General features: G+C 59.3%; 98 protein-coding genes and 1 pseudogene. 45 read left to right on the top strand and 54 right to left on the bottom strand.

Annotation, left to right across the window (positions count from 1 at the left end):
- The first annotated feature begins 48 nt into the window (after positions 1 to 48).
- Complete coding sequence (locus J2X24_RS22795; RefSeq protein ID WP_209723554.1) at positions 49 to 459, top strand: acyl-CoA thioesterase; 411 nt, start codon at positions 49 to 51, stop codon at positions 457 to 459.
- 35 nt (positions 460 to 494) lie between these two features.
- Here the strand turns inward: J2X24_RS22795 and J2X24_RS15355 are convergent, their stop codons facing one another.
- From J2X24_RS15355 to J2X24_RS15345, 3 genes are all read right to left on the bottom strand, one after another.
- Positions 495 to 1979 carry a tryptophan halogenase family protein gene (locus tag J2X24_RS15355; RefSeq protein ID WP_209723551.1) on the bottom strand — a complete coding sequence of 495 codons (1485 nt, stop codon included), beginning with the start codon at positions 1977 to 1979 and terminating at the stop codon, positions 495 to 497.
- An 82-nt stretch (positions 1980 to 2061) separates the two neighbouring features.
- Positions 2062 to 3081, bottom strand: coding sequence for a cupin-like domain-containing protein (locus tag J2X24_RS15350; RefSeq protein WP_245344744.1), 1020 nt, complete (start codon positions 3079 to 3081; stop codon positions 2062 to 2064).
- A 169-nt stretch (positions 3082 to 3250) separates the two neighbouring features.
- Positions 3251 to 6238, bottom strand: a complete 2988-nt coding sequence (locus J2X24_RS15345; protein ID WP_209723546.1) for a TonB-dependent receptor — start codon at positions 6236 to 6238, stop codon at positions 3251 to 3253.
- A 419-nt stretch (positions 6239 to 6657) separates the two neighbouring features.
- Here J2X24_RS15345 and J2X24_RS15340 point away from each other — a divergent pair, with 419 nt between their 5' ends.
- Both J2X24_RS15340 and J2X24_RS15335 read left to right on the top strand, forming a co-directional pair.
- Positions 6658 to 7998, top strand: a complete 1341-nt coding sequence (locus J2X24_RS15340) for a glycoside hydrolase 5 family protein (protein ID WP_209723543.1) — start codon at positions 6658 to 6660, stop codon at positions 7996 to 7998.
- A complete protein-coding gene (locus J2X24_RS15335) occupies positions 7995 to 9038 on the top strand; it encodes a GDSL-type esterase/lipase family protein (protein ID WP_209723540.1) in 1044 nt (347 codons plus the stop codon). The genes J2X24_RS15340 and J2X24_RS15335 overlap by 4 nt, the downstream gene beginning before the upstream one ends.
- Positions 9039 to 9046: 8 nt before the next feature.
- Here J2X24_RS15335 and J2X24_RS15330 read toward each other — a convergent pair whose 3' ends face one another.
- Positions 9047 to 10273 carry an ROK family protein gene (locus tag J2X24_RS15330; protein ID WP_209723537.1) on the bottom strand — a complete coding sequence of 409 codons (1227 nt, stop codon included), beginning with the start codon at positions 10271 to 10273 and terminating at the stop codon, positions 9047 to 9049.
- Between the two features lie 56 nt (positions 10274 to 10329).
- Complete coding sequence (locus tag J2X24_RS15325; protein WP_209723535.1) at positions 10330 to 11292, bottom strand: ROK family protein; 963 nt, start codon at positions 11290 to 11292, stop codon at positions 10330 to 10332.
- A gap of 372 nt (positions 11293 to 11664) precedes the next feature.
- On the opposite strand from J2X24_RS15325, the gene J2X24_RS15320 reads away from it, so the two are divergent.
- From J2X24_RS15320 to J2X24_RS15300, 5 genes are all read left to right on the top strand, one after another.
- Entirely contained in the window at positions 11665 to 12855 is a 1191-nt protein-coding gene (locus J2X24_RS15320) for an ROK family transcriptional regulator (RefSeq protein WP_209723532.1), read from the top strand.
- Between the two features lie 201 nt (positions 12856 to 13056).
- A complete protein-coding gene (locus tag J2X24_RS15315; protein WP_310004100.1) occupies positions 13057 to 14100 on the top strand; it encodes a glycoside hydrolase family 130 protein in 1044 nt (347 codons plus the stop codon).
- The gene (locus tag J2X24_RS15310; protein ID WP_245344728.1) at positions 14100 to 15296 is read left to right on the top strand and encodes an AGE family epimerase/isomerase; all 1197 of its coding nucleotides are present in this window, start codon (positions 14100 to 14102) and stop codon (positions 15294 to 15296) included. Before J2X24_RS15315 ends, J2X24_RS15310 begins: the two co-directional genes overlap by 1 nt.
- Before the next feature lie 41 nt (positions 15297 to 15337).
- Positions 15338 to 17248 (top strand): sodium:solute symporter family protein, encoded by a 1911-nt coding sequence (locus J2X24_RS15305; RefSeq protein WP_209723526.1) that lies wholly within the window; start codon positions 15338 to 15340, stop codon positions 17246 to 17248.
- Between the two features lie 56 nt (positions 17249 to 17304).
- The gene (locus tag J2X24_RS15300; protein ID WP_245344727.1) at positions 17305 to 18321 is read left to right on the top strand and encodes a glycosyl hydrolase; all 1017 of its coding nucleotides are present in this window, start codon (positions 17305 to 17307) and stop codon (positions 18319 to 18321) included.
- Between the two features lie 416 nt (positions 18322 to 18737).
- On the opposite strand, the gene J2X24_RS15295 is transcribed toward J2X24_RS15300, so the two are convergent.
- On the bottom strand, positions 18738 to 19598 hold the full coding sequence (locus J2X24_RS15295) for an alpha/beta hydrolase (protein ID WP_209723523.1): 861 nt from the start codon (positions 19596 to 19598) through the stop codon (positions 18738 to 18740).
- A 238-nt stretch (positions 19599 to 19836) separates the two neighbouring features.
- Between J2X24_RS15295 and J2X24_RS15290 the strand changes: the two genes are divergently transcribed.
- From J2X24_RS15290 to J2X24_RS15280, 3 genes are all read left to right on the top strand, one after another.
- On the top strand, positions 19837 to 20208 hold the full coding sequence (locus tag J2X24_RS15290) for a hypothetical protein (RefSeq protein ID WP_209723520.1): 372 nt from the start codon (positions 19837 to 19839) through the stop codon (positions 20206 to 20208).
- A gap of 223 nt (positions 20209 to 20431) precedes the next feature.
- Positions 20432 to 21088 (top strand): hypothetical protein, encoded by a 657-nt coding sequence (locus J2X24_RS15285; protein ID WP_209723516.1) that lies wholly within the window; start codon positions 20432 to 20434, stop codon positions 21086 to 21088.
- Between the two features lie 146 nt (positions 21089 to 21234).
- Complete coding sequence (locus tag J2X24_RS15280) at positions 21235 to 21699, top strand: Ros/MucR family transcriptional regulator (protein WP_404977833.1); 465 nt, start codon at positions 21235 to 21237, stop codon at positions 21697 to 21699.
- 578 nt (positions 21700 to 22277) lie between these two features.
- Here J2X24_RS15280 and J2X24_RS22970 read toward each other — a convergent pair.
- The 11 genes from J2X24_RS22970 to J2X24_RS15230 all read right to left on the bottom strand — a co-directional run bounded on the left by J2X24_RS22970 (position 22278) and on the right by J2X24_RS15230 (position 32507).
- Positions 22278 to 22613: a four-helix bundle copper-binding protein gene (locus tag J2X24_RS22970; protein ID WP_483415020.1), complete on the bottom strand. Its 336-nt coding sequence runs from the start codon at positions 22611 to 22613 to the stop codon at positions 22278 to 22280.
- Between the two features lie 67 nt (positions 22614 to 22680).
- Entirely contained in the window at positions 22681 to 23241 is a 561-nt protein-coding gene (locus J2X24_RS15275) for a DUF305 domain-containing protein (protein WP_209723513.1), read from the bottom strand.
- A 203-nt stretch (positions 23242 to 23444) separates the two neighbouring features.
- A complete protein-coding gene (gene copD, locus J2X24_RS15270; RefSeq protein WP_209723509.1) occupies positions 23445 to 24368 on the bottom strand; it encodes a copper homeostasis membrane protein CopD in 924 nt (307 codons plus the stop codon).
- Between the two features lie 10 nt (positions 24369 to 24378).
- The gene (gene copC, locus J2X24_RS15265; RefSeq protein WP_209723506.1) at positions 24379 to 24741 is read right to left on the bottom strand and encodes a copper homeostasis periplasmic binding protein CopC; all 363 of its coding nucleotides are present in this window, start codon (positions 24739 to 24741) and stop codon (positions 24379 to 24381) included.
- An 18-nt stretch (positions 24742 to 24759) separates the two neighbouring features.
- Entirely contained in the window at positions 24760 to 25497 is a 738-nt protein-coding gene (locus tag J2X24_RS15260) for a copper resistance protein B (RefSeq protein WP_209723502.1), read from the bottom strand.
- Positions 25484 to 27511 carry a copper resistance system multicopper oxidase gene (locus tag J2X24_RS15255; RefSeq protein ID WP_209723500.1) on the bottom strand — a complete coding sequence of 676 codons (2028 nt, stop codon included), beginning with the start codon at positions 27509 to 27511 and terminating at the stop codon, positions 25484 to 25486. Before J2X24_RS15255 ends, J2X24_RS15260 begins: the two co-directional genes overlap by 14 nt.
- Before the next feature lie 73 nt (positions 27512 to 27584).
- A complete protein-coding gene (locus J2X24_RS15250; protein WP_209723498.1) occupies positions 27585 to 27980 on the bottom strand; it encodes a hypothetical protein in 396 nt (131 codons plus the stop codon).
- A gap of 70 nt (positions 27981 to 28050) precedes the next feature.
- Positions 28051 to 30426: a copper-transporting P-type ATPase gene (locus J2X24_RS15245; RefSeq protein ID WP_281064963.1), complete on the bottom strand. Its 2376-nt coding sequence runs from the start codon at positions 30424 to 30426 to the stop codon at positions 28051 to 28053.
- Positions 30427 to 30468: 42 nt separating this feature from the next.
- A complete protein-coding gene (locus tag J2X24_RS15240) occupies positions 30469 to 30696 on the bottom strand; it encodes a heavy-metal-associated domain-containing protein (RefSeq protein WP_209723495.1) in 228 nt (75 codons plus the stop codon).
- A gap of 162 nt (positions 30697 to 30858) precedes the next feature.
- Complete coding sequence (locus J2X24_RS15235) at positions 30859 to 32160, bottom strand: type II toxin-antitoxin system HipA family toxin (protein WP_209723492.1); 1302 nt, start codon at positions 32158 to 32160, stop codon at positions 30859 to 30861.
- Positions 32157 to 32507, bottom strand: a complete 351-nt coding sequence (locus J2X24_RS15230) for a helix-turn-helix domain-containing protein (protein ID WP_209723490.1) — start codon at positions 32505 to 32507, stop codon at positions 32157 to 32159. The genes J2X24_RS15235 and J2X24_RS15230 overlap by 4 nt, the downstream gene beginning before the upstream one ends.
- A 254-nt stretch (positions 32508 to 32761) precedes the next feature.
- Here J2X24_RS15230 and J2X24_RS15225 point away from each other — a divergent pair, with 254 nt between their 5' ends.
- Both J2X24_RS15225 and cueR read left to right on the top strand, forming a co-directional pair.
- Positions 32762 to 35272, top strand: coding sequence for a heavy metal translocating P-type ATPase (locus tag J2X24_RS15225; protein ID WP_209723488.1), 2511 nt, complete (start codon positions 32762 to 32764; stop codon positions 35270 to 35272).
- The gene (gene cueR / locus J2X24_RS15220; RefSeq protein ID WP_209723486.1) at positions 35269 to 35715 is read left to right on the top strand and encodes a Cu(I)-responsive transcriptional regulator; all 447 of its coding nucleotides are present in this window, start codon (positions 35269 to 35271) and stop codon (positions 35713 to 35715) included. Before J2X24_RS15225 ends, cueR begins: the two co-directional genes overlap by 4 nt.
- On the opposite strand, the gene J2X24_RS15215 is transcribed toward cueR, so the two are convergent.
- Positions 35712 to 36713 carry an FAD-dependent oxidoreductase gene (locus tag J2X24_RS15215; RefSeq protein ID WP_209723484.1) on the bottom strand — a complete coding sequence of 334 codons (1002 nt, stop codon included), beginning with the start codon at positions 36711 to 36713 and terminating at the stop codon, positions 35712 to 35714. The genes cueR and J2X24_RS15215 overlap by 4 nt on opposite strands.
- Positions 36714 to 36819: 106 nt before the next feature.
- Here J2X24_RS15215 and J2X24_RS15210 point away from each other — a divergent pair, with 106 nt between their 5' ends.
- Positions 36820 to 37428: a TetR/AcrR family transcriptional regulator gene (locus J2X24_RS15210; RefSeq protein WP_209723482.1), complete on the top strand. Its 609-nt coding sequence runs from the start codon at positions 36820 to 36822 to the stop codon at positions 37426 to 37428.
- Positions 37429 to 37806: 378 nt separating this feature from the next.
- Positions 37807 to 37995 (top strand): hypothetical protein, encoded by a 189-nt coding sequence (locus J2X24_RS15205; protein WP_209723480.1) that lies wholly within the window; start codon positions 37807 to 37809, stop codon positions 37993 to 37995.
- 83 nt (positions 37996 to 38078) lie between these two features.
- Here the strand turns inward: J2X24_RS15205 and J2X24_RS15200 are convergent, their stop codons facing one another.
- A complete protein-coding gene (locus J2X24_RS15200) occupies positions 38079 to 38720 on the bottom strand; it encodes a hypothetical protein (RefSeq protein ID WP_209723478.1) in 642 nt (213 codons plus the stop codon).
- A gap of 118 nt (positions 38721 to 38838) precedes the next feature.
- Between J2X24_RS15200 and J2X24_RS15195 the strand changes: the two genes are divergently transcribed.
- The gene (locus tag J2X24_RS15195; RefSeq protein ID WP_209723475.1) at positions 38839 to 39426 is read left to right on the top strand and encodes a TetR/AcrR family transcriptional regulator; all 588 of its coding nucleotides are present in this window, start codon (positions 38839 to 38841) and stop codon (positions 39424 to 39426) included.
- A 176-nt stretch (positions 39427 to 39602) separates the two neighbouring features.
- On the opposite strand, the gene J2X24_RS15190 is transcribed toward J2X24_RS15195, so the two are convergent.
- Positions 39603 to 39977, bottom strand: coding sequence for a winged helix-turn-helix transcriptional regulator (locus J2X24_RS15190; protein WP_281064962.1), 375 nt, complete (start codon positions 39975 to 39977; stop codon positions 39603 to 39605).
- 119 nt (positions 39978 to 40096) lie between these two features.
- Here J2X24_RS15190 and J2X24_RS15185 point away from each other — a divergent pair, with 119 nt between their 5' ends.
- The 3 genes from J2X24_RS15185 (at position 40097) to J2X24_RS15175 (ending at position 43978) form a co-directional block, all read left to right on the top strand.
- Positions 40097 to 41077, top strand: coding sequence for an NADPH:quinone reductase (locus J2X24_RS15185; RefSeq protein WP_209723472.1), 981 nt, complete (start codon positions 40097 to 40099; stop codon positions 41075 to 41077).
- 284 nt (positions 41078 to 41361) lie between these two features.
- A complete protein-coding gene (locus tag J2X24_RS15180) occupies positions 41362 to 43482 on the top strand; it encodes a heavy metal translocating P-type ATPase (RefSeq protein WP_245344726.1) in 2121 nt (706 codons plus the stop codon).
- An 88-nt stretch (positions 43483 to 43570) separates the two neighbouring features.
- Positions 43571 to 43978 carry a MerC domain-containing protein gene (locus J2X24_RS15175; protein WP_209723470.1) on the top strand — a complete coding sequence of 136 codons (408 nt, stop codon included), beginning with the start codon at positions 43571 to 43573 and terminating at the stop codon, positions 43976 to 43978.
- 84 nt (positions 43979 to 44062) lie between these two features.
- Here the strand turns inward: J2X24_RS15175 and J2X24_RS15170 are convergent, their stop codons facing one another.
- The 11 genes from J2X24_RS15170 to J2X24_RS15120 all read right to left on the bottom strand — a co-directional run bounded on the left by J2X24_RS15170 (position 44063) and on the right by J2X24_RS15120 (position 55892).
- The gene (locus tag J2X24_RS15170; protein ID WP_209723467.1) at positions 44063 to 44224 is read right to left on the bottom strand and encodes a hypothetical protein; all 162 of its coding nucleotides are present in this window, start codon (positions 44222 to 44224) and stop codon (positions 44063 to 44065) included.
- Between the two features lie 434 nt (positions 44225 to 44658).
- The gene (locus J2X24_RS15165) at positions 44659 to 45081 is read right to left on the bottom strand and encodes a helix-turn-helix domain-containing protein (protein WP_209723464.1); all 423 of its coding nucleotides are present in this window, start codon (positions 45079 to 45081) and stop codon (positions 44659 to 44661) included.
- Positions 45082 to 45214: 133 nt separating this feature from the next.
- On the bottom strand, positions 45215 to 46318 hold the full coding sequence (locus tag J2X24_RS15160) for a flavin-containing monooxygenase (RefSeq protein ID WP_209723462.1): 1104 nt from the start codon (positions 46316 to 46318) through the stop codon (positions 45215 to 45217).
- The gene (locus J2X24_RS15155) at positions 46311 to 48299 is read right to left on the bottom strand and encodes a heavy metal translocating P-type ATPase (RefSeq protein ID WP_209723457.1); all 1989 of its coding nucleotides are present in this window, start codon (positions 48297 to 48299) and stop codon (positions 46311 to 46313) included. Before J2X24_RS15155 ends, J2X24_RS15160 begins: the two co-directional genes overlap by 8 nt.
- A gap of 57 nt (positions 48300 to 48356) precedes the next feature.
- Positions 48357 to 48581, bottom strand: a complete 225-nt coding sequence (locus J2X24_RS15150; RefSeq protein WP_209723454.1) for a hypothetical protein — start codon at positions 48579 to 48581, stop codon at positions 48357 to 48359.
- 53 nt (positions 48582 to 48634) lie between these two features.
- A complete protein-coding gene (locus J2X24_RS15145; protein ID WP_209723451.1) occupies positions 48635 to 49570 on the bottom strand; it encodes a cation diffusion facilitator family transporter in 936 nt (311 codons plus the stop codon).
- Between the two features lie 58 nt (positions 49571 to 49628).
- Complete coding sequence (locus J2X24_RS15140) at positions 49629 to 52808, bottom strand: efflux RND transporter permease subunit (RefSeq protein ID WP_209723448.1); 3180 nt, start codon at positions 52806 to 52808, stop codon at positions 49629 to 49631.
- 7 nt (positions 52809 to 52815) lie between these two features.
- Complete coding sequence (locus tag J2X24_RS15135) at positions 52816 to 53808, bottom strand: efflux RND transporter periplasmic adaptor subunit (protein WP_209723445.1); 993 nt, start codon at positions 53806 to 53808, stop codon at positions 52816 to 52818.
- A complete protein-coding gene (locus tag J2X24_RS15130) occupies positions 53808 to 54050 on the bottom strand; it encodes a hypothetical protein (protein WP_209723442.1) in 243 nt (80 codons plus the stop codon). Before J2X24_RS15130 ends, J2X24_RS15135 begins: the two co-directional genes overlap by 1 nt.
- A 95-nt stretch (positions 54051 to 54145) precedes the next feature.
- Positions 54146 to 55423 (bottom strand): TolC family protein, encoded by a 1278-nt coding sequence (locus J2X24_RS15125; RefSeq protein WP_209723439.1) that lies wholly within the window; start codon positions 55421 to 55423, stop codon positions 54146 to 54148.
- A 61-nt stretch (positions 55424 to 55484) separates the two neighbouring features.
- Positions 55485 to 55892 carry a hypothetical protein gene (locus J2X24_RS15120; RefSeq protein WP_209723436.1) on the bottom strand — a complete coding sequence of 136 codons (408 nt, stop codon included), beginning with the start codon at positions 55890 to 55892 and terminating at the stop codon, positions 55485 to 55487.
- A gap of 658 nt (positions 55893 to 56550) precedes the next feature.
- Here J2X24_RS15120 and J2X24_RS15115 point away from each other — a divergent pair.
- From J2X24_RS15115 to J2X24_RS15070, 10 genes are all read left to right on the top strand, one after another.
- Complete coding sequence (locus tag J2X24_RS15115; RefSeq protein WP_209723433.1) at positions 56551 to 56892, top strand: response regulator; 342 nt, start codon at positions 56551 to 56553, stop codon at positions 56890 to 56892.
- A 69-nt stretch (positions 56893 to 56961) separates the two neighbouring features.
- On the top strand, positions 56962 to 57756 hold the full coding sequence (locus J2X24_RS15110) for an alpha/beta fold hydrolase (protein ID WP_209723431.1): 795 nt from the start codon (positions 56962 to 56964) through the stop codon (positions 57754 to 57756).
- The gene (locus J2X24_RS15105) at positions 57756 to 58886 is read left to right on the top strand and encodes a PAS domain-containing sensor histidine kinase (RefSeq protein WP_209723429.1); all 1131 of its coding nucleotides are present in this window, start codon (positions 57756 to 57758) and stop codon (positions 58884 to 58886) included. The genes J2X24_RS15110 and J2X24_RS15105 overlap by 1 nt, the downstream gene beginning before the upstream one ends.
- A 359-nt stretch (positions 58887 to 59245) precedes the next feature.
- The gene (locus J2X24_RS15100) at positions 59246 to 59539 is read left to right on the top strand and encodes a hypothetical protein (RefSeq protein WP_209723427.1); all 294 of its coding nucleotides are present in this window, start codon (positions 59246 to 59248) and stop codon (positions 59537 to 59539) included.
- 127 nt (positions 59540 to 59666) lie between these two features.
- The gene (locus tag J2X24_RS15095; RefSeq protein WP_209723425.1) at positions 59667 to 60140 is read left to right on the top strand and encodes an EF-hand domain-containing protein; all 474 of its coding nucleotides are present in this window, start codon (positions 59667 to 59669) and stop codon (positions 60138 to 60140) included.
- A 262-nt stretch (positions 60141 to 60402) separates the two neighbouring features.
- Positions 60403 to 61617, top strand: coding sequence for a Na+/H+ antiporter NhaA (gene nhaA, locus J2X24_RS15090; RefSeq protein WP_209723424.1), 1215 nt, complete (start codon positions 60403 to 60405; stop codon positions 61615 to 61617).
- Positions 61618 to 61628: 11 nt separating this feature from the next.
- Positions 61629 to 62588, top strand: a complete 960-nt coding sequence (locus J2X24_RS15085) for a calcium/sodium antiporter (protein ID WP_209723422.1) — start codon at positions 61629 to 61631, stop codon at positions 62586 to 62588.
- Between the two features lie 133 nt (positions 62589 to 62721).
- The gene (locus J2X24_RS15080) at positions 62722 to 63009 is read left to right on the top strand and encodes a hypothetical protein (protein ID WP_209723420.1); all 288 of its coding nucleotides are present in this window, start codon (positions 62722 to 62724) and stop codon (positions 63007 to 63009) included.
- A gap of 408 nt (positions 63010 to 63417) precedes the next feature.
- On the top strand, positions 63418 to 64176 hold the full coding sequence (locus J2X24_RS15075; protein WP_209723419.1) for an SDR family oxidoreductase: 759 nt from the start codon (positions 63418 to 63420) through the stop codon (positions 64174 to 64176).
- Entirely contained in the window at positions 64173 to 65018 is an 846-nt protein-coding gene (locus tag J2X24_RS15070; RefSeq protein WP_209723417.1) for an RNA polymerase sigma factor, read from the top strand. The genes J2X24_RS15075 and J2X24_RS15070 overlap by 4 nt, the downstream gene beginning before the upstream one ends.
- A 209-nt stretch (positions 65019 to 65227) precedes the next feature.
- On the opposite strand, the gene J2X24_RS15065 is transcribed toward J2X24_RS15070, so the two are convergent.
- The 3 genes from J2X24_RS15065 to J2X24_RS15055 all read right to left on the bottom strand — a co-directional run bounded on the left by J2X24_RS15065 (position 65228) and on the right by J2X24_RS15055 (position 67818).
- A complete protein-coding gene (locus tag J2X24_RS15065; RefSeq protein WP_209723415.1) occupies positions 65228 to 65938 on the bottom strand; it encodes a hemerythrin domain-containing protein in 711 nt (236 codons plus the stop codon).
- A gap of 105 nt (positions 65939 to 66043) precedes the next feature.
- The gene (locus tag J2X24_RS15060) at positions 66044 to 67366 is read right to left on the bottom strand and encodes a GAF domain-containing protein (RefSeq protein WP_209723412.1); all 1323 of its coding nucleotides are present in this window, start codon (positions 67364 to 67366) and stop codon (positions 66044 to 66046) included.
- Complete coding sequence (locus J2X24_RS15055; protein WP_209723410.1) at positions 67363 to 67818, bottom strand: pyridoxamine 5'-phosphate oxidase family protein; 456 nt, start codon at positions 67816 to 67818, stop codon at positions 67363 to 67365. Before J2X24_RS15055 ends, J2X24_RS15060 begins: the two co-directional genes overlap by 4 nt.
- Positions 67819 to 67949: 131 nt before the next feature.
- On the opposite strand from J2X24_RS15055, the gene J2X24_RS15050 reads away from it, so the two are divergent.
- From J2X24_RS15050 to J2X24_RS15035, 4 genes are all read left to right on the top strand, one after another.
- The gene (locus J2X24_RS15050; protein WP_209723407.1) at positions 67950 to 68483 is read left to right on the top strand and encodes a hypothetical protein; all 534 of its coding nucleotides are present in this window, start codon (positions 67950 to 67952) and stop codon (positions 68481 to 68483) included.
- Positions 68484 to 68509: 26 nt separating this feature from the next.
- Positions 68510 to 69034: a hypothetical protein gene (locus J2X24_RS15045; RefSeq protein WP_209723405.1), complete on the top strand. Its 525-nt coding sequence runs from the start codon at positions 68510 to 68512 to the stop codon at positions 69032 to 69034.
- An 8-nt stretch (positions 69035 to 69042) separates the two neighbouring features.
- Positions 69043 to 69573, top strand: coding sequence for a hypothetical protein (locus tag J2X24_RS15040; RefSeq protein WP_209723402.1), 531 nt, complete (start codon positions 69043 to 69045; stop codon positions 69571 to 69573).
- 83 nt (positions 69574 to 69656) lie between these two features.
- Positions 69657 to 73976 carry an Ig-like domain-containing protein gene (locus tag J2X24_RS15035; RefSeq protein ID WP_209723401.1) on the top strand — a complete coding sequence of 1440 codons (4320 nt, stop codon included), beginning with the start codon at positions 69657 to 69659 and terminating at the stop codon, positions 73974 to 73976.
- A 148-nt stretch (positions 73977 to 74124) separates the two neighbouring features.
- On the opposite strand, the gene J2X24_RS15030 is transcribed toward J2X24_RS15035, so the two are convergent.
- The 5 genes from J2X24_RS15030 to J2X24_RS15010 form a co-directional block, all read right to left on the bottom strand.
- The gene (locus tag J2X24_RS15030) at positions 74125 to 75519 is read right to left on the bottom strand and encodes an L-serine ammonia-lyase (RefSeq protein ID WP_209723398.1); all 1395 of its coding nucleotides are present in this window, start codon (positions 75517 to 75519) and stop codon (positions 74125 to 74127) included.
- A gap of 21 nt (positions 75520 to 75540) precedes the next feature.
- On the bottom strand, positions 75541 to 76629 hold the full coding sequence (gene tdh / locus J2X24_RS15025; RefSeq protein WP_245344725.1) for an L-threonine 3-dehydrogenase: 1089 nt from the start codon (positions 76627 to 76629) through the stop codon (positions 75541 to 75543).
- Positions 76629 to 77822 carry a glycine C-acetyltransferase gene (kbl, locus tag J2X24_RS15020; RefSeq protein WP_209723396.1) on the bottom strand — a complete coding sequence of 398 codons (1194 nt, stop codon included), beginning with the start codon at positions 77820 to 77822 and terminating at the stop codon, positions 76629 to 76631. Before kbl ends, tdh begins: the two co-directional genes overlap by 1 nt.
- A 63-nt stretch (positions 77823 to 77885) precedes the next feature.
- The gene (locus J2X24_RS15015) at positions 77886 to 78461 is read right to left on the bottom strand and encodes a helix-turn-helix domain-containing protein (protein ID WP_209723393.1); all 576 of its coding nucleotides are present in this window, start codon (positions 78459 to 78461) and stop codon (positions 77886 to 77888) included.
- A gap of 173 nt (positions 78462 to 78634) precedes the next feature.
- Positions 78635 to 80173 (bottom strand): IS3 family transposase, encoded by a 1539-nt coding sequence (locus tag J2X24_RS15010; protein ID WP_209723391.1) that lies wholly within the window; start codon positions 80171 to 80173, stop codon positions 78635 to 78637.
- Positions 80174 to 80323: 150 nt separating this feature from the next.
- On the opposite strand from J2X24_RS15010, the gene J2X24_RS15005 reads away from it, so the two are divergent.
- Positions 80324 to 81574 carry a tetratricopeptide repeat protein gene (locus J2X24_RS15005; RefSeq protein WP_209723390.1) on the top strand — a complete coding sequence of 417 codons (1251 nt, stop codon included), beginning with the start codon at positions 80324 to 80326 and terminating at the stop codon, positions 81572 to 81574.
- A 197-nt stretch (positions 81575 to 81771) separates the two neighbouring features.
- Here the strand turns inward: J2X24_RS15005 and J2X24_RS15000 are convergent, their stop codons facing one another.
- Together J2X24_RS15000 and J2X24_RS14995 are read right to left on the bottom strand one after the other, a co-directional pair.
- The gene (locus J2X24_RS15000) at positions 81772 to 82734 is read right to left on the bottom strand and encodes a hypothetical protein (protein WP_209723387.1); all 963 of its coding nucleotides are present in this window, start codon (positions 82732 to 82734) and stop codon (positions 81772 to 81774) included.
- 16 nt (positions 82735 to 82750) lie between these two features.
- Entirely contained in the window at positions 82751 to 85666 is a 2916-nt protein-coding gene (locus J2X24_RS14995) for a glycoside hydrolase family 31 protein (protein ID WP_209723384.1), read from the bottom strand.
- Between the two features lie 221 nt (positions 85667 to 85887).
- On the opposite strand from J2X24_RS14995, the gene J2X24_RS14990 reads away from it, so the two are divergent.
- Complete coding sequence (locus J2X24_RS14990) at positions 85888 to 86886, top strand: retropepsin-like aspartic protease (protein WP_209723381.1); 999 nt, start codon at positions 85888 to 85890, stop codon at positions 86884 to 86886.
- A 315-nt stretch (positions 86887 to 87201) separates the two neighbouring features.
- On the opposite strand, the pseudogene J2X24_RS14985 reads toward J2X24_RS14990, so the two are convergent.
- Positions 87202 to 87534: pseudogene (locus tag J2X24_RS14985) on the bottom strand (transposase); the annotation flags it as partial.
- On the opposite strand from J2X24_RS14985, the gene J2X24_RS22645 reads away from it, so the two are divergent.
- A complete protein-coding gene (locus J2X24_RS22645) occupies positions 87478 to 87678 on the top strand; it encodes an SMR family transporter (RefSeq protein ID WP_245344724.1) in 201 nt (66 codons plus the stop codon). The pseudogene J2X24_RS14985 and the gene J2X24_RS22645 overlap by 57 nt on opposite strands.
- 95 nt (positions 87679 to 87773) lie before the next feature.
- Here J2X24_RS22645 and J2X24_RS14980 read toward each other — a convergent pair whose 3' ends face one another.
- The 4 genes from J2X24_RS14980 to J2X24_RS14965 all read right to left on the bottom strand — a co-directional run bounded on the left by J2X24_RS14980 (position 87774) and on the right by J2X24_RS14965 (position 93977).
- A complete protein-coding gene (locus J2X24_RS14980; RefSeq protein ID WP_209723378.1) occupies positions 87774 to 90401 on the bottom strand; it encodes a TonB-dependent receptor in 2628 nt (875 codons plus the stop codon).
- Between the two features lie 101 nt (positions 90402 to 90502).
- Positions 90503 to 91792 (bottom strand): FG-GAP repeat domain-containing protein, encoded by a 1290-nt coding sequence (locus J2X24_RS14975; protein WP_209723376.1) that lies wholly within the window; start codon positions 91790 to 91792, stop codon positions 90503 to 90505.
- Between the two features lie 654 nt (positions 91793 to 92446).
- Complete coding sequence (locus J2X24_RS22955; protein ID WP_404977834.1) at positions 92447 to 92635, bottom strand: excalibur calcium-binding domain-containing protein; 189 nt, start codon at positions 92633 to 92635, stop codon at positions 92447 to 92449.
- 169 nt (positions 92636 to 92804) lie between these two features.
- The gene (locus tag J2X24_RS14965) at positions 92805 to 93977 is read right to left on the bottom strand and encodes a TadE/TadG family type IV pilus assembly protein (protein ID WP_209723370.1); all 1173 of its coding nucleotides are present in this window, start codon (positions 93975 to 93977) and stop codon (positions 92805 to 92807) included.
- 193 nt (positions 93978 to 94170) lie between these two features.
- Here J2X24_RS14965 and J2X24_RS14960 point away from each other — a divergent pair, with 193 nt between their 5' ends.
- Positions 94171 to 94752, top strand: a complete 582-nt coding sequence (locus tag J2X24_RS14960) for a response regulator (RefSeq protein WP_209723367.1) — start codon at positions 94171 to 94173, stop codon at positions 94750 to 94752.
- A 44-nt stretch (positions 94753 to 94796) separates the two neighbouring features.
- Here the strand turns inward: J2X24_RS14960 and J2X24_RS14955 are convergent, their stop codons facing one another.
- A complete protein-coding gene (locus J2X24_RS14955) occupies positions 94797 to 97625 on the bottom strand; it encodes a PAS domain S-box protein (RefSeq protein ID WP_209723363.1) in 2829 nt (942 codons plus the stop codon).
- A gap of 506 nt (positions 97626 to 98131) precedes the next feature.
- Between J2X24_RS14955 and J2X24_RS14950 the strand changes: the two genes are divergently transcribed.
- The 4 genes from J2X24_RS14950 to J2X24_RS14935 all read left to right on the top strand — a co-directional run bounded on the left by J2X24_RS14950 (position 98132) and on the right by J2X24_RS14935 (position 102998).
- The gene (locus J2X24_RS14950; RefSeq protein ID WP_209723360.1) at positions 98132 to 100303 is read left to right on the top strand and encodes a TonB-dependent receptor; all 2172 of its coding nucleotides are present in this window, start codon (positions 98132 to 98134) and stop codon (positions 100301 to 100303) included.
- Between the two features lie 212 nt (positions 100304 to 100515).
- Positions 100516 to 100884 carry a hypothetical protein gene (locus J2X24_RS14945; RefSeq protein ID WP_209723358.1) on the top strand — a complete coding sequence of 123 codons (369 nt, stop codon included), beginning with the start codon at positions 100516 to 100518 and terminating at the stop codon, positions 100882 to 100884.
- 76 nt (positions 100885 to 100960) lie between these two features.
- Complete coding sequence (locus J2X24_RS14940; protein ID WP_209723355.1) at positions 100961 to 101644, top strand: response regulator transcription factor; 684 nt, start codon at positions 100961 to 100963, stop codon at positions 101642 to 101644.
- Positions 101631 to 102998, top strand: a complete 1368-nt coding sequence (locus J2X24_RS14935; protein WP_209723352.1) for an ATP-binding protein — start codon at positions 101631 to 101633, stop codon at positions 102996 to 102998. Before J2X24_RS14940 ends, J2X24_RS14935 begins: the two co-directional genes overlap by 14 nt.
- A gap of 6 nt (positions 102999 to 103004) precedes the next feature.
- Here the strand turns inward: J2X24_RS14935 and J2X24_RS14930 are convergent, their stop codons facing one another.
- From J2X24_RS14930 to J2X24_RS14900, 7 genes are all read right to left on the bottom strand, one after another.
- Entirely contained in the window at positions 103005 to 103979 is a 975-nt protein-coding gene (locus tag J2X24_RS14930; RefSeq protein WP_245344723.1) for a phosphatase PAP2 family protein, read from the bottom strand.
- The gene (locus J2X24_RS14925) at positions 103976 to 105340 is read right to left on the bottom strand and encodes a sensor histidine kinase (protein ID WP_209723349.1); all 1365 of its coding nucleotides are present in this window, start codon (positions 105338 to 105340) and stop codon (positions 103976 to 103978) included. Before J2X24_RS14925 ends, J2X24_RS14930 begins: the two co-directional genes overlap by 4 nt.
- Complete coding sequence (locus J2X24_RS14920; RefSeq protein ID WP_209723347.1) at positions 105337 to 106011, bottom strand: response regulator transcription factor; 675 nt, start codon at positions 106009 to 106011, stop codon at positions 105337 to 105339. The genes J2X24_RS14925 and J2X24_RS14920 overlap by 4 nt, the downstream gene beginning before the upstream one ends.
- A 10-nt stretch (positions 106012 to 106021) precedes the next feature.
- The gene (locus J2X24_RS14915) at positions 106022 to 107413 is read right to left on the bottom strand and encodes an efflux transporter outer membrane subunit (protein ID WP_209723344.1); all 1392 of its coding nucleotides are present in this window, start codon (positions 107411 to 107413) and stop codon (positions 106022 to 106024) included.
- On the bottom strand, positions 107410 to 110502 hold the full coding sequence (locus tag J2X24_RS14910; RefSeq protein WP_209723342.1) for an efflux RND transporter permease subunit: 3093 nt from the start codon (positions 110500 to 110502) through the stop codon (positions 107410 to 107412). Before J2X24_RS14910 ends, J2X24_RS14915 begins: the two co-directional genes overlap by 4 nt.
- 9 nt (positions 110503 to 110511) lie before the next feature.
- On the bottom strand, positions 110512 to 111501 hold the full coding sequence (locus tag J2X24_RS14905) for an efflux RND transporter periplasmic adaptor subunit (protein ID WP_209723339.1): 990 nt from the start codon (positions 111499 to 111501) through the stop codon (positions 110512 to 110514).
- Between the two features lie 104 nt (positions 111502 to 111605).
- Positions 111606 to 112043 (bottom strand): EamA family transporter, encoded by a 438-nt coding sequence (locus tag J2X24_RS14900; RefSeq protein WP_209723336.1) that lies wholly within the window; start codon positions 112041 to 112043, stop codon positions 111606 to 111608.
- A gap of 321 nt (positions 112044 to 112364) precedes the next feature.
- Here J2X24_RS14900 and J2X24_RS14895 point away from each other — a divergent pair, with 321 nt between their 5' ends.
- The 4 genes from J2X24_RS14895 to J2X24_RS14880 all read left to right on the top strand — a co-directional run bounded on the left by J2X24_RS14895 (position 112365) and on the right by J2X24_RS14880 (position 115158).
- The gene (locus J2X24_RS14895; protein WP_209723333.1) at positions 112365 to 112937 is read left to right on the top strand and encodes a hypothetical protein; all 573 of its coding nucleotides are present in this window, start codon (positions 112365 to 112367) and stop codon (positions 112935 to 112937) included.
- A 301-nt stretch (positions 112938 to 113238) separates the two neighbouring features.
- Complete coding sequence (locus J2X24_RS14890) at positions 113239 to 113709, top strand: Hsp20 family protein (protein ID WP_209723330.1); 471 nt, start codon at positions 113239 to 113241, stop codon at positions 113707 to 113709.
- 46 nt (positions 113710 to 113755) lie between these two features.
- On the top strand, positions 113756 to 114313 hold the full coding sequence (locus J2X24_RS14885; protein WP_209723327.1) for an Hsp20/alpha crystallin family protein: 558 nt from the start codon (positions 113756 to 113758) through the stop codon (positions 114311 to 114313).
- 605 nt (positions 114314 to 114918) lie between these two features.
- Positions 114919 to 115158, top strand: a complete 240-nt coding sequence (locus tag J2X24_RS14880) for a YdeI/OmpD-associated family protein (protein ID WP_310004010.1) — start codon at positions 114919 to 114921, stop codon at positions 115156 to 115158.
- The last annotated feature ends 185 nt before the right edge of the window (positions 115159 to 115343 follow it).

Here is a 115343-nt window from a genome sequence, read left to right as displayed (position 1 = left end):
GGCATTGCGAACGCGGAAGGTAGGAGATACAGCCACGGAGTGAGCATAGTGGAGGCCGTGGTGTTTGAAGTCCGTTTCGATGTTCGGGAATATGAAATCGACAGCCAGGGCGTCGTCAACAATGCAGTCTACTTGAATTTCCTGGAGGAAAGCCGCAACCTGTTGCTAAAGGAGCACGGTTTCAGTTATTTCGCGCTGGTTCAACAAGGGGTGCACCTTATGGTGTCCGATGTCGAGTTGCGCTTCAAGGTGTCGTTGCGATCGGGCGATCAGGCTTTAATCCGCACGACTGGCAAAAGAGCAGGCGCAAAATACCTCTTCGAACAGCAGATTTATCGACGCGCCGACAACAAGCTGTGTGCCTCAGCTGTCACCTCCATCATTTGCGTCATCGACGGTAAGGTCACACGAGGCGCATTTTTCGACAAACTCGAGGCCGCTCTGGCGATGGAAAGCTAACCTTTCCGAGCTGGGCGCTGACCCAAGTTTATCGTCTAAAGCCGGTCTATGAAATCCTTGTGCTTCGGAGTGCGAAGTGCAAGGCGCATGACATCGTCACGCATACGACCGGCAATTATTACCAAGTCGTCGGCATTAAGGGTGTCAGCGGCTGCGTTTCTGTCTCTGGCCGTAACGCCCATGCCGCTAAAAAGGCTGAGCCAACTGGGATCTCGAAACGTGTCCCATTCGTGGCGAACGAGATAGCCTTTGGTTTCGAAGAGGGCAATGCGATGCCTTAACTCATCCGGAATTGCAACGTTGGAACAGTCTCTCCAGAAGGCAGTATCATCTCGGCGTGTGCGGCAATAGTGCAGGATAATGAAGTCCCGTATCCGCTCATATTCAAGTCTTGTTGTCCGATTAAACTCCTTGGTGGCGTCTTCGCAAAAGCTTTCGGTCGGAAAGAGCTTGAGGAGCTTTTCGATGGCCGTCTGGATCAGGACGATGCCGGTCGATTCCAGCGGTTCGAGGAAGCCGGCGGCAAGGCCCACGGCGACGCAATTCCCTTTCCATGTCTGCTGACGACGGCCGGGGGTGAAGCTCAGATGGTTTGCGTCTGCCAGCACCTCGCCTTCAAGCGACTCTCTAAGGCGGGCTTCCGCGTCTTCCGCGGAGATGTGTCGGCTCGAGTACACATACCCATTCCCCACCCGGTGCTGGAGCGGAATGCGCCACCGCCAGCCGCTGTCTTCGGCAACTGAACGTGTATAAGGCGCCCAGTCACCGCCATGCTCACAAGGCAGTGCAACGGCGCGATCACAGAACAGCCACTCGCTCCAGTCCTCGTAGCCGACGCCCAGTGTCTGTCCTAACAGCAAGCTGCGGAAACCCGAACAATCAATGAAGAGGTCCGCAGCCATAGTACGCCCATCGTCGAGCGTCACATTCGCGACCAGCTGTCCATCAGGCGACGCGGATGCAGTTGCTATTTTTGCATCGATATGCCGAACGCCCCGCGCTTGGGCATACTCTGAAAGCCACGCGGCGAACCGACTGGCGTCGAAATGCAGCGCCCAGTCAAATATCTCCAGGTCGTTTGACGGTGCCGTAGATGACGGCGCGAACCGGCCTTGCAGAGCCATCTGGGTACATAGGCTGTATGCGCTAAGTGGCGCGGTTTCGCCCAGACTGTTCAGCCGGTGCCAGATATGGTGGAACTCCAGATCGCGCGGACTGACACCGTAAAGGCCGAAGGGGTGGAAGAACGCCTCACCCTTTTTATGCCATCCTTCGAAAGCGATTCCGAGCTTCACGGTAGCCGATGTGGCCCGCATCACCTCTCTAATGTCGACCTGAAGAGATGCGATGTAGTCGCGAATAGCGGGTACGGTCGCTTCGCCTACACCTACTGTACCCACCTGCGAGGATTCAATAACGGTAATGCCCAAGCGTCCAGCAAAGTTCTTAGCCAGCGAGGCTGCGGTCATCCAGCCGGCAGTCCCCCCGCCCACAATCAATACAGTTTGAATGCCTTGCATATGTCTTCCCGGACTATAAGGTTTTTACATACTAGACTGGCTGCCTGTTCCACCAAAGCAAAGTCTCTTGGGAGACGCGTCGTCAGTTGAACGCATTGTCCCGTATCCATTTCCTGAGCTGGTTTGCCAACTCCGGCGTCATCTCTCCGAGCACGGAGCGCGCGTGTGGGGGCAAATGTGCGGCAGGATCCCCGTCTGCTTCGAAAATATAATGGTCTGCCATACTGCGCCATGCGGCGCGTTCAGCCTCTGGCAAATGGCGGATCGACAGGAGACCGTGTATCAACCAATGGAAGGGGGTACCGCACGCTTCCGGGTAGTCTCGCCACCAATAGTTCACCAACATGTTGAAACCGCTCAATGCCTCTACATGGTGCCACCATGGGCTCGGTATATAGATTGCGTCTCCTGGCTCAAGCTCGCAGACTATCGCCATTTTTGCAGCTTCTGAAAACTTCGGGAAGGTCAGAAGATCCGGATTTCTTGGGTCAACCAAGCTGACCGGCTGGCCAGCCAGTGTAAAGTCAAGCGGCCCAACATAAAGGCTGCCGACGGTCTCAGGGGGGAAAAGCAGGAAGCGGCGTTTACCAGCAACCACGACCGCCAAATTATCCGCGACGTCGAAATGTGTTGCTACCCGTGTCCGGTTACCAAGCCACATTCGCCCCCCTACCAGAGGCGTGTAAGGGTTTGGGTTCTCGTCAGAAAAGCGGCTCAATGTATCGTCGATGGGGGTCGACTGGATGAACAGGCCAGGTGGCTTTGGCGACGATCTCAGGTGAAGGAGGTGTTCAAGGAAAAGCGGCAGGGCGACTTGCTGCCGGTTGAAATTCAGCCCTCCCAGGTCCGATTTGTAGAAGAATAGGCCTTCCGCCTCGGCTGGGGCGACAATCACGGGCAACTCCCGTTTGACGGCCTGTCCAGCCAGGTAGCGCGCAAGCTCTTCGTCTGATTTGTTCGCGCGTTTGACCGCGGGCCATGTAGAAGCGAAATCCCTGATAGCAAACGGCGTGCGCGCGGCGGCGAGTCGCCGGAACTGTCCAGGATCTACCGCGTCATAGCTGGGTACTGAACTTGCGGTGTCAAAAACAGTGGTCATCATGGTCAACAAGAAAGAAAAGCCCTGGCGTCAAGCGCCAGGGCAAGGCTAGCTCTTTGGGAGGAAACGAAAAGAGCCAGTTCAGTGACAGGGAGATCTGTCCACCCTCCCAAACCACCCCTGCGTAATTGTTGGCGACGCAGGGGGGGGAAGGCGGTTACTGTTTGCCGGATCAGAACCGTGCACGCAGCCCGAAGGTGACGCGGCGTTCGTAGAGGTTCTGCGAGGACTGCTGGTTTTCCCACTGCATGTAGTAGGTTTCCTTTTCCTCAGTGAGGTTCGAACCCTGCAGGTAAGCGGTGAGCCCCGGCATGAATTCGTAGGACACCGACGCGTCGACGTAGCTCGTCGGCGCCTGCCAGAGGTTCAGGCCTGGCGTACCCCACAGAAGGTTCTCGGACACCAGACGGCGCGAGCGGTAGTTGTGGGCGACACGGGCCTGGAGCGGTCCGTCCTGGTACCACACTGCAACGTTGGTCTGATGCGTAGAATTGTCGGGGAAGGCGCGTTCGTCGCCGGACAAATCCTTGCCCGGCCGCGTTGACGGCGAGTAGGTATAGTTGGCGTCGACGCCGAAGTTCGACCAGAAGCCCGGCAGGTAGGTAAAGGCTTGCTTGGCGTTGAACTCGACGCCCTTCAGGATGCCGCCTTCGCCCTGGACAGGGGTGGACAGGGTGATCACGCGCGACCCGCCACCTGTCTGGTCGTTTTCGAGTGACTGGCGGCTACCGCTGGCGACGAAGCTTTCGACCTCGACGTAGAAGATGCCGACGCTGAACATCGAGCCCGGCGCGTTATACCACTCGAGCGAAACGTCATAGTTGGTCGCACGCCACGGATCGAGGTTCGGGTTGCCGTTTTCCGAACCGCTGATGACGATGAAGTTGCCAGCCGAGTCGAGCGCATAGTTTAGCGCCTTGGCGCCACCCCACTGTTCCAGGTCCAGCAGCGTCATGTTCTTCGCGTAGCCGAAGCGCAGCTTCAGGTCGTCGCGGATATCAAAGGCGAGGTTGGCCGAGGGCAGGACATCGGTGAACGACCGGTTGGTGATGACGTCGCCGCCATCGGCCGCAGCCGCGCCATACTGACCGCCAGCGCCAACGATGTTCTGTTGGATGGTCAGGTCGGTATTGACGATTTGAACGCCGAAGTTAGCCGTGAAAGGCCACATGGCTTCGCCTTTGATGTTGGCCTGGAGGTAGGTGGCTTCCTGCTTCACATCGACGCCATAGCTCTGACCCGGATTGGACCAGCGCACAGTCCCAGGAAACTTGCCGTTCACGAAGCCGTAAGGGTCCATCAGGGCTTCAGCCGAAACGCCCCAGCCGGTCGGGATGCCGCTTGCCCCGCCGAATGCGTTCACCTCCGTCACCGCATCGCCCAGAGAAGCTAGGGTAGTCGGTGCCAACGCGGTGTAGAAGTTGGTGCCGTCACCCGCGGTACAAGCGCCCGCCTGGTTCAGAACGACGTCCGAGGCCTTCCACTTTACCAGGCAGCCGTTTCCACCTGGATTTTGCGGCCCGCTTGTCGACTGTGCCTTGTAGAGTGGTGACAGATAGTCGTAGGCCAGATTGTCGACCGAACGCTCGGAACGGCGATAGCCGAAATCGAGGCTGACATTCTCAGCGACATCGTAGCTCGCGTCAAAACGCAGCACGTTCATGTCCGCCGTACGGTCGAAGTTGTTTTCGGACGAGATGCCGTCGATTGCATAGTTGTTCACATTAGCAAACCGGGCACTGTCGAAGCCGGAGAAGGAGATTGCGGCGCCATTGCCGGGGTTATCAACCGTGATTGGAACCAGGTTGGAGTAACCATTCGGAGCCGTGGCGACCGGCGTCGTGCTGCCGGGATAGTAGCCGGACCCCGCACCCCATTGACGTTGGTCCGCCAGGGTAGCGTTGATCCAGGCATTGGTGCGAGCCTGGCTGGCGTCGGCAGTGAGTGCGCGCAGTTTGTAGCGGAACTTGCCGCCGCGATCATAGGTGAGAGCGATGCTGAAATTATCCGCGTCCGACTCGATCCGGCCGACTTCGGTGAAGTTGGCGATGCGCTGGACATTGTAGAGTGCCGACTGGACCGTAAACAGATCCTGATAGCCGACGTCGGTCGTCTTCAGCGGCTTGAACCAGCCCCAGGAAGACCACTTGCTTTCAGCGACCAAACCCACTTCCGAGTTCCATTGGGTCTGCTCAGTGTGGAAGTATTCGGCATTGAGCTTGACGCCGTCGGCAATGCGCCACTCAGCCGCCAGGTTGATACCGGTACGATCACGACGGGTCTTCTTGTCCATCGCGCGCCAGCCTTGATAGGCAACAAAGCTGTCGTTCGTATCACCATCACCGTTTTGATCGCCGCTCGAGAAGGCGAGGCCGTCATTGACGCGACCTGTAACCGGATCATAGTTGGCCTTCACAAAAGCCCAGCTTTCGCCGGCCTTGCCCGCCCAACCAAAGTCACCATTGAGGCCGTTGTAACCATTGGCAGCGGTGATGTCAGACTTGGCGACCGACAGCAAGACGCCAAAGCGGTCATTGCGCCAGCTGACCAGACCGTTGATGGACGGCTCCCATTCCTTCGTTTGGTCTCCGTAGGTGCCTTCGACCGCGCCGGCGAGGGTCAGACCACGCTTCAGGTCGAACGGACGCCAGGTCTTCAAGTTCACCGTGCCGGTGATGCCGGCACCCAGTTGGTTGGCAGTTGCCGACTTGTAGACTTCGGCGCCCATCATCAGCTGTGAGGGGATATCGCCGAAGTTCGGCTGAACGTTGGTTATCGAGTTCGCGCCCAGGAAGGCTTCACCGTTCAGGAAGGTCGAAACCTGCGGAAGGCCACGGATGTTGACCGCGCCGGCTTCACCAGCTTCACGGCGGACCTGGACACCAGGGATGCGTTGCAGCGCGTCGGAAATCGTGGCGTCGGGGAACTTGCCGATGTCTTCCGATGAAATGGCATCGACGACCTGAACGGCGTCGCGTTTGATCGAGACGGCGCGCTTTTGAGAGTTGCGGATACCGGTGACAACGACGACTTCAGCATCTTGCGCGGCTTCAGGCGCTTCGGGTGTTGCTGCGGTATCCTGTGCATGGGCGGTCACTGCGAAAGCAAGTGCCAGCACCGACGACGCGGACATGGCCCACGCCTTTTTGGAAACAATCATAATTCCTCCTCGTCAGCTCGTTCACGGCTGTGAAACGCAACTTGAGGCAAAACGGTCGAACACGCAACTTAAATAATTCAATTTGATTTAAAGGTATGGCACCGCTAACAAGTTAATAAAATCAATGGTATAGAGGTGCATCGTGCGGCGTGGCAAAATTACCACAATTATATGTAAATAATAAGGCCCAGACCGGCAATCTCGGTCGCATTGTATCCGGCTACCTTCCCACGACGCCGGAGCGGGCGAGAAAGCCTCAGAGAATGCGAGGCAACTAGTGACGAACAGCCGGGGCAAATGGGTGGGAATTGCCATCTTTCCCTGTAGACACTCACCGCAGGAGGAAATCGCTTGATCAATTAAATCAAATTTATTTAATATATGTAGCACGGGAAGAATCGCAGCTGCGAAGGAAAAACATGAAAAAGCTAACAAGGCGGGAAGCGCTAATAGGTATTGCTGGATTAGCAGCAGCAACATCGGCGTGTGCCACGATACCGGAGGCGCCGGTTGGTGAGTTCGTCACGGTCGAAGGCATGCATTTCAAGCTGCGTGGGAAAACCTACCGGTTCGTCGGCGCAAATATATGGTACGGCGCCTATCTGGGCGCGCCGGCGGCTTTCGGCGATCGGGCGCGGTTGGCGAAGGAATTGGACGACATGAAAGCGCTGGGAATTACTAACCTGCGCGTCCTTGCCTCGTCTGAGCTGTCGCCGTTGAACAATTCGCTCGATCCTGCTTTCAGTTCGAAGACCCCGGGCCAATACAATCAGGATCTCCTGATCGGTCTTGACTACCTCCTCGCTGAGATGAGCAAGCGCGACATGAAGGCGGTTCTCTATCTCACCAACTTCTGGGAGTGGTCGGGCGGCATGATGGCCTATCTCGATTACACGACGGGGGCCTTCATCAACAACGGTGATCCGGCTCATCCCTGGCCGGCCTATGCCGACTATTCTTCGCGCTTCTACGCCAACGAGAAGGCCGTAGCGCTCTATCACGACTACACCCGCATGCTTCTGTCGCGTACCAACAGCGTGACGGGCAAAGCGTATGTCGAGGATCCCACTATCATGGCGTGGCAGTTGTCAAACGAGCCACGGTCGGGGGGTGGACCGGAAATCTCCGCTCAAAATATGCCTGTTTATCTGAAGTGGATTTCAGACACGGCTTCACTGATACGGTCGCTCGACAAGAACCACTTGGTTTCGCTTGGTCACGAGGGTTTGCAGGGGGCGGTGGGCAACGAGCAGTTTGTCATCGATGCGCACAAGGACATCGACTATCTGACAGCGCATATTTGGCCCCAGAACTGGAGTTGGGTGGACGGCAAAAACCTTGCCGGGACCTTTGATGCCGGTGCCGCAAAGGTCCGGAAGTATATCGACGACCACATTCGAATTGCGGAAAAAATCAAGAAGCCTCTGGTGTTCGAAGAGTTCGGTTTCCCCCGCGACGACACGGCTTATGAGCCGGGCACGCCGACCCTTTGGAAGGACAAGTTCTACTCCATGATCTATGGGGCCGTGGAAGACGCCCTTAAGACGGGTGGACCGGTCATGGGATCGAATTTTTGGGCGTGGGGCGGCGCTGGTCGCGCCCTGCACAAAGACTACCACATGCTCCGCGGCGAAACCGCTTACGTCGGCGATCCACCACACGAGCCTCAGGGGTGGTACAGTGTCTTCAACACGGACACGTCGACCCAAGCGCTGATCCGAAATCACGCAGCCGTTGTGAACGGACTGAACGTGCAATGATGGCGACGCGGCGCGACTTTGGTGGCCTGCTGATGGCCGGTGTCACCACGGCTGCGCTGCCCGCGGCACGCGACCGACCGTTCATCCTTGAGGGGCGCCTCGCCGAACTGAAGGATCGGTTGCGTGCAGGTTTTCCGGGCGTGACTTTGCATGCAAAGTGGCAGGGGCCCCGGTTGCTACTTCACACCGCAGGTACCAGCGATACGGTCTATCTGGACATTATCGTCGATGAGGGCGCACCACGCACGGTGCGCCTCAGTCGAGAGCGTCAGGTTGTTGAAGTATATAGTGGCCCGGGGGGGCCACACCGTGTCGAAATCCGCCGCCGCGGTGAAAGCTGGCAAGGTCAGTGGGACCTTTTTGATGTGGAGGCGCCGGATGGACGTTGGCTCGCACCCCCAATCCTACCGGCTCGAAAACTCATGTTTATTGGTGATTCCATCACGTGCGGCGAAGCTGCCGATGTCCGTCGTGAGGAAATTCACAATGACATAGCCCTCGCTAATGCCTACCTTTCCTTTGGAAAAGTCCTGGCGCGACATCTGAATGCCCAATGCCATCTGATCGCCGCTGGAGGGCGAGGACTGATGCGCGACTGGGAGGGGATTAATGACGACACTACGGCGCCGCGCTTCTATGAAAGAGCTTCGTTGGATGAAGCGCTAAATTGGGATCACCAGCGTTACGTACCTGACGCGATCGGTATCTGCCTAGGTACGAATGATTTTAGTAGCGGGATACCCGACGAGCGCGTCTTTATCTCTACCCTAGTCGCTTTTGTGGAGAAGGTACGTCGAGACGCGCCCAGTGCCGGAATCGTCCTTATCGACTCTCCCATACTTACCGACAAGGGTACGCCAAAACGTAGTGCGCTTCGCGCCTACCTGGACGGAGCGGCGAGACGATTGGCCGATCCAAGAGTGGTGCGGGCCGCAGTTGCGCACTACCCAGGGCGGCCCGTAAATGCCCATCCGGTCGCTGAAGAGCACGCCGCTATCGCCCAAGAGCTCGAGCCTGCGTTCAGTCGGCTGTTGGCTTGAATGATTGACTAGGTCGCCAGGTCGCTGAAGGTCTTTCTAAGCGCCTCCGGTCTATGCAAAAGGCGATTTTGAAAGACCAGCATTCCTGCGCCCATTGGTGCGGCGTCTGCCTCGGCAGCGGCTGCCCTGAAGGGCGCGATCGACGGTGCGTGGGGTATGACGCGGCCCATCAGGGCGTTCATTTGGTCGCAAATGCGGGCTATGACCACCCGAGGAAGTCGACCGCCTATGATGTGGACTTCTGGATCCAGCACGCAATTGATAACAGCGGCTGTCCCCAAAAGTTCACTCGCGGCGCGATCCGCCCATGAATCGAGTGCAGCAAGAAGATCTGGATCGTCTTTCATAAGGTCGTCGGGCGAGGCGACTTTGAAGCCCGTTGCCCATAGGTCGGCGTAAAGCGAATAGAGCGAAACTTTATCCTGAAGGATACTATCATTCCCTGGTTCGGCGAAAATTCCTCGACTGATGAAGGCAATCTCACCGCTCTTTGTATCGCCTCCCCTGTAGGGCTGTCCGTTGATGATGATGCCGCAACCGACGCCGGCGCTGATCAGGGTAAAGATGAAGTGCTGATGCATTCCTCTGCAGCCGAAATGCAATTCGCCGATCGCGGCCGCTGTTGCGTCGTTTTCCAGATATGCCGGCAGGCTAAAGGCGTCGGCGAAGAGCCGCCCAACATCGATTTGCGACCAGACTTCATAGACTGGCGGCTTATTGAGTAGAGGGATATGCCCTAACCGATCGGGAATTCCGATACCGATTCCTACCAGCCTGTCGGTGTTGAAAGTTTTCTCCTCTCTGATTTTATCGAGTTGGGTTTGAACAAAACTCAATACGTCCTCGGGCAGAGTGAAATGCGCCTCCAGGCTGGCGCGAAATCTCACATCGCCTGCGAGGTCGATCGCGAGCATCGTGACATGGTCCCGGTCGATATTCACCCCTAAGGCGAAGGCACCGTCTGGATCGATCACAAACTTGGTCGCTGGTTGCCCGCGACCGCCAAGGACTCTGCCAGCCTTCATTATTAAGCCGTCGCTCAGGAGGCGGGCGGTAATGTTTGCGACCGCGGGGGCGGTAAGGCCGGTGATGTTCGTCAGTTCGCTACGGGTTGTCGCCGTATTCGAACGAATAGCCTGAAGGACGACCCGCTGGTTATGGTCGCTTGCTCGCGTCAAGTTCGTGCCAGACAAATCGCCCATTGCCAGCAACGGTCTGGCGGAAGGCGCGTTCATGGTGGAGCCATTAATAGAGGGTGATAGTCGAATCCAGGCGCGCGAACTGGTCGTTCTCAGGCGCCCGCAAAAGTTGGGACTTCGGGCGCGAGCGCGGTACCCTGTCGCCACAGATAGGCCGCGCCGCGAACGCCGGACGTATCGCCCCAACGGGCTGGGACCAACTTGGCCTCCCAGTGGTCAGAAAAGACATATGAATTTACGTAAGCTGGAAGGCGTTCGTACAGTTCAGCGACGTTCGAAAGTCCGCCGCCGAAGACAAAGGCGTCCGGATCGAACAGGTTGGTAATGGCCGCCACCGTCCGCCCAAGGCGCGATAGCAGTCGCTCGAACGCCTCGATGGCGCCTTGATCGCCCTCACGCATGAGTGTGATGATCTCTTCGGACTTCAAAGCCCTTCCTGTTTGGGCCTGGAAATCGCGCGCGAAACCAGTGCCTGACACCCAAGTTTCGATGCATCCACGCTGACCGCACCAGCAGGCAGGGCCTGGCGTTTCATCCGAGGCAGGCCATGGGAGGCTCATATGGCCGATTTCGCCGGCGAGCCCATTGGCGCCGTCTATGAGGCGTTGCCCGGCCACCAATCCGCCACCGCAGCCTGTGCCGATAATAATCGCCGCCACGCTGTGGCAGCCTGCAGCGGCGCCATCCATAGCCTCGGAAAGTGCTAGACAGTTGGCATCGTTTGTAAGGCGCACAGGTCGTTCCAAGGCGACCTCGAGATCGTCTCGAAACGCGCGACCGTTCAACCAAGTGGCGTTGGAATTACGTATGATCCCCGTACGCGGTGACGGGGAGCCAGGCGCGCCAATGCCTATGCCCGGAACCTGTACTGAGCGCATCCCTGCACTGATGCGCGCCTGGTGCTCAACGCTTTCGACCAACTCCCGTATCGTCACAATGGCCGCGTCATACGACCCCGGATTCGGACGCCGTTCACGGGCAAGATATTGCCCGTTCTCGTCAAGCGCTGCCGCCTCAATCTTGGTCCCACCGAAATCTATGCCGATATAAAGCATGCTTCCTCCGCCCTTTTTTCAACCCCCGGATCGGGCGTCACTTTGAATAACGAACAACCTATAATAATATTAAAGGAATTTGAAATAATTATTATTCGCCTGCTTAATTTTGTGAAAGCGGAGCCCCGTGGCTCCAGATTCTCAGCAGTCGGGCAACCATGCCGTCGATGCCCGATCCATGGAATCGGCATGCGTTCGTCAAACGAAAGCGCAAGCTCCGGCAGGGGGGAGTCCTTGGAGGCGGCAGCGTTTTGGGTTTGGTAGGCAATCCCATGCTAGGCTCTTGCCGGACTACCGGTGCGAAAAGTAGTTGTTGCGACGGCAAATTAGTCCGTGCACAAACGTGGCACAGCCGTTCGGGAGCCGCCTATAATGCCTTTGGGCACGCAAAAAAGATCAATTGTCAGTTTTACGGGAACGAACCTTGAGCGGGCAGGCGACCATAACCAGCGTGTTGTGTTGCAGACGATTCGCACGCACGGGCCGGTGACCCGAAGCGAGTTAGCGTCTCTCACCGGTTTAACGCATCAGTCCATAGTCAACATAACCCGTAGACTTTTGGAGGATGGGCTTATCAAGGACGAGGGGGCCCTTAAAGGCACCAGGGGGCAGCCAGCCGCTCGATTGGCCGTAGAGTCATCTGGAGCCTATACGCTTGGACTCAATATTGACCGGGACCACTTGACCTTTGTTGTGATGGATTTGGCGGGCCAGGTGCTGCGCCGGGTCTACGCACGTCAGCGTTTCGCCCTTCCGAATGACGTCATTGGCTTTTTGGGCCAAGAGATTGCAAAGCTCTACGCCGATCGCGTTGTCCCGCGCAAGCGGGTGCTTGGACTAGGGATTGCGATTCCCGAACGTCTCGCTGGCGTCGACGTTGCAGAACGACCTGCCAATTACGACGTTTGGCAGTCGCTTGACGTTGTTGAAACGTTCTCCGAAGCTTTGGGCCTGTCAGTCTATGTTGAGAATGACGCAACATCCGCAGCAATCGGCGAACTGCAGTTCGGGCAGGGCCTGACGCAAAAAAGCTTTGTGTACACACTGATTAGTGCGGGCGTGGGGTGCGGTCTTGTCATCGAGGGGCAGCCGTACGCCGGCGGACTGACTCATGCTGGAGAAATTGGAAACATCCCGATACCTGACAAGGACGGCCATCCCAGAACTCTTTGGGACGTCCTGTCGCTGTTCGCATTCTACGATGAGCTCGGCCGACGCGGCGTGGTGCTCACTGATGCAGCCGATATTCTGGAGGATGACGAGGCTACGATCGCGGGTGTCGATGCATGGATCGAGGAAGCTGTCACACATATGATTGCCCCGTTCTTGGCAGTGACCTATATCTTGAGCCCAGAATCGCTAGTCATTGGTGGCCAGTTGCCGGGATTTGTCATTCGCAGACTCTGTGACCGGCTAAACGAGCGGCTGGAGAATTTCAAACGCAACATCCCACTCACTCCCTTCCGGCCATCGACCGTATCGATCGATGCCGCCGCCATGGGCGCAGCCGTTCTCGTCTTGCAAAAAGCGCTTTTGCCGACACCGGAAGCAATGATCAAATAACGCTGATATTTCCTTGCTTATTTATTAAAACAATTTTATTTAATGATTGTTGAGATAAAAAAGTTAGGGGAACAGGCATTGCTGGGCTTGATAGACCGTCGAACTGCATACGAGCGTCTTGTTTCGCGGGCTAATGAGCCTCTTGAAGCGGGTAATGGCATCTATGACCGTTGGAAGCATCCCGTAATAACAGCGGGGCATGTGCCATTGGAGTGGCGCTTCGACCTCAATCCGTCGACCAATCCATTTATGATGGAGCGATTGGGTATCAATGCCACCTTCAATGCCGGCGCCATGTTGTGGCAGGGAAAGTATATTGTCGTTGTCCGCGTCGAGGGCAATGACCGCAAGTCTTTCTTTGCGATTGCTGAGAGCGATAACGGCGTAGACAACTTTCGCTTCTGGCCGCGCCCAGTGGTGTTGCCGCAGACAGATGAGCCGGACACCAATGTCTACGATATGCGCCTTACGCAGCACGAGGACGGGTGGATTTACGGCCTGTTCTGCACCGAGCGCAAGGACCTCACCCAGCCCAATGACCTGTCGGCCGCGGTCGCGCAATGCGGCATTGCCCGCACCAAGGACCTTGTCACCTGGGAACGCCTGCCGGACCTGAAGACGAACTCGGGCCAGCAGCGCAATGTCGTGCTGCACCCCGAGTTTGTCGATGGCAAATATGCCCTCTATACCCGCCCGCAGGATGGCTTCATCAGCGTCGGCTCGGGCGGCGGCATCGGCTGGGGCCTGTGCGGCGACATGACCAATGCAGTTATCGACAGTGAAGTCATTGTCGACAACAAGGCCTATCACACCATCAAGGAACTGAAGAACGGTCAGGGCCCGGCGCCGATCAAGACGCCGGAAGGCTGGTTGCATCTGGCCCACGGCGTGCGCAATACGGCCGCAGGGCTGCGCTATGTCCTCTACATGTTCATGACCGATCTGAATAAGCCATGGATCGTGACACTTACACCAGGCGGTCATTTCATCGCACCGGAAGGGGAGGAGCGTGTTGGCGACGTTTCCAATGTCACCTTCGCGAACGGCTGGATTGAAGATAACGGTAAGATTTTCATCTACTACGCCTCTTCCGACACACGCCTGCATGTGGCGACCTCAAGCGTGGCCCAGCTCGTCGATTATTGCAAGAATACGCCAGCCGACCCGCTGACATCGGCAGCCTGTGTCCAGCAGCGCATCGACCTCATCGAAGCGAACGAAGCGTTCGTGCGGGATGCTGGGTAATGGCTGATACCTTGGCCATGAGCCTCCAACATGAGACCCGCCAGGAAGCATTCGCCATTTCGCATTGGTGGCAGACACACGTGCCCGATGACGGGAATGGATTCTGGGGTGAGATCGCTGCCGATGGGGCGCCAGTGAAGGATGCCCCGCGCGCCGTCATCCTCTATACGCGCCTGCTGTGGTTTTTCAGCGCCATGGCCAGCTACCTTGACTCATCCGAAGCGCTGGAACTGGCGCACCGGGCCGCTGCCTACATTCGCGATCGCTTTGTCGATCCCGACCATGGTGGCCTTTACTGGTTATTGGATGCGAAGGGCCAGGTCGTCGATGCCAAGAAGCAGGGTTATGCCCAGGCCTTCGGTATCTATGCCTTTGCCGAGTATTATCGTATCACCCAGGATCCGGCTGCCCTGGACATGGCACGCCGGCTGCAGCGCGAGATCGAGGAGCGCTTCTGGGAACCGGAACACGGCGGTTATATTGAAGCCTTGAGCGCCGTCTGGCTGCCGCGTGACGACCAGCGTCTGTCCGACAAGGACATCGATGCTCCTAAGACGATGAACACCCATCTCCATATCGTCGAGGCCTACACGCACCTGCACCGGGTGGCGCCAGACGACTTGAGTCACGCCGCCCTCTATCGCGCGCTGGACATATTCGCCGACCGCTTTGTCGATCCGCAAACCCATCACCTCCGCCTGTTCTACGATCTCGACTGGAGCGACCGGACGCACGCGGTCAGCTATGGCCACGACATTGAAGCCAGCTGGCTGATGTGGGAGGCCGCGGCCGTTCTGAGCGAACCTGCGCTGACGGCGCGGGTGAAGCCGCTTGTCATCGGCCTGGCCGAAGCGACGCTGAAAGACGGCGTCATGCTGGACGGCAGCATCGCCTATGAACAGGACTTTGACGGCCGTCTCGACCCCGCCGGCGAATGGTGGGGCCAGGCCGAAGCCATGGTCGGTTTCGTCAACGCTTGGGAATTGACCGGCAATCGCGCATATCTCGACGCCACAGAGAAGCTGTGGCGGGTGCTGAAGGCGCAGTTCGGCGCAGGAGGGAGTTCGGAGTGGACATGGTACGCCAAGGATGCGTGTCGTCCGCCCCAGGTGAGGGCCGGACAATGGAAGTGCCCGTATCACAACGGCCGAGCTATGATCGAACTTGACGAACGCCTGAGCCGGATACGGACGTAACAACAAGTGCTTGCCAAAAGAGCAGGCAAGGGGAAACGCAAATGACGCATCCAGCAATTGGATTAGCGCCGATCGATCTGGCCATTGTCGCCGGATATATCCTCGTGACGATTGCGCTCGGCTTCTGGGTGGCCAAGCTGTCTTCAGGCAACCTGTCCAACTACTTCCTCGCCGGCAACAAGCTGCCGTGGTGGGTGCTGGGCCTGTCCAATGCTTCGGGCATGTTCGATGTCGGCGGGACGATGTGGATGGTCGGTCTGCTGGTCGTCTATGGCCTGAAGTCGGTCTTCATTCCGTGGCTGTGGCCGGTGTTCAATCAGATATTCCTGATGGTTTTCCTCGCCATCTGGCTGAGGCGGTCGGGAAAGCTGACCGGCGCCGAATGGATCACCTTCCGCTTCGGTGACGGTCTGGGTGCGCGTGCCTCGCACCTGATCAATGTCGTCTTTGCGCTCATCATGGTCGTCGGCATGCTGGCCTTCGGTTTCTTAGGGATAGGCAAGCTGGCGGCGGAGTTCAGTCCGTGGCACCTATCGCCGGATCCTTTGATAAACGAGAAGATTTACGGGCTCATCATTGTGGCGCTGACGACCGTCTATTCGGTCAAGGGCGGCATGTATTCGGTCGTCATGACGGAGATCCTGCAGTTCTTCATCAAGCTCATCGTTTGTTTCGCCATCGCCTGGATGGCCATGACCATGGTGACGCCGGAGATGCTCAAGGCCGCGGTGCCGGCCGGCTGGAATGAGATTGGCTTCGGCTGGACGCTCGGTCTCGACTGGCAGGGCGTGGCCGACGCCGCCACACCCGAGAACAAGGTGGTGGCGACCTCGGCCATCAAGACCATCGACATCGAAGGTCATTCGCTGTTTGCCATCTTCATGGGGCTGATGATCTTCCAGGGCTTCTTCAAGGCCATGGCCGGGCCGGCGCCCAACTACGACATGCAGCGCCTGTTGTCGGCCAAGTCACCGACCGAAGCCGCCAAGGTGTCTGGCTTCGTCAACCTGGTCCTGCTGTTCCCGCGCTATCTAATGATCGCTGGCATGGCGGTCCTGGCGCTTGTCTTTATAGGGCCCTACTGGACCCAGCTGCAGGCCGAGGCTGTCGCCGCCGGAAAGCCATTCTCTGGCGACTTCGACGCTATCCTGCCGTGGGTGGTGCATGAATTCATGCCGCCAGGCCTCTTGGGGATTACCCTCGCTGGCCTGCTGTCAGCCTTCATGGCGACCTATTCGGCCTCGCTCAATGCGGCGCCCGCCTATGTCGTCAACGATATCTACCGCAAGTACTTCAGGCCGGAGGCCGACCAGAAGACGCTGGTCCGCCTGAGCTATCTCACCTCGTTCCTGTTCGCCGTCATTGCCGCCTTCATCGGCTGGCAGCTGAACTCGATCAACGATATCATCACCTGGATCACGACGGGCCTCTATGGCGGGTATACGGTCGCCAATGTCGTCAAATGGTACTGGTGGCGGCTCAATGGCACGGGCTATGCCGCCTCGATGGCGCTGGGTGTTGTCGCGGCTATGTGGATGGCGATCTACAAGGATCCAGTGACGGGCGCGGGCATCGATGGCCTTGCTGCCTTCCCGTGGCTGTTCCTGGCCTGTCTCGCGGTGGCTGTTATCGGCTCGCTGGTCACCAAACCGACCGACATGGCGACGCTGAAGGAATTTTATCAGAAGACGCGCCCATGGGGCTTCTGGGGTCCGGTCTTGGAGGCTTTGCGCCAGGATCAGCCTGACGCCCAGCCCAACAAGAACTTCGGCATCGACATGATCAATGTGCTGATCGGCATCGTCTGGCAGACGTCACTGACGGCTTCAGCCATCTTCCTGGTCATTCAGGAGATGGAGAAGTTCTGGCTGACAGCGGGGCTGGCGGTTGCCTGTACGCTGGTGCTCAAGTTCAGCTGGTGGGATCGCCTGCGGGATGCGCCGGAATCATAAGCCAAATTTTCTCGGTAGGGCGAGGCTACTCATCAGTAAAGTTAGAGGAGGCGTTTATGGCGATTACCAAGCGACAGGTGATGGCGGGTTTGGTGTGCGTCGCGGCTACAGCAAGCATTGGCCGCGAAGCGATGGCCGAAACCCGTAGTCGGCCGCTCAGCAACCCAAATGCTTCAGGCCGCTCCCAAGCGCTCTATGACTATCTCTGGGACATATGGGGCCAAAAAACTCTCACCGGTCAGCAGGAGTCGATGTGGGTGAGCGGTCCCCAACACGAACTCGACTACATCGAGCGAGTGTCGGGAAAGCTGCCGGCAATCCTTGGGTTGGACTATATTCACCCTCAGGACAATACAAACGTGAATGCACGCGCTATTGCGTGGTACAAGCGCGGCGGCATCCCATCAATTTGTTGGCACTGGGGAAATCCGCTCAAAGGCCCTGGCTATGAGAGTTCCAAGACCCGATTTGACGTGGTTGCAGCACTTGTCTCAGGTTCGCCTGAAAATAGGGCCATGATGCGGGACATGGCTACCATCGCGGATTTGCTGACCGAGATTCGAGACGCCGATGTGCCCGTCTTGTGGCGACCTTTCCATGAGTTTACGGGCGACTGGTTTTGGTGGGGCATGCATGGAGGCGAAACGTTTAGGCGCCTCTGGATCCTGATGTACGATTACTTCACCCATGAGCGTGGTTTGAACAACTTGATCTGGGTATTGGGTTATACCAAGGACCCCAGCTCAGATTACTTTCCCGGGATGCAGTATGTTGATATCGCTGCGGCGGACAACTACGTTGATCATACAGGCCCACAAAAGGACATGTTCGACCGCGTTGTTGCAGTCAGCGGCCAAACATTGCCAATCGCCTTGCATGAAAACGGTCCAATCCCAGACCCCGATCAACTTGGCCCGTCCGGCGCGCAATGGCTCTGGTTTCTGACGTGGCACTCACAATGGATTACCTCCGACAAGTTCAATACCGCTAAGCACGTAAAAGCGGTGTATAACTCAGATCGTTATATCACCCTCGACGAGTTGCCCGATCTGAGGGAATACAAGAGACAGTGAGAGCCTGCGGCAACCAAGTGCTGCGGAGTGCCGGCGCCCTTACCGAATTAATCACATTGTCTGGCGATCTCGCGCGCATAAGTCTCAAGATTGGCACAACGCCTTAGCGAAGCGCGCGTTCCTCAATTCTCGAGCTGGCGCGGCAAAAAGCCGTGTTCAAAAGAAGTGGGTCGATTGCTACGTAGGCTGCGTCTTGCACTGTGGGATTAGGCTTGGGAAAGCTATCGTAGGGTTGGCCAGCGGGTGAAAACAGATGCCGACGGCGTCGTTGAGCTGCATGCAGACACAATTTCAGCCGCCCGCATCCTCTCGTCGAACATGGTCGCGCCGGGTAGTGGGCATCTCTTGGAAGATAGCGTCGCGCGGTGACAGCGCGTTGACTTCTGTCCAGGTTCCTTTCCGCAATTGACGCTGTCTCACCGTTTCGCCGGCAGATAGCCCTGTTCGATCAGGAATCGGTCAATCGCCTCATAAGCCTCTGCCTGTACCGCCTGATCAGGCTTTGGAAAACCGTCATCGGGGTGACCCGCAGGTGTGAACAGGTGTCCGACATCGTCATAGACATGCAGGACGGATACATTGCCAGCCGCCAGCATACGCTCCTGGAATTTTGTAACTCCAGCCAGTGGCGTCACCGTGTCTGTCCGCCCCGTCACCATGACCGTCGGTGGCAAGCCAGGCCGGACGTGTTCGGCCGGCGAAAAATCCTCGATCTTCGTCCCCGGCGGAAAAAGCGCACGGAAATGATTGTCTTCGACAACGGAGACGGCCGGCGACACCAAGGCCAGCAGGTCCGGGCTTTGTGTCTTGTCGGTCGCGAAGACCGCTGCCGACGCGGCCAGATGCGCGCCTGCCGACCAGCCAAGCGCCGCAACCCGGGTCGGATCGATATTGAATTCCTTAGCGTGGGCCCGCGTCCAGTCAATGGCAGCCCTGGCATCATCAATGGCTTCGGCCGGAGAGGCAGTCTTCTGATCCGACAGGCGGTACTGTGCGACGATCGTCACCATGCCCTTGCAGGCAAAGCGATCGGTCAGCCAGAAGGACCACGACGGATCACCCATGACCCAGCCGCCGCCATGGAAGATGACAATGGCCGGTCGCGGCTTTCCTTTGGTGCCGGGAGGCGAAAAAACGTGCGTTTTCAATGGGCCGTTGGGCGCCTGGCTAAAAACATGCTCGCTTTTGTCGAGCTTGCAGCCGTCCTGTGCCTGTGCAGCCAGGGGCAATGCTATGGCCGATACCGACAGCACAGTTGCCGTCACCAGGTTATGCACAGTTGCCTCCCTCTATGTTTTTACAACGGCTACCAGATCGCGGGAACTGTGACAACGAAGTCGGCATTTGGGATCAAGCACGAAATCCGTTACCATGTCCTCTTCGGAGCGAAAATCGCAAACCGGTACCTTGGAAGTTCCATTTCCGCAAATGGCGCGTTTCGTCTAACGAACGACGTAGTATCTCCTCAATCACTTGGGCTTAATGTTAGTGGTAAGTACGTGGAGAGATGCTCCGATGACCATTGAAAGCTTCGTCATTCAGCGCTTTTATGAATTAGCGAAAGAGGCAGAACGTATAGATTCTGAGGCGTTTGATCAGCCAGTTGAGCCTGCATTTGACTCAGTTCTTGAATTTGTCCTGGAACACCCAGAATCTAGAGCAGCTTTTGCGGCTGCCTTCCTTGAGATAGCAAAAAATCCAGACAAAGGCCCGCCAGATCTCATTCAATACTGCATGCATGTGTTACGGTGGGAGGAAGTGCGCCGGTTTATTGTTTCTTGGTTGCAAACCGAGCCCAGCGAACGCGTCAGGCATGTACTTAGAAAATACGTGCGATCATTTGACGATGAGTGGGATGGTGCTGTTTTTTATGATCGATTTTCGTAAGTTCTCCGACAGCGATGTATAAGTAACAAGCGGACCCGACACCTTCTGAGGAATGCGACTTGGGCTTCCGCTTCTCGGATGAAATGGCAGTACTGCGACAGTCGCCATTCTGATTCCAGTTTTGGCGCAAACCGGCCCGGCCACCTAGCACCAACGGAGTATTCGCGACACAATCCTGCTATGACGTGCTATCGCCGCTTAAGCTCTCCATCGGACACGCATCATGACGTTAGATACGAAACACCTCTTGTCCATCGGATTTTGCGTGGCCGCGCTCTTGGGGCTGTCCGGCTGCGACAAGCCCCCGCCTGCCAGCACGTTGAATATAGGCTCGTCATGCGTTTCGCTTGACAAGCTCAAGGTTAGCGGCCGCGTGCTCAATGCCGACAAGAAGGGTGCCCTGCTGTTCCTCGCGCCCGGAAAGGACGGCCAGGGCATGGCTAGAGGCGATCAGGACAACGCTTACAGATATTATCTGCTGCCGCTCAGTGAAGCCGCTTCAAAGGACTTTGAAGGCATCACCCAAGCCTATGCGGGTGATGCAGTCATCGAAGACCTGGCCGGCTTTCGGCAAAAATACACCATCGCCGGGCTGCACATCTCACCGGATACCCATCTTGGCCCGCGCAAGATGTACTACCTAAAGGCCGACAACGCCCTGTACAGCTGTGAGCCCGTCCGGTGCTACGTCCAGTTCCCGTATAAGGGCATGCTAGTCGAGGTGAATACCGGGCGGCTCGTTGGCCCTTCGCTGCTGCCATCCGCTGAAGCCTCGGCGAGCGCGTCTGCGTCCGTCGCGCTGACTGAAACTCAAACCAGCGAAGACATTCCGGCGATTGTCAAAAAGGCCAAGGCGTTGCTGGACAGTCTGGCCTGCTGATCTGACAGTCTTCACGTCTTCCGCATTTGGGATAAAGCTGCCGCGCGGCTACCCGCGCTGTCGCACAAAAGCGGACGTCGACGAATGTTCAGTTAGTGCCGTATTCCTCCTATCCAATCGATTTTGAATTTCGCCCGGATCAGGATATGGAAACTCAAATCTTGCAGGGCAGAAACATGGATCAGGAACAAGACATTACTTCGATTGTCGTCGACATCGTCACCGCGTATGTCGGCAAAAACTCGTTGCCGGCGGCAGAGCTACCCGCATTGATTTCGTGTGTCCACAAATCCTTGACAGGGCTTACTTCGACCGTCCTAGCGCCGGCAGAAGCGAAAAGAGAACCTGCCGTTGCGATCAAGAAATCTATTAGCAACGACTACATTGTCTGCCTTGAAGACGGCTTAAAATTCAAATCGTTGAAGCGACATCTTCGCACTAAATATAATATATCGCCCGAAGAATATCGTGCCAAATGGAACCTCCCCAAGGACTATCCGATGGTCGCTCCATCTTATGCAGCAGCGCGGTCAAACCTTGCCAAAAAGATGGGTTTAGGCAGCGGTGGCCGAAGTGCGGCAAAGCCGGGAAGAGCGAAAGCCAAGGCCTGATAGCTAACGAGCGTTAATAAAATTGAGAAGAGGGGGCCCTATCTCTCCACTCGGCAGCCCATCTACCAGATGCATCACACCGCCAAAATCAGCCGCTCTGATATCGAAGTCGGCGCCGCAATACTCATTTCGGGCAACAGTCTGCAAAGCGGGGTTCTCGGCGAACTGTCGCAAAATGTGACGACAAGCAAGCAATTGAAGTTATTGGAATATTTTTCGCTATTGTTTCTTAAGGCACTGAAATTGCTGAGTATCCGGGTCTGGTGATCCTGCGTTAATGGTACGGGTTCGGTTCGACTGCCCGTAGGATGGAAAGTTACCAGGCATTCAGCCTTCACGGCAGCGAGAAGGCTTGAGCTATGCCGCGACTATTTCACGCGAATACATCTGATAGTAATTTGGCTTCGATAACGATGCCGGCAGGGGTCTGCTAACCGGCACTCTTTTGCGCTTTAAGGCATATTTCCCACTCGGTTGGCCGAACTAACAGCGGGGCCGAGCAGTGCTCATCGGTTAGAGTTAACGCTTAGGCGAATTGCCCACCGGAATTGCCGCCGGCGGGCAGTTCGCGACTGGCGTCACTCGGCTGGTTCCATGGATCGGCTCATCTCCCGACAACTCTGGGCACAGCGACGGCAAAGTTCAGCGCATTTCATCATCATATCGCCGCCTACCTGTTCGCATGACCGGGCGCACGCCTCGCAAACTTCTGCGCAAGCGGCACACTCGGCTGCATGAAGGCTCGAACCTCGGGTCATGAAGTCTGCGGCGGTCTGGCATGCTTGGATGCAATCCATCATTAGGATGACATGGGCTTGGGCAACGTGTTTGCCACCCATCTCCAGGCAGTGTTGTGTCAATGTCTCCTGGCACTCGGTTCGGCACTCCCAGCATAGCTGGATGCAGTCCTTCATCTTGGGATCATAGTGGTGCATTGGGACCTCCTTTGGTCGGGTCGGTTTGGATGCCCCCCAAGATCAATCAGGTGAGGCTAGAGCGCAGTTGCTGCAGTTCCGCTATCTCCTTGGTCTGTTTGTCGATGATCATTTGCGCCTGGCTTTTGACCGAAGCGTTTTGCGCTTTGCTCAATGCGTCGCGAGACAGGTCGATGGCACCCTGATGGTGCTTGATCGTCATGTCGATCACATGGACATCATGTCCAGTTCCCTTCCACGATGCCATCATGGTCATGTCCATGGGTTCCATGCCGGGCAACGAGCGATTAATGGCCTTCGGCGCCTTCTTGTCTACGGAGTCGCGCAGTGCCTGAAGTTTCGGCGTCTCCGTTTTCTGTTCCTGTATGGCCTTTTCAAGGATTGCCTTCAATTCCGGAGAGCTGATCTTGGGAAGGCTCATCTGGAACATGTGGATCCCTTCTTTGTGGTGCTGCGCCATAGAGTCCAGAAATTGAACGTCGTAGGGCGCGTGCTCGGCGTGCGGAGAGGTTTTTACTGCTTCCATCTTACCGGGCTCATGGGCGACGGCCGGAAAAGAACAGGCGAGAGTGATCGCAATTGCAGCAGAGAAGAGGAATCGTTGCATGGGGTTGGCTCACTGTTTGACACAAAGGTCGGGTTCAAGTGGTCGGAATTCTGGCACAGTGTGAGGAAAGGATTGAATTAGAAGCTTAGTTTAAATTGCAAAAAATGAGTAAAACTAGTGTATTGAAAACAGGACGTAAATATCCACCGTCCGGTTGTAGGTCGGGAAAAGAGTATTGGAAATGTTTGTACGCGTAACAAGCTTTACAATGCGCCGGCCGGTGGCTCAAGTAAGCCTAGAAAACCGACAAGAACGAGCACGCAGAAACCAAGTACTGTTTCGAACAAAAGACTGGACTTCAGATGAGCAAGCGCGGGAGCTGTCTGGGTGGTGCCGAACGAAGCCTTCAGACCCGGAGTGAGCCTGAAACGGTTTACGCCCGCCAGAGCGACCATGCCGGCAAACGCCAGAGTCTTTATCCCCAGAACCCAACCATAGCTCGATGTAACCAACCCTGTAATTTGTGATGGGCCAACGATGAATACCGTGTTGACGACGCCGGTAATGACAAGGGCTGAGACAACCATGGAGCCTGTCCTTGAGAACCCATGCAAGGCTGAATAAAGGGCGACGTTCGCTTCGTCGGAGTCGGACGGCCTGAAGAGAAGCATTAGGAAACAGACAAGGGCACCGATCCAGACACCCGCGGCAACCGCGTGCACGATGTCGCTCAGGAGGTGGACCCAGGCCCACGGACCTTGGGAGGCCGCGCCGTGACCTGTCCACGCAAAGCTCGCCAAGATCAACAGGCCCAAGGCAATGGACGCAAACCAAAGCGCTCGCGAAGGTCGCATTAGTAGGGCGAGCCCCAAAGCTGCCGCGGCCAATGTGGCTCTGATGATGATGGCCAGGCCCCAATGGGTTGCGGTGAGAACGACCTCAATCGCCGGCCAGTCGAGCTGAGCAAGGGCTATTCCATTCATCATTGCTGACTGAAGTATTAGCGAAAGTACTGCGCCGAACAGTAAGAGGGCCGACGAACCGATCGGCAGCAGCCGCGACCAGCGCATATCGCTGGCCGCTATCGCGCCCGATCTCGGCAGGGCTGTCAGGTAAAACAGCGGCGCACCAAACATGATGGAGGCGCCCGCGTATTGTATGAACCGCGCAAGCCCTGCGTCGATCATCGCCCTTGTCCTATTTGACCGTGAAGCTGTAGTCGCCGGTCATCCGATGTCCGTCTGCCGCCACTGCGTGCCATTTCACCTTGTAGACACCGGGCGCCAGCGGCTTATCGACTTTCGCGATAAGCATCAGGCCGCTCTTGTCGACCTGCGGATTTAAGGCGAGAGTCTTGCCGTCCGGTCCGGTCACTTCAAAACCGGAGAGCTTCGCCGCTACCTTTTCGTTGAAGTGAACCATGATGGACTTCGGCGAGGCGCCGACGGAATTTGCGGCCGGCATGGCCATTTGCATCTTGGCGTGCGCCAGGACCGGGGTGGCCGCGAGGGTGCCGGCGAGAAGCGCAACCGAGAGGGCAAAGCACTTGATGAAATTCATTGATTTTTCCTTTCAGGCTCAGAACAGCAGGCGAATGCCGGCTTTTAAGGTTGTGGATTGAGTGTGTTCGCCGCGCGCGCGGGCGTAATCTGCTGTCTCACCAAACGACTGCTGGTAGGACAGGTCGACATAGGGCGCGAACTTGCGGCTAAATTCATAGCGGGCTTGAATGCCGACTTGAGCCGTCGTCAGCCCGGTTCCTAGGCCAAGCGCAGGGTCTTTCTTCGCACTGAGGTTTGCCTCGGCGTATGGCTGAACGATCAGCCGGTTGGTGAGAAGCCACTCGTTTTCCTGGCGCAAGCGAGCGCTCAGGGCGCCGTCGTCGCGGAGGAACAGGTGGGCTTCGGTTTCGAAGAAGTAGGGCGCGAGACCCGTAAAGCCGGCGGCCAGGTAGGTGTGCCCGTCGTCGTCTGGCAAGAAATCTTGCCGAAGCCCGATCTGAGCATCCCAATAGGTCGATATGTTCCGGCTATAAAGCGCCCACAACTCTGCTTCCTCAACATCTCCCTCCTCGATGTGGCCTTCGCTTTTCAGCCAAAGCTTGTTGGTGTCGGTGCCGACCCAGCCGTCAATATCCCAACCCGCCACATCGTGGCCACCGCGCGATTTGCCCAGATCGGTCTCCAGCCTAACCGCGTGGAACGTCTGGCCACCATGTTCGTGGGCCAACTTTTCCTCTTCGGAATCGGCGGCAAGCGCCGAAACCGGCATGGCGGCAAGCGCGAAGGCGAACAGTAGGCCTTTAGTGGTGATCATGATGGCCTCCCTGCGTCGTGTTGGTCTTAGCCTTTGGCTTCGGCTTTACCGACGTAGCCCTTTTAGGTGCGGGCTTCGGTTTCGCCTTTGTGGTCGCCGCGTTTTGTGGAGCCGCGAGCGCGGGAGCACCGTGAGTCGAGTGGTCGTTCGCCTCGGCTTCTGACTGCGTCGCGCCATGGCTGGAATGGTCGCCGGCCGGCGGTGCGCTACCTGAGCCCGGTTCTCCGTGGCTCTGATGGTCGGCAGCGGCCGGCGGCGCCTTTGTGCCATGCTGTGAATGATCCATGTCGGACATGTTGTGTCCAGCGTGAGGATCGTTTGCGGCTGGCGACTGTGAGGGCGTGTCTCCCATATCGTGGCCGGAATGGTCCATGCCCGACATGGAACCGTGCGCCGAGTGATCCATGGCTGCCGGGGCCGGATCGGACGGTGGCAGCTCCACGACCTCACCAGGCTGAGCCACGATGACCTTGGCCATCATACCGGCTGCCATGTGGTAGAGGAGATGGCAGTGGATGGGCCATTCACCCGCTTCATTGGCGGTGAGGATGACGGACACAGTCTGGCCTGGCGGAACGATGATCGTGTGCTTATTGGGCATCTTTCCGGCGTCCTGACCGTTCTCCACCTGCGTGAACATGCCGTGCAGGTGGATCGGATGAGCCATCATCGTTTCGTTGACGTATGAGATCCGGACCCGCTCATTGTAACCGATCTTGATCCCTTTCATAGGGTCGAACACGGTCCCGTTCATGGTCCAGATATATCGCTCCATGTTGCCGCCGAGGCGCACCGTAATGTCACGGGTTGGTTCGCGGGTATCGGCTTGGCTGGTGAGGTATTTGAGGTCGGCATAAGCTAGGATCTTCGTGCCCTCCGGTGCGAACGACTTGGCCCATCCGCTCTCCGTTTCCATGTCGCTCATATCCATGTTTGGATCGTCGCGCATCATGACGTCCATATTCATGTCGGCCATGGTCAGCAGGGCACGCGGACGCGCGGCGGGCACCGCACCCTTCATGCCCTCGCGCGGCGCCAGGGTGCCGATGGCGAAGCCCTCACGGTCGATCGATTCCGCTGCGATAGTGTAGGCTTGGTCGTCCTTCGGCTCGACGATGACATCGTAAGTTTCGGCGTTACCGAACCGGAACTCGTCGACCTCAACGGGTTCGACGGGCTGCCCGTCTGCCGCTACGACCGTCATCTTCAGTCCGGGAATACGCACGTCAAAGATGGTCATGGCCGAGGCATTGATGAAGCGGAGGCGCACGCGCTCGCCCGGCTTGAAGATGCCCGTCCAGTTCTGGTCGTTGCTGAGACCGTTGACCAGGAAGTGATAGCCGTTTACATCGGCCAAGTCGGTCGGGAGCATTCGCATCTTGCCCCACGCCGCCGCGTCCTTCACGGCCTTGCCAAATCCCTTATCGCTTACGTCGCGGAAAAAATCCCCGACAGTGCGGCGGTGGGTTTGGTAGTAGTCCGAAGACTTCTTCAGGTTCTTCAAAATGTCGTCAGCGTCCTCCTTGGAGAAGTCGGACAACAGGACGACGTAGTCGCGGTCGGATCTGACAGGATCAGCCGCGGCCGGTTCAATGACCATGCCCGCATAGAGGCCGTCCTGCTCCTGAGTGGTCGTATGCGAGTGATACCAGTAGGTGCCCGCTTGCCTGATCGGAAACCGATAGGTGAAGGTCTGGCCCGGTCGAATGGCCTTGAAGCCATTGAAGCCTGGGATGCCGTCCATGTTCCCGGGCAGGATCAGACCGTGCCAGTGAATCGATGTGTCTTCGCGCAGCTTGTTGGTGACGTGGATGACGGCTTCGTCGCCTTCCATGAAACGGAGGACGGGACCGGGAATGGAGCCGTTCAAGGTTATCTTCTTGAGCGGCTGGCCGGTGATCCGGACCTCTTGGCGATCGATGGTGAGATTGTATTCTAGGGTTTCGGCGAGCGCGGCATAAGGCAATAATGCCAGTGCCGACACGCCGAACACCCAGCTGGACAGGTGTTTCATTGCGTTGATCCAATTGCAGACAGTATTAGGCGTGCGCGGGCAGGCGCGCATGCCGGGAGTCAGGCCAATGGAATCAGGCTCGAGGCGGTCGTTTGAGCGTGTCGTCGAGATAATCCGGGAGAATAGATTCCTCTGGCGCGGCGATGATGGCCTTGCCATGGGAGACAAGGTCGGAAAAGTCCGCGACGAGGCCAGGTAGGGTGGCCGGGCAGTGACTGAGGGGGCATTTGCACCCGACGTCGCAACAGTCGCCCTTATGTCCGCCGTCATGTGTTTTGGCCTCTTCGGCGGCTTGGGCCGCAGCGGCCATGGTATTTGCACAATCCTCGTCCATCGCGCTCATATCCATGTCGCGCGTCGCCGCTTCGGATGCGGGACCCTGGGTCATGGCATGGGCATGCAGAGGCGACGATATCGTCACAAAGACGAAAATCATTCCCATCAGCAGTCTGGTTAAAACCTTTGCCATGCGAGGCCCAATATCGCGGTTCGAGTTAAAATTATATAGGAAGAGTTGTCGCAGTTGGCGAGTGGGATTGTTAAAGCTTGGTCGATCGAATGCGCAGGCTGTTCGCGATCACCGACACCGAACTCAGCGCCATCGCCGCCGAGGCGATGATCGGCGAAAGCAGCAGACCAAAGCTTGGATAAAGGAGCCCGGCCGCAATCGGGATACCGATCACATTGTAGCCGAAGGCGAAAAGCAGGTTTTGTCGAATGTTTCGCATTACCGCGCGCGACAGGGCGTGGGCCTTTGCAATGCCTCCAAGGTCTCCCTTGATGAGCGTCACGCCGGCACTTTCCATGGCGATATCCGTTCCGTTTCCCATGGCGATGCCTACAGTCGCCGCCGCCAGAGCGGGCGCGTCATTGACGCCGTCCCCCGCCATCGCAACCTTGCGGCCCTGGGCGATAAGCGTTTCAATAACCTCGGCCTTCTGGTTCGGCAAAACATCCGCCCGCACCTCGTCGATACCGAGGGTGCGCGCCACCGCCTTTGCTGTTGCCTCATTGTCGCCGGTCAGCATGACGACCTTGATATCGCGGGCGTGCAGTGCATGCAGCGCGTCTCTGGTTGACGGCTTGACAGGATCGGCGACGGAAATCACGCCGGCAGGTTTTCCTGCGACCGTTATGTAGACAACGGTTTGGCCTTGTTCCCGCAATGGACGCGCGAGCGCAAGCAGTGCCTGGCTTTCTCCTGTAAGCGCCGTGTTGCCGAGCGCCACGTCTAGGTCGTCTACCAACCCTGTGACACCTTTTCCGGTCGGAGAGTCGAAATTCTGGACGGGCACCAGCGCGATGCCGCGTTTCTTCGCACCGGCCACGATCGCCATGGCAATGGGATGTTCGCTCACGGCCTCGATCGATGCCGCAAGGGTCAGCAGTCGTTCTTCCGAAAGGTCGCCGGCGCTCTTGACTTCGATCAGCTTGGGGCGGCCTTCCGTAAGCGTACCGGTCTTGTCGAAAACAAGGGTGTCGACGCTCTCGAATGCTTCCAGTGCGGCGGCGTCTCGGATCAGTATGCCTGCGCTTGCCGCGCGGCCTGTCCCTGCCATGATCGACATGGGCGTCGCCAGTCCAAGGGCGCACGGACAGGCGATAATGAGAACGGCGATGGCGTTCAGCAGGGCGTGCCCAAGTCTTGGCTCCGGGCCCCACAACATCCAACCGGCAAAGGTCAGGGCTGCGATAACGATTACGGCGGGAACGAACCAGCCCGAGACCTGGTCGGCCAAACGCTGTATCGGAGCGCGGGAACGCTGGGCCTGGCCAACACGGGCAACGATCTGCGCAAGCAGGGTGTCGTTGCCGACGCGGGTCGCACGCATGACGAAGGTCCCGGTCTGATTGACGGTGGCGCCGGTGACCTTGGCGCCGGCGGCCTTGGATTGTGGCATCGGTTCGCCGGTCAGCATCGACTCGTCGACGTGGCTTGAACCCTCGACAACTTCGCCGTCGGTAGGGATTTTTTCGCCGGGCCGGACGCGAAGATGGTCGCCGACGACGACGTGATCCAGTGGAACCGTTTCTTCAACGTCGCCTTGGACACGGTGCGCAGTGGCGGGGGCCAGTTTGAGGAGGGCGCGGATGGCGTCGCCAGTCTGGGCTCGCGCCTTCAATTCGAGGACCTGCCCGACAAGAACGAGCGTCGTGATGACGGCTGCGGCCTCGAAATAGACATCAGGGCCCATGCCCGTCAGATCGGGAAATGCCTGTGGCACAAGCGTTGCGACGACCGAATAGGCCCATGCCACCAGGACGCCAATCGCTATCAGGGTGAACATGTTCAGTTGACGCGACACGATGGACGCCCAGCCGCGCGATATGAATGGCCAGCCACACCAGAGCGCCACAGGCGTCGCGAGGATAAGCTGAAGCCATAAAGAGACGGTCATGGGCACAATTCGGCCAAGTCCGAAGTGCATGCCCATAGCGAGGATAGCCACGGGAACGCTTAGAGCCGTGGCAATCCACATCCGTTGGGTCATATCCTTTAGTTCGTGTTGTTCACCAGTCTCTAGCGTCACGGTTTCGGGCTCAAGTGCCATGCCGCAGATGGGACAGGAGCCTGGGCCGTTCTGCTTGATTTGCGGATGCATCGGGCAGGTGTAGATGACGCTCTCGCCCGCCTTGGGCGTTGCGGCAGACCTGCTGCGTTGGGGCGCCTTATGATGATGGCGGCCGCCATGGCCGCCAGGGTCAGCGCCCACAACACCTTCGCCGGCCATCTCTTTGTGGTCTTGCTGGTGATGATCATGACCAGCATGGTGCTGGCCACCATGACCACCATGACCATCATGGCCACCATGGCCATCATGACCATGATGGTCGTCATGCGCGATATTGGGCTGCCCGGGATTTCTCGCAGCAGGACGATGCCCCGTAATTGTCGGCTTCTCGTTTTCGTTCATCTCGGCCTCCGGTCATCGGAATGGACTGGCGTTTCGCCGTGTTCAGACGTCGCAGTTATTGACCCCGGGCGATTCGATTTGTGGAACGACGTCGAAGCCGGCCGCTCTGATTGCTGCAGTGACGTCGTCTTCATTTGCCTGGGTCGTTACATCGACACGGCGGTCAACGACGTCCGCGTCGACGACGGCGGTCGGGTCTATGGATTGCACGGCCTTGGTAACACCGCGGACGCAGCCGCCGCACGTCATGTTCTCAATAAACAGTCGCATGAGCCTTCTCCTTGATTTCGCTCAATTGGGAATGTGGGGCTTCCCATCGTTGGAAGGTCAAGGGCGCGGATGCTTTTTTTTCAATGCGACGAATTCAATAAATTCTCAAGGCTCTTCGACACGCGTTTGCGTGGCGCAAGAGGCTCGGCAAGCCCATGAATCTTACAGCTGAATACGGTGAGTGGGGGCGATTGCGTCGGCCGCCTTGGTGGATACGCCGGCTTCCGCTGCAAATTCTGGCCATCGTTTCACGGCCTCGATCACCTCGGCAAGAATGGTTTCTGGTCGACCGCGTTTCATGGAGCAGACAGATCCCGCAGCCTTGAAGTCCTCCAAGGCGAAGCCATCGAGCTTTCCGTTCATGGACATCTGATGCCGGGAAGTCCACTCTCCGGTCGGGTTGTAGGCGTAGTTTACGTCATAAGCCGGCGACAGGGTCCACTGGCCTGACTTGTCCATCAGGAATGCGATGTTCTTGACATGGTCGTCCTGATTGCGGGCGACAATATTGAATGCCATGCGGCGAAATTGTTCCTCAATCGCTTCCATGCCAAGGTTCAATTGGCGCATGACCAGCATGGCCTGTTCGTAACTGTAGGCACCGGCCATGTTGAAGTCGTAGTGCGCCATGGCGCAGAGCGACTGCATATGCAGCTTTGCGCCAGCGTCGGTACGATCAAACCGTTTCGTCATGAAGTGCCGGCGCCGTCCGTCTTCGAGCAAACGGCATTCGGTCATCGTGATGCCAGCGGCTTTGGCCATAAGGTAATAAGCGTATTCAATGGCCCCGAACCCTTGGGGGTCTTCGAGTTCCTTGTCGCGATTGCCGGAGACGCCGTCGAATTTCAAAAGCCAGTAGCCAAACCCCTCTCCGGCCTCGACCTGGCCGGAGCGCACTTCGTTCGTAGTCGAATTCCAGGCGATGACCGCCTTGGCGCGTGCGCCGCCGGCCGAAGTTCCGACACTGAGAATTTGTTGAAGTGCCTGCTGTCGCTTCGGCGCGGCGAAGGACTGGTTAAGGTCCTGACGATTGCGTAGAACTTCCGAAGCCAGGCCGACAAGGGCGTCGATATCGATCGGCTTGCTGCTTCTTTGGCGCGGTCCATTGGTAGGCCTGAATTCCAATGCGCCCATGGCTCTGGCGCCGGTGTAGCAGAGGCGCTCGATGGCATTGAAGCTTTCGGAGGTCCGCCCCTGGGTGGCGAGCCATGCGTTGATGACGGCGTTGCCGAATTTGTCGGGCAGGGCGTCGGCGAGCAAACCGGGCAGACCGTGGAAGGTGGTGAGCGCAAGTTCGGGGAATCGATAAACTCTCCGACCCAGCGGCATGGTCAAGGGGGCGATCTGTATGCCGCTTCGAATGAAATCCGGGTCGTATTCGAAGTCGGCATAGTCCGAGTCATCGGGCAGACGGACGGCGCCTATGCGGGTGCCCCACAGAATAATTTCTGCGGTCGAACTCATTTCTCGTCACCCCAGGACCAGCGGCCGTCTTTATTATCCGAGTGCTTGCCTGGCCTGACCCTTTGCCGACGCTGGCCGTTGTGTTCCAGAACCTCCAAGGGCCTTACGGCCGTTTCAGGCGCGAGCGCTTCGAGGCCTGAGGTAAGATTCAAAGCTTTTAGCACGCGGACCAGATTGATGAGTTGAACACTCTCGCCGTCTTCCAGGCGCTCGATTGTGCTCTTGGAGACACCGGCCTGCTCAGCCAGGCTGGCCTGCGTCAGCGCGCTATCTAGCCTGCACCGTGCGAGGCGTTCGCCCAGTTCCTGCAAAATCGCTTCATCCGTCAGACTCGACAATATTTTCATAAGTCTTCACTATTGCTGAATTATGCCCTATATGTGGCTGTAAGTCGTCATTTTTGACGATATATGCAATAATGTTTAAATTTGCATATTTCGTCAAACTTGCGGACTTATAGCGTAATAATTTACATAAATCATCAAAATTGATGATTTAAGAGATTCGCCCTATAGCGAAAATAGTAGAACGTGGCCGCTTGACCTTCCCATCATGGGAACCTTTATCTACCCGTGCAGGTATTCAGATAGGACCCTGCATCATGACTCAACGGTCGAACATAGATGAAAATACGTTAACTCTACCGATCGAGGGCATGACGTGCGCGTCGTGCGTCGGTCGAGTGGAAAAAGCTCTGCGCGCCGTCCCAGGCGTAGCAACCGCTGACGTAAACCTTGCCACGGAACGCGCCCAGGTGCGGACGTCAGGCAATGTCACCCGCGCGGACTTGATCCAGGCTATACACAATGCGGGATATGCTGTGCAGTCACCTCGCGCAATCGACCTTTCAATCGAAGGCATGACCTGCGCCTCCTGTGTCGGCCGCGTCGAGCGTGCGCTTCTAGGCGTACCGGGCATAACGAACGCCAGTGTCAACCTGGCGACCGAAAGGGCTCATATCGAACTGGATCGGTACGTCGACCCGGCACTGCCGGTTGAGGCTATTGAGACGGCTGGATATAAAGCAAGTCTGATCGAAAGCACGGCGACCCTGGAGGATGAAGCGGCCAAGCGCCGCGACGGCGAAACACGCGCTCTGCAACGTGACCTGATCCTGGCAGCCACCCTCACAGCACCGGTCTTTCTGATAGAGATGGGATCCCACCTCGTTCCGGCAATCCATCAACTGATTATGAACACCATTGGTATGTCCGCCAGCTGGTGGATGCAGTTTGTGCTTACGACCGCGGTTCTCGCCGGGCCCGGCATCAGGTTTTTCAAAAAGGGCATTCCTGCCCTGGCCCGCCTCACTCCCGACATGAATTCTCTCGTCGCGGTTGGCACGATCGCCGCATACGGTTACTCCCTGGTCGCGACCATAGCGCCCCACTGGCTACCGCCAGGAACAGTCAACGTCTATTATGAAGCCGCGGCCGTCATCGTAACACTCATCCTGCTGGGCCGCTTCCTGGAGGCAAAGGCAAAGGGGCGCACTTCTCAAGCAATAAAGCGCCTGATTGGCCTACAGGCGAAGTCCGCACATGTGCTCAGGGACGGGAAGACCATGGATATCCCGTTAGCCGAGGTTAAGGCGGGGGATCTAATCGAGGTCCGACCCGGCGAGCGCATTCCAGTCGACGGCAAGGTCCTGTCAGGTAGCAGCTTCATCGACGAATCGATGATCAGTGGTGAACCTGTGCCGGTTGAAAAGACACAGGGCGCCGAAGTTATTGGAGGCACGATCAACCAGAGAGGGGCGCTGACGTTCCAGGCAACCGCTGTGGGCGGTGACACCTTGTTGTCCCAGATCATCCGTATGGTGGAGCAAGCCCAGGGCGCGAAACTGCCGATCCAAGCTCAGGTCGATAAGGTGACGATGTGGTTCGTACCGGCCGTGATGGCGGTGGCCGCCCTGACGTTCATCACCTGGTTGATTTTCGGGCCATCGCCGGCGCTTACCTTTGCCCTGGTCAACGCTGTCGCGGTGCTTATCATTGCGTGCCCCTGTGCCATGGGGCTTGCTACACCCACCTCCATAATGGTGGGGACCGGGCGCGGTGCCGAGCTAGGTGTCCTGTTTCGAAAAGGGGAGGCGCTTCAGCGCCTGAAGGATGCTCAGCTTGTCATGCTGGACAAGACCGGCACACTCACTGTTGGCCGGCCCGTCCTGACGGACCTAGAAGTGGCGCAAGGCTTCTCCCGGGACAAAGTTCTTGCCATGCTCGCCGCAGCAGAATCGAGATCGGAACATCCGGTCGGCCGCGCAATCGTCGAGGCTGCGACGCTCGAGGGCCTGACTCTCGGCGAGGTACGCGAGTTCGCGTCCATCACCGGCTTCGGCATTGTCGCCACTGTGGATCAAAGCCGTGTGCACGTCGGCGCCGACCGGTTCATGGCGCAGATCGGCATAGACACAAGCGTTTTCGAAAAGACAGCGAATGAATTGGCCGCGCATGCAAAGACACCTTTCTACGCGGCCGTCGACGGAGTGCTTGCGGCGATCGTTGCCGTTGCAGATCCGATCAAGCCCACTACGGCCTCCGCGATTTCCGCACTTCACGAACTGGGGCTTAAAGTCGCCATGATAACTGGCGACAACCGGCACACTGCTGAAGCAGTCGCTCGTACTCTCGGGATCGACGAGGTCGTGGCGGAGGTTCTTCCGGACGGCAAGCTCAACGCGGTGCGGCGTCTGAAAGCGAAGTACGGCACAGGTGCATACGTGGGTGACGGCATCAATGATGCGCCTGCGCTCGCAGAGGCCGATGTTGGCATGGCCATTGGGACCGGTACAGATGTTGCGATTGAAGCGGCGGACGTTGTGCTCATGTCCGGCAACCTGCAAGGAGTCCCCAATGCCATCGCGCTTTCCAAGGCGACGCTCGGCAACATCCGCCAGAACCTGTTCTGGGCATTTGCCTACAATATTGCCCTGATTCCTGTCGCAGCAGGCATTCTGTATCCATTCAATGGCGTTCTGATGTCTCCCGTTATCGCAGCTGCCGCCATGGGTCTTTCTTCCATATTCGTGCTGAGCAATGCTCTTCGCCTGAAACGCTATCGCCCGCCATTTGCAGCGATACCCGCAGCACCGGAGGAGATCTTGAAATGAACATAGGACAAGCGGCCAAGGCCTCCGGCGTTTCGGCGAAGATGATCCGGTATTATGAAGAAACGGGTCTAGTCATGCCTGCGGAGCGCTCAGACAAGGGCTACCGGATCTACTCAGACAAGGATGTCCATACCTTGCGTTTTATAAGGCGCGCCAGGGACCTGGGCTTTACGGTCGAAGGGATTGCAGAATTGCTGGCGCTTTGGCGTGATCGTGGCCGCCATAGCGCCGATGTCAAGCAAATGGCTATGGGCCATGTCGCCGCGCTCCGCCGAAAGATCATCGAACTCGAAGAAATGGCAGCGACCCTTCAGACGCTCGCTGACTGTTGTGCCGGAGATGATCGGCCGGACTGTCCCATTCTTATGGATTTGGCGGCCGGCGCCGATGGCCCAGCCAAGATGCCGCATCGGTTCGGTCCCCTTGCCGAAACCAAGGTTTAGCGATGCCGGGCTGCAAACCATCGAAAGGCAAGGAATTTGAGCAGGACGATCGCTGCGGCGGCTAAGCCGATCCCAGTGAGAAAACTCATATCCAGAGACAGGGAAGAAAGAGCGGTGCGGAAAACATAAACGACGCCTGCCAAATGGAGTCCGATGATTGCAAGGACAATAACCAGGAGTAGGCCGCGCCGGCCCGAATGGTTTTTATGCATGTTTTTCTCCATGGAAAACGCGCCAAACTGCTCCGACGCTATGTGCGAATTTCGTACTCCTGCTCGCCGAAGCATCTGGACCGCCGACTGAACCATACCCTCCAGCCCGGCTACATATACTCTCCGCTCCTTGAGTTTGGGCACCAGCCGTTGGAGCTGCTGCCAGGTCAACCTTCCAGTCTCCCCATTCCAGTCCGCTGTTTGCGTCATTACAGGGACAAAGGACAAGCCCGGCTGCGTGCTGGACATTGATCGTAAGTCTTCGAGATAAGGGGCATCGTTCGGTGTTCGGTTCAACGCGATGAGGACAAGGTCGCAGTCCGGCGTCTGGTGCAAAATTGCTTTGATCATTGAATAGGCCGGAACAATCCCAATGCCGCCGACCAGAAACAGGCGAGGGTCAGTGGAGTCGATATCGGACCCAAATGCCGCGGTTGGAGCCTTCACGAGCATTTCGACGATCACTTCATCGCCCGGCTTTAGAGACAAGAGCGCCATTTTGAAAAGTGTCTCCCGCATCCGAACCGCAAATACCAGGTCGGGCTCATGCGGGGAGCTCGCAAAAGACAAAAATCGTGTGTTTCCGCCGGATGCATTTGCAGAGACCGACGGAAGGATCATGCGAACATGTTGTCCAGCTTTGTACTGAAACCCATCAGGCTTGCCGAACTCGAATTGCCAGGTCTCGGCGGCGATCTCTGTCATTGCCTTGAGCGCAATGCGGTAGCCGATCGTCGGCCGGCTGCCTTTTGCGCCGTGCAGGCGTCGCATCTTCTCGTGGTCCATTGCGTCCAGCCCCTTTTTACTTGATGGACAATGAACCAGATAATGGACAGACTGTTCAATAACAGTTTCTGGACATCAGGGCGCCGCTTTCTGACATTGGACAATCGTGACCAAAAATCTTGAAAAACATTCGATGGATCGTCGGGTCGCCAGGACCCGCCGCGCGCTGCAGCATGCGTTCATGAAACTGATTGTTGAAAAGGGGTATGAGCGAACGAGCATCCAGGACATATGCGAAGCAGCGAATGTCGGGCGGTCGACCTTTTACCTGCACTATGACTCAAAAGATGAGCTCAAACGAGCTGGGCTCGAACACCTGAGGCGCGAGCTGGTCGATGCGAGTGCAAAGGTGGAAATGAGCGGGGAGAGGGGAGGAGGGGCGCTTGCGTTCAGCAGCGCCTTCTTCAATCACGCGTATAGGCATGTAAATGTGTATAGAGCGATGATTGGCTGTGGCGGTGGCGGTGGCGGTGGCGGCGGCGCGGTCGCGCTCGCGACAATCCGCGAGATCCTTATCGATCTCGTAAGGGCAGACCCTTATCTGTCGACTGCTATCAAAAGTAATCGGGTGGTTGTTTCGATCATCGTTGGCGCGTTCATGGAAGTTCTGACGGACTGGCTAGACACCGGGGCAGAAACCGAACCTGAGGAGATCGATGCGGCATTTCGGCACTTCATTGCAAGGGGCATTGCGCCGACCGGGCGCGGCGGTTAATCTAGTATAATGCGAATGCTTCCGGTCAAAGCTATCTCATTGATGATTGGAATGCTTGCCATGCTTATCTGCGTGGCGACTCCCGCGTCTGCCGCCCCTGGTTCTCACCATCAGGGCACGGTTTCTTTGGAGCGCACATCTGAGATGCCGTGCTGCCCGGAAAAGAGTCCGACGATAAAGGTGTGTAGCCAGATGTGCCCTGTAGTTGCTGCGACTACGTTGGGCATGGCTTATGTTCCGATCTTTCGCACGCTTAAGTATCGGATCGCGGGTCAATTGCGCGCTGGTCTCACCTATGATCCTTTGGCGCCGCCGCCCCGCTGAATAGGGAAGCCTGAAGAACGATTCCTTTTAAATTCAGATCTCTTGGAGACAGTTATGAAGCGTATCATCGCAACTACCGCGTTCATCGCACTTTTCTCTGCCGGCGCTGGCTATGCAGCGGCTCCGGAAGCCGTGAACGAAGCGGTCAAAAAGTGCTGTGAAGCTATGGAAAAGTGCTGCTGCTGCGACAAAGACAAAGCCGACAGCAAAGGGCCTTCCCACGAAGGTCATTCCAACCACTAGGCCTTTACCCAGCTGAATAACATGTGCTCGCGCGGGGAACCGCGCGGGCATTTTCGTGCAAGTTCAGTCTCTTATGCTGTATGCTATTTGGCCCATCGGCTGAGACCCGAACCCGCTATCGCAGTTGCGCCCAAGCTGGCAAACAACAGGCTGAACTTTAAAACCGTGATATAGCCCAAGGCTCCCGCCATCATACTTCTTGCAGGAAAAGCCGAAATTACTAAGAAGATTGCGGCGTTCTCGATCATGTCAGCGAGAAACCAAGCAATCGGCAATGCAACAAGGGCAGTTTTCCACACGCTTTGATGACGCCCGCTCGTGATCGCGCGGCCGAGCATGATCAAGAATGCTAGCATTGTCGCTGGGAAGATGACGTCACTCGTAAACGTCATGATCCGGTATTGCATCCGGCCTTGCGGGCCGAATGCCTCGATGCGAGATTGAACTTCTGAAGCCGTAAAACTTGGGTGCTGATCAAATAGTTCTGCATTCCCAGCGGCGATGGAGACGGCCTTCATGCCCCCCGGAATGGCGACTACGTGCGTTCCGGCAAAAGCTATAACGAAAGCAACGAAGGTCAATATAAAGAACAACCCGTTTTTCCCTGGCGAAGGGGCCGGTCTCGTTGTGTCGGAAGCGTCACGCTTCCTTCGGCCAAAAATTACTCCCGTGATAAATCCGGTCAGAAGTACAAATGGGATATAAAGAATATGCTCGTGTGGCATCAAAGGACCTCTGAGTTCCCGCACACGTGTGCGATATCTGCTAATGTCGTGATGGTAGGCGAACCGGCAAGCACAGCAGGTTGGCGTACGGCCGATAGTGGACAGAGGGAGTGCCGTTGTGCGGAAACCGCCGAAGGAAAGCATAAAGCCGGACCGCCGTGTTGCGAGAACAAAGCAAAGCCTTCAACGCGCACTAATCGCGTTGCTGGGCGTCAAGCCCTACGACGAAATCAGCGTCACCGACATTTGCGACCACGCGAACGTCGGTCGGTCGGCCTTTTATCAGCACTTCAGTTGCAAGGATGATTTGTTTCGGAAAGGGTTTAGCCGACTCTCGGACGATTTGGTAACGGCCCTAAACGAAGCGCCTTTTTCGAAGCCGAATGAAAAACTGACTACTTTAGCTGAAGGGCTGTTGCGGCATGGGCAGGCCCACGCTCGGATTTATCGGGCGACCACGTCGGGGCACGCGGGAACAATGACGGCTAAGGTCATGACCGACCTACTGTCACCCATGGTGGCAAATATCCTCGACTCTTCTCCAGAACCAGACAACGTAACACTTCGCTTGAAAGCGGCCGTCATCGTCAGTGCTTTGCTGGGCGCTATGCACTGGTGGCTCCAGCGAGGCGGAAAAATGAAACTCGTAACAGTAATGGCAACAATCCAACCACTCTTGAACTCTTTCGTGTCCTCGTCGCGGTAGAGCGAGGCGCATCGGAAAGGCGCGGCGGAAGACGCAGTCTCCGAAACGCGCTGTCGGTAAACCTTGCGGGTGTGTTCGCTCGAATAACGATTGATGTCTGCCAGCTATTTCCCATAACGTTTATTATGCGAGATGGTAATATATTACCAGATCAACCGTCTGTAGGCCGCTGAGGATTAAGCACAGGGTTCGATGGTCTTACCCAACTGCTCCTGATATGCGGCCCCCCAAGTTCGCATAGCAAGAAGCACGGGCTTCAGGCTCTGCCCGAGTGGCGTCAGTTCATACTCGACCTTGGGAGGCACCTCGGGATACACGGTGCGCAATACGATGCCGTCTGCTTCAAGCTCGCGCAGTTGCAAGGTGATCATGCGCGCCGTTGCGTTAGGCGTAAGACGGCACAGCGCGTTGAACCGCAGCTTTCCCTTCAACAAGTGGAACATCAAGACCGGTTTCCACACCCCGCCGATCACCGAAAGCGTTGCTTCCACAGCGCAGCCCGTGCGACCGCCTGGGCGGCGACGCGGCTTCAATTCGGATGGCATATCCATGGCTCTACTCCGAGTATACTATCACTTATGATAGTACATGTTCAATTTGTCAGTACTTGCTCCGATCGTCTTTAGGGTTCATCTGCGTCGCACGTCAAGACACGAAGCGGAGAATGGCAATGAAGGCTGCATGGTATACACGCAAAGGAAATCCCAAAGACGTACTGCAAGTCGGAGAGCTACCGGACCCAACGCCAGGCCCTGGCGAGCTGCTGGTCCGGGTCCGCGCATCGGGGGTGAACCCGTCCGACACCAAGAATCGCGGCGGGCCATCGCCCATGGCGTACGCGCTGGTCATTCCGCATCAGGATGGCGCCGGTGAAGTGATTGGCGCAGGATCGCCCGACTTGGAACACCGCATCGGCCAGCGCGTCTGGTTTTACGAAGCACAGTTGGGCCGCCCTCACGGTTCGGCGGCAGAATACGTCGTCCTGCCCGCGCATCAAGTTCAGCCCCTCCCCGATCATGTCAAGTTCGAGGAAGGTGCGTGTTTGGGCGTGCCGGCCATGACAGCACACCGCAGCGTCTTTGCAGATGGCTCGGTCACAGACCAAGTTGTTCTTGTGACAGGCGGCGCCGGCGCTGTGGGCCGCTACGCCATTCAGTTTGCCAAGCTGGGCGGCGCTCGTGTGATAGCAACGGTCAGCCGCGATGCCCAGGCGCGATCGGCAAAAGCCGCCGGCGCCGACTTGGTGCTCAACCGCAAGACCGATGACCTTGTGGCCGGTATCCGCAATTTCACCGGCCAGGCCCGCGGCGTTGATCGCGTCATCGATGTCGCGTTCGGGGCCAATCTGGATCTTGTGATGCAGGTCCTCAACCCTCGCGGGGTTATCGCCACCTACGCTTCAGATGAAAAGCCCGAGCCTGCGATCCCGTTTTGGTCGCTTATTATGCTCGATGCGACCATCCGGTTTGTTTTGGTGTACGTCATGGACCGGGCGGCGCATCAGGCTGCGGCCGAGGCGATCAATACGGCGCTCGAAGGCAAGCAATTAACGCATGAGATTGCGCAGACTTATCGGCTGGACGAAATTCCTGACATGCACCGCGCGCAGGAAAGCGGCGCGACGATTGGCAAGCTGATCCTTCAGGTCTGAAAACTTGAGATGTTAAAAATCGCGCGGGTGCTTGTCGGATCGTTGACGGCGGATCCCAGCGGAATTTGCCGAGGATCGGTCGAAAGAGTCGCCACCCGAAGGGGGGCACGTCCTTTTGGGTTAAGCCGTATATGCGCCTCCGCCAGAACTAAGGCGCCATTTGCGGAAATAAAACTGAGACAGTTGCCATTTGGTGAAATCCGCCCAATAGCGGACATCTCTTGACCTTGTAGTGGCCGAGAGGTTCAATTGGGTGTGCCGCGGTTGCTTTCAAGGAAACTCATATGACAACTGTCGTGCGTTTGCGAGTCGAGGGCATGGATTGCGGCGCTTGTGCCCTGAAGATCGAGAATGCCCTGATCCGCGTGCCGGGTGCCAGCGACATATCGGTGTCCTATCAGAAAGAAACCCTGTCCCTTTCATTGGACGAAACGCAAACACTGTTGCCTGCCGTCGAAGACAAGATCAGGGCGCTCGGTTTTTTGACGTCGCCCATTGTGGATACGACGATCGCCCTGCCCGCTGTCGCGAATGCAAAGCCATGGTGGCAATCGGCCAAAGCCAGATTGGTATTGGCAACCGGTGGCCTGATCGCCTTGGCCTATGGACTGGCACAAATCTTCCATGTCCACGCGTTCTGGATATTTGCAGCTGTTGCAGCCGTCACGGTTATGCCCATATTGCAGCGCGCCTTGGCTGCGGCTCGCTCCGGGTCGCCTTTCACCATCGAAACCCTGATGTCGGTGGCAGCCATTGGCGCCATCCTGATCGGCGAAGCCCAAGAAGCGACAATCGTCATTCTCCTCTTCGCCATAGGCGAACTGCTGGAAGCGGTCGCCGCTGGGCGGGCACGTGCCGGCATCGAAGCCCTGATCAATCTCATTCCGAGAAGCGCCCGGCGCGAACGTGGCGGGGTAATCGAGGAGATTCCCGCTGAGGCGTTGGAGGTTGGCGATGTCGTGGTCGTTCGCCCCGGGGATCGCGTGCCGTCCGACGGGATTGTTATCGAGGGCGTCTCTGAACTGGACGAATCGCCGGTGACTGGTGAATCGATACCAGTCAAGAAGCATCCTGATTCCCAGGTCTATGCTGGCAGTATCAACGCCCACGCCGCCCTGCGCGTCCGCATTACCCATAAGGCTGCAGACAACACGATTGCGCGCATCGTCCACCTGGTAGAAGAAGCACAGGAGTCGAAAGCGCCCATGGCGCGCTTCATCGACCGCTTCAGCCGGTGGTACACTCCGGCTGCGATGGTTGTGGCGTTTCTGGTTATGGTCGTTCCCCCCGTGCTTTTCGATGAAAACTGGCAGACGTGGGTCTATCGCGGCTTGGCGACGCTCTTGATCGCCTGCCCATGTGCTTTGGTAATTTCGACGCCAGCGGCCATTGCGTCCGGCCTTGCGGCAGGCGCACGGCAAGGCTTGCTGATCAAAGGCGGCGCGGTGCTTGAAACCTTGGGTAAGGTACGCTCGGTCGCCTTCGACAAAACGGGGACGCTGACACGCGGACGGCCGCAGGTTACGGATGTTGTTTGCTTCGATGGCGAAGAGGACGAAATGCTCGGCAGGGCCGCGGCCGTCGAAGCCCAGGCCAGCCATCCGCTGGGACAGGCCATTGTTCGCGCTGCCGATGCGCGAGGAATTGCGCGACCAATAACATTCGGTGGCAGTCAGGTCATCGCTGGAAAAGGCGTAACGGCGCGCCTGAAATCCGGTTTCGTGACCGTGGGCTCCCCCACCTATGCCGACCAGAAAGCCGGTTTAGCCCCTCAGGCCATGGCACGGATCGAAGCGCTGGAGCAAGGCGGCAAGACAGTCGTTGTCGTCTTTGCCGGCAAGATCATCGAAGGTCTCATCGCCATTCGCGATGAGCCACGCGAGGACGCGGCTGCAGCTTTGACTTGGCTGCGTGTTCAGGGTATCCGCGCTGTCATGCTGACCGGCGATAATCCACGTACGGCTTCGGCGATCGCCCAAGGGCTAGGTATTGAAGTCGAGGCTGGCCTTCTTCCGGAGGCAAAGCTTGACCGCATTCGTAGCCTTGGTGAAAATGCGCCTGTGGCGATGGTTGGTGACGGTATCAATGACGCCCCGGCCCTCGCCGCTGCCGCTGTCGGAATCGCAATGGGCGGCGGCACGGACGTGGCACTGGAAACGGCCGATGCCGCCTTGCTGAAGGACCGCGTCACCGGCGTCGCCGACTTGGTCTCACTTTCGCAGGCGACGATCGGTAATATCTGGCAGAATATTGCACTCGCGTTGGGCCTCAAGGCCATCTTTCTTGTGACTACCCTCACGGGGACGACCACATTGTGGATGGCCATCCTTGCGGATACGGGGGCAACGGTTCTTGTGACCGCAAATGCCTTGAGACTGCTCGCCTTCAAGGGCCGTCCGACCTGAAATGTCTCAGGCGGGATAAATGAGATGGCGCGGCCGCGTGAAATATTATAACAGTACTTCCAGAGTCATTGGTGACAGGTACGCTCTGATGTTCCGCCCAAAACTGCCTGCAGAAATCGCCGACCTAATAGGCGTTGCCCTGTCCGCGGCCTGCCTGCTGCATTGTCTGGCGCTTCCCGCCATCATCGTGTTGTTGCCATCGCTCGGCATCTTCTTCGACGCGCATTGGGTTCATCAGGTGTTGATCGGCATCGCCGCCCCGGTCAGCATGTGGGCGATCATTCGCTCTGGATTTTGGCGGCAGTATCAGGTCGGCGTCCCCATGGTGGCAGGCCTTTTGCTTCTGACAGTCGCGGCATTTTTCAAACCGGCTGAAGCTTTTGAAGCGCCCATCAGCATGATTGGTGCGACACTGCTGGCCTTCGGCCACTATCGCAACAGCCGACTTGTCCGCAAGCTCAAGCAACTCGCCATGACATCCCGTTTGGCGGCTTGAACTGGCTGCGAAAGAGCGCGTACCGTAACGAAAAATGCCCGTACCGCTGAAGCGATACGGGCACCTTGGTACACGCAATGACGGTTAGTGCGCCTTGTTTGCCGCAGGGCAATCGGCGTGGTCAGTCTTGTCACAGCAACACTTTGCCATGGCTTCGCAACAGGCCTTTACAGCTTCTGGTGCCGCGACAGCCGCCCCAGCAGCGAGAAGGACAGCAAAGGCCGACCCAATGATGAACGTTTTCATGATTTAACTCCTTGAATATTGGAAGATTGTGAGGTTTCGATCTTCGGAGTCAGCGTGGAGGCGGCGCTTGGGGCGCGTAACTCAGGCCCCATTGTCTTTTGGGCGCGATGTAAAACTTGACCGGATTTTCCGCCGGCACGTGATCAAAGGCAAAGGCAAAGGCAGGCGAGACGACTAGCGGACAATGTAGAGCGCAGGCGTTGATCGACGTGGGCACTTCCGGGCAACATGGCATGTCATCGTGAGTTTCGCCGTGTGCTACCGGTCCGATGCTCGTCACGGATTGCGCGTAGGCCGGCGCGCTCACGCAGAGCAGCAGCGCAGCGAGACCGAGCAATAATCCCATCAGGTTAAGGGGTTGACGCATGAACTTGAAGCTACAAGGCTCTCCGGTTAATGGCAATGTGACGTTTTGTCATGATGGCACCATTTGCTTAGGTGTCACCCTCCTCCGCCGCCATCGCGGCAATCAGATTCAACACGCTTCGGCGCAGACCCGTGCTTTTCACGCGCGCCAAGGCCAAGGCGACATCCACTCCATCGGATTTCACAATAAGCCGCCGCGTTGATGATGGGACTTCCTGACCCGATTGAAAATCGCCAGAATGACCGTAGCCGTCAAAGAAGTATCCAATACCAATGCGAAGGGCGCGGCTGATCGCGTACAGCTTTGAGGAACTTATACGGTTGCTACCGGATTCGTATTTTTGAACCTGCTGGAATGACAGATCGAGTGCCTTCGCCAGCTGCTGTTGTCCGATGCCCAAGGCGTGCCGACGCATCCTGATACGGGCGCCGACGTAGATATCGACCGGGTGTGGCTGGTTAGATTGTGGTGAAATCTCGGACGGCGACATGGTTATAAATCGGGTCCCTTAAACAATCGCCAAGTCTCACGTTGGGCAAGTGCTCCCTGCACCACCCGCCTCAGCTTTACCTCGACAGGTATGGTCACCGTCAGAGCGTTCGATACCTTAGAATTCCCGGTTGTCATGCCGCCACCGATGGTCCGGTCGCGGCGAGTCTTTCGGAAAGATGTTCGACGACGTATTTCGCATCAGGCCCGGCCCCAACGATCAACGCCGAGGCCATGCTGGACTGAAAAGGCCTGCCCAAATAGTATAGGCCCGGGACAGGTGACAGACCTTTCGGCAAGATCGACAAACGCCCCTCGGGCGTCTTGGCCGTTCGAATATCTATCAGTGACGTGTCGACGGTGTGCCCAATTGCCCAGATAACGGTGCGCGGAGACACCGAACTGCCATCCTCGAACCACACCTGGGAACCTCGCGCCTTTACAAAGCGAGGATAGAGCCGAACGCCTTTTTCTTTTAACTCTGCGTGAGAGGGTGCCGTCTCGGGGAGCGGCATGGGAAATCTACTTAACTTTGCGCCCGATTTGGGATTGAAAAATCCCAAAAGGCGGAACCACCAAAACACGCTTTTCCCAAAGATCGGATCTGGAAACTGGATGCGCGGACGCCCGGTTGCCAAGTGTACCTCATGCGTGCCTGCCAATTCCGCCGCAAAATCCCTGCCGGCTGCACCGTCACCGATAATCAGGACAGGCCCCGCCGGCAATTGCTGCGGGTTACGGTAGGCCGAGGCATCGGTTTGATGGATTTTTGGGCTGAGGTCCTTGCGTTCCGGCGGCTGCCTAGCGCCAGGATAGGCCCCGAACGCGAGAACTACGTTGCGTGCCAGTATCGGACCGCGATTGGTGATGGACAGCTCAAACGTGCCGTCTTGCCGCTGTTTCACCCGGTTGATTTTCCGTTCAAGGTCGATCGGCAGTTCGAATGTCTTCGCATAGGTTTCCAGATAATCGGCGAACTCTATCCGATCGGGTCGGCCCTTTGGATCGCCCGCAAGCGGCAAACCCGGCAGCGCGCTGAATTCTCGCGGTGTGAATAGACGCAAGGAGTCGTACCGATTGCGCCAAACATCCCCCACCCGCTTGCCGCCCTCGACGATACGAAAGGTCAACCCCGTTGTCTTCAGGTAGTAGCCGGCGGCCAAGCCGGTTTGCCCGGCGCCAAGGATAACCGCGTCGAATACTGTGGGCGAGGTTTCTGGACTGGATCGTTCAGCCACCTTCCGCCCCCTTCCAGGCCAGGAGCCGCATAGCGTTTGCGGTGACCAGAACGGTCGCGCCGGTGTCGGCCAGAATGGCAGGCCACAAACCGGTGATGCCGAGGATCGTCGTCACCAGGAAGACTGCCTTCAATCCCAGCGAAATCGTGATGTTTTGCACGATGTTGCGCATGGTCGCCTTGGACAGGACGATCATGTTCGAGATGTCCATAACCCGCCCGTGCAGCACAGCCGCATCAGCGGTCTCCAACGCGACGTCGGTCCCGCCGCCCATGGCGATGCCAATGTTGGCCTCGGCGAGAGCCGGAGCGTCGTTGATACCGTCGCCGACCTTGGCGACGATCTTTCCGTCTTTGCGTAGTTCAGCAACGATGCGCTGCTTGTCTTCGGGCAGCAGTTCCGCCTTGGCCTCCATGCCGAGTTGCTTGGCGATCGCCATGCCGGTCCGACGATTGTCTCCGGTTAGCATCAAGGTAGTGATGCCCATTTGCTGTAGTGCCTGAACACCTTGCTTGGCGTCGGGTCGAGGCTCATCTCGCATGGCGATGAACCCGACAATTTGCTTGGCGACGATCAGGATAGAGACCGTCTTGCCTTCGTCATTGAAGCCTTCGATCTTCTTCAGCATGGCTTCGGACACAGCGATCACTTCAGCCGCCGCCTTTGGCGAGTACAGGAGCACGTCTTCGGCATCGACCTTGCCGACGACACCCTTGCCGCCTACGGCCTTTGAACCTTCCGCAGAACCGTGCTTGACACCTCGGGCTTTGGCCTCGTTCAGGATCGCAACGGCCAAAGGATGGCTCGAGCCGGCTTCCAGCGCCGCCGCGATACGAAGCACCTCGTTTTCATCGAAATTCTCCCCCACGATATCGGTTATCTTGGGCTTGCCTTCAGTCAGCGTGCCGGTCTTGTCCATGGCGACGAAATTGACCTTTTGGAAGGTCTCAAGCACTGCACCGCCTTTCATCAACAGGCCCCGCTTGGCGCCGGCGGATAAAGCCGCAGCGATCGCTGCCGGTGTCGAGATCACCAAGGCGCAAGGGCATCCAATCAGGAGCACGGCCAATCCCTTGTAGATCCACTCGCTCCAGGTCCCGCCCATGGCCAGCGGTGGAATCACCGCCACAAGTGCGGCGAAAACCATGACGCCGGGCGTGTAGTATCTAGAGAAGCGATCGATGAACCGTGCCGTTGGCGCCTTCGATTCCTGCGCTTCCTCGACCAGGGTGATGATGCGCGCGATGGTGTTGTCTTGGGCGGCCGCCGTCACGCGGACCTTCAGTACGGCGTCTTGATTGATGGTGCCGGCATAGACCTGATCGTCAACACCTTTCCGTTTCGGCACCGACTCGCCGGTCACCGGCGCTTCATCGATGGAACTTTCCCCGTCTATAATGAGACCATCTGCCGGTACGCGATCGCCTGGGCGAATGACCGTGATGTCTCCGACCTTGAGCGTATCCGCCTGGACCTTTTGCGTTTCACCGTCGACCTCCAGCAAGGCTTCCTTCGGCACCAGCGTGGCCAGGGCGCGGATACTGGCGCGGGCTCGGCCGGCGGCGATATTCTCCAGCAGTTCCCCCACAAGGAAGAGCACGACGACAACCGCGGCCTCTTCCGCCGCATCGATAAAGATCGCGCCGATGGCGGCGACCGTCATCAGGGTCTCGATAGAGAAGGGATACCCCTTGGTCACACCGATGAAGGCGCGGCGGCCAATGGGTATAAGACCTACGAGCATGGCGACGATGAAGCCCCACGGCTCGGTCTGAGGGACGACCTTTCCCAAAAGGAAAGCGATTCCCAAAGCAATTCCGCAGAGAATGGTCAGTCTCGCTTTTGCACTCTTCCACCACGGACCATCTTCGGCGCCATGATCGTGGCCATGTAGGCCTTCCAGTTCGTCGTCATGCTTATGCGGCTTTCCGCCCGCCTCATCCGCGTTATGATTTGCCCCGCCACCTGTCTCGTGCGCCATGCGCTTTCCTTTCGTGATCGATACCGTCCCCGCGAACATCCACCCAGCCTTGAGGGGCTATTTCTGCGGACAGTCTTCCTGTGCCGTTTTGCCGGCCTCACAGGCTGTAACCTCGGGCGTCTTGGGCACCTTGACGATCCGGTAGAATTTGTCGCGCGGGGCGCGTGACCACTTTTCAGTGCGGAGCGTATAGTCCGCATCCGCCGGCGCCGTGACGCAGGCCGATACAAGAACCGCCAAGGCGAGGAGAGCCGAACAGGCGGCGATTTTCATTTTTTTCATTTTGAGACCCTTTCGAGGATTCATTACGTTGCGCCCCCGCACGGATTGTCGGACTAGATACTGCTACTCGACCTCTGCTTTTCCCGGTCCTGGAATGCTGCCGTTTCGATCTGGAAGGTCGCATGGGCCACACCGTGCTTCCCCGCGACCGCCTGCGCCTCTGTGACGATGCGCTCATTGAGATCGATCGTCGCCACGACCAAGTGCGCGGTCAGGCTATTCTGACCTGTCGTGACCGACCAGACGTGCAGGTCATGGACCCCTTGGACGCCCCGAATGGATTCCAAATCGGACTGGACTTTGTGCATGTCGATACCGGCAGGCACGCCCTCCAGAAGCACATGCATACTCTCGGACAGGAGGTTCCAGGTCCGCGGAAGCACCCAAAGGCCTATCAGGACCGCGAGGATCGGATCGACCTGTGGAATCTTGGTGATGTAGATCAGGATCGCGGCCACGATGACACCGGCGGAGCCCAGCATATCGGCGAGCACTTCGAGATAGGCGCCCTTCATGTTCAGGCTCTCATCGCTGCCGCCTTGCAGCACCTTCATACTGACCAGATTGACGACTAGGCCTATGACAGCGACGATCAGCATGCCGGTCGTCTGAACTTCCGGCGGTTCGCTAAAGCGTTGCCAGGCTTCATAAAGAATGTAGATGGCGACAAGGAAGAGAACGATCGCATTGAAGACCGCCGCGACGACTTCGAACCGTCGATAGCCATACGTGCGTTTGGCGTCCGCGGCTTTTTTCCCGATCTGTATGGCGACGTAAGCAATGATGAGTGCCATCACGTCCGTCAGCATGTGCGCGGCATCCGACAGTAACGCCAAACTGTTGAACGCAATCCCACCGATGACTTCGGCGACAAGATAGGTCCCCGTCAGGCCGATCGCCAGCAGTAGACGCTTTTCGTTTGCTTTGCGCGCATCCGGGCTCGGCTGGGCGCTTGCACCTGTTTTGCCCCCGCTGTGATCATGCGCCATAGGCGCCTCCTTTCAGCAGTGTGGAAAGGCACGGCCGCCAAGCGGCCGTGCCTGACCTTTAAATCCCCTCTCCGGTAACCTGGCGGGCGCGCTCTTCCTTCTTCGCCTTGCCACCGTGGACAATGCGATAGAGGGCCGGGAGCACCAGCAGGGTGAGAAGGGTGGACGAAACGATACCGCCGATGACGACCGTCGCCAGCGGGCGCTGGACTTCGGAGCCCGCGCCAACATTGAACGCCATGGGCACGAAGCCCAGAGACGCAACGAGCGCGGTCATCAGGACGGGACGCAGACGGGTCAGAGCGCCTTCGATGATGGCGTCATCGAGGAATTTGCCCTCGGCCCTCAGCGACTTGATAAAGGTCAGCATAACCACGCCGTTGAGCACCGCCACCCCGGACAGAGCGATGAACCCCACCCCTGCCGAGATCGACAGCGGAATACCCCGCAGGGCCAACGCCACGATGCCCCCGGTGAGCGCCAAGGGCACGCCGGAGAAGACGATCAGCGCATCTTCCATTGTTCCGAACAGCAAGAACAGAAGTCCGATGATCAGGATCAGGGCGATCGGAACGACGATCTGCAGACGTTGTGCCGCCGACGTCATCTGCTCGAAGGTCCCACCATATTTAACCCAGTAGCCTTCCGGCATCTTCACCTCGGCACCGACCTTCTGTTGAAGGGTGGTGACGAAGGTTCCCAGGTCCGCGCCACGCACGTTCGCCGTAACGACGACGCGACGCTTGCCTTCTTCCCGGCTGATCTGGTTCGGGCCGTTGATCATTTCGATCTTGGCCACGTCCGCCAGCGGGATGAAGCTGGTGCCGGTAAAGCCTTCCGTCGAGTCGCCGTCGCTGCTCACCGGAACGCGCAGGCGGCCGATTTCGGCGATATTGGCGCGTTGCGTCTCCGGCAGGCGTACAATGACGTCGAAGCGCCGGTCTCCCTCAAAGATCTGGCCGGCTTCCGTACCGCCCAAGGCCGTTGAGACCACGTCCTGAACATCGCCAATGCTCAGCCCCAGGCGCGCCATGGCGGCACGATCGGGGGTGATCTGAAGCATCGGAAGACCAGACACCTGTTCGACGCGGACGTCTTCAGCTCCAGGTATGGTCGACATCACGCGTTGGATGGAATTGCCGGTCTTAAGCAACTGATCGAGATCGTCCCCGAAGATCTTGACGGCAACGTCGGAGCGCACGCCGGAGATGAGTTCGTTGAAGCGCATCTGAATCGGCTGGGTGAACTCGTAGTTGTTGCCAGGAATCTCCTCGACCGCCTTTTGCATGCGCTCAACGAGACTGTTCTTCGGTTCCTTGGGATCAGGCCACTTTTTCCGGTCCTTCAGAATGACGAAGGTGTCGGCAACAGACGGCGGCATGGGGTCGGTAGCGACCTCCGCCGTCCCGATCTTGGCGAACACGCGATCGACTTCCGGGAACTTTTTCAGACGCGCCTCGACAGCCGCCTGCATATGGATCGACTGGGTCAGGCTGGTGCCCGGGATACGCATGGCATGGAGCGCCACATCGCCTTCGTCGAGTTGCGGAATAAATTCCGCGCCCAGACGCGTGGCCAGAAGCCCCGACAGGACCGCCAGGACGACGGCACTGACGACGACAATGACACGCGCCTTGATCGCCAGGCGAAGCAGAGGCTCGTAGAAGCTTCTTGCCCCGCGCATCACGAAGCTTTCCTTCTCTTCGACCTTGCCGGTGACGAACATGGCTACCGCGGCGGGAACGAAGGTAAGGGACAGCACCAGGGCGCCGGCCAGGGCCATGACGACGGTAGCCGCCATCGGATGGAACATCTTTCCTTCGACACCCGACAGGGCGAAGATCGGGAAGTAGACGATGGTGATGATCAGCACGCCGAACAGCGACGGCTTGATGACCTCAGCCGATGCCTTGGAAGCTAGGTCGAAGCGCTCATCCTTGGTCAGCAAACGTCCCAAGTGATGTTGCGCCTCGGCAAAACGCCGCAGACAGTTCTCCATGATGATTACAGCGCCATCGACGATCAGACCGAAGTCGAGCGCGCCAAGCGACATCAGGTTGCCCGAGACCTTGTTCTCGACCATGCCCGTAATCGTCAGCAGCATGGCGATAGGGATAACCATGGCCGTGATAATCGCCGCCCGGATATTACCGAGCAGGACGAACAGGATGACGATGACGAGCAACGCACCTTCGGCCAGGTTCTTTTCGACCGTCTTCAGCGTGCGTTCGACCAGGGTCGTCCGGTCATATACGGCGACAGCCTGGACGCCCGACGGCAGGGACTTGTTGGCTGCTTCCAGCTTGGCGGCAACGGCCTTGGCGACCGTCCGGGAGTTTTCCCCGATCAGCATGTTGACAGTGGCAACCACGACCTCCTTGCCGTTCTGAGTCGCCGCCCCTGTCCGCAGTTCTTCACCGAGGATCACGTCAGCAACGTCGGCCACGCGGATCGGAACGCCCGAGCGGGTCTGGACGACGATTTGCGACAGGTCGGCGATCGTGTTGGCCTGACCTGGAACACGAACCAGGAACTGCTCGCCGCTCTTTTCGACATAACCCGCGCCACGGTTGCCGTTGTTCTTCTCGAGGGCCGCGATGACGTCAGCCATAGTTAGCCCGTAAGCTGACAAGCGCTCAGGATAAGGGGTGACGTGGTACTGCCGCTCGAAACCGCCGATCGTGTTGACCTCGGTGACCCCCGGGGTGTTGCGCAGTTGCGGGCGGATGACCCAGTCCTGAAGGGTGCGCAGATCCTCAGGCGTGTACGCCGAACCGTCGGCCTTGCGGGCGTTGGGCTTGGCTTCGACCGTGTACATGAAGATTTCGCCCAGACCGGTCGAGATTGGGCCCAGTTGCGGTTCAGATCCGGCGGGAAGCTGGCTTCTGACCGACTGGACCCGCTCATTCACAAGTTGGCGGGCGAAGAAGATATCGGTGCCTTCTTTGAACACGACCGTCACTTGGCTGAGCCCGTAGCGCGAAATCGAGCGGGTGTATTCCAGTCCCGGCAAGCCGGCGAGCGCCGTTTCCACGGGGAAGGTAATGCGTTGCTCGGCCTCAAGTGGGGAGTAGCCTTGTGCCTCAGTATTGATCTGCACCTGGACGTTTGTGATGTCCGGTACGGCATCGACCGGCAAACGGGTGAAGTTGTAAACGCCCAAGGCCGAAAGGGCCAGGACGATGATCATGACGATCCAGCGATGCCGGATCGACTGTGCAATGATTTTTTCAAGCATGGTTCACCTAGTGCTCATGCTCAGCGCCGGACTTCTCGATGTCCGCGCGGACGACGAAAGCCCCCTTCGACACATAGGTCTCACCAGACGTCAGGCCATCGACGATTTCCGCCCATGCCTGGGTCTGACGTCCCACCTGAACCGGACGCGCCGTATAGGTCGTGCCCTTCTTGACGAATACGACCTGCTTACCCTCAAGCGTTTGCAGGGCATCGGTCGGGACGGCAATGGCGGCGGCCGTTTGCGAGGTGACGAACTTGCCTTCGATCGCCATGCCGGCGCGCAGGTCGCCGGCAGCGGAAGCCGGCAGCTTCACGATCGCGGTCTGGGTCTGGGTCTGCGGATCGACCGACGACAGCAACGACGAGACCGTCGCGTTGATTGTCTCGCCCCCTAACGTCTTGATCGACACTGCCTGCCCAGCCCTCACACTTTCTGCATCGCGCGGAAAGAGGAAGAATGTGGCCTGCAAGGCGTTCGGATTGGCGATGACATAGATCGGACGGTCGAAAGCGGTGTCGCCGACGTTTGCGTTCTTTTCCATAATCACGCCGGAGATGCCGGCGGGAATGGAATAGGTCTGAAGGCTTTCGCTCGATTCGACGCGCGCAAGGGTCTGGCCCTTGCTGACGTTCTGACCGATCTGTGCGGACAGCGACATGATGCGACCAGGGTACCAAGCACGCACCTCGCCCTTGCCTTCCGGTGCGATTTCAACGCGACCTGAAATGCTGATCGTGTCGTCGATACTTACCGGGCCCGCACTGGCGATTTCGATGCCGGCGGTTTTGGCCGCTTCGTCGGTCATTTTGGTGCTTTCGCCAGCTTCTTCCTTGCCGTGGCCTTCACCTTCGGCATGTCCATGGCCAGCTTCGCCCGCTTCCGCAGCAGCCTTCTCACCAGGAGCGGCGGATTTATCGCCGCACGCGGAAAGGGTCATCATGGCCACGATACCCGCCGTGATCAGCGAGCCGCGAAGATATAGTTTCGTAGCGGTCATTAGTGTGCGCCCTCTTCACCTTCAGCGTGCTCATGTCCTGCGGACGACTCAGACTGCGCCTCTTCGGAATGGCTTTCATCGCCGGGCGCGTGTGCGTGTTCGCCTTCGGCACCGGTCTCCGTTGCTACGGCTGCCTCTTCGGTCTTCGCCGATTCCTGCTTTCCGCAGGCGCCAAGTGCGAGCAAGGCGGTGAAGCCAGCGGCGATGAGCGTAGCGGAGACGGTTTTCGAGATGGAGTTCATTTAAATGTATCCTATTTGGGGAATTGCCTGAGATCGGGCGGCTTTGCCGCATCGCGATCGATGGCAATGGATTTCGTTGACGGTCGGAGTCCGGGTTACGAGTTCGGCGCCTGCTCAGGGAGCAGAGCTACCCATCGGCCGGACAGCCGGTCACGTTTGGCGAGTTCGGTGTGGAACTGCTTCAAAACTTCAACGCGGCGCGCCTTAGCGGCGACCAGGGTTTCCTGAGCGCCAATCACGTCGCGATAAGTGAAGCCACCACGGCCGAAGCCTTCTCTGACCTGCGTGACGGCGCGCTCGGCGATGGGAATGACTTCCTCGTCGATGCGCCGAACTTCCCGGGCGTAGTTGGACAGCTTGATGGTGCTCGCCGAAATCTCGCGGATGCGAATGCGCTCCGCGACTTCGATATCGGTTGCGGCAGCTTCCGCATCGGCACGGCTGCGGTCGATATTGCCCTGATTGTTGTCGAAGCGGCCAATGGGGATCGAACCGCCCACGACGAAGGCAAAGGCACCGTCACCTTGATAGTGGCGCACACCGGCCGAAAGCGTCGGGTCCTGCGTACGACGTGTCGTCTCCACGCGGATTTGTGCAGACGCGACGCGTTGTTCAGCGCGCAGGACCTCAAGATCCGGGGTATCGACAAGAGCGTTGTCGATCTTGATCGCCGAAAGGTCCTCGAACCAAGCCGGGAGGATGTCGAAATCCGGGGCGCCGCCCCAAAGCGTGGCCAGTTGAAGCTTGACTTGCGCTGCATTGGCTATGGCCTGATCGAGCGCGATCTGGGCACTGGCAACGTCGGCGTTCGCCAGCGAGCCCGCGAAGAGCGGGTCGCGCGCGGCATCGACGCGGCGAGTGATTTCGGATTGTGACGTTTGTGCAAGGGCAAGGCGTTCGCGGGCTACGGTCACCTCGGCATCTGCAGCGGCAGCTTCGATCCACAAGTCCTGGGCGTCGTTCATGATCGCCCAGGCGCGCGCGCGGCCCTGCGCCACCACAAGGTCGCGCCCGGCAGACGCCACCCCGACGCGGGCTTCGCGCTTGGATTTACGCTCCAATGGCTGTTGGTAGCTCAGCGTCGTTTCGGCCTGGCTCAGGCCATTATAGGGCGCAGACCCAAGAATGTTTTCGGCCTCAAGGCCGATGCTGGGATTGGGCCGGAACCCGGCTTGGCGGATATTGGCATCCGCCGCGACCAGCCTTTGTTGGGTGGCGCGTGCTGCCGGATCGGCATTAGCGGCTCGGGACATGGCGGCCGATAAAGTCAGCGGTTCCGCGAATGCGGCTGTGCCGAGGAGAAGATACGCTGAGGCGATACCCGCCGTGGCGACCTTCAGAGCGCGTTTTCCGCGCAAATTCAGGGAGATCATTAGATCCTCTTACAAACTGGTCTTTGATGCGCCATCGACAGGCGCGCGAAATCAAAGGCAGTTAGGCTCGAGGCGGTTGGTCAGTTGTTGCGGGAGGCCCCGGCGGCAGGGGCGCATCATCACCCAGCGAGAAGACTATCTTAACGCTGTGAAGGGCAGACAGGTCTTTCCCTGCTGCCGAGAGGAAGAGGGGGCCCGCTTCACCGGAACTGTGATGGTGATGATGTAGTGCCAGCAGGTCGATTTGAGGCTCGCCACTTGATACGTGGCCCGTGCAGTCGCCGCTTTCATTGACGCAGTTCGTCGCCCAGCCGCCATCGGCCAGGAGCATGTCACCTGCGCCGAGATGTTGCAAGTTCATCATGTCCGCCTTCACCGCCGAGAAGCCGGCAAGCAGCAGCGCAACCACACAGAGCGTGGCTGCGAAGGCCGAAAGGCGCGACAGCGATGATGAAAAGAGACGGATCATGGAAACTACGTACTCAACGAGTCGCAGCAGAACATACAAGGGTTTCTAAAAAATGAAAGGCGTTATCTTATACTCCTCATTATCGATACATTATATCATTTCAAATTGTACGATACTATAAGACAAATCCGCCACCCCCACAGTACAATAGGGAGATTTGCTGCCACGACCTGCAAGTCTACAATTGGAAAGCTGATAATTTTATAAAGATTTACAACGAAATGGATGCTGAGCTGTGCCCTGTAGGCCATGGAAAGCTTATGTTTTTCCCCTGGCCACCACCTTCAGGTGGTACGTCGGCGCCAATTGCGGAAATAGAACAGCCATAGTGGCGGTTTGACTAAGTTTGCCTGAAAGCGGAACTAAGATTGTCACGTGGCCCCGAGGGATAGCTGGTACTGCTTGTTTACCCCTTGCAACTGCCTTGTAGGTGGTGCGCTACGACAGATTCTCTGTCACTTGCACACTAAGTATCTCTGTGAGTGCGGAAGCTATGATGTTGAAGCTTTAGCGCCCTGGCCCTTATTAGAACCGGCCCTCGCGGTATCGATAACTTACTGCAGGAAGCGCATTTTAATCCTTTGAGCCTGACAACAAATCTGGCTTTCCAACTTCCCGAAAACAGAAAAACATGCCCCCAGCTCGAAGAATTCTGGTCGTGGAAGATGACGCGATGCTGCGCTTCGTGATTTGCGAGGTGTTGCGTGAGGGCCATCTGGAAGTGGTTGAAGCCGCCAACGCGCCATCGGCACTCAGGTATCTCGAGACCACAGACAATGTCGATCTGATGTTTACGGATGTTAATATGCCAGGCGCCATTGACGGCGTGGATCTGGCGCGCGCGGTGACCAAGGACTTTCCGGAAATGACGGTGATCGTCACATCAGGCCGGCCGCCACCGGTGCCGTTTCCGGAAGTGCGGTTCATTCCCAAACCCTATGTTGCCTATGACGTCCTCGAAACCATAAATGTCGCATTGCAGTCGAGACCGCCCAGGTAGATTTCCCGCAATGCAGCGCAATTCGGTATCTTTATCCCGTTAACCTTGCTACGGCTGTTCGCGACGCCAATGGACATTTTCACACGCAACAACGTAATCGTGACGGGGAATCTCAAGGCGGAAACGACCTTGCTGTTCGCGCACGGATACGGGTGCGATCAAAACATGTGGCGTCTGGTGACGCCCGCCTTCGAAAATCGATATCGCATTGTCCTGTTCGATCACGTCGGCGCGGGCGGGTCGGACCTGGCGTCCTATTCTGCTGCGAAGTATTCGACGCTGGACGGCTACGCCGACGATCTTATTGAGATCACCGAGGCGCTGGACCCTGGCAAAATTGTCTTTGTCGGCCACTCGGTCAGTTCGATGATCGGCATCGTTGCCGCGAACAAAGCCCCGGGGCTTTTTCAGTCTTTGGTGCTGGTCGGTCCTTCCCCGTCCTATATCAACGACCAGGACTATACCGGCGGGTTCACACTTCTTCAGATCGAGGAGCTGCTGGAATCGCTGGACAGCAACCACATGGGGTGGTCGATGACCATGGCACCCGTCATCATGGGCAATCCGGACCGCGAAGAGCTCAGCGAAGAACTGGCCGCCAGCTTCTGCCGGACGGATCCGGCGATTGCGCAAGCCTTCGCGCGGACGACCTTCTTGAGCGACAGTCGTGATGCCCTTCCTCTAGTCAATGTACCTACCCTTATCCTGCAATGTTCCGACGACGTTATCGCGCCAGAGGAGGTCGGCCAATATGTCCACTCGAAAATTGCCGGCAGCACGCTAGTTGTTATGGAAGCCACCGGTCACTGTCCCAATCTGAGTGCACCTGCCGAAACAATTGCGGCTATCAACGCGTTTCTCTGATGGCGGATAAAAACGGCCCAGAGACGTGGCACAATTATAAGGACGACTACGACAGCTTCTTTGAGCAATCCCCCTGTGGCTTCGTCACGGCCGAGGGCAGGGCCAAGATCATTCGCTGCAATTCCCGGTTCGCAGGCTGGCTGGGCTATGAGCCGGCGGAACTGGCCGGCACCAAGTTTTCCGACCTGCTGACGATCTCCGGCAAGATTTTCTACGAAACCCACCTGGCGCCCCTTCTACGGATGCAGGGCTTCTACGAAGAAGCGGCCCTGGACCTTGTCGCCAAGAACGGCGAGCGCATACACTTTCTGGTCAATGCCGCCGAGGAACGCGACGACGCCGGCAATGCCCATTTTGTTCGCCTGGCGCTTTTCAAGGCAACGGATCGGCGGATTCTGGAAAAGAACCTCCAGATGGCCAAACTGATGGCCGAGAGCGATCTGGCGACTGAGCGCGGGACTTCAGCCTTGCGGGAGCAGTTTATTGCCGTTCTGGGCCATGATCTGCGCAATCCGCTGGGGGCAATGGCCTCCGGTGCGCAATTGCTGGCGCGAATGGAACTGGATCCCCGGCAGCGATCCGTCGTCGAGATGATGCGATCCAGTGCAGAACGCATGGGTGAGCTGATCGAAAATGTTATGGATTTTGCGCGGGTGCGCCTAGGCGGTGGCATGGGGGTCAACCGGCAGACGGTCGATCTTGCCCCTGCCCTCACGCACACGGTCGATGAGTTACGAACCTCTTTCCCCGACCGAGATATCCGGACCGAAATATGCCCCGCTCTGCAGGTCAATTGCGATGTCGCCAGGATCTCGCAATTGTTGTCCAACCTGATCGCAAATGCCGTAACTCATGGCGCTACGGATGCGCCTGTCGTCGTCAGTGCTGATATTGCCGACGGGGCATTTGCCTTAGCCGTTTCAAATGGCGGCCAGCCTATTCCTCCTGAACTTGTCGAAGTGCTGTTCCAGCCCTTCACAAGAGAGAAGGCGCGCCCCAGCCAAAACGGACTGGGGCTTGGCCTGTATATCGCTGCCGAGATTGCAAAAGCGCACGACGGTACCCTCGAAGTGACGTCATCTCCTGAAGAAACGCGCTTCACCTTCAGGATGGCCGCTCAACGCATATGATGCCGTCGGCGCCTCCTGTATTCCTCCCGTAAAACGCGCCTGGACCGACTTTTTCCCGCCTGTTGCCCTCCGTCTGAGCGTCGATTCGAATGCCACGGTGGAGACTTTGCGGCGTCCAGACGACGGGCAGCAGCAATACATCAACAACGATCTGCGCATTTATGAAGGCTGTTTCCGACTGGCAACCGACGCCAGTTAATTCCTGGGCGAACGGCATCGTGCGGTTGAGGGCGGGCGATGATTATCCAATGCACTCGGTGGCACGTCCGTGTCGGGCTTAAAGTGAGCCAACATACGGTACGTTACGTACACATCTCAAAGGGACAGGCTGTTCTCTGACCCACGAGCTAGAGATGTCTATGCGTAAGCGTACCCGTGCCGTCCCGGATGCACCGGATGGAATCGATGCATTGCTGGTCAAGGTCGCGCAGAGGGACAAGACGGCATTGAAGGTGATCTATCAGTCGGCAGGGCCATGGCTCTATACGATGATACGCGCGAGTGAAGACAATGAGGAAGCGGCCGACGAGATTCTGGAAGCCGTGTTTCTTTGCATCTGGGATCAGGCGTGGCTGTTCAATCCCCGCCAGGAATCGGGGGCGCAGTGGCTCAGCCGCCTTTTGGCGCGCCAAATGTCCAACAGATTGCATTGACAGGTCCCGGTCCTGCGCGAGGCCGGGCGTTACGCAAGCGGCTTCGTATGGAAACCTGACAAAACCCCCCATACGGTTAGCGCGCGAAGGGATTTCCTTCGCCCCATTACCCAACCGAGGATATGTGATGAAAACGAAACTTGCGATGATTTGCGCCCTTAGCCTGTGCGCGAGCACGGCGGCATTCGCTGCCACGAACGACATGGCCAAAACCGGCATGATGGTCGACGCCAGCATGAAGATGATGGACACGAACGCCGACGACATGATCAGCATGGATGAGCGGGCCGCCGCCTGCAAGATGATGTTCACCAAGACCGACACCAGCGCAGACGGCATGCTGTCTTCCGACGAAATGGTTGCCGCCGCGACCATGGAGAAGTCGGACATGGGCATGACGCCTGACCCCGCCAAGACCAAGATGATGGTGTCGAAGAAGATCGCCATGATGGACACCGACAAGGACGGTATGGTCACGATGGCGGAAGAGGATGCCGCTTCGATGAGCATGTTCACCGCGTCGGATGCTAACAAGGACAGCATGCTGTCCCGTCAGGAAATGATCGATGGCATGACGAAGCACATGGCGATGATGAAGTAGGCCTTAAGCCTTCAAAACAGAACAAATGGAAGCGGCAGAATTTTGAAATTCTGCCCTTTCGTTTTGAGGCCTGGATGCCAGGCGGGCGCGGGGACAATGCAACCAACGGCACCTCCCAAGATGTGCGTCGGCATATTCCGATTTTTGTAGCCGGCTGCAAGGGGATTGATTAGAGTGCCCATAGCGTGTGCTGCGTGCGCTGCGGGCTTCCCGAAATCTACGGAGACTTCGATCAACCTTCCGTCAAAGGGAGCGCGAACCTATGTCTTCACCGATAGACAAGACCTCGCCCGTTCTGAAACGCCGTGTTCAATCCATGCTCGACAGCTTCCTGCACAGCGAAGCGTCCGGCGGACTGGTCCTGATGGCCGCCGCCGCGGCTGCCATGGGGGTTGCCAACTCCCCGTGGGCCGAAGGCTATTTCCACGCCCTGCACATCGATGTCGGCCCGCTCAGCCTGCTGCATTGGATCAACGACGCCCTGATGGCGGTCTTCTTCCTGATGGTCGGGCTTGAAATCAAGCGGGAGATGCTGACCGGACAACTCAGCGACTGGCCGCGCCGCGCGCTTCCGGGCATTGCGGCGCTGGGCGGCGTGATCGTGCCGGCCGGCATCTATGTCCTGATCAATCGTCAGAACCCAGAGACCCTGCACGGCTGGGCCATACCGACGGCGACCGATATCGCCTTTGCGCTGGGGGTGCTGGCGCTTCTGGGATCGCGCGTGCCGGTGGCGCTGAAAATCTTCCTGACGGCCCTGGCGATTATCGACGACCTGGCCGCCGTCCTCGTCATCGCCGTGTTCTATACCCAGAACCTGTCGGTGCTGTGGCTTGCGGCTGCCGGCGCCTGCGTGGCCGCGCTGATGATCCTGAACCGGCTGCGGGTGCGCTGGGTCATGGCCTATCTGCTGGTGGGCGTGTTGATGTGGGTCTTCGTCCTGCAATCGGGCATTCATGCGACACTGGCCGGTGTCGTCACGGCACTGTTTATCCCGCTGCATACCCACAAGGCGGGGAATGATGATCACTATTCGCCGCTCGTCCGGCTGGAGCACGCTCTGCATAAGCCGGTGGCTTTCCTCATCGTTCCGGTCTTCGGCTTCGCCAATGCCGGCGTGTCGCTGGCGGGTTTCCGCCCGGACATGCTGCTGCAACCCATTCCGCTCGGCATCGCGCTGGCGCTGTTTTTCGGCAAGCAGATGGGTGTCTTTGCCGCGTCGTGGCTGGCAATCAAAAGCGGCCTGGCGAAGATGCCGGCAAACACGAACTGGGCGCAGCTCTACGCGGTATCAGTGCTGACCGGCATCGGCTTCACCATGAGCCTGTTCATCGGCCTGCTGGCCTTTCCTACGGCGCCCGAAGCCCAGGACGCGGTCAAGATAGGGGTGCTGGTTGGCTCGCTATGTTCGGGCCTTGCCGGCTATGCGCTGATGGCCGTGATGGCGAAACCAAAGGATGCGACGCAACCGGATTAGCGGAGGATGCCATGGAGTTTGTTGCCAAGTATTACGACTGGCTGCTGATTGCCGGAGGATTGGTTGGCCTGTTTCTCGGCGGAGAGGCGTTAGTCCGTGGATCGGTGGCGGTCGCCGACCGTCTGCGCCTGCCCAAGCTCCTGGTCGGCTTGACGATTGTCGGCTTTGGCACCTCGATGCCGGAACTGATGGTGTCGCTGAAAGCCGTCCAGTCCGGCGCGCCCGATGTCGCGGTGGGCAATGTGATCGGGTCGAACATCGCCAATATCCTGCTGATCCTCGGGCTTGGGGCGCTGATCCGGCCGCTGTCGACGCGCGCAAGAGGTATCCGCCGCGATACGACGGTCATGGTCCTCGTCACCCTCGGCCTGGGATATTTCGGCTGGCGCGGCGGCATTACACAGATCGAGGGCGCCGCCATGGCGGGCATCCTTCTTGTCTATGTTCTCTGCGTCTTTGTCATCGACCGCAAGGCTGTCTTGCCAGCGCCGGAAGCCAGCAAACCGCTTGCCGCCCCTGTAGCGCTGACCTTCATCGCCATTGGCCTTGGCGCACTGATCTTCGGTGCCGACGCCCTGGTGCGCGGAGCGACAACGATCGCCACGGAATTCGGTGTATCGCAGGCCGTCATCGGGCTGACGCTGGTCGCCGTCGGCACGTCGCTGCCGGAACTGACGGTCAGCGTCATCAGCGCTATCAAGGGGCAGAATGAACTGGCGATTGGCAATGTCGTCGGCTCGAACATCTTCAACGTTCTCGCGGTTCTCGGGATTACCGCCGCAATTGCGCCCGTCTCCATCGACCCGCTTTTTCTCAAGGTTGACGTGCCATTGGTGGTCGGGGCGGCGCTGCTGTTTTGGGTATTGATGTTGGCGAAGCCAAAGCTTGGTCGAATGTCGGCATTGGGAAGTTTAGCGACCTACGGTGCCTATGTGGCCTGGCTTATTGCAGGTTCCGCGCCTGGATCATGACCGCCCTGTGCAAGGTGCCGCCACGCGACGGGCGCAAAAAAATAGTTCGCGAAAACGTGATTCCAGACTTCGGCTTTCTGAATTGCCTCGATCCATCTCGCAGAATAATAGGCGCACTTGAGAGGTTCGAGAGATGGTCGAATTTGTCCTCAAAACCGAGACTGAACGGCGTCTTTATGTGGACGCCCTGTTGCACTGTCTGGATCATGGCACCCTCGCCAAGGAAGAGGTGCTGCGCGATATCGAAGCTCTCATTCAGCAGAACGTTTGGGCCGAAGACAAGGAACGGCTGCGCGCCCTAATGTCCAGACTGGAGGGCATCGTGGTGTCCTACCTTCGCGGTAATCGTGACCGCGACAATGCCGCCTGCATTTTGCTGCAGGAAGTCAACGAAGTGGCACGGATGGCAGATGCACCGTAGTTTAGGTCTTAACGACCTAACTGCTCCTAGCAGCCTCTTCGCATATTGGTGACTGCAGTCGCGGCCATGGGTCCGTGACCGAATAGCAGGCCGAAGAGGCAACAGATTTCTTCGGACACGACGACTGCGTTGCCCCCAAGCCAGCAGTTACTCGCAAGCGCCCTAGTGCCTGAAGATTACGAACCACACCGCGAACGCTATAACCGCCAAGCATACAGCGATGATTGCCTTTGGTCTTTTCCCGCTCACTTGCCCCTCCACTTATAGATCATAAGCCTAGAACTGTCGCAGGGATGTGTCGAGTCACATGCCGGATATGGTGAGCAGGAGATTTGGGACAATAGAACGTGACTCTTTCCGCGCCCCTCAAACGTCGTCGTCCTGTCACGCAACTTACAGGACCACCACATGTCTCTCTCATCCTCTTCCATCCTCATCACCGGCGCCAGCCGCGGGCTCGGCCGCGGGATAGCCGAAGCCGCCACAGCCCGCGGCGCCAAGGTCACCCTGCTCGCCCGCCCCTCCAACGCCCTGACCACCACGGCGGCGGCGCTGAACGCCCAGGCCATCGCCGCCGACATCACCGACGCAGACGCCGCCCACCGCATCCTCGCCGACACCAACCCCGACATCCTGGTCCTCAATGCCGGCCTGCCACCACCCATGGCGCCGATCGACACCATCACCTGGCAAGACTTCACCGCCACCTGGGACACCGACGTCAAGGCCGGGCTCCACTGGGTCCAGGCGGCACTGACCCAACCGCTTAAACCCGGCAGCCGCGTGCTCCTCACCTCATTCGGCGCAGCCATCATGGGCTCGCCGATGTCAGGCGGCTTTGGCGGCGCCAAGCGCATGCTGTGGTTCATCGCCCACTACGCCAACACCCTGTCCAGCCAAAGACAGCTTGGCATCCGCTTCCAGACCCTGATCCCGCGCCAGATGGTCGCCGGCACCGGCACGGGCGACGCCGGCTCACACGCCTATGCCGCCGCGCAAAGCATTTCCCCCGAAGCCTTCCTGGAACGCTTCGGCGCTCCGCTTGATCCGCGCGTCTACGGCGACATGGTCATGGAGATTCTGTCGAACCCGATCTATGCTAAAGCCTCAGCCTTCGGTCTCAAGGCCGACACCGGCATCACCCCCATCGAAGGACCCGGTCTTTGACGGCCAGCCGCCCCGATCTCGACGCCCTGCGGCCGGAACTGCACCGCTATTGCGCCCGGCTGCTGGGGTCGGTGATCGATGGCGAAGACGTGGTGCAGGACACCTTCATACGCGCCATGACCGCCCCGCCCGGCCCCGAAGTCCCGGCGCGCGCCTGGCTGTTCCGCGTAGCACACAACCGGGCCATGGACGTGCTGCGCGCCCGCGCCATCCGCCACGTCGAGCCGCTCGACGACGCTTACGATATTGCCGACAACACCGCGCCCGACCCGCTCGATGCCCTGCTGCATAAGGACGCCGTATCGCTGGCCATCGATCGCTTCACGGCGCTCAGCGTGCCGCAGCGCAGCGCCGTCATCCTGAAGGACGTGCTCGACGAACCGCTGGCCGACATCGCCGACCTGCTGGGCCTGTCGGTCGATGCCGTCAAGGCGCACCTGGCGCGCGGACGGGCGCGGCTGAGGACGCTGGGCACGACGCAACCCGCACCCAGCCCCCGGACCTCACCTGAAACCGAGAGGTTTGTGTCGCTGTTCAATGCCCGCAACTGGGACGCCTTGCGCGCCCTGCTGGCAGCCGACGCCCGGCTCCAGCAGTCGACCTATCCGCTGCGCACAGGCTCCAGCGTCCGAGACTTCTTCGGCATCTACGCCAGCTATGACGCTGTCCGACTGGCGCCGGCCTGGTTGGGCGACCGCGAAGTCATCGCCGTCTTCGAAGGCGCCGACACTGCCCCGCGCCATATCATGTGGCTGGAATGGTCCGATGGCTTTGTCCAATACATCCGCGATTACCGCTATATCCCATATGTCATTGCAGAAATCCCAGTGCCGCTCCAGTAAGGGGAGCGCCAATTGCGGAAATAGAACTGAGGAAGTGGCTGTTAGCGCATCTCGCCTAAAAGCAGACATCCAATTTAGCCGGCCACCCCTGCAGACTGGAGCGGGGACAGTGGCGATTGGCAGGCTTCTACAGGAAATCACACCTGAGAAGCCCAGGCAGAAAATTTGTGTTTGAACCCGAGAGCAAACAGCGCACTTCAGCAGGATACTTAGGCAGCGGCAGCGACGTTGGATAATCTCTTTTCGAGGTCACGCAGATCTTCGACGGATAGCGTGGGGTACACGGCCAGTTCCATGACCGCCGTGAAGGCCTCAGGCGGTGCATTGACCTTCATACCACCCAGCAGCGTCACGCGTTCGTGACGGCTGATCGCCGGCACCATCAGCCGCATAAAGCGGATGACCTTTTCCGGCGCCAGGCTGGCGATGATGCCGCCTTCGATATTCATGAGCTCGGCGTCGCTGAATTGGCGCCACAAGGTGTCATTGTGGGCCGTTTCTTCTTCGAGCATATGTTCGAAATCGCGCGCCATGAAAGCGGAAAACGCAAGATAGAGCCGGCGTGCGGCATCCTGGCGAAGACTGGACGGCGCCTGCTCAAACGCTACAATCAGGCCTTCGAGGCCCAAAAACGTGTCGCGGTGCGTGTCGTGCTGTCCTTTGAGCCGACTAGAAGCTTGTGGCATGCGCAGCTCAGCCGCCATGTGAATGTGCGCCTCCTCGTGCGAGATGTGCAGCCGGCCCAGGTCGAGCAAGTCGCGCAAGTCCGTCAGAAGGCCGGGTGTGATGTCCGTTCCGGCCTGGCCCAGTCGGACGACAATGTCACACTGGGCCTTGCGCAGGGCCTTGTGGATGAAGCCGTACATGTCGTAGCGGCCGCACGTGCTGGCGATGACGGGAAGCGAATGGGGTGGGATCATTTCAGTATCTCCTGATGCAGGGTGCTTCGATAGGAGACCCAACAGCCGGCCGCATCCTAAATGCTTACTAAGCCGGGCCGGCTTTTCCTAAGACTATACTATGCACTATTTAGGCATCATCACTGGCCGGCCATCCATGTGCAGGCGCAGCTGGCCACGACCGGTCTGAACAAGGTCGATGCCGAAGCTGCGCTCGGAAAGGCGGCGACGCAGGAGCAAAAGCCGCGCCTCCAGATTGTCCTTGAACTCCGGCAGACGCAGTTCGCTTGACAGCCGGATTTCCCGATTGCTGAAGTCGACGCGGTTCTCGGCGATGGCACGCTCCAGCATGAATTTCAGAAGACGGCCGGCGACGCCCTTGATGACGTAGCGGTTGTTGATGAAAATGCTGTCGTCAAAAGCAAAGGTGGTGATGACGAGGTCCTGCCCAGACGGTACTTCCGGGTTCGGCGGCGCTATCGGCGTAAGGACGGGTTCCGCTTCTTCCTGCGCCACGCCAGTGAGGGCCATTGCCGCCTGCACGGCCAGGGTTTCAATGACGGCCTGCCGTTCCGCGTCGAAGGCCAGCCGTTCACGCGCCTCGGCGAACAGGACGCCGCGCAGCTCGCCCGCCGCCAGCATCGGCGCGGCGATCTGGCTCATCCCGCCTTCCAGCACCGGCAGGGCGATGGTGCGGGTGCGGTCTTCGCTGTCGGCCGCATTCGAGACAGCGCCGGACAAACGATGCACACGCGTGACGTCATTGATGCGCAGCGGCACCCTGGCGGCGGCGGCTTCGCCGATGAGCCCCTCGCCTACAGGCACTTCCGACCCGATGCCGCCGTCGGCATAGCCGCGCAGACCGGTGACGACCAGGGTCGCACGCGCCGGTTCCGGCAACAGCACCATGGCCGCAGTCGCGCCTGTCAGGCGCGTCACGCCTTCGAGCAGGGCGTCGAGCACGCCCTCCACCACCTGCTGCGATCCGATCCGCCTGGCGACTTCAGCGATATCGGCCATGGCCACGGGCGACGCCTGCGCGACCTCCATCTCGGGTTCGCAGGCGCGGATCGACAGGACGCGGAAGACATCGACGGCCCTCAGCCGCATGACATCGCCCCAACCCAGTTGCGTGCTGCTGGCGCGCAGGTCACGCTCCATGTGTTCGAAAAGTCGTCCGCGGTCCTCCACCCGGTCCCACACGACGTCCAGGGCGAACTGCTGGCCGGTGCGTCCGTCAACCAGCACGACCGCCGCTTTCGGGTTGGCGCGGACATTGGCGGAGGTCTTGGCAAAGAACTGATTGGAAAGGGCAATGTGGTTTTCATCCACCATGGCCACGTGCGACAGATACGAGACATTGGGCATGCCGTCCGCCGCCGCCGTCGCGATGATTGAGGGAATGACGCCTTCGAAACAGGCATGCAACTGCGAAAGCCGGATCGTCATCGCCGCACCCCTGCCCGCGATCCCGGAGTTTGGATGTAGACCTCGCGCACCTGCTGGATAATCACTCCCAGATCCTCGCTGTCCATCCAGATCGCGGCATGACCCGGATCCGTCGTCGACACGGGTAGAGTATCGCCAGCGCGCGCGACATAGTCGGCGTTACACTGCCGGTCCGCGTCGTCCAGCACCCCGACGCTTGCGGGGCCTTTTAGCTGATAGGCGGTATAGTCGATAGGCTTGACGCAGGTCAGGGCCAGCAGGCCCGTTGCGGCGACGTTCGGCGCCACGGACGGCCAGCGCTTTCGGGAATAGATGATGCGCAGCGCCTCATCGCCGCCGTGACGCACCCCGACAGCACGCGCGATGGCCGGCTGACGATTCGCGTCCGCCGTACCCATGACCAGCATCACACTACCGGTGGCGAACGCCAGCAATTCTTCGTCCAGACTCATCGCACATCCCTGATGTCCTCCCAGAGCCCTTAGCAAAAAGTGAGGATTTCCGGAACCGGCTTAGTCACAATTTAGGAATACCCGCCGCGGCACATCCTTTAGGTCAGCCTCCGAGAAACGTGGAGGCCCGTATGGCTGATGACATTCCGATGCGCCTGCGCATCCTGACCCTTTCGACATTGATATGCATCGCGCCCATGGCGGCGCCCTCGCTTGCCTACGCCATACCCCTTTCAGCTTCAGGCGGCATCTCTGTCGACCGCACCGCCGCCGCGCCACCTTTGGATACGGGCGTCTATGCCAATTACGGCATCTGGGACTTCCGGATCGAGTCTATGACGCGCGACGCCCGGGGCGACTGGCAGGCGGTCGTCTGGGTGCGTGACGCCGCCAGCTACCGCGTCGGCCTGACGACCGACGGTGTCTGCATCACCATGTTCGACAGCGACGGCCGCAGCATTGCCACCGCCTCGACTCTTTACCGCGCATCCGTCGAGGGAACCTGGTCGCAGCTCGAAGCCATCCCGCAGACCATGTGGATGGAAAAGGGCGACGAGATCCGCGTCCGCCTGATCTTTCCCCACAGCGCCAGGTTCGACCCGATCCGCCTACGCGTTTGGAGCGGCGATCGCGAAACCTTTTCGCGCACCTTCAACCTGAAATGACATCTCATTTTCCAAGGATATTCCCAATGAAAGTTGTTGCACTCTCCCTCCTCGCCACCAGCCTCCTGGCCTTTCCGGCCCAGGCGAACGACCTGCTGAAAAAACTGGCTGACGTCGCCGGCGCCACTGCCGACGTCAATTCGGCGCGAAAGATCGCCACCCTGGTCAGCGACAACGGGGACTACGACACCTACGGCAGCTGGCAGTTCAAGGTCGACGACGTACTGATCGGCGCCGACGGCGAATGGCAGTCTGTCATTGGTGTGCGCAACCTGCAGGACTACCGCATGGGTATGGTCGTCAGCGAGATCAAGGCCGCGCTGATCACAGCCGACGGCGAAACCCTGCAGAACTGGGGCGAGCTTTATCGGGCATCGGTGTCCGGTGGCGGTGCTGGCCTGGAAAAGCTGCCCGGCACGCTGTGGATCGAGCCTGGAGAGAGTGCCCGCTTCCGCCTGCGTTTCAGCGGGTCGCGCGGCATCAAGCCGGTCAGGATCCGTGTCGAAAGCACGGGCGCCACGGCCCAGTCACGCACCTTCAACCTGAACTGAGGCACACCATGAAACCCGCTGTTCTTGTTGCCCTGGCCTTGGCCCTCGTGCCGGTGCAAAGCCATGCCCAGACGGCGAATGTCCAGACCGCCGATAAGATGCGTACCTTGTCCGCCCAGCTGCGCGCACAGGCCGTCCAGATGAAGGACCAGCTGTCGGCGCAGGATATCGCCGACATGCTGAGCTCGGCGGATGAGATAGACGCCGGTATCGCCGCCGGCGCCTACGACGCGTCTGCGCCGGTGCTGCACGAAACGGCCGCCGACCGCATCCGCCGCGAACACGATGGCCGCCTCGACTGGCTGGCGAAAGAAACCGTGTGCACCGGCTTCAGCTGGGAGGTCGTAGATACCTACCGGCTGACGACCGGCGATCGCGACGCCGAACGTGACGTCCTGTGCCGCCGCGCCTATCGCAACTTCCGCACCTGGTTCTACATCCAGCGTGATCACCCCGGACCGAACGCCCAGGCGACGGCGGCGCTGATCGCCTACGACGAGGCCGCGCAGGAAGCCGTCGCCTTCTACGAACACCGTTAACCCCTTCTCCACAACCCCGGCCATCCCTGCCCGCGCGACAACGCCCGGGCAGTCCATGGCCTGCACCTTCAAGGACAGAGACCATGACATATTTTCCAGGAACACCCGGCAACGACTATCTCTCGGGCACGCCCGGGGGCGACGACATGACCGGCGGCGCCGGCAATGACACCCTTAGCGGCGGAGGCAGCAACGATGTCCTTTATGGCGGCACCGGAAACGATATGCTGCTGGGCGGTGACGGCGACGACCTGATCATCGCCTCCCTGACCGGGCCTGATGCAGGCCTCAACCCTGGCATCGACCTGATCGACGGCGGCGCGGGCTTTGACCGGGCGACGGTCGACCTTTCCGCTGCCCGCGGCGACGTTCGCTTTTCCCTGGCCACACCCTCGGTACGCCATGTCTTCGAAACGGGCGCCAGCATCGTCAATGTCGAAGCCATCTCGCTTGTGACCGGTCGCGGCAACGACCATGTGACCGGTGGCATTATCGGTGACTTCGTAGCATCTGGCGCGGGCAATGACACGCTTGACGGTGGCGATGGCGATGACGGCCTGTTCGGCATGACTGGCAATGACCTGCTCATCGGCGGCGCCGGTGTCGACATTCTGGACGGCGGCGACGGCGACGATGTCATCCACGGCAGCGCCGGCGACACGCTGATCGATGGCGGCGCCGGCTCCGACACCGGCCTGCTGGATTTTCGCGGCCAGTCCGGCACCGTCCGCTTTAGCGTCTTCGAAAACCTCGCAGGTACGGTCAAGGTCGGTACGACCGATATCCGCAATTTCGAGCGTGTCGATATTCGCACCGGCGTGGGCGACGCCGATCTGACTGGCGCTGCGGGCGACGACACCCTTTCGAGCGAAGGCGGCTTCAATGTCCTGCGCGGCAATGGTGGCAACGACCAGCTGAACGGTGGCCGCGACATCGACATTCTTTATGGCGGTACCGGCAATGATGCTCTCAATGGCGGCGACGGCGATGATGTCCTGATCGTGCAGATGCTGGGCACCGATGTCGGTAAGGACGCCGGGATCGATATTGTCGACGGCGGCGCGGGCTTTGACTTCGCTGCGGTGGACCGCTCGATGGCGAAAACTGGCATCAGCTTCTCGCTGGGCAATCCGTCCGTAGCGCAGGTTCTCGACAACGGTACGACCATCGTCAATGTCGAGAAAATTTCGCTGCTCACCGGCCGCGCCAATGACGACCTTCAGGGTGGCAAGGGCGACGACTATTTCGCCGCAGGCGCCGGCCAGGATTATCTGCGCGGCCGTGACGGCAATGACAGCCTCCATGGCGAAGCCGGCGACGACTATATCGACGGCGGCAACGGCGCGGATGAGCTGTTTGGCGGCGATGGCAACGACATCATTTATGGCATTGCGGGCGACGTCATCGTCGACGGCGGCGCCGGGCGCGACTTCGGCTATCTCGACTTCCGGCAATATGGCGACACACTAAGCTTCAGCGTCGCGAACAACCTTGCGGGCGAGGTCAATTTCGGTGGCACGCGCATCCAGGGTTTCGAACAGGTCACGGTGCTGACCGGGTTCGGCGGCGCGCAGCTGGAGGGCGGCGCCGGTGACGATGTCTTCATGAGCAAGGGCGGCTTCAACACCATGAACGGTAGCGCCGGCAATGACAACCTCAGTGGCGGCATCGACACCGACGTCCTTTATGGCGGGACCGGTAACGACACGATGACCGGTGGCGACGGCGATGACTGGCTGGTGGGGACTCTGACCGGAGCCGACGCTGGAAAGAATGCCGGTATCGATGTGATCGACGGCGGCGCGGGCTTCGACCGGGCAGCGGTGGACCGCTCCGGCGCCAAGACCGGCATCAGCTTCTCGATCGGCAACCCGGCGGTTCAGCAGGTCCTCGACAACGGCACGACCATCGTCAATGTCGAGGAAATCTCGCTGATCACCGGCCGCGCCAATGACGACCTGCAAGGCGGCAAGGGCAACGATTATTTCCTTTCAGGTGCAGGTCAGGACGTTCTGCGCGGGCATGCCGGCGATGACCACCTGTTTGGCGAGGCCGGGCATGACTACCTTGAGGGTGGTCGTGGCGCGGACGAATTGGTCGGTGGGGACGGCAACGATACCATCTATGGCGATGCTGGCGATCTCGCCATCGACGGCAGTGCCGGGCGCGATTTAGGCTATCTTGACTTCCGGCAGTATGGCGACATCGTCACCTTCAGTGTCGCGAACAATCTGGCGGGCCAGGTCGATATCGGCGGCACGCGCATTCAGGGCTTTGAACAGGTCACGGTGCTGACGGGCTTTGGCGGCGCTCAGTTGGACGGCGGGTCCGGTAACGACGTCTTCAAAAGCCGGGGGGGCTTCAACACGATGAACGGCGGCGCCGGCAACGACAATCTCATCGGCGGCGCCGATGCCGACATTCTCAATGGCGGCACGGGCAGCGATACACTGGCGGGCGGCGATGGTGACGACCTTCTCATCGGCGCCTTGAGCGGCGCGGAGGCCGGCAAGGACGCGGGTATCGACATAATTGATGGCGGCGCAGGCTTTGACCGCGCCATTATCGACCGCTCCACGGCCAAGACCGGCATTGCGTTGGACATGGTAGATCTGTCCGTTGCGCAGGTTCTCGACAACGGCACCAGCGTCGTCAATGTCGAGGAGGTTTCGCTGATCACCGGCAAGGGCAATGACACGCTGCAAGGCTTTTCCGGCAATGACACCTTCGCTGGCGGCGCGGGCGACGACTGGCTCATCGGCTGGGGCGGCAATGACCAGCTCTTCGGCGACAAGGGCAACGATCTCCTAAGCGGCGGCACCGGCGCAGACCTCATCAACGGCGGCGAAGGGAATGACACGCTCTATGGCGACCGGGACAATGACACAATCGATGGCGGTAACGGATCAGACACGGCCCACTATTCCGGGGCCTCCACCGATTATCTTTTCACCCTGAACGGCAGCGCTTTCGTGGTTCAGGACCTGCGCACCGGCGATACCGATGGCACCGACACCCTTAACTCTGTCGAAAAGCTCGTCTTCAGCGACGGCAGTTTTACACCGGCGCAACTGGCGGCGCGCGGCGGCCTGCCTGTCGCGGTCGCGGATACTGTCACCACTACGGAAAACCTGTCGGGGCAGGTCAATGTTCTGGCCAACGACTACGACCGCGACGGCGGGCCGTTGAAGCTGATAAGCATTACATCCGACGATCCGGACCTGACCTTCGGCTTCAACGCCAACGGCAATGTCTCGGTGACGCCCGGCAGCGCCCACCAGGCGCTGGCCGAGGGTGAGACGACGACACGGACCGCGACCTATGTCATCGAGGACGCCTCGGGCAACCGGACGCAATCGACATTGCAGATCACGATCACCGGTGAGAACGACATACCCATGGCCTTCGCGGACCATTACAGCGTCGACGAGGACTCCAGCCTCATCAACCTGAACCTGCTCGGCAACGACCGCGATCCGGAGGGCGGCAGCCACCTGTCGATCGCCTCGCTGGGGCTGTCGGGCACACTGGGCCACGTCACGCTGAACGCCGACAGCACGGTCTCCTACGACCCGGGAGCCGCCTTCCAGTATCTGGACGCCGGCGAAACGGCCACCGACAGCTTCACCTACGAAGCGACCGACGAGCACGGCGCGAAGACCAGCACGACAGTGACCATCACTGTTACCGGCGCCTACGATGCCCCGCCGGCGGATGGCGCCAATGACGACGTCGTTGATGTCTATTCCAGCCAGGTCACGATCAAGCTCCCGGACCTGTTGACCAATGACGCGGGCGACGGCCTGAGGATAGTGGCGGCGTCCCTGGAGTCCACAAACGGTGCGATCATCGAGATTGCGACGGACGGTTCGGTTATCTACGATCCGCAGACCCTCTATAAGGACATGAAGCCAGGCGAGAGCATCACCGATACCTTCGAGTATCAGGTTGAGAACGCCAATGGCCACCGCTCGACCGCTGCAGTCACCTTGCATATTTCCGGCGATAATCTCCCGGTTGCAACCTTTTCCGCGACCGAGGGACAGGCGACGAACAATCTCTACGACCTGCTCAAACAGCTTCTGAAAGCGGAATACGGCAGTATTCATGACGGCTGGACCATCGACACGCGTCACACGGTGGGCACGGTCGCATTCGATGCCGCCAATGGTTCGCTGGTCTACACAGCCGACGACGCCTATTTTGACCCGATGCTGCCCTATACGCGCGCGACCACCAGCTTCGAATACGACGTCATAGACGGGCGTGGAGAGACACACCACGGCGTGGTCCAGCTCCTGATCGACGGGGTGGAAGACTTCGCTTTACTCGGACCGTCAGGGACTATGCTTAATCATACCTACTTCGATCTTAACGATCAGGTCTCCGCATGGCTAATTTAACCTAGCCGGGTTCGTCTCATCGAAAAAGAAAGGACCGCATCGACTTAATCTCGCTGCGGTTCGTCCCTGCGCCACAAGCAGACATGGAACACGGTATGAGACGGTTTGCGAAAATTTGCCCCAAAGCGGAAGTCGCCTCGACCGAGAGCTAGCATTCCACGACGTTGACGGCCAAACCGCCTTGCGACGTTTCCTTGTACTTGGAGGACATGTCGAGGCCCGTTTGACGCATGGTCTCGATGACTTGGTCCAGAGAGACCTTGTGGTCGCCTTCGTCACGCAAGGCCAGGCGGGCAGCGTTCGCAGCCTTGACCGCCCCGATGGCATTACGTTCGATACAGGGGATCTGTACGAGCCCGCCTACCGGATCGCAGGTCAGACCCAGATTGTGTTCCATGCCGATTTCGGCAGCATGCTCGACCTGCCCTGCCGTGCCGCCCCATACCGCGCACAGCGCTGCCGCGCCCATGGAACAGGCGACACCGACCTCCCCCTGACAGCCCATCTCCGCGCCTGATAACGAAGCCCGTTGTTTGTAAAGCATGCCGATGCCGGCTGCCGTCAGCAGGAACCTGCCGATTTTGCCTTCCGAGCGGGTATCTTCTTCTGACCATCCGTCGAGGGCGCAGTAATACCGGATCAAGGCCGGTATGATGCCCGCTGCGCCGTTGGTCGGAGCCGTCACCACACGGCCGCCGGCCGCGTTTTCCTCATTGATGGCCATGGCGAAGACATTTAGCCAATCAAAGAGGCGCTCCGATTCCTGGTTATGGGCTTCCGTCTTGAGCGTCTCGAACAAACGCGGCGCCCGGCGCCGGACGTTCAATCCCCCCGGCAAAATACCTGACGCACCCAGCCCCCGGTCGATGCCCTCGCTCATCACGGTCCAGATACGCAGCAGCCCCGCATCGGTCTCTGCGCGCGGTCGGCGCGCGTCTTCGTTCGCCAGGACCACATCGTAGACATTAATGGCTTCACGCGCGCAGATGGCCAGTAACTCCGCGCCGGAAGCAAACGGCAACGGGGCCGGAGCGCCGACATTGATCAGGTCATTCTCCGCCGGAGCGGACAACTGCGCGGCCGAGGCGATAAATCCGCCGCCTGTCGAATAGAGGGTACGCTCGAAGATTTCCGCGCCGTCGCGGTCATAGAGGCGAACACTCATGCCGTTGGGATGCAGTCGAGGCGTGATGTCGCCACGAAAATCGATATCGCGCCGGTAGGCGAAGCCGATTGTCGGCCCACCGAACAGGTCGATCTGCGACGCCGTGCGCAGGGCTTCATACGTGCTGTCGGCCCAGTCCGGATCGACCGCGTCAGGCTCCGCCCCCAGAAGCCCAAGGACGGCGGCCTTGTCAGACCCGTGGCCAATACCGGTCAGGGCCAGCGAGCCCTGAAGCTCGACCTGCACCCGAACAGCGCGATCAAGGACGCCCGCGGCCCTGGCCTCGATCATGGCCCGACGCGCGATCCGCATGGGGCCAACCGTATGCGATGACGATGGGCCAATGCCGATTTTGAATATGTCGAGGACGGACAGCATGGTTTCAGAAGTGACCTGCGTTCAGCCTCTTGTCCAGTCGAGTATGACCTTTCCAGTCTGTCCCGCGCGCATGGCCTCAAAGCCTTCGTCAAAACGATCAACAGGCAAGCGGTGCGTGATGATCCGTTCCAGCGGAAACCCCGCCTCGATCAGCCCCAGCATCTTGCGCCAGGTGTCGAACATTTCACGCCCATAGACGCCGCGAATGGTGATGGCCTTGAGGATAACGTCAGCCCACAGGATGTCGGACCGGCCGGATGGCAGGCCCAAGAGGGTCAGGTTTCCGCCCATCCGGAGATGTTCCAGCGCCTGACTGATGGCTGCCCCGGCCCCACTCATTTCCAGCGCGACATCGTAGCCTTCGGCAATGCCCAGCTCCTGGCGGACATCCATCAGGTCTTCCGTGCGCACATTGACGGTTCGTATGCCGTCGAATGCCCTGGCGAGATTGAGGCGGTAAGGATTTATGTCCGTCAGGGTGACGGATCGGGCACCGATGAACCTGGCTACGGCCGCAGCCATGATACCGATCGGGCCTGCTCCGGTTACAAGCACATTGGCGCCGACCATATCCGTCTGCTGCACGGTATGAACGGCATTGCCAAACGGATCGAGAATCGCCCCCAGTTCACTGGGAACGCGATCGGGCAAGGGCACTACATTGAATGCCGGCAGGGTGAGAAACTCGGCGAACGCGCCTTGGCGATTGACGCCTATGCCGACGGTATTCGGATCGAGGTGGAATTTTCCCGAACGGGCCGCCGCCGAATTCAGGTCGATGATATGGCCTTCGCCAGAGACACGTTGCCCGATATGAAGATCGCGAGTCACCCGCTCACCAATGGCAACGATCTCGCCAGCGAATTCGTGGCCGGTAATCATCGGCGCAGGCACCGTGCGCGCCGCCCAGTCGTCCCAGTTATATATATGGATGTCGGTACCGCAGATCGCCGTATGCGTGATCTTGATGAGCACGTCGTCTGGCCCGATTTCCGGCACAGGCGCGGTTGTCTGCCACATGCCCGGCTCCGGCTTCAGCTTGGCAAGAGCCTTCATCGTCAAAGGCGTGGCGGCGTTGAAACTACGCGTCGCTTGGATATCGTCGGCCATCAGATGACTCCCAGAGTTTTGCCTGCGGACGTGAAGGCTTCGATCGCCGCATCGATCTGTTCAAAACTATGCGCTGCCGACATCTGCGTCCGGATGCGCGCCTGACCTGTCGGGACAACCGGAAACGAAAAGCCGATGACGTAGATGCCTTTGTCCAGAAGGGCAGCGGCAAGGTCCTGAGCCAGGCGCGCCTCTCCCAGCATGACCGGAATGATCGGGTGGCTTCCCGGCAGGAGATTGAAGCCCGCCTGGGTCATGCCTTCGCGAAACCGCTCTGCATTGGCCGCAAGCTGACGTCGCAGGTCATCGCCCGCCTCGGCCAGGTCAATGGCCTTCAGGGCAGCGCCCGCTACCGACGGCGCCAGGGCATTGGAGAAGAGGTATGGACGAGAGCGTTGCCGCAAAAGCGCGATAACTTCGCTTTTCGCCGCAACATATCCGCCCATCGACCCGCTGAGGGCCTTGCCAAAAGTACCGGTCAGGATGTCAATGCGATCAGAGACTTTCAGCCGCGCTGGTGTCCCCGCCCCTTTCGGACCGATAAAACCGGTGGCGTGACAGTCGTCGACCATGACCAACGCATCATAGCGGTCAGCCAGTTCGCAAATGCCGTCGAGCGGCGCGAAATAGCCATCCATGGAAAACACGCCGTCGGTCGCGATCATCACCGTCCGAGCGCCATTGCTGCGGGCCGCCTTTAGCTGCGTCTCAAGATCGTCCAGGTCGGCGTTGCGAAAGCGATAGGTCTTCGCCTTGCACAGCCGTACGCCATCGATGATGGAGGCATGGTTGAGGGAATCCGATACGATGGCGTCTTCGGCGCCCAGCAAGGGCTCGAACACACCGCCATTCGCATCGAAACAGGCGGCGAAAAGGATGGCGTCTTCCTTGCCGACGTAGCTGGCAATCCGGGCTTCCAGGCGTTTGTGGAGCGTCTGGCTGCCGCAGATAAAGCGCACGCTGGCCAGGCCTGCACCAAACTCATCCAAGGCTGCGTGGGCAGCCGCAATGACTTCGGGATGATCGGCCAGGCCCAGATAGTTGTTGGCGCAGAAGTTCACGACTTCCCGGCCGTCCTGCAAACGCAGCTGCGGTCGCTGCATGGAGGCGATGACATGTTCAGGCTTGGTCAGTCCTTTGGTATCGATGTCGCGAAGGGCCGCCTCGACCCCTTCGTAAAATTGCGCACACATCGACACCTCCATTATCCGTTATAATGGAATATGTACAATATAATGGATTTGTTGCAAGTGAAATTATGCGTCCGTAAGCACAACCAGAAACGCTTCGAGCAGACCTGTGCTTGCATTGCTGATGCTGTGCGCAACATCGGCACGGTATCTGAGCGTATCGCCGGCACCGCCCCTCGCCTGAACTTCCGCGGCGATGACCAGAGCCTCGCCGGACAGGACCGAAAGATGTTCCCGACTGCCGGCGGCATGGGGTTTGGAATTCAAGGTCGCACCGGGCTCGATCAACAACCGGTACCATTCGCTGCGCCCGGTCGCCTCAGGCGGGCTCAGAATGTAAAGGGTGCAATGCCCGTCGGCGGAACGGATACGCGGGACATTATGGGCGTCGACGATTTCGATCACCTGGTCTTCCGGCGCCGCCGCCTCACCGATCAATTGCGAAATCTCGATCTCAAGCGCCTGGGTCAGCGCCCACAAGGTGGCAAAGGTCGGATTCGTCTGCCCGCGCTCGATTTGCGACAACATGCTGCGCGAGACCTTGGAGGCATCGGCCAGGGTTTCGAGGGACCAGCCCCTGGTCTTGCGCATGGCATGCAAACGCGATCCGATTTCAGGCGCTTTCCGGTGCTTTTCAGTCATGCGTGATCATGAACACCGTCCGGGCCATTCCGGCAAGAGGAGAAGCCGGACAAACCCGCAGGTTTATCCGGCTTCTGTCTTCAGTTCGGCGTTTTGCTGGCGACATCAGCCTTAGGTGTTGATTTCCGCTGAGAACTGACCCGGGGGGGATGCGGATAAAAACCTGGACTGGTTTAGGTGCTGAGGCCAAGACTTTTTCGATATTCGATAGGGCTAAGTGCGCCAAGGGATATCTTGATCCGTTTCTCGTTATACCAGCGGATGTACGTATCCACCTCCTTGACGAACTGTTCAACCGTGAAGGCGCTCCAGTCTCGCGGATAAACGAGTTGGGTTTTTAGCCGCCCGAAGAAGCCCTCGCAGGCGGCGTTGTCTTGGGAGCAGGCTTTCCGCGACATTGAGCGTACCAGTTTTGCGTCGCTGATCCTCGTCAGCCAGCCCGGCCAGCGATAGTGCGCTCCTCGGTCAGAGTGGATGATTGGCCGCGCCTCACCGTCAGCCACCTGCTCTATGGCAGCGTCGAGCATGGTATTCACTAGCGTCGAATCCGGTTGTGTCCCAATCGACCAACTGATGACCATGCCATCGAAGCAATCGATGATAGGTGAGAGATATACCTTGCCGGCGGGGATCTGGAACTCGGTAATGTCGGTGAGCCACTTTTCGTTCGGTGCGTTGGCGTGGAAGTCGCGATTGAGCAAGTTATCCGGCGCGGGACTAATCTCGCCCAAGTAGGAGCCGAAACGACGCCGCTTCGGCTTGGCGACGATTAGGTTTTCCTGTTTCATCAAGCGCTGCACAACCTTTTCCGAGATTGTCACGCTCTGCCTGGCCAGCGACGCCTGCAGTCTGCGGTAGCCATAGCAGCGATGATTGGATTCGAAGATGTCGGTAAGGCGACGTCGCATGACATCATACTTGTCTGCGAAGCTCCGGCGGGCGTGGTGATAAAAGTAGGAACTCCGCGCAAGTCCTAACTGGGTAAGCAACTCCGCTAATCGATAGGTATCTTTGAGGGCGTCAACCAGCCGTGTCTTCTCCCGGTTGCTCAGGAGATGCAGATCGACGCCCAGGCCTTTTTTTAGGAGTTCATTGGCCTTCTTCAAAAGATCGTGCTCGAGCTGCAATTGGCGAATATCGCGTTGCAGGTCTTCGAGCTGACGCTCCAGGGCTTCACGTTCTAAAGTGGGTGGCGAGGTATTGCGCTGTTTCATTACCGAGGTCGCTTCATGACCGAGTAACTGGTTTCTCCAGTTATATAGCGTCGGTCGACATACGCCCAGCCGGTGAGCCACGGCCCGTGCGCTTTCCTCGCGATTGCAAAGTTCTATCACACCGACTTGCTTCAAGTCTTCGGGATAGGCGGGGCGCCAGGATCGGCCTGTCAGGTGCGCTTTGACCTCCGGAAATGCCTCTCGAACCCAAGCCGTTAAGGTGGCACGGCCAGGATAACCCAAGGCTCTCATTGTCGACGCAATGCAACGATCATGCGTGCGGTAGTGGGCGAGCGCAGCCTGCCTTTCGGCCTCAGCGTACTTTGGCGCCCTAACCGAGCAGCGCACGCGTAAATCAAGCTGCTGCTCGTACTCACGGCACCATGCCTTGAGAGCGTTCTTCGTAGGATAACCGAGCTGGCGAATAGTCGTCTTTATCCGCTTGCCAAGCTTGAGATACAGCTCCACAGCGCGCATTCGGTCTGCGTAGGAATACATGAACTACCTCCTGGTGGTCCAAGTTTTCGTCCGCACCCCCTTAGCCCGCTAAGTGGGTCAGTTCTCAGTGGAAATCAACAATCCGGCGCCTTCCGGCCGATCGCGACCTGCCGTGACGGTGAGCAGTATTTCTCGACCGCCGAAGGGCAGATGAACAACACCGGCAATAACGACCGGCTGCTGGACAAGGCGCTCGATCTCAATGTCGCCTACATGTTCTATGCGTACAATGCCGCCTATATGAAGACGCGGTTCTCGAAGCCGCTGCCGCGCTGGGCGCGGATCGGCCTCGGCTGGTATTTCATGACGGCCGTGATCGCCCCCGACGGCAAGGTGTCGCTGGGGCGCCCGGCGCCGCGCATCGCCGTCGCTTATAATGCCTTTTACGATGCCGTCGACCTCAGCAGCAAGTGGGCCTACATCCCCTATGCCGACCTGATCGCCGGAAAGCCGCTGACCGACCGGGAGAACGATGCCGAGGTGCTTGAGTCCTGGGTCATGGTTTCGCACCTGATGAGCGACAAGGCGCGGTCGGAAAAGTTCTTCGCCTATCTCAAGCTGGTCATGGACGGCACCGAGTCGATGGAGGCCTACAACAAGACCATCGGCATCGACCCGGAAAGCTATCGCGCCATTCTCAAGCAGTACATGACCAAGGGCGTTCCGACCCAGGTCTATGAGTTCAAGGGCCTGCCGGACAGCGCGACGACGATCTCACCCCTGCCCTATAAAGAGCCCGTGCCTCTGCTGGATGCCGGTACGCGCGCCTGCCCGCCGGACAAACATGCCCGCACCCTGCTCAGCCGCCTGCAAAAGGTGGCGCCGAAATACCCCGATGGCGTCCTGGCGCAACAGGCCCTGGCGCGCGCCACCATCAAGGCCGGCAACCCGGAAGACGCCAAAACCTGGCTGACCGCGCAGGTCTCCCGTGAACCTGAAGATTTCGACAGCCAGCTCCTGCTGGGCCAGATGTACCTGGCCATGGCCGAACGCGGTCCCGCCGACAGTCGCGCCGACAGCTACGTCGCTGCCCGCCGGGCGCTGGTCAAAGCCTACAAGCTCAATCCGGGATCGCCGCCGGCACTCTATTATTATGCGCGCTCCAATGCCGACCAGCCCGGCTATCCCAATGATAACATCCTGAAGGCGGCCGAACTGGCGGAAGACTATTCAAACGGCACCTACACCGTGTACCTCAGCGACCTTCTGATCCGGCGCGGCGACTACGACCGCGCGCTGAAGCTGATCGACGAGGGCCTGGCAAGCCTTCCGTCCGACAAGCCCAAAAGGAAGGCGGCGATCCAGGTCATCCGCGACGCCGTCGCCGCCCGCAAACCCGCCGCTGAGCTGACCGTTATGCTCAGCACATTCGAGCGCGAGTTCGAACACAAGGAAGAGTGACGGAGCCTCGGCTTCCAGAGCGTGATGATTTTATTTGAGGCGCTCTTCATCTTATACCTCCCCAATCTTATACCTCCCCATGAGCGGCGCTGTCGCAGCCACGCAATGATGTGAATGGGGAGGGGGACCACACAAGCCGGTGGCGACGGCGGCAGCCGTTGCGCCGGCGAGATGTGGTGGTGGGGGCATTTCGCCGCCTACCTACCGCCTGCCCTCATCGACGCCGCCATGGCTTTCAACCGGTCACGGCGCGGCTCGAACACCTCGGTGATCAGGCTCGACACCGCCAGCGGCACAAACGCCACCCCCATCAGGAACTTGAGGCTCCACACCCAGAAACCGGGCATGCCAAACAAGGCAATCCCATCACCGTGCCGGCCGAGAAAGGTCCTGTTCTCATCGGACACCAGTTCATACCCGCCAAATGCCAGACACGCCGTCGCCGCGAACAGGAGCAAAATCAGTCCGGTCACCCGCTGTTCTTCGCCACGCGCTTTCTGAAGCTGTCTGTCGCGCACCTTATAAAGCGCAGTCTGGGGCTCGGCAGCATCCGGATAGCGCTTCTCCAAACGAAAGACGGCATGAAACCGGTAAGGCAGCCGTCGCGCCGCGTGATACCAAAGCCCGAAGGCCAGCGGCAGGCTGACATCCAGCATCACCCAGAAAAAGACGGTGTGCGGCTCGCCTGCCAGGGCCTTGCGATAGAATAGCGGCGGAACGGCAACGACCTCGCGCGCATGCCGCTCCAGCCACTCGATATTTGGCGCGACCCAAAGGCTGACGGCGATCATGACCACCAGATAGACGCCTATATAAGCCGGAAAGAGCGCGATCGCGATAGCCGGCGCCCAGGGTTCCGGCTGAGACGGCCGCCGCAAACAGATGAGGCCATGCGCGGCAATCGCGCCGAAAAAAAGCGCGCTCAGGGGCTGAAGCGTCGCGGCGAAGATAAACACGGCTATCGCGACGGCGGCGATCGGCCCGGGCCAGCCGCCCTCACCCAGGCTATAGTGCTGCTGAAGCCACCGCGCCTGCGTCAGCCCGACCTTCGCCTTGCCGCCCTCTTCCATGACCGGTTTCATGCCATCCCCCAGCACCCCAGCACCCCAGCCTATGAGAATACGAAACCCCGGGCGATCTGACCAGAGCTCCGCTTTCATCCCCGCCCGTCGCACCCTAAAAGGTCAGCTTTACCGCCTTGCCGCTGTAGGTCACCGACTTCGTCACGGCCGCCGGTGAAATGCCCGCGGCGTTTGCCGCTCCGACAATCACCACGTTCAGTTTCCGGCTCTGGACCAGGCCTGGATAGCTGCCCTTGCGCGCGCCGATCGACAGGGTGCGGCCGGCGTCGTCCCAGACCATCTCATAGGTAGCGTACTGCCCCTTCTCATAATTATAGGTCTCGTTGTCGTCCTCATAGACGGTGAAGCGGCCATCGGCGCCGGGATAGACGCGGACTTCGTAATCGGCGCCCGGCTGTTCGGTGGCGTACTGCACCTTTGGCCCCATCGGCACGATCGCACCAGCGCGGACATACAGCGGCACGATGTCGAGCGGCACAGTCTTCTTCACCGACGCGCCACCTTCGAAGCGTTCCTGCGTCCAGAAGTCGTACCAGCCGGCGCCCTTGGGCAGATAGGTCGTGACCTTCGCGTCGATCTCTGTCTTTTGGTTGGCCATTTCCGCGATCTGGCTGGGGGTGCGCCACGCCAGCCGCAGGCTGCGATTGCCGCCGCCCTGGAAGTATTCCAGCTTAAGGGCGACGCTCTGGCCCTTTTTGAGCGTAACCTTGCCGCCGCGATAGCGCGCCGCGCCGAAATTCCAGTCCTCGACCAGGAGCTTGCCGTCGACGAACAGGCGCAGGCCGTCATCGCCATCCAGGCCCAGTTCGTACTCACCGTCTTCGGGCGCGATGACCGTGCCTTCCCAGCGCGCCGAGAAGTTGTTGAGCGCCGTCAGGCCCGCCGGAATGTCGGTCAGCGGCGGCCCGGGCCAGCGCATGTCGATTGTGGCATCGACCGTCTTGCCCTTCGGCGTTTCGAAATTGGTCCCGTCGAAATACTGCCCGGCCAGGCCCGGCTTGCCGTCCGGCGTGCGCAGCGCCGTCGCCGGAATGGTCTGCGCTGGCGGCGCCAGGAAACGGTACATCGGCCGCGTCACCGGATGGACCAGGAAGGACGGTCCGAACATGAAGGCGTCATTGATATTATGGACGCCCCGGTCTTCGGGGAAGTCCATCGGCAGCGCCCGCATCATCGTGTAGCCGTTGTGGGTCACCTGCCAGCTCAGGCCGTAGGTATATGGCAGCAGGCGATAGCGCAGGTCGACCGAAGCGCGCAGCGACGTGTAAACTTCCGGGTCCAACGTCTTGAATATATACGGTTCGCGCTCGATGTCGGTGCCATGGATGCGCATCAGCGGGTTGAAGGCCGCATACTGGGCCCAGCGCGCGAACAGCTCACGATAGGCCGGGCTCTGTTCGCCCTCGGGAAACTGTCCCTTGACGAAGAAGCCGCCGGTATCCTGCGTCCAGTACGGCGTGCCGGTGATGGTGACATTGACGCCGCCATCGATCTGTTCGCCGAACGTCTTCCAGCTGGCGAAGGTGTCCCCGGACCATGAGACGGCCGCCGTCCTCTGCGCGCCAGCCCAGGCCGACCGCGTCAGGGTCAGAGCGCGCTTGTTGCTGGTGGCGCGCTGACCGTCATAGGTCCCCTGCGTCGTCATCAGCGAATAGGGATTGAGATAACGCGTGAAATCCCCCAGCGCGTTGTTGCCCAGAAGCTTGATGTCGCGTTCGGTCTCGCCGGCATCGTGGACCGCCGTGCCGACCTCGACCTCCGTGCCATCCATCCACAGGGCATCGACGCCGACGTCGAGAAGCCCCTTTTTCACATGCTTGAAATAGGTGGCCCGGCCTTCAGGGCTGAAGGCGTCATAGATGCGCGCCTTTTTCGATATCCAGTGCAGCGGTTCGAAGCGCAGGTTCTTGCTGTCGAGATCGCGCGCCAGTTCGGTATCGTTGCCGACCGACGGCCAGATCGACACCATCAGCTTCAGGTTCATGTCGTGCAGCGTGTCGATCGCGCCTTTCGGATCCGGGAAACGCTCGGGGTTCCAGATCATCCCGCTCCAGGTGCCGTCCTTGTCGCTGCCCCAGTACTGCCAGTCCTGGACGATGTAATCGAGCGGGAACTGTTCCTGGCGGAAGGTCTTTGCCACCTCCAGCAGCCGCGCCTGGGTCTGATAGCGCTCCTTGCTCATGAACAGTCCGAACGCCTGCTTGGGGAACATCGGCGCCTGGCCGGTCAGTTCGCGGTAACCGCCAACGACCGCGTCCATCGTGTCGCCGGCCATGAAGTAGTAGTCGACCCCGCCCGGCGCGCTTTCGGCCCACAGGGTCGCACCGGCGTCAGAATCGCTGAAGCGCATTTTTGAGTAGGTATCCCACAGGATGCCATAGCGCTCCGACGACACCATGACCGGAATGACGATGCCGATATTGGTCTGGACCAGCAGCAGGTTCTTGCCGCGCCGGTTCAGCTCGCCCTGCCCCACAAAGCCAAAGCCGTAGATCGCCTCCTCCGGCTTGAGCTGGAAGGTGTTCTGCGCCTCATAGGTCGGCGCGCCGGAAATCTCGATCCGGTTCAGGCTCTGCGGCGCGGCCTGCTTTTCCTGCGTGTAGACCTTGCCGCTCGCGTCGGTGAAGGTCACCGCGCCAGTCGCCTTGTCGATGATGACGCTCAGGCCGGCACTTTTCAGGGTCAGCGTCGTCGCCGTCTCCTGCGTCGTGAAGCCAATATTGTCCGGCTTGTCGATCACGACGATGCTGGGATGCTTCCAGTAATTTTCCCCCAGCGTGGTGTTCACCCGCACGGTCTTCGGACCGTAAAAGATGATGTTCTTGGCGACCGCGCCGATGCGGACCTGGACGCCGCCTTCCACCGGAACAAAGGAAAACGCTGCGCTGGACGCCGGAGCCGCCAGGGCAAAGTGCCCATTGGCATCCAGCGCACGGCCCGGGGCGGCGCAGGCCTGCCCCGCAATGGCGGCCAGCAAGGCAAGGGCGGATATCATGACGCGCGTCTTCATAGGTTTCCTCTTTCATGTCGCCGGCATCGCAAAACGCCGGGCTTTGTGTGGCGGCCGCACTCTTGAGTGCGGCTCTCTGATACCGCTAACACGGTTCGGCGAGCACTTCAATTGTCAGACTAATGCCTTTTTCAGCCTACTGACACAGTCTGGCGCTTTGGCGGAACAGTGTTACAGTCAGCATCAAGACGCGCCGGCAGAGCGCCATCAGGGGGTTGAACATGACGAACAGCGATGGAGGCTGGCCACGGCGCGGCTTATTGGCAGCGGGGCTTGGCCTCGGGCTGATGCCGCCTACCGCCCTCAGCCAGGTCGTCAACGCCCAGGGCGCCAGGCAGCTCGAATCAGACGGCAAAAAAGGCGTCCGCCTGACCGCCCGCGAAGATCCGTCGCAACGCCTGACCATCGAGGTCATGATCAACGGAAAGGGCCCGTTCCGCTTTGTCGTCGATACGGCCGCCGAACGCTCGATCCTGTCGGACGACGTCGCCGCCAGACTGGGCCTGTCGCTGGGGCGCAATGTCATGGTGTCAGGCCTGACGCGCCGCGTCCCGGCCCCGACCGTCCAGATCAGCGACCTCGCCTTCGGCCCGTTCCGCCGCAGCAACCTGTCCCTGCCCGTCCTGCCGCGCGCCTCCGTCTATAATGACGGCTACCTGGGGCTGGACGTCATCAACGACACGCGTGTCACCTTCGACTTCGCCGACCGCGCCATCCGTATCGAAGAACCATCCGATCCGACCGAAGCCAAACGCCCCGACGTCACCCACGTCCGCGCCAAGGGCAGCGGCGGCTATCTGAAGGTCATGGATTGCCTGGTCGACAGCGTCGCCGCCATCGCCTTTATCGACACCGGCGCCGAGGTCAGCGTCGGCAATGTCTCGCTGATGAAGGCCGTCTCCAACCGCAGCAAGATCTTCGCGCCCCAGGCCAATGTCACCCTGACCGGCGTCACGGGCGGTGAGATCACCGGCCAGGTCGTGCCGATCGGCCGCATCAGGTTGCAGAACCTGGCCTTTACCAACGGCACGCTGGTTATTGCCGATGTGCCGGAATTTGCGGCGTGGAAGACGAAGTCGCGCCCGTCCCTTCTGATCGGAATGGACTATCTGCGCCAATTCGCTTCGGTGACGCTGGATTACCGCGCCAGGGACATCCGCTTCGAACTCAGCCTCGCGCCCCCGCAACCCGTGCCGGGCGTCAGCATCGAGACGGCGTAAAGCCGCTGCCCAGTCTGGCAATATTTTGGTCGTCAGGCGTTGTAGAGAGTTAGCGACAGGGTGTCTGCACTTGGCCCTAATGTATGGACCGGCTGCTGATCGCAAGTGAGTTCATAAGTGGAAAGCGGAAGTCGCTGATATGTATTCGGCCTGTCGATCGGCATGCGAGCCGTGGCCTTGATGGGTATACGCACGCACCTTTGGTCTCATTAGCGGACAGGTTGTTTGGCAACCATAAGGGCCACCTGACTCAGGGTGCGTCTATGAATCCGTTCCATGCATTTCTCATTCGCGAACTCGGGAGAGGTAGATTGCTTAGATAGCCTCCACCTCGATTCTGTGGGTATCGAAAGCCTTACCGGAACTCAGCACACTCCAGGTAATGCGGGCGAGTTTGTTGGCGAGCGCAGCGGCGAGCTTGTTTCGATGCATTCGCGTAGCGGCATTGGTGAGCCAGCTCCCGAAGCTAAACTTGGGCCAGTTCTGTGGCCGCATCAACAGTACCCGGGCAGCTTGGACGAATAGGGTTCGAAGATATCGACTGCCGCGTTTGGAAATGCCGCCAAGGATCGATCTTCCGCCGGTACTGAATTGCTTGGGCACCAAGCCGAGCCAGGCACCGAAATCCCGGCCGCGTTCGAATGCTTCTGGTCGGGCGTCGGCATCGTCGTCATTTCGGTGATCGGCTATCTGGTCTACCGCCAGATTCTTGATCTGCCTGCGCTGCTTGGCATCGGCCTGATCCTGACAGGCACCGTCGTCATCAAGGTGTTTTCGAAGTCGGTTGCTTAAAGCATGGTGCGGTTACATCAAACCGCACCATGCTCTAGTCGTTTGTTTTTTAGAGATACTAAAAAAATATCGCTCACATCTTTCCGTACGCCGCTCTAAAAGGCGGCGCTGATGCTGACCGTCACATCCTGGTCGATCAGGCGGCTGGTGCGGATCAGGCTCTTGATGCCATAGCTGAACTGTTCGGGCTCTTTGGTCAGGTTGCGCGCCGAAACGGTCAGGGCGTATTTCGGGCTCAGCATATAGCGCAGCAGGGCATCGACCTGGGAGCGCGGGCGGCGGTACTCATCGTTGCGGATGTTCGACCCCAGAGTATAGAGCTGCTCGCCTGTGTGGTTCCACGCCACCCGGCCCGACACATTGCCCTTTTCGTAGAACAGGGTGACATTCTGGATCTGGTCAGGCTGGCGGAAGAAGGAGAAGGCTTCGCCCGGCCGCGTCGGCACGGTGACGTCGGAAGAGATCACCGTCAGGTTGGCATCGATGCCCAGGCCATCGAACGGCGCCGGCAGGAAGGAAAACGGCTGGTAGATGTTCAGCTCCACGCCGTCGATCGTCGCCTGGTCGGCATTGCGCGTGCTGGTGACGCGCAGGGTTTCAAGGCCGATACCGTTGTGGGTGGTGTTGGTGCGGGTGTCGGAATAGCCATAGATCGGATCGTCGATCTCCTTGCGGAAGGCGGCGATGCTGACCAGGCCCCGGTTCGACGTATACCAGTCGAGCGAGACGTCGAGATTGTGGGCATCGAACGGTTTCAGGTCCGGATTGCCGATGCTAAGTGTGCCGGTATAGCCAAAGGTCGGGTTGAGCGCCGAAGCGCCCAGTGTCTCATAGGTGAAGTTCGACAATGGCCGGGCGTCTTCATAGGCCGGCCGGCCGATCGTGCGGGTGACGGCGGCGCGCAGTTGCAGGTCGTCGGTAATGCGGAACACGCCCTGAAGGTTCGGGAAGATGCGGTCATAGGTCGTAGCGCCCGAGGCCGGGAAGTGGCCGAGGAAGACCCCTTTGTCAAAGCGTGCTTCGACGGCGCGGATCGTGGCTTCGGTGCCTTCCCAGCGCAGGCCGCCTAGGATCGTCAGCCGGCCAAAGGTCGCCGTGCCCAGCACATAGGCGGCCGATATGGTCTCATCGATATCGTAATCGTCTTCGATCGAATTGCGCGCCGATTCCAGCACGTCGAAGCTGACCAGGGCGGGATTGGCCTTGATGTAGGCAAAGGTGGCGTCGTGGTCGAGGACAAAGCCCGCCGAATAGCGGTCGTCATAGGCGCTTTCCGCCGGCAGGACACCGATCTGGCTCAGCCGCCAGTTGCCGACCGGGATATAGCGGCGCGACTCCATGTCGACGGCGCGGTCGCGGCGCGTGTGCTTGACGCCCGCCTTGATGTAGGCGTCGTGGCTGGCCCAGCCGGACGGCGCCCATGTGACGTCGAATTTCGCCGTGGCGGTAGTTTCATCGACCAGGCCGAAATCTTCACGCGTGCGGCGCAGCGGATAGTCCGACGCCGTGTCCTGGGTGTAGTCGGCTTCCCAGCGCACGAAGTCAAAAGCGCCGATGTCAAAGGCGATCGGCCCGGTGGCCCCGGTGCCGGCGCGGAAGGCCAGGACGTTGTTGTACGGCGTTTCTTCCTTGGCCGCCGACCACGTCACCAGCGATTCAAAAGTGAAATCACCCGCGACCTTTTCAAAGCCTGTCGACAGGACCAGAAGCTGCTGGTCCTTGCGGACGCGGAAATCCCTCCGTTCCGGGCGGACACCGGCGGCGCGGAACACGCCGGTGGTCGCCGTGTCGAGCTGGACATTGGCGGCCGAATTGCTGACGTTGAATACGGTTTCAACCGTGTGCTCCACCCGCCGCGTTGTCGAATAGTTGCCGCGCAGGAACAGGCGCAGGCTGTCGTCCGGCCGGTATTCCAGCGCGATATTGCCGCCTAAGCGGCGCAGATTGCCTTCCTCGGGCTTGATCTCGAAACTGCCGGGCAGATAGGTGGTGATGCCGTTGACCGTGCGCTGTTCCCAGCCGGCGCTCTGCACCCAGTGGTTGGCGTAATCGCGTTCCTCAAAGCTCAGCGCGGCGGCTATGCCCCATTTCTGGCTGGCGCCCAGGACGTCGGAAAAGGTCAGGCGGACTTCGGGGCCGGTCGTGCCGGTCGATCCGCTGTGATTGGCGGCGACCTGGGCCGAGATCAGGCCTTCAGGGCGGCTGAACGGGCTGACCGTCTTGATCGACAGCGTGCCCCCCAGCGAATTGGCGTCAAGATCAGGCGTCACGCTCTTGATGACTTCGATCTGGCTGATCTGCGCCAGGCCCAGCGTGTCGAGCGGCACGGCGCGGCCAAGGCGTGATCCGCCGGGCGCGGCCGCTGTCGCGCCATCGACCTGGACCTGGTTGAGGTTGGGATCGATGCCGCGGATGCTGATATAGCGGCCTTCGCCCTGTTCCAGCGACAGGCTGACGCCCGGCACGCGGGCAATGGCTTCGGCGACATTGCGGTCGGGCAGGTTGCCGATGGCGTCCGCCGACACGCGGTCGGAAATATTGGTCTGCTTCTTCTTCTGGTTCAGCGACCGGTCGCGGCCATCGCGATAGCCCTGGATGACGACGGGTTCAGAGGCCTCGGCGGTGGGTGCGGCGGCTTGCGCTGAGGGAGAGGCGGCCATCATCAGGGGCGCAAGGGCGCAGAACGATCCGAACGCGCGGATCGCGACAAGGTTGGTTTTCATGGTTTTGTCTTCTGTGTGTGTGCGGTTACGAGCGATGTGCGGAAAAGTGTCAGCGGTTTTCCGCTTGGACATCGCGAAAAAAAAGATACGCGAGGCGCTCCTTATTTCTTTTCGGGTGCTGCGGGCTTTGCCGGTGGCGGGGAATGCAGGGGATTTTCGTACCAGATGATCCCCAGGCCCTGCCCTGCCCCGCCTTCCTTTTCGTCGTTGCTGAGGACGTCCAGGTCGCCGTCGCCATCGATATCGATCAGGTGGACGACGTCGTACTTGACGCCTTCGGGGCCGGCGATGTCGTGGGCGGTCCACACCGCTTCGGTCGGCGTCTTGTCGTAGCTGAGGTAATAGGTGCCGATCAGGTCGCCTTCGGCGCCGGTGCTGGTCAGGACGATTTCATTGCGGCCGTCTGCGTCAAGGTCGCCGACGGCAATGCCTTTCGGCTGGGCGGTCTTGGGCGGCACGGCGATGCGGTGGGTTTCCCAACTAAGGCCCGATGCGTCGAGCCGGCGGTGCCACAGGACGGCGCGGCGTTCATGATCGGGCTGATCGGGGCCGGTGCGCGGATAATCGACGACCGACAAGACGTCGGTCAGGCCGTCCTTGTCGAGGTCGGCGACGGTCAGGAACATGGCGCCGGACAGGGTGGCCGGATCGGGCGTCAGGCGGTGCCGTGTCCACGGCTGGGCCAGGATTTTAGGATCGTGGCTGGCGGGATGTTCCAGCCACCAGGCGCCGACGCCCGGACCGTGCTTGTCGGTATAGAGGATGTCATCGAAACCATCGCCGTTGAGGTCGGCGATCTCGATCGACATCACCCACGACACTTTCGTCAGTTCGTGCCATCGCCACGCCGACAGGTCGCGGGCATTGGCAGGGGCTTCCAGCCAGCCCAGCACCGCTGTCTGGTCCTTGTTGTAGTTCTTGCCGCCGACGACCAGGTCGATGCCGTTCTTGCCATCGACCTGCAAGGGTTCGGCATACATCCACTGCGACAGGTTTTTGCTGACCGGGATGGCCTCGCCGCGCCATTCCAGCGGGTCGCGCACCAGCTTTGCGTCCGTGGGGCCCCAGTAGACGACGATGCGTTCTGAGCCGCGCTCCTGGCTGGACACGACGTCGAACTGGCCGTCATTGTCGAGATCGACCAGCAGGGCTTCTTCGGCGTCAGGCGTCGAGCCGATAATGACGCTGGACCAGCGGTCGCGGACCTTGTCATAACCGGGATGGAAATAGATGCCGGTCAGCTTGGCATTTTCCCACGAGCCGATGATGTCGGGCAGGCCGTCGCGGTTGACGTCCTGAATGCGCGTGCCGTCGGAGCCGAACAGGCGGTTTTCAATGGCGTGGCGTGCCCACGGCTTGCCCTGGGGTGGCTTGATTTGCGGTTGGGCCATGGCCAGCCCGTGCCACGACAGAGCCGTGGTCAGGATGGCAGCCGAAATGAAAGACAGAGGCCCCCGCCGCTTAGAAGCAAACGCAGGCCCGCTACGAGTCCTCAAGGGACTCCCAGTAGAAGGCACCGACATGAATTACCCATACTTTCTGGAAAAGACGCCGGCGATCCTGAAGTCTGTCCAAGGGTACGCGGTTGCCGAATTAAATGTCGTTGACTAGGAATTATAGCAAGGCAGAAATATTAATCCGCCTGCAGGGAAAATCTAACTCTATTCGAGGTAGTTTGGCACCCCATATAGGTGCAGACGCGCCATAAGCCGAAATGGAACTGCGACATTTACGTATTGGATCTAGTTGCCCGTAAGCGGACATCAGCTCATATGAAAGCTTATGGGAAATCGCAGACCCATTACACGCGATAAGTATTGTTATCGCGCATTTAGGGCGTAAAGTAGCGATGCCAACTGGCGCCCTAGTAGAAACTGAAGCCGTTCGATTGCCGCTGAAGAAGTTTGGCAGCAAAGATTCACGTCTTGATGGGATCGGTGCCGTAGGCAAAGCCGTCCAACAGCTTGGGCGCTCGGCTTGCTGCGGCTTGAGTGATCCTTCGACGGACGGAGGCGTCGTTAGTATATTAGACTAGAACTATAGCCTCAGCCCTTGCCACCGGGCTCGCAGGCTACGCCGTTTCCGTCACGGTCCAGCCCAACCCGATATTTAGCCTCCCAGCTATACAAGGGCGTCGCCCCGTCTTTTCGCGCCTCGCCACAGGTCGCATATCCTGCTTGTGCCCCCGAACGTTCTGACACATTGGCGCCGATCCATACAACGGTACCCACCATTATGACCGCGCAAGCGGCCAACATGAATTTTAGGTCGGCCCGTTTCAAAATACCGTTGCGCATGTTGCGGCATCCCTGACTGCAAATGAGTTCAGTACATCATGGAGCGATGAAGCCAGCGTTAGCAGGCGTGGTTGACCGACGTTAATCCTGAAGCTGTTGCGTGACACTATTTCGACAACCGGGGTGCATTGCGGTTTGGACCGACACCTTGCGGCACCGGTACGCCTGAACCGACATAGTTGTTGTTTATGACGAGGGTCGGGTTCTTCCTCAATGATAGAGTTTCAGCGACGATAATGCTCCAGGCTGAATCCTGAGCTACATTGCCGGCCGTCGACACGATCAGTTTGGCGCTCGGGATATAGATGGTGCCTAAGAGCTTTGAGACCCGGTCCGAACCGATCGTGAACTCCTCGACGTTTTCTCTCGTCGTCAGAATCAGAAAGCCGGCATAGGGACCACTCTTACGGGCGCCAAGCTGGACTTCGGCACGATCCGCGAAATTTATCTTCTTTGTCGATCCGAAGATCAATGTCACGTCGTCTCCGCGAATAATGGCGTTTTCCTTGGCGTCGAGGTCGTCCATGAACCAGTGATCACCCGGTTGCAAGATAAGGGTGGCATCTTTCTCGATGATGTAACGTTCACAGTGCACGCCCGCCGGCAGATAAAGCGTGGTGCCCTTCTCGTTCTTGATCTTTTGCGCCTTGCCATTGCACTCAATCGGCGGCGAGAGCGGCATGTCAGCAAAGGGATCTGGGATGCGTAGCGCGCCGGCTTGTCCGGCTGGCGACATCGAGCCTGACACAGTGCCTACGGCTTGCGTCTTGTCGGCCTGGATCATGGCCCCGCCCTTGACGACGATGTTGGCGTTGGCGTGAACAGCACAGCCTGTCGCGCGGATACGAGAACTGTCACCTACATCGATGCCGCCCTTTCCCTCTTTCGTCTGCAGGACACAAAGGGGTATCGAGCCCAAGTTCTCAGCCGTAGCATGCACATGAAGGGTCTGGTTGCCAAACCCCATGAACCCGATCATGGCCTTATGGTCGGCTACGGCATCGAGGGTTAGAGAACTTCGGTCCGCTGCAATGGCTGCTGCATATTGCACATTAGCCTTTACGCCAGCGTTTGCCGCCACCTGCCGCGCCGTCGCGATCGCTGCATCCTGAGCGATCTGAGTGCCGCCGGTGCTGACAAAGGACAAACGGCCAGCTCCCGTAAGCGCGCCTTCATCCACCGCTTCTTGGAGTTTGGCACGCTGGTTAGACGTATTGGCGATCTCCAATGTGCCCATGACTGCGAACATCACAGGCACAGCGCAAAGGCCGCTAATCATGGCGACATTGCCGCGAGTATTTCGGATAAAGCGCTTAACCATCGAGTGTACAGTAGTGAACATATACCGGATGTTACTGTGGAAAAATGAATATCTGCTCAGTCCGAATGGTTAACATCAAGGGACAAATATCGATAATCGGGTCTTAACCACATGGTGTTAAAAAAATAGATCAGGCTATTGTGAGCAATTCATGCCCAGTCAGCATTTTACGCAGTTTGAAAGATCGCGTCTGTTGGTCGTTGATGACGATCCGATCCTTCGCGAATTCGCAGTCTGCAATCTGAAATCGGATAAGGTCTCCGTCGTCACTGCTGGCGATGGAGCTGAAGCCCTGCATCTCCTCACGCGCTTGGAATTCGACATTGCCCTTGTCGATCTGGACATGCCAATCATGGACGGCTTCGAACTTATTGGGCTTGTTCGTGCCGATACACGGCTGCGCCACTTGCCCATCGTTGTTGCAACAGGGCGCGAAGATATGGACTCTGTCGATAAAGCCTATGCTTCGGGCGCAACATCTTTCGTGGTAAAGCCGCTGAATTGGCGCCTTATCGCGCACCAATTGTCCTACGTACTGCGTGCCAATCGCGAAGAAGCGCTCGTTAGACAGACGCTCAAAAATCTCCAACAGGCCAACGCCGCGCACCGCGAGATACTCGACAGGGCTATCAGGCGCCTTGAGCGGGCCGCCGTCCAGCCGCAAGCAGAGGAAATGCAAAGGCTAGCATTGGAGCTTTCGGCCGCGGTGACCCTGGTATCGACTTGCACCTAGAACGATGTGGAGCCGTTACCCGCTTTTCGGCCGACTGAGCTCCGCTATAGCAACTTTGACTGAAGCTCCGCAGGATTAAATGGTTTGGCGATGTAATCGTCCATGCCAACGGCAAGGCAACGCTCCTTGTCGCCGGACATTGCATGGGCGGTCATGCCGACAATCCGAAGACGCGCCCTGCCGGATTTCTGTTCATGAGCACGGATCATCTTTGTAGCATCGAGCCCGTTGAGGCCAGGCATCTGAACGTCCATCAGCGCAGCGACGTATTCGTTGGACTTCGCTTTTTCAAACGCCTCCAGCCCATTATGGGCAACGTCGACGCGGTACCCGAAACCTTCCAGGAACGTGCTGGCGACAAGAATGTTCGGCTCGAAGTCTTCGACCAACAGAACAACTGGCCGCAGTTTTTCATCCAGGGTCTGCTCGATTAAGCTCGACAGGTTGACGTCGGGCGCCTCGTGCTGGGTTGCGATCTCCATCGGAATGCAGACGGTAAAGGTCGATCCTTTGCCGAACTCACTTTTCACACTGATGGTGCCGCCCATAAGCTCGGTCAAGGTCTTGGTGATTGCAAGCCCAAGACCGGTGCCCCCGTAGCGCCGGCTGATACTGCTATCGGCCTGGACGAACTTATCGAAAATGGACTGTATCTTCTCGGGAGTGATCCCAATCCCTGTGTCTCTTACCGCAATGCAGACCGTTTCCACGTGCGGCCGATCCGTCTGATGGCAGTCGATGGAGATATGTATGCCGCCGTCGGACGTGAACTTTATGGCGTTCGAGCACAGATTCGTAACGATCTGGCGCAACCGCGTAGGGTCACCCAGAAAGAAATGATTGTCCGCACAGTCGCCGGATGCTGTGAACTTCAGACCCTTCTGCCGCACCTGCACAGCCATCATGCTTGTCACTTCCTGCAGCAATCGCGGCAGGCTGAACGGAATGTGCTCGAGTTCAACCGTCCGCGCTTCGATCTTGGCGATATCCAGCAGGTCGTTGATAAGCGCCAGCAGGCTGTCGGCGCTCAACTGCAGTGTGCGGATGTACTGACGCTGCTTCTCGGTCAAAGGCTGAGAATTAGCCAGGATGGTCGACAAGCCGATTACGGCATTCATTGGCGTCCGGATTTCGTGGCTCATATTGGCCAGGAAATCCGATTTCGCTATGTTAGCTTCTTCAGCCCGATGACGGGCGTCGACCAGATCCTGAATATCTGTGCTGGTGCCGTACCACCTCAGTATATGACCGTTTTCGCCGCGCTCGGCCGTCGCCCGGCCAAGTACCCACCGGAAAGTACCGTCGACGTGGCGAAGGCGATACTGAATTTCATAGGATTCCCCTGTCAGCACACTGTCGCGCCATTGACCGATGACCCGCTCGAGATCCTCAGGATGAACAAGGTCGGCCCAGCTTTCGCGACCGGTTGCGCCCGGTGTGTCTCCTGTGAACTCATACCAGCGATCGTTGAAATATTCGAGGCTGCCGTCGGCGCGCGTCACCCAGACCATGGGGTTGATGGCGTTTGCCAGGTGTTTGAATTGGCGCTCACTATGTTGAACGCGTTGCAACAGGCGACCGCTTTCGATACCCGTCGCAGCCTGGGCAGCGACAGCACGCGCAATCCGCTCCCCTCGGTCACTGAACACGCCCGGCGAAGGATGACCGAAGAAGAGCCCGCCCAGGACTTCACCGCCCTTCGACATGACAGGTACGGCCAGATAGCTGCGCACTGGGAGGTGGCCCTCGGGCATCCCTTTGCGCGGCGCGTTCTGGCCATAGTGCGCCTGCTGTGTCACGTCGTCATAGCGCACAACCTTCTCACCGGAAAAGGTTGGCGCAAAGATGGCCGTGTTGCGCGGCATCGGGAATTTGTCGAAGTGCGCGCGATCGACGCCTGAGATGGTGTAGAGCGTATAGCTTTCTCCATCCTGGTTTTCGACATTGTAGAAGAAAGCACCGAACTCCGCCCCCGTAAGCCGCGTCGCCACGTCCGTCGCAACCTGGACAGCGTCGGCAAGTTCCTTTGTCGTAAACGCCTCGCCGACCTCGTATAGCGCGGTAACGATCTCGCGCTCTTCTTCGCTTCGTTTCGCGGACTGTTTCTGATCTTCGATGTCGGTGCTGGTGCCGAACCAGCGTGTAATGCGTCCGTCGTTGTCGCGTACCGGCAAGGCACGGGACAAATTCCAACGGTAGGTCTGGGTTGGTTGATGGAAGATGCGCTGCTCTATCTCGAAGCTGGCGCCTGTCTCAACACTTTTCGTCCAAGCCTCTACGCCGGGCTCAAGGTCGTCAGGATGCATGACCTCCTGCCACTGATAGACACCATCCACTAGACGGACATTGCCGGCATATGCTTGAGCGTGCGTATTGATGAAGTCGAGTCGTCCGCCGGCATTAGCCGCCCACACCATTTGGGGCAGTAAGTTGGTCAGGGCTTCAAGCTGATTCGTCCGGGCGGCCAGCTCTGCCTCAACCTTTTTCGCTGAACTGATATCTCTGGCAACTTTGGACGCACCAATAATCTGCCCATTATCGCCTTTGATTGGCGATACCGTGACCGATATCTGGATGTGTTCGCCAGATTTCCTACGCCTGATGGTTTCGAAGTGATCGACACGCTGGCCCGACCGAATGCGGGACATGATCTCGGCCTCTTCACCCAGGCGGTCTTCGGGAATTATCAGCGTGATATGCTGCCCGATAGCCTCATCCGCAGCGTAACCGAAGATTTTCTCGGCCGCAGCGTTCCATGACGTAATCACACCCTCAAGCGTTTTGCTGACGATTGCATCGTCAGATGACTCGACGATTGCGGCCAGCCTGGCATTGGCTTCGATTGATCCCGCAGGTCGATTTTCGTCCTTCATCGGCGCCCCCCATAGAGTCCGCCATGCTTGTCTCGCACATGCACGTCCCATTTGGCCATACGGCCGGACCGACTTGAATTGTGGATTACTTATAAAGATTCAATGAGTTTGAAATCTTACCGTTAAGGTTCCCGCGTGCATATAGCTTACTGGGTATGTAGTTAGGCTGTGCAAGTCGCTGGGAGTAGCCGCTGGAACTGGGAAAGTGGCGGTTTACACCATGTTCCAAAGTAGTTGTAAAACTTAACGTCTCGGCGACCTCATTCAGGATGTCGATGGGTTGCCGTCATCGGGCGGACACAATGGCACGTATGTCCCGTAAAATCTCCGGCCTACGAACCACCTGAAATCTTATTGTGACGCGAATATTACGCCAAGATGCGTTCAATTTCAAAGGCGGATTACAAATCATAAAGTTTCAGCAAAGTTGATTGCGACGCATTATCACGAATGTTAGCGCCCACTAACAATGCAACACATTCGCAAAAAGTGAAGGGGCCTCCTCCGTGATAAAGCAACTCTCCAATCGCCGCAAAGCCGCGACCTGTCTCCTGGCCGGTACCGCCCTGATGCTGGTCGCCCTGCCGGCGTTCGCATACGCCGAAGCCGAGGCCGAAGGCTCTCCGGTCGTCATCAAGGGGGAGCGCACCGCCTATAATCCGAAGATCACCACCACCGGCACCAAGACCGACACAGAGCTGCTGAACGTGCCGCAGTCGGTCTCGGTCATCGGCGAGAAGCAGATCAACGACCAGAACATCCAGTCGATGGCCGAAGCCGTCCGCTACGTACCGGGCTTTGGCGCGACGCAGGGCGAAGGCAATCGCGACGGCCTGGTCTTCCGCGGCAACTCCAACACCGCCGACCTGTTTGTCGACGGCATCCGCGACGACGTTCAGTATTTCCGCGACACCTACAACATCGAGCGCATCGAGGCATTCAAGGGCCCGAACGCCATGATTTTCGGCCGTGGCAGCCCCGGCGGCTTGCTCAACCGCGTCACCAAGGTCGCCGACTTTACCGAGTTCGGCCGCCTGAATGTCCAGTTGGGTTCGTTCAACAAGAAGCGCGCCACGGTCGATTTCGGTCACAACCTGACCAGCGAAGTGTCGTTCCGCCTCGCCGGCCTGTATGAGGACTCCGAAAGCTATCGCGACGGCGTGACCTATAAGCGCCAGGGCTTCAACCCGACCCTGGCCTTCCGTCCCCGCGACGCCACCCTGATCACGATCGGCTATGAGTTCTACAAGGACGAGCGCGTCGCCGATCGCGGCATCCCAAGCTTCAGCGTCGCCACCGGCGGCACCCGCCATCCGGTCGATACCGACCGTTCGACCTTCTTCGGCGATCCGACGCGCAGCCCGACCTTCTCCGAGGTCAACGCCTTCCAGGCGTTTGTCGATCACCGCTTCGACAATGGCGTTACCCTACGCAACCGCACGCGCCTGGCCAATTACGACAAGTTCTACCAGAACGTCTTTCCGGCCAATGTCAACGCGGCGGGCACGACGGTGGGCATTCAGGCCTATAACCAATCAACCGTCCGCGACAACGCCTTCAATCAGACCGACCTGATCTTTACCGCCAACACCGGCAGCATTGCGCATACGCTTCTGGCCGGCGTCGAAATCGGCAGGCAGGAAACCGACAACCGCCGCGAAACCGGTTCGTTCAGCCTGCCGAATAGCACCTGTCTGGCCGGCAGCACGGCGGCCAACTGCGTCGTCAGCCTGTCGTCACCGACCATAAATATGCCGGTCACGTTTGCCCAATCTGCATCAGACGCGCTTAACACCGGCGTCGTCAATGTTGCCGCCCTGTACCTTCAGGACCAGATCGCCTTCAACGACCAGTGGCAGGCCGTCATCGGCGTTCGCTATGACCGCTTTGAGGCCGAAACGACCAATCTGCGCGCCACGACCCCGGCCACCCGCCATCTGTCTTCGACCGACAACCTGGTCTCCCCTCGCGTGGGACTGATCTACAAGCCCGTCGCCAACGCCTCTATCTATGCCAGCTATGGCATCACCTACCTACCGCGTTCGGGTGAGCAACTGGCGTCGCTCAGCGTCTCCAACCAGGCACTCGATCCGGAAGAGTTCAAGAATACCGAAATCGGCGCCAAATGGGACATTAGCCCGACGCTGACGGTCACAGGTTCGGTCTACCAACTGAACCGCAGCAATGCCTCGATCACCGACCCGGCCGACAGCACCAAGCTGATCCTGCTGCCGGGTGACTCGCAGCGCATCGAGGGCGTTGAGCTGTCGTTGAACGGCCAGATCACCGACAAATGGCAGGTCATAGCAGCCTATGCCTATCAGGATGCCAAGACGGTCCAGGCCGTTGGCACCACGCCCGCAGGCAAATTCCTGGCGCAGACGCCGAAAAATACCTTGAGCGTCTGGAACCGCTACGACATCTCACCGAAATGGGGCGCGGCCATCGGCGTTCTTTACCGCGACAAGTCCTTCGCCGGCATCAGCAACGACGTGACGCTCGACGACTACACCCGCATCGATGGGGCCGTCTACTGGGCCATTTCGGACAAGCTGCAACTCCAGCTCAATGTCGAGAACCTGGCGGATACGGAATATTATCCGAACGCACACAGCGACACCAACATCACCCCGGGTGCGCCGCGCAGCGCGTATCTCAGCCTCAGCGTTAAGTACTAGTCCGAGAGCCCGGAGTGCGCAGACCGCACTCCGGGTTTCGTTTTCAGGCATCATCCAGATGATCGTGACCCGTGGGCTTCTCTCATTCCACCGCTGCTCGCCGGTCGAGCAGACGGTTCTATGCTGGATCCGCGCCCTTGACGGCCAGGCGGCCGACCAGAGGCAGCGCCGGGCAATGCGCCGGGGCAGCTCTGTCGACTATTCGCGCATCGATGTCGCCCGCTTTTGCCGCCCTGCGCACTGTCGCGGCCTGGAATGGCTACGAGGCCTTGTCGCTCGATGCGCCCTATGTCAGCGACGGTGAACGCTGGCTCCTCTACTATCTATCTGAACTGCAGAAGGAAAAGGGCGTTCTAAAGCTGCGCCATGTGCCCTTGGAACTGACTGTCCAGCTGTCTTTCTGCGCAGGCATGCTGGCCGGTGCCGGCGCTGCCCTGCCCTTCCGCCGCGTGCCGCTTGGCCCCGGTCCCGGCGAAGCCTTCCATCCGATACAGATAGCGCCGACGCCTATTCGAATGGTCATCGGCCGTCAAAGAGTACATACCCGCAGACATTCGGAGACAGGCGGCGCCGAGCTGTGAGCCCGCTGTTCTCCCACCGCCACCTTTGCTATGGATGCCGTGACAAGGTCCGGAAACACGAAATGATCGCGGCGCGATGAAACTGCTGGTTATAGAGGACGACGTGCAAACCGCTGCGTTTGTCACCAAGGGGCTGCAACAGGCTGGCCATACGGTGGACCTGGCAGCCAATGGTGATGTGGGCTTCGAACTGGCGCAAACCAATCCATATGACGTTCTGGTCGTTGACCGCATGTTGCCAGGACGCATGGGGCTGGACTTGGTCGCAGCGTTGCGTCAGCAGGAGGTTTTAACCCCGGTTCTGATCCTGACGGCCTTGTCATCGGTGGACGACCGGGTCGAAGGGCTGGAAGCCGGCGCCGACGACTATCTCGGCAAACCTTTCGCCTTTACCGAGCTCCTGGCGCGCGTGAAGGCGCTTCACCGCCGAGGCGCGCACGGTGGCGCCGACAGGGACGAAACGCTGCGCCTGGGCGATATGACTATCGACTTTCGCAGACGGCGCGTTACGCGCGGCGACCGGCGCATCGATTTGACATTACAGGAATACAAGCTCCTGGAATTTCTGGCGCGGCGTGCCGGCGAGATCGTTACCCGGACCATGCTGCTCGAAAACCTGTGGGGTTACGATTTCGATCCGCGCACCAATATCGTCGAGGCCCATGTCAGCCGCCTCAGGGCGAAAATTGACCGTGGCCTGGAGAAGTCGGCACTGCGCACGGTCCGCGGCATTGGCTATGTGCTCGATGAACCCGTTTAAGCGCCTCCTCGTCCTGTGGAGCACGGCCACCTTCCGCCTTGCCGCCGTATTCACGCTGATCTTTGGGGTTGGCAGCGCCATCCTGTTGCTGGTCCTCAACATGGCGGTCTCACGGTTCGCCGAACAGGAAATCCGCCAGGCGCTTCAGCACCAGATGGCAATAATGCGCGCCGACGTAAACCTTGAAGGCGGCGCAGCACTTGCCAATGTCCTCAACGAACATAGTCTGAACGACGATATCAGCCGTTACAGCTATTACGTCGTCGCCCCCGACGGCAAGGTCTTCAGCAGCGGCTTGCCAGCTGAAGTGGCCCGGGCAACGGGATTCAGCCGCATTGTCATTCCCGTCGAAACCGCAGACGGCCAGCCCGAACCCGGCACCTTCATGGTACTGACCGAGCGCGCACGTGATGGAACCTTCATGGCTGTTGGGCGCGACACCTATTCCCTGCAACAACTGCGCGACGGCCTGAACAATGTCGCCCTGTGGGGCGGACTGGGCCTGATCATTCTGGCCGTGGGCGCCGGAACAACAGCAGGCATGTTGTTCCTCAAACGTCTTGACCGCGTCAATGCGGTCGCGGCCCGCCTCATCGACAGCAATCTCAGCGAACGCCTGCCGTCGATTGGCTTCGGCAGCGAATTCGACAAGCTGGCCGGCAATCTGAACCGGATGCTGGACCGTCTGGAAGCGGCCATTACAGCCGTGCGTCAGGTCTCTGCCGATCTGGCGCACGACCTGCGTACGCCCCTGACGCGCCTGCGTAACCGGCTGGACGAAGCGGCAGCGACCGGTGAGCCAAGCCTGATCAACGACGCCATCGACGAAACGGACGAAATCCTGCGTGTCTTTAATGCGCTTTTACGCATTGCCCAAATCGAAGGCGGCGATGTGCGCAAAACCTTCCAGAAGCTGGACCTGGGCGATATTATCGGCCGCGTCATTGAGATTTATCAGCCAGCGGCCGAGGAAGGCGGGCGCATCTTGCGGCCCGATCTCACGGGCAAGGCCATGGTCATGGGCGACGCGGCGCTGTTGCAGCAATTGTTGACCAACCTCGTCGATAACGCTCTGAACCATACGCCGGCGGGAACGACGGTCATGGTCAGCCTTGGTCATGATGCTGGCAAGGTTGTGTTGACGGTCGCTGACGACGGGCCCGGCGTCCCACCGCCGGAACAAGCGAAGATAACCAAACGCTTTTATCGCCTCGACGCCAGCCGCGGCACGCCCGGCGCCGGGCTGGGACTGCCTCTTGTGGTCGCCATCGCGGACCTGCACAAGGCAGCATTCGCGATAGAGGACAATGCACCGGGATTACGCGTCAAAATCCTCTTCAATTCTGCGCCCTGAACGCCGTCACTTCGTCATTGGGTATCCATTCACATTCATGACCTGACGCGGTTTGTAAAGTTCGACCTCGGCGGAATGATGAAGCGTTATATTGATGCTGGCCGCCAACAGGAGTGTCGCGGCGGCGATACCAATCAGGAGTTTGGGTTCTAGGGGTTCGGCAGGTCTCCGAAGGTAGAAAAAGCCCAGGACCGCGAGCCAGATCGCGGCGAAGGCAAGGCCGCCGACCACGTCCGAAAGCCAGTGGGCGCCGAGATAGACGCGAGAGAAGGCCATCAGCACCACCAGGCACGCCGCGCCGCATGCCAGGGGCGTTCGCCAGGTGAACGGTGCCTGTCGAACGATGATCATCGCCAGACAGCCATACAGGATGGCATTGGTCGTGCTGTGGCCGCTCGGGAAAGAAAACAGATCGACACCGGCCTCGTAGATATCAGCCGGCCGCTGGCGCTGAAGCGCTGTCTTGAGCAGGCTGTTGATCGCCGAACCTCCGGCGACGGCCATCAGCCAGTAAAGGAGCGTGCGCCATGCCCGGCGCCAAGCCAGTCCGGCTGCGATCGCGCAGGCAACCGTCAGGACAACTATGCTGTCCCCCATCTCCGTGATGGCGATCAGGACGCGATCCGCCTCCACACTCCGCAGGCTTTGCAGAAACCCGTAGACCGCCTTGTCAGGAAGGAACAGCGGATCGCCTTCAATCAGGTCCTCGACAATCGCCAGGAAGAGACCCACGGTGCCCGCGAACAGGATCGCAAGGACCAGGAGCGTCTGCCATTCCTGCCGGAAGGGATCGAACCAGCCATTGAGGCGCTTCGACAGCCAGGGCGACCGTCCCTCCAGCCAGCCGTGCGCGGCGACGGATCGCCGGGCAATGAAAGGGATGAGGCGAAACAGGGTCAACCTGAGCAAAAAAATGACGCCGCAGACGCCGATCAGTATGGCCGCCAGCAGCATCACCAATGTCAGCGTTGCTGCGTTCATGAGATTGAACCCGCGACAAGAGGAAACCTGAAGCCGATGCGCAGGCCGGGCGCAGTGTCGGTCAGTTCCATCGTGGCATAATGGGCCTGTGCGATCGCCGAGACCAGGCTGAGCCCCAAGCCAAAGCCCGGCGTGGACCGGCTTTTTTCCAGCCGTGCAAACCGCTTCACAACGTGCTCGCGCTCTGACGGATCAATGCCCGGTCCGCTGTCGGCCACTCTCAGTTCAACCTGCCCGTCGCGGTGGCACAGCGACAGTGACAACCGGGTACCTGACGGTGTGTGACGCATAACGTTTTCGACTAGATTGACCAGAAGCTGCGATATGAGATGGCGGTCGCCGTCAATGATCGCGCCGACCGCAAGTTCGGTTTCCAACCTATAGCCGCCCGCTTCCAGGTCCGGGCGGAAGGCGTCAGCCACCCGTTCGACAATCGGGCACAGGTCGATATGGATGAAATGCTCGCGTACCTTCAGGGTTTCGATCTCGGATATCCGCAGCAGGGCGTTGAACAGGTCAAGGATTTCCCGGCTGCGGTCCGACGCCTTGGTCAGCGCCTGGCGGAAGGCCTCGACATCGCGCGCCTCGCTCAAAGCCTCGTCGAGGACCTGTTGAAGACGGGCCAGAGGCGTGCGCAGATCGTGGGCGATATCGTTCGATACCTGCTGGAGATTGCCGACCAGTTCGGCATTGCGGTCCAGCATACGGTTCAGGGTTTCGGACAGCCGGTCGAACTCGCTGTCTGTGCCATCGCGCACCATGCGCCGGCTGAGGTCGCCATCGATGATCGCCTGGGCCGTGGCGTCGATCTTACCCAGCCGCCGCCGGATCAGAAACCCCAGGCCCAGGGCGCCGCCGACACCCATGACGAGCATGGCACAGAAGACCCCGCCGAACAGGCCAAACAGTTGCGCGTCCATTTCGTCAACGGGCGAACGGTCGGCCGCGACGACCAGGATCAGGCCGTCGTTCAACCGCCGGGTCAGGGCCTGCGACACGCCGCGCTTGCCGTTGCCTTCGTCGTCGTAAAGGAATTCCAGCCAGCCCGGCTCCGGCGCCCTGGCGCGCAGTGTACCGGCTAGCCGGTTACCCTGGCGGTCGTCCAGGATATAACCCATGCCAGTTACCCGGCTCTGCGCCTCGCGCTGGCCGATTTCGGCGGCGATGGCCGGGACACCGCCGTTGTGGTAGATGGCTGTCAGGATTTCGGACTCGGTGGCGATGCGCTGGTCCAGTTGCGCTTCGACCGCCTCATGCGTCACTGTGTATATACCGAAGCAGATAGCCAGGGCCACCAGGCTCAGCAGGACACTGATGGCGGTCGCCATGCCCAGCACGGTCTTGGGAAAGAACCGCTTCATGGTGTGCGAATCATGTAGCCGGCGCCACGCACGGTGATGATGGCATCGTCCTCGAAACCCGCATTCAGCTTGGCGCGCAGACGGCTGATATGGGTCTCGACGATATTGGTATGCGGATCGAAATCGAAATCCCACACGCGCTCCAGCAGCATGGCCTTCGTCATGATGCGGTGAACATTACGCATCAGCTCTTCCAGCATCAGCACTTCGCGCGGCTGGAGATCGACCCGCTTTCCGCCCCGTTGGACGGTGCGTTTGCGCAGGTCCAGTTCGATATCGCCGACGCGCAAGGCGGTCTCAACTTCGACAACAGCCGGGCGGCGCATAATGACGTTGAGGCGCGCGCTCAGTTCGGACAGGGCGAAGGGTTTGGTGAGGTAGTCGTCGGCGCCGCTTTCCAGTCCCTCAACCCGGTCGCTGATGCCGCCCATGGCCGTCAGCAGGATGACCGGTGTGCGGTTGCCGCCGGCGCGCAGCATCTTAAGGACCGACAGGCCGTCCTTTTCCGGCAGCATACGATCCAACACAATGGCGTCGAAGGTTTCTTCCATGGCGCGGAACAACGCTTCGGTGCCGGTGCCGACCGTGGCGACGATGTGCCCGGCCTGGGTCAGCCCCCGCCGGATAAATTCGGCCGTGTCGGCCTGATCGTCTGCCACCAGTATTTTCATGGTCCCCGTCTTACTTGACACCCCGGTTTTCGTCCACGCCCTGCCAGCCACCGCCCAGCGCCTTGAACAGCGCGATCTGGCTGCGTACAAGCCTGAGATCCGAGGCCGCCAGGTCGCGCTCGGCCGCATTGCGAGCCGATTGCGCGTCCAGCACCCATAGTAAGCTGTCTTCACCCAGCCGCCAGCGGCTCTGCGCCCGCGTGAACGCCTTATCGCCTTCAGTAAGGGCGGCTTGCAGGCTTAGACGGCGGCGCTGTTCCGCCTGGTAGGCTGCCAGGGCTGTTTCGGTTTCTCGCAAGGCATTGAGGATAACCCCGTCGAAACGTGCTAGCGCGGCATCGGCCGTGCCCGTGGCGGCGGCGATCTTCGCCCGCTCCACGCTTTGGTTCGGAAAGTTCCAAGTGATCAGCGGCGTCAGGAAGGCGTCGAACCCGCCACCGATGTCACCGGCCGAGGCACCAAGACGGATACGGGGGTAAAGATCGGCCGTAGCGATGTCGGTCCGCGCCGCTGCCGCCGCCAGCTTGCGTTCGGCTTCGCGCACATCGGGGCGGCGGGCCAATAGCGCTGCGCCTTCTCCGACAGGCAGGGGCGAAGCAATGTGTGGCAGAGTCCGGCAGCCGCTATCGAGGCTTGCGGCCCCAGCCGGTGGCAGACCTTGCAGAGCCACCAGGGTGTAAAGCGCACGGCGCCGTTCGGCCTCAAGGCCGGGCAGACCGGCGCGCGCCGTTTCCAGCGCAGCCGTCGCCTGTGCCACTTCCAGCGGCGACACTTCGCCCAAGCGCAGTTGCGTCGCGATCAAGTTCCGGTGTTGGGCGGCCGTATCGATCTGCGCCTGGACCAGTGCGCGATCGTGCGACGCCGCGCACAGCTCGACATAGGCCGTGACAGTGTCGGCGACGACGGTCACGCGGGCGGCTTCAAGCGTCGCCTGGGCCGCATCCGCGTCAGCGCGCGCGGCGCGAGTAGCGCCCCTCAGCCGGCCGAATAGGTCAACCTCATAGGCGACGGTAAAGCCCGCCTCATAGCTGGTCTTTGGGACACTGGAGGTGCTGGGCTGCGTATTGGCCTTGTCGGGGCCAACGCCGCTTTCCAGCACGGTAGCAATCCCCTGCGCCCCCTGAGCCTGACGGGCCGCGGCACGTGCCGCTTCGAGATTGGCGCGGGCAGCACGAATATCTGTGTTGGCCGCCAGCGCCCTTTCAACATGGCTGTTCAGCACAGGATCGTCGAACAGCCGCCACCAGTCGCCTGGCACCGGCGCCGCACTAATGGCATTTCCAAATTCCTGGAAGGGTCCCGCTGCAGTGACCGACGCTGATGGAACGGCCGTCGGATGGCTGGCGCAACCACCAGCCATAATCAGCGCAGCAAGGCTGGCCGCGATAAACAGGTGTCTCATGCAGTGACCTCCTGACCTTGAGCCGGCTTTAAGTGGCGGCCGAAGCGGGCGTAAAGCGCCGGCATCAGCAGCAGGTTCAGCGTCGTCGAACTGATCAGGCCGCCCAGGATCACCAGGGCCATGGGGTGCTCGATCTCATGACCCGGCGCATCGCCGTTGACGATCAGCGGCAGCAGGGCCAGAGCTGCGCACGAAGCGGTCATCAGGATCGGCACCAGCCTTTCCTCGGCACCGCGCAGGATGAGACGCGGACCGAAGGCTTCGCCTTCGCGGTGCTCGAGGTGCTGGTAGTGGCTGATCAGCATGATGCCGTTGCGCGCCGAAATCCCCAGCACGGTGACAAAGCCCACGAGGGATCCCAGCGACATGACGCCGCCGGATAAGATGACGGCGATTACCCCGCCCAGCAGCGCGAACGGCAGGCTCAATCCTATCAAGGCGGTCAGGCGGATCGAACGAAATTCGAGCCAGATCAGCAATAGGACGCCCAGCAGGCAGAACCCGCCCATGATCATCAGATCGCGTTTGGACTGTTGTAGGGCGGCGTACTCGCCAAGAAATTCCGGATGGTAGCCGGGGGCGAATTTCATCTTTGAGACCTTGGCCTCGACGGCGCGGGCCACCGTACCCAAGTCGGAGCCGGAGATGTTCAGCGTCACGTCGATGCGGCGCGATCCGTTCTCGCGCTTGATCTCATTGGCGGCCGGCATGACGAGGACGTCAGCCACATCGCCCAGACGCACTTGGCCGCCGCCCGGCGCGGCGATCATCGCATCACGCAGGGCATGGACGTCGCTACGCGTTTCGGCTGTCCCCCAGACCGTGACGTCGACGCTCATCTGGTTGCGGAAGATTTCGCCGACCTTCGAGCCGGCGACAAGGGTGTTCGCTGCCCGGCGAATATCGCCGGCCGACAGGCCGTAGGCGGCCATAGTCTCGGGCTTCGGACGGATTTGGATCTGCGGGATCAGCTTTTGTTGTTCGACCTTGAGGTCCGCGACGCCCTGTATTCCGGCCACAGCCGCCTTGACCTCGGCGGCCTTGGCGCGCAGCGTCTCCATATCTGGTCCATATATGCGGACCACAACGCTGGCCCCGGCGCCGGTTAGCACCTCCTTGATGCGTTCACGCAGATAGGTCAGCACGTCGCGGTACAGGCCGGGATAGCCATCGATGGCCTCCTGGATCTTCTTGACGCTGGCGTCGTAGTCGGCCTTTTCGTCCAGGCTGATCCACAGTTCGGTGAAGTTGGGACCATAGACTTCGTCACCAGCCTCGGCACGGCCGATGTGGGACCCGAAATTGCGCACGCCTTCGATAGAGCGAAGTTCCTTCGACGCCTGGATGGTGATGCGGTCCATCGCCTCGACCGAAGTGCCAGGCTTTTCGACGAAGTGCATCAGGAAGTCGGTTTCGCGGAAATTAGGCAGGAACTGGTCCTTCGTCGTCACGTAGCCTATGGCCGCCACTGACAAACCGGCGGCGATCAGTCCCATGGCCAGTTTCGGCCGCCCGACCATGACCGGCAAGAAGCCGCGATAGGCATGTTTAAGACCTCGCACCATGGCTGGTTCGGTCTTCTCGCCCGACGACTTCGGCATCAGCAGCAGGCACAAGGCCGGCGTCAGCGTCAGGGCGATCAGCAGCGACGAGGCGATCGCCAGAATGTAGGCCGTGGCCAGAGGGCGGAAGAAGCTGCCCGACACCCCGCCCATGAAGAAGACCGGCAGGAAGACCAGCATGACGATCAGACTGGCGAAGACCACGGCCGTGCGCACCTCCAGCGACGCCGCCAGCACTACGTCGAAGGCCGGTTTCGGCGTTTCCAGCTGGCGGTTCAAGCGCAGGCGGCGACCGATATTCTCAACATCGATAATAGCGTCATCGACGATTTCACCCAGCGCGATGACCAGGCCGGCAATCACCATGGTGTTCAGGCCTTGTCCGGTCAAAGACAGGACATAGGTGGCGCCCAGCAGCGATAGCGGAATGGCGGTCAGGCTGATCACCGCCGCGCGCCAATCGCGGGTGAACAGGATCAGCACGCCGGCGACCAGGGCGCAGCCCAGCCACAAGGCCTGGGTCAGGTTGTGAATCGAGCGCTCGATAAAGGTTGCTGGACGGAAAATGGTCGAATCGACGTCGATCCCGGTCAGGGCCGGCTTCAAGTCGGCCAAGGCGGCTTCGACGCCACGCGTGACGTCCAGCGTGTTGCCGCCCTGCTGCTTCTCGACGATCAGCAACAGGCCTGGTACGTCGTTGATGATGGCGTCACCGATCGGCGCGGCATGGCCTTCGGTAACCGTGGCGACATCGCCGATACGGATCGGCGCGCCATTGCTCAGCTTGACGACGGTCAGGGCCAAGGCGGCCGGCGTTTCGGCGGCCGACAGGTGACGCACCGCCAGGCGCTGGTTCGGGGTGTCGATAAAGCCGCCGCCCCCGACCAGGGCAGCATCGCCGGCCGCACGCTGAACCTCGGCGACCGTCACGCCAGCCTCGGCCAGGCGGGCAGGATCGACCAATACCTGAAGCTGGCGATCGCGCTGACCCCACACGGCGACATTGGCGACGCCGGGCACGGCCATAAGCTTCGGCCGCACTGTCATGCGCACGATGTCCGACATCGCCATCTGATCCATCATTTTCGACGACATACCGATTTTCATGGCTCGGCTGGTGGCCGACAACGGCGGCAGCATGACCGGGGGGCGCACCGATGACGGCAGCCGGGTGGCAACAAGGGACACCCGTTCCTGCACCAGTTGCCGGGCGCGAATGACGTCAGTGCCTTCCTTGAGGATCACGACAACCGAGGACAAACCGAGGACGGATTTCGAGCGCAGGGTCTTCAGCCCCGAGACGCCGTTGATGGCGGTCTCCAGCGGGACGGTAACCAGGCTTTCGACCTCCTCGGTCGACATGCCGGGCGCTTCCGTCTGGATCTCGACCATGGGCGGGGCGAATTCGGGAAAAACATCCAGGTCTGTTTGCGGAATCGCCCGCAGGCCGACGACCAGAAAGACTACGGCCAGGGCCAGGACAAGGACGCGCTGACGCAGGGCGTTGGTGACAAGCCAGTTGAGCATGATCGTCCCCTATTTCGCGCCGAATTCGGTACCGAACAGTTCGGCCGCGCCAGCCGTGACGACCTCGTCGCCGGCCTTCAGACCGCGATTGAGCTGGAAATGACCGTCTTTGGCCGCCGCGATCTCGACGCGCCGGCGTTCATAGGCATGGGGTGCGGTGCGGACATAGACCCACTCCCCGCCATAGATGTCGCGCAGCAAGGCTGAAGCCGGAATGGTCAGGCCGGTATTGGCGGCTCCGCGCACGGGCAGGCCGACAGACACCCTCTGCCCTACGCTGACCACGTTGCCGGTATTGGAAAAACCAAAATAAAGATCGACCGTCCCGGCCGCGGCATTGGCCGAGGGCGGCGCATTCACAGGTTTCGCCGTCAGCACGACGCCCTCACCGCCCAGCGGCTGGACGGTAGCGGAGGCCTGGCGGTCGATGCGTTCCAGGTCACCGGCATAGACGGTGGCGCGAACCCAGAGATAGCCCTGCTGGTTCAGCGTCGCTACGGACGGGCCCAACAGGCTGCGCTGGGTTTGCGCCGCTTTCAGATTGGCCTGCGCTACGGTGACGGCGCTATTGGCCTCATCGCGGGCGCGGGCGCTTCCGGCTTCCGCCTTGACCAGATCTTCGGCGCGTTTGGCCGCCGCCTGAGCCAGTTCGAGTTGTGCCTGCGCGCGTGCGACATCACCGTCGGCGCGAGCCTGGTTGGCCGCCAGGGTTGCCGGGTCGGTGGCGGCACCCGACGGCAGGCCGGCCGTGCCCGGCGCCACGACTTCGCCGTGAACGCTCATCGCCTGGCTCAAGGCGCCTTCACCGACAGCGACGGTAGCCAGTCCAAGACGCCTTTCCGCATCGGGTGTAAGGGTCAGTTTGAGCAGTTCGGTTTCATGGCCGATGACTTCGAGTGCAGCCGGCTTCACCGGTGTGGCGGCCTTCTTTTGCCCGTCGCAAGCGGTAAGGCTCAACGCTGCCATGGCAACAAGCGCAAATAACCCTGGTCTGGACATATTTCGCTCTCCCGCGACCTCTTCGCGGGAAGCCATAGCCGCTTTGTCCTTCGCTCCGGCTGGCAGCATTTATACAAGATGCGAAGGTTTTCGTCAGTCCGGCGTCAAGTGCGCAACGATACCAGGACAGCACCGCCGGCGATCAGGGCGACACCGGCCCAATTTGCTGGGCTCAGTTTCTCGCCGAGGAACAGCACGGCGAAAACGGCGACGAAAACGACGCTTAGTTTATCGATCGGGGCCACACGGGCAGCGTCGCCCAGCTTGAGGGCGTGGAAATAACAAAACCAGGATGCTCCGGTTGCAAGACCCGACAGGATCAGGAACAGCCACGTCCTGTTAGTGATGCTTGACGGGGCCTGCCAGCTTCCGGTCGCGACAACCAAGAGCGCGGCCGCGAACAAGATCACAATCGTCCGGATAAACGTCGCAAGGTTGGAATTGACGTTTTCGACCCCTAGCTTGGCAAATACAGCCGTTAATGCCGCAAAGACCGCAGACAGCAGCGCCCAAAATGGCCAGGATGTGTAGAGGGTGCGCATGAGATAACTCATCGACAAAGTCAAATTAGAAGTTTGCAACTAATCACTACGTAACATGTTTCTGATGCCATCCTTGCCCGATGATTTTAGCTACAGCCTTAGAATGGGGCCAAATGTCGGCAATGACTGATGCTATGGCACTCAGTACCGGCAGAACAGCGCCAAATCCGAAAAAAGAAGTCCAGAAATCGCAGTTCGCACATGCCGCCCGGAAGTGGACCTCCATGGTTTGACAACACCCTGAAACTATCGTCGCCGACACGTCGTTGAGTGAACCACGCCCCTCTGTTTATGGGTTGACAGGCTGTTAGCCTTGAGCAATTGCAGGCCTCGCCTCAGTTAGAGGGCTTCCGCGCAAAGGGCATAGAGGTGCTGCTGCTCAACGACCCGGTCGACAGCTTCTGGACGTCGAGTGTCAACGACCACGAGGGCAAGACTTTCAAGTCCGTGACGCAAGGTCTGTCTGATCTTGATAAGATTGCCAGTGGCGATGACAGCGCGCCCGCCAAGACCGAAGTTTCGACCGAGATTTCCGCCTTGATAGAGTTCATGAAGGAAGCGCTCAAGGATCAGGTCTCAGACGTTCGCAGTTCGGCCCGTCTTACCGAAAGCGCTGTCTGCTTGGTCGCATCCGATCATGGACCTGACCGGCAGCTCGAAAAGATCTTGCAAGGCGCCGGACGACTGAAAACCGCGTCGAAGCCCGTGCTCGAAGTCAATGCCGACAACTCCCTCGTGAAGGTTGCATCCAGGCTTTCGGATACGGCCGATCGCGAGGACGCCGCTTGGCTTCTGCTCGACAAAGCGCTTGTCCTCGACGGCGACAGGCCGGCGAACCCAAGGGCGTTTGCTGAGCGGCTGGCACGGTTGTTCGAAAAGGCGTACACCCGTTAAGTGTTTAGGGCCGTTGGATATAATCCAACGGCCAATGTCTTCACCAAATCGGAACTGGAACTGAGTGACCCACGGCGGCACCTTTCGTGGCTTTAAGCAGACCCCTGGCAGACATGTCCAGGTTCACAATACCGCAGCATAACAGGTGCCGCGTCTCGTATTAGAAGCGGGATGATCTGCAAATTCCGCCGAAATAATTCCGTTGAACTCTTGAAGCGATACCCGACCTTTTCCTATATTTCGTGCGAGGGCATTTGACCCTCTTTGTCCTTCCAAACTCTTGTTCCGATGAGGATTTGCAATGACAGCGCAACTTTTCCCCAACTCACTTTTCGGCAGCAGCATTGGCTTCGAGCGCCTGAACGATCTGTTCTCGCAGTTGAGCCAGGGCGACAATGACGGGTATCCACCGTACGACATCGAAAAATTTGGAGACGACCAGTACCGCATCACCATCGCAGTCGCCGGCTTCACTGAATCAGAGCTTCAGCTCAGCGCCAAGGACGACGAACTGATCGTTACTGGCCGGAAGGAAGCGGAAAACGAAAGCGGTACCTACCTGCACCGCGGCATCGCCGCCCGCGAGTTTCAGCGTCGTTTCCGCCTAGCCAGCCACATGATTGTCAATGGTGCCGAACTAAAGGACGGCCTGCTACGCATCGACTTGGCGCGCGAACTGCCAGCAGAACTCAAGCCGCGCCGCATCGAAATCCGCATCGGCGAAAACGTCCACAGCCTCGCTGCGCCCGAAGGTCAGAAGAAGCTGTCTTAATCAACCAAAACGTCTTGATGACCTTTTTAAAAGGAGGTTTAATGTCATGGACATCAAGAAATTAAACCCGTGGAATTGGTTCAGCCGTGAAGAGCCGGCGGAGGGCAGTCATCCTGTTGCAACTTCGCAAAATGCCGTCGCGCTCCATCCCACCGACGCGCTAGCTCAGTTCCATAAGGAATTCGATCACAGTTTCGCCAAACTGTTTCGCAGCTTCGGCATGGGACCGCTTGTGGCCTGGCCGGGTGCGGTGGCCGCGGGTGATTGGCGGCCATCAATCGACGTGGTCTCAAACGATAAGGACTATATCGTCAGCGTCGAAGTCCCCGGGTCTAACGCTAATGATGTGCGCCTAGAAGTCACGCCGGATGGCGCGCTCATCGTTAGCGGCGAGAAGCGCCAAGAGACGAATAGCAATAACGGCGGCATCCACCGTATCGAGCGATCCTACGGTGCCTTCCAGCGCGTGCTGTCGTTACCGGAGGACGTCGATCGAGACGCCATCGACGCAAGGTTCCAGGATGGTGTTCTTACCATCACCTGCCCGAAGACCGCGATGGCGACCGCCCCCGACCGCAAGATCGATATCCGCAAGGCCGCATAATCGCCGGAATTAAAAATAGACGTGAGGTAGCGATTATGATCTCGAATTCAACCGACCCTTGGATGATCGATCCGCAAGCGCCTGAACCGTCCACGCCCGAGAGCCTGATAAAGCGGCAGGACGCGTTTACGCCGGTCACTGAGCGCGCCGCAAGGCACCCTAGTGTATCCCTAACACCTGAGGAAGAGCGCATATGCGATATGGCGACTGATTAACGCCACACCCTTCAGCGAAGCCGTTCCAACGGCTTCGCTTCCTTTGCCTAATCCGACTTAAACACCGAAACCGGCTTTCAAAAAAACCTTGTGTTAACGCATCGGCTTGGGGCGACGTACCAAGCGCTTCAGATGACTGATCAGGCGTCTTCAGCTCGATGTCGCGCCGGCTGGCCGGTGTCAAATCCCGAAATAGAACCGGTTCGGTGGCGGCTCGATGAAATCGGCAGAAAGCCGACGTCGGCGGCAATACTCCGGAGTTGCACTGTAGTCATGCTGACAATTTATGACGACTGTTTGAGTATCTGGTTCCAAACCGAGACAAACGTGTAGGTTTATACCGGGCCTACTCTAACATTGTCAACAAATCAATGAGGTGGAGGCTAACAGATGGAGAGGCGGCTCGAGAACCCCTATCCTATGCCCGACTTTATCGCCGAGGCGCTAAGAGCTCGTGGATTGCAGGCGGCCTACGACGAGCGTCCGCCATATCAGCGCAATGACTATATAGGCTGGATCACTCGAGCTAAGCGCGACGAAACGCGTCAGAAGAGACTGAACCAAATGCTTAATGAACTGGAAGGCGGCGCGCTCTACATGCGTATGAGACATAATAGGCCGAGCGATTAACAGCTTATGGAATGAAGCTGAAAGTCTAGTGTTACCCGGGCATAAGCCGCGTGATAGCTTACCAGCCGCGCCATATCCGGAAATGTAACCTAGAGCAGATTCCGATCACGTAGCATCGTATCCGGCTGCGGCGAACATGTTGGCGCATTCGGCTGGTGTGAAGATGTCGATAGCCTTGGCTATTG

Source organism: Asticcacaulis solisilvae (genome assembly GCF_017875235.1).
Taxonomy (GTDB): domain Bacteria; phylum Pseudomonadota; class Alphaproteobacteria; order Caulobacterales; family Caulobacteraceae; genus Asticcacaulis; species Asticcacaulis solisilvae_A.
The sequence above is the reverse complement of the archived record's forward strand: the minus strand, read 5'-3'. Positions and strand labels throughout refer to the sequence as shown.

Bases quoted from the DNA above. Each gene is read 5' to 3' on its own strand.
- J2X24_RS15355 (WP_209723551.1), bottom strand. From the start codon at position 1,979: ATGCAAGGCATTCAAACTGTATTGATTGTGGGCGGGGGGACTGCCGGC.
- J2X24_RS15350 (WP_245344744.1), bottom strand. From the start codon at position 3,081: ATGATGACCACTGTTTTTGACACCGCAAGTTCAGTACCCAGCTATGAC.
- J2X24_RS15345 (WP_209723546.1), bottom strand. From the start codon at position 6,238: ATGATTGTTTCCAAAAAGGCGTGGGCCATGTCCGCGTCGTCGGTGCTG.
- J2X24_RS15340 (WP_209723543.1), top strand. From the start codon at position 6,658: ATGAAAAAGCTAACAAGGCGGGAAGCGCTAATAGGTATTGCTGGATTA.
- J2X24_RS15335 (WP_209723540.1), top strand. From the start codon at position 7,995: ATGATGGCGACGCGGCGCGACTTTGGTGGCCTGCTGATGGCCGGTGTC.
- J2X24_RS15330 (WP_209723537.1), bottom strand. From the start codon at position 10,273: ATGAACGCGCCTTCCGCCAGACCGTTGCTGGCAATGGGCGATTTGTCT.
- J2X24_RS15325 (WP_209723535.1), bottom strand. From the start codon at position 11,292: ATGCTTTATATCGGCATAGATTTCGGTGGGACCAAGATTGAGGCGGCA.
- J2X24_RS15320 (WP_209723532.1), top strand. From the start codon at position 11,665: ATGCCTTTGGGCACGCAAAAAAGATCAATTGTCAGTTTTACGGGAACG.
- J2X24_RS15310 (WP_245344728.1), top strand. From the start codon at position 14,100: ATGGCTGATACCTTGGCCATGAGCCTCCAACATGAGACCCGCCAGGAA.
- J2X24_RS15305 (WP_209723526.1), top strand. From the start codon at position 15,338: ATGACGCATCCAGCAATTGGATTAGCGCCGATCGATCTGGCCATTGTC.
- J2X24_RS15300 (WP_245344727.1), top strand. From the start codon at position 17,305: ATGGCGATTACCAAGCGACAGGTGATGGCGGGTTTGGTGTGCGTCGCG.
- J2X24_RS15290 (WP_209723520.1), top strand. From the start codon at position 19,837: ATGACCATTGAAAGCTTCGTCATTCAGCGCTTTTATGAATTAGCGAAA.
- J2X24_RS15285 (WP_209723516.1), top strand. From the start codon at position 20,432: ATGACGTTAGATACGAAACACCTCTTGTCCATCGGATTTTGCGTGGCC.
- J2X24_RS15280 (WP_404977833.1), top strand. From the start codon at position 21,235: ATGGAAACTCAAATCTTGCAGGGCAGAAACATGGATCAGGAACAAGAC.
- J2X24_RS22970 (WP_483415020.1), bottom strand. From the start codon at position 22,613: ATGAAGGACTGCATCCAGCTATGCTGGGAGTGCCGAACCGAGTGCCAG.
- J2X24_RS15275 (WP_209723513.1), bottom strand. From the start codon at position 23,241: ATGCAACGATTCCTCTTCTCTGCTGCAATTGCGATCACTCTCGCCTGT.
- copD (WP_209723509.1), bottom strand. From the start codon at position 24,368: ATGATCGACGCAGGGCTTGCGCGGTTCATACAATACGCGGGCGCCTCC.
- copC (WP_209723506.1), bottom strand. From the start codon at position 24,741: ATGAATTTCATCAAGTGCTTTGCCCTCTCGGTTGCGCTTCTCGCCGGC.
- J2X24_RS15260 (WP_209723502.1), bottom strand. From the start codon at position 25,497: ATGATCACCACTAAAGGCCTACTGTTCGCCTTCGCGCTTGCCGCCATG.
- J2X24_RS15255 (WP_209723500.1), bottom strand. From the start codon at position 27,511: ATGAAACACCTGTCCAGCTGGGTGTTCGGCGTGTCGGCACTGGCATTA.
- J2X24_RS15250 (WP_209723498.1), bottom strand. From the start codon at position 27,980: ATGGCAAAGGTTTTAACCAGACTGCTGATGGGAATGATTTTCGTCTTT.
- J2X24_RS15245 (WP_281064963.1), bottom strand. From the start codon at position 30,426: ATGAACGAAAACGAGAAGCCGACAATTACGGGGCATCGTCCTGCTGCG.
- J2X24_RS15240 (WP_209723495.1), bottom strand. From the start codon at position 30,696: ATGCGACTGTTTATTGAGAACATGACGTGCGGCGGCTGCGTCCGCGGT.
- J2X24_RS15235 (WP_209723492.1), bottom strand. From the start codon at position 32,160: ATGAGTTCGACCGCAGAAATTATTCTGTGGGGCACCCGCATAGGCGCC.
- J2X24_RS15230 (WP_209723490.1), bottom strand. From the start codon at position 32,507: ATGAAAATATTGTCGAGTCTGACGGATGAAGCGATTTTGCAGGAACTG.
- J2X24_RS15225 (WP_209723488.1), top strand. From the start codon at position 32,762: ATGACTCAACGGTCGAACATAGATGAAAATACGTTAACTCTACCGATC.
- cueR (WP_209723486.1), top strand. From the start codon at position 35,269: ATGAACATAGGACAAGCGGCCAAGGCCTCCGGCGTTTCGGCGAAGATG.
- J2X24_RS15215 (WP_209723484.1), bottom strand. From the start codon at position 36,713: ATGGACCACGAGAAGATGCGACGCCTGCACGGCGCAAAAGGCAGCCGG.
- J2X24_RS15205 (WP_209723480.1), top strand. From the start codon at position 37,807: ATGAAGCGTATCATCGCAACTACCGCGTTCATCGCACTTTTCTCTGCC.
- J2X24_RS15200 (WP_209723478.1), bottom strand. From the start codon at position 38,720: ATGCCACACGAGCATATTCTTTATATCCCATTTGTACTTCTGACCGGA.
- J2X24_RS15190 (WP_281064962.1), bottom strand. From the start codon at position 39,977: ATGGATATGCCATCCGAATTGAAGCCGCGTCGCCGCCCAGGCGGTCGC.
- J2X24_RS15185 (WP_209723472.1), top strand. From the start codon at position 40,097: ATGAAGGCTGCATGGTATACACGCAAAGGAAATCCCAAAGACGTACTG.
- J2X24_RS15180 (WP_245344726.1), top strand. From the start codon at position 41,362: ATGACAACTGTCGTGCGTTTGCGAGTCGAGGGCATGGATTGCGGCGCT.
- J2X24_RS15175 (WP_209723470.1), top strand. From the start codon at position 43,571: ATGTTCCGCCCAAAACTGCCTGCAGAAATCGCCGACCTAATAGGCGTT.
- J2X24_RS15170 (WP_209723467.1), bottom strand. From the start codon at position 44,224: ATGAAAACGTTCATCATTGGGTCGGCCTTTGCTGTCCTTCTCGCTGCT.
- J2X24_RS15165 (WP_209723464.1), bottom strand. From the start codon at position 45,081: ATGTCGCCGTCCGAGATTTCACCACAATCTAACCAGCCACACCCGGTC.
- J2X24_RS15155 (WP_209723457.1), bottom strand. From the start codon at position 48,299: ATGGCGCACGAGACAGGTGGCGGGGCAAATCATAACGCGGATGAGGCG.
- J2X24_RS15150 (WP_209723454.1), bottom strand. From the start codon at position 48,581: ATGAAAAAAATGAAAATCGCCGCCTGTTCGGCTCTCCTCGCCTTGGCG.
- J2X24_RS15145 (WP_209723451.1), bottom strand. From the start codon at position 49,570: ATGGCGCATGATCACAGCGGGGGCAAAACAGGTGCAAGCGCCCAGCCG.
- J2X24_RS15140 (WP_209723448.1), bottom strand. From the start codon at position 52,808: ATGCTTGAAAAAATCATTGCACAGTCGATCCGGCATCGCTGGATCGTC.
- J2X24_RS15135 (WP_209723445.1), bottom strand. From the start codon at position 53,808: ATGACCGCTACGAAACTATATCTTCGCGGCTCGCTGATCACGGCGGGT.
- J2X24_RS15130 (WP_209723442.1), bottom strand. From the start codon at position 54,050: ATGAACTCCATCTCGAAAACCGTCTCCGCTACGCTCATCGCCGCTGGC.
- J2X24_RS15125 (WP_209723439.1), bottom strand. From the start codon at position 55,423: ATGATCTCCCTGAATTTGCGCGGAAAACGCGCTCTGAAGGTCGCCACG.
- J2X24_RS15120 (WP_209723436.1), bottom strand. From the start codon at position 55,892: ATGATCCGTCTCTTTTCATCATCGCTGTCGCGCCTTTCGGCCTTCGCA.
- J2X24_RS15110 (WP_209723431.1), top strand. From the start codon at position 56,962: ATGGACATTTTCACACGCAACAACGTAATCGTGACGGGGAATCTCAAG.
- J2X24_RS15105 (WP_209723429.1), top strand. From the start codon at position 57,756: ATGGCGGATAAAAACGGCCCAGAGACGTGGCACAATTATAAGGACGAC.
- J2X24_RS15100 (WP_209723427.1), top strand. From the start codon at position 59,246: ATGCGTAAGCGTACCCGTGCCGTCCCGGATGCACCGGATGGAATCGAT.
- J2X24_RS15095 (WP_209723425.1), top strand. From the start codon at position 59,667: ATGAAAACGAAACTTGCGATGATTTGCGCCCTTAGCCTGTGCGCGAGC.
- nhaA (WP_209723424.1), top strand. From the start codon at position 60,403: ATGTCTTCACCGATAGACAAGACCTCGCCCGTTCTGAAACGCCGTGTT.
- J2X24_RS15085 (WP_209723422.1), top strand. From the start codon at position 61,629: ATGGAGTTTGTTGCCAAGTATTACGACTGGCTGCTGATTGCCGGAGGA.
- J2X24_RS15080 (WP_209723420.1), top strand. From the start codon at position 62,722: ATGGTCGAATTTGTCCTCAAAACCGAGACTGAACGGCGTCTTTATGTG.
- J2X24_RS15075 (WP_209723419.1), top strand. From the start codon at position 63,418: ATGTCTCTCTCATCCTCTTCCATCCTCATCACCGGCGCCAGCCGCGGG.
- J2X24_RS15065 (WP_209723415.1), bottom strand. From the start codon at position 65,938: ATGATCCCACCCCATTCGCTTCCCGTCATCGCCAGCACGTGCGGCCGC.
- J2X24_RS15060 (WP_209723412.1), bottom strand. From the start codon at position 67,366: ATGACGATCCGGCTTTCGCAGTTGCATGCCTGTTTCGAAGGCGTCATT.
- J2X24_RS15055 (WP_209723410.1), bottom strand. From the start codon at position 67,818: ATGAGTCTGGACGAAGAATTGCTGGCGTTCGCCACCGGTAGTGTGATG.
- J2X24_RS15050 (WP_209723407.1), top strand. From the start codon at position 67,950: ATGGCTGATGACATTCCGATGCGCCTGCGCATCCTGACCCTTTCGACA.
- J2X24_RS15045 (WP_209723405.1), top strand. From the start codon at position 68,510: ATGAAAGTTGTTGCACTCTCCCTCCTCGCCACCAGCCTCCTGGCCTTT.
- J2X24_RS15040 (WP_209723402.1), top strand. From the start codon at position 69,043: ATGAAACCCGCTGTTCTTGTTGCCCTGGCCTTGGCCCTCGTGCCGGTG.
- J2X24_RS15035 (WP_209723401.1), top strand. From the start codon at position 69,657: ATGACATATTTTCCAGGAACACCCGGCAACGACTATCTCTCGGGCACG.
- J2X24_RS15030 (WP_209723398.1), bottom strand. From the start codon at position 75,519: ATGCTGTCCGTCCTCGACATATTCAAAATCGGCATTGGCCCATCGTCA.
- tdh (WP_245344725.1), bottom strand. From the start codon at position 76,629: ATGGCCGACGATATCCAAGCGACGCGTAGTTTCAACGCCGCCACGCCT.
- kbl (WP_209723396.1), bottom strand. From the start codon at position 77,822: ATGTGTGCGCAATTTTACGAAGGGGTCGAGGCGGCCCTTCGCGACATC.
- J2X24_RS15015 (WP_209723393.1), bottom strand. From the start codon at position 78,461: ATGACTGAAAAGCACCGGAAAGCGCCTGAAATCGGATCGCGTTTGCAT.
- J2X24_RS15010 (WP_209723391.1), bottom strand. From the start codon at position 80,173: ATGTATTCCTACGCAGACCGAATGCGCGCTGTGGAGCTGTATCTCAAG.
- J2X24_RS15005 (WP_209723390.1), top strand. From the start codon at position 80,324: ATGAACAACACCGGCAATAACGACCGGCTGCTGGACAAGGCGCTCGAT.
- J2X24_RS15000 (WP_209723387.1), bottom strand. From the start codon at position 82,734: ATGAAAGCGGAGCTCTGGTCAGATCGCCCGGGGTTTCGTATTCTCATA.
- J2X24_RS14995 (WP_209723384.1), bottom strand. From the start codon at position 85,666: ATGAAGACGCGCGTCATGATATCCGCCCTTGCCTTGCTGGCCGCCATT.
- J2X24_RS14990 (WP_209723381.1), top strand. From the start codon at position 85,888: ATGACGAACAGCGATGGAGGCTGGCCACGGCGCGGCTTATTGGCAGCG.
- J2X24_RS14980 (WP_209723378.1), bottom strand. From the start codon at position 90,401: ATGAAAACCAACCTTGTCGCGATCCGCGCGTTCGGATCGTTCTGCGCC.
- J2X24_RS14975 (WP_209723376.1), bottom strand. From the start codon at position 91,792: ATGGCCCAACCGCAAATCAAGCCACCCCAGGGCAAGCCGTGGGCACGC.
- J2X24_RS22955 (WP_404977834.1), bottom strand. From the start codon at position 92,635: ATGGTGGGTACCGTTGTATGGATCGGCGCCAATGTGTCAGAACGTTCG.
- J2X24_RS14965 (WP_209723370.1), bottom strand. From the start codon at position 93,977: ATGATTAGCGGCCTTTGCGCTGTGCCTGTGATGTTCGCAGTCATGGGC.
- J2X24_RS14960 (WP_209723367.1), top strand. From the start codon at position 94,171: ATGCCCAGTCAGCATTTTACGCAGTTTGAAAGATCGCGTCTGTTGGTC.
- J2X24_RS14955 (WP_209723363.1), bottom strand. From the start codon at position 97,625: ATGAAGGACGAAAATCGACCTGCGGGATCAATCGAAGCCAATGCCAGG.
- J2X24_RS14945 (WP_209723358.1), top strand. From the start codon at position 100,516: ATGTCGCCCGCTTTTGCCGCCCTGCGCACTGTCGCGGCCTGGAATGGC.
- J2X24_RS14940 (WP_209723355.1), top strand. From the start codon at position 100,961: ATGAAACTGCTGGTTATAGAGGACGACGTGCAAACCGCTGCGTTTGTC.
- J2X24_RS14935 (WP_209723352.1), top strand. From the start codon at position 101,631: ATGAACCCGTTTAAGCGCCTCCTCGTCCTGTGGAGCACGGCCACCTTC.
- J2X24_RS14930 (WP_245344723.1), bottom strand. From the start codon at position 103,979: ATGAACGCAGCAACGCTGACATTGGTGATGCTGCTGGCGGCCATACTG.
- J2X24_RS14925 (WP_209723349.1), bottom strand. From the start codon at position 105,340: ATGAAGCGGTTCTTTCCCAAGACCGTGCTGGGCATGGCGACCGCCATC.
- J2X24_RS14920 (WP_209723347.1), bottom strand. From the start codon at position 106,011: ATGAAAATACTGGTGGCAGACGATCAGGCCGACACGGCCGAATTTATC.
- J2X24_RS14915 (WP_209723344.1), bottom strand. From the start codon at position 107,413: ATGAGACACCTGTTTATCGCGGCCAGCCTTGCTGCGCTGATTATGGCT.
- J2X24_RS14910 (WP_209723342.1), bottom strand. From the start codon at position 110,502: ATGCTCAACTGGCTTGTCACCAACGCCCTGCGTCAGCGCGTCCTTGTC.
- J2X24_RS14905 (WP_209723339.1), bottom strand. From the start codon at position 111,501: ATGTCCAGACCAGGGTTATTTGCGCTTGTTGCCATGGCAGCGTTGAGC.
- J2X24_RS14900 (WP_209723336.1), bottom strand. From the start codon at position 112,043: ATGCGCACCCTCTACACATCCTGGCCATTTTGGGCGCTGCTGTCTGCG.
- J2X24_RS14890 (WP_209723330.1), top strand. From the start codon at position 113,239: ATGACAGCGCAACTTTTCCCCAACTCACTTTTCGGCAGCAGCATTGGC.
- J2X24_RS14885 (WP_209723327.1), top strand. From the start codon at position 113,756: ATGGACATCAAGAAATTAAACCCGTGGAATTGGTTCAGCCGTGAAGAG.
- J2X24_RS14880 (WP_310004010.1), top strand. From the start codon at position 114,919: ATGGAGAGGCGGCTCGAGAACCCCTATCCTATGCCCGACTTTATCGCC.